Genomic DNA, 109,367 nt, shown 5'->3' with positions numbered 1-109,367 from the left:
GTCGACGCATCACGCTGCACGGCCGGTTCGGCACGCACGATATCCTCAAGGTCGGCTTTTCGGCTGCGAGCTCGCACGACGTCATCCCGATCCATCGTTGTCCGATCCTCGATCCCGCGCTCGAGGGCGCACTCGATGCCGCCTGGGCACTTGCCGAGCCGCTGACGTCCAAGATGCCGGTGACCAAGCCATTGGACATCCAGGTCACCGCGACCGCCAACGGGCTCGATGTCGACGTGCGCGGCTCGGGCCCGCTGCCGACGGCGCTGGTCACGGCGCTGTCGCGAGTCGCCGAACAGCACCGTCTGGCGCGGCTGACCCGGCATGGCGAGCTGGTGCTGCAACGCCTGCGGCCGACGGTGAGGATGGGCCGCGCCGAGGTGACGCTGCCGCCGGGCTCGTTCCTGCAGGCGACGGTGGCGGGCGAAGAGACGCTTGCGGCACTCGTCGCAGAGCGCATCGGCAAGGCCAAGGAGGTGCTCGACCTCTTCTGCGGCGTCGGTCCGTTTGCGCTCAGGCTCGCGGAGAAGGCGCGCGTTGCAGCCTATGACAGCGACGCCGGCGCCGTCGCGGCGCTGGCGAAAGCTGCGCGAACACCTGGCCTGAAGCCGATCAAATGCGAGCCCCGCGATCTGTTCCGCCGCCCGCTGATGCCGCAGGAGCTGCGGGACTTCGACGCCGTGGTATTCGACCCGCCGCGCCAGGGCGCGCAGGCGCAGGCTCTGAAGCTTGCGGCGAGCAAGGTGCCGGTCGTGATCGCCGTGTCCTGCAACGCCGCGACCTTTGCCCGCGACGCACGGCTCTTGATCGACGGCGGCTATCGGCTGGAGTCCGTGGTACCGGTCGACCAGTTCCGCCACACGCCGCATGTCGAGCTGGTGGCGCGGTTCAGCCGCTGACGCGGGCTACGCCGAAGCCTCGAATTGCGGCTGCCATCGCAAGAGGTAGGACTGCAGCGAACGCACCGCGATCGCCAGCAGGATGCCGACGAACATCATGACGAAGATGGCCACCATCATCTCGCTGGCATTGGCCCGCGCCTCGGCTTCGATGATGAGCTTGCCGAGACCGCGTTCGGCACCGATGAACTCGCCGATAATGACGCCGATCAGCGCGAAAGAAACGGCCGGCAGGAGCGAGGCAAACACCCAGGCGAGCGCGGACGGGATCACGACCGTGCGCAGCACCGTGAATTCGCTGGCGCCGAGCAGGCGGGCGGCAGCGATCTGGTCACGGTCGACCGCACGCGTTCCTTCGAAGGTATTGAAGAACACCACGAAGAACACGACGAGCCAGGCGGTTGCGATCTTGGAGAGGTCACCGAGGCCAAAAATCAGGATGACGAGCGGGACCAGCGCAATGCGCGGTATGGAGTTGAGCGCCACGATGTAGGGGCTGAACACGCGAGAGAGGAAATCGGAACGGCCGAGCACCAGGCCGGCCGCGATCCCGCTCGCCGAGCCGAACAGAAAGCCCCACCAGGTGTTCTTCAACGTGACGAGTGTGGCAAGCCATAGATTGTTGTCGCTGCCCTTGATGCAGGCGGTAAAGCCGGTCGCGTCTGCGAAGCAGCCAAGCCGCAAGAAACTCTGCCAGATCAGCGACGGCTTGGCGACGAAATAGGGATCGAGGATTTTCGGCACGTAGGCCTTCGGCAGCAACGTCTTGCTCCATTCGAAGCCCCACTGCCAGACGACGAGAACGACTGCGAGAATGGCCAATTGCCAGAACAGGATGACGGTGCGGCTGTTGGACATGATCAGTCGGCCCTGGTGCGGCGGAATTCTTCGCCGAGGGAATGCCAGATGTGGGAATAGAGCCGGGCGAACTCGGCCGTCTCACGCACGGCCACGGGATCGCGCGGACGCGGAATGGCGACGTCGAAGTCTTCCTTGAGACGCCCGGGGCGCGCCGAGAGCAGAATGATGCGGCTCGCCAGCGTCAAGGCTTCGCCGAGATCGTGAGTCACAAACAGAACGGTCTGCCGCTCGCGTTCCCAGATCTCCAGCAGCGTCTTGTGCATCTCGAGCTTGGTGTGGGTGTCGAGCGCACCGAACGGCTCGTCCATCAGCAGGATCTCCGGCTCCAGGATCAGCGTGCGCATCAAGGCGACACGCTGGCGCATGCCGCCGGACAGCATGCGCGGGAAGCTCTGCGCAAAGCCTGCAAGGCCGGCCTTCTCGACGGCCGTGGCAACGCGCCCGGTGCGCTCGCTCTTTGGCACTCCCGCGATCTCCAGCCCATAGCCGATGTTCTGCTCCACGGTCCGCCACGGAAACAGCGTATCGCGCTGGAAGACGTAGCCGACCCTGGGGTTGACCTCGCCGGTCTCGACCGTGTCCCCGTCAATCAGGATGCGTCCGCCGGAGCGCGGCAACAGCCCCGCGACCATGTTCAGAATGGTGCTTTTGCCGCAGCCGGATGGACCGAGCAGCGCGACGAACTCGCCCTGCTTGACCTCGAAGGAAACGTCATCCACCGCCACGAACTCGCGGCCGGACGCGTTGAAGCGTTTGGACAGCCCCTGCACGGCAATGCGCGTGCGCGCAACGGCTGCTCGATCCTGATCGCGCGCGAGCGCGAGGCCTTGGCTTGGCGCGGCGATCATTTGTATTTCGCCCTGGCCGCCTGAAGGAAGCTCATGTCGACCGCATCCTCGTACCTGGTTTCGGGAATATCGGTTCCTTTGCGGTACCAGGGCTTGGCGCCGCGTTCGAACGACGCCTTGTCAATGACGCCGTCATAGGCCCAGGTCGACTTGTCGAAGCCGAGCTCGGCGCTGACCGCATCGGGATCTATCCCTGAAAAATACTTCGGCGTGACCAGCGCCTGCACCTCCGCGAGCGGCGCCGCCTTCACAAAAGCCATCGCCCGGTAGATCGCGTTGACGTAGGCCTGCACCATCGCCTTGTCCTGCTGGACCGTGTCCTGGAGCGTGTAGATCACCAGCACGGGCAACGTCCCGCCGAAATCCTTCTCGAACACGCCAGGCTTCGACGTGTCGTAGATCGTCCGGCCAAAACCCTTCTTCTCGACCTCGACGATCCAGCTCGGCGGCGCCACGATGGCGTCGAACTGCTTGGTCTGCAGCGATGGGAACATCGTGTTGGGCCCGCCGCCCGCAACCCAGTTCACCTTGTTGCCGAGCCCACGCGCTTCGAACACATAGGTGCCGTACACCCAGGTGCCTGACCCGATGGCGGTCGCGGCAACGATCGGCTTGGCGCCGTCGGGGCGCTTGTAATCCGCGAGCTTCTCGATCGAATTGATGCCGCTCTCGTAGAGGTCCTGCCGGACCACGATGTTGGCGTAGGAGCATACCATCTCGGTCGCGAGCAGCATCCTGCAGGGCTTGCCGCGCGCACCGAGCTGGAGCGGATGGCTGGCATCGCCGTGCGCGAACAGCGCCTGCCCCGCCGCCAATGTCTGCCGGCCGAACGTACCGGCATTGCCGGTAACGAGCTTGGAGTCGAGCCCTTCGTCCTTGAAGTATCCCTTCAGCTCCGCGATCATGCCGACGGCGTAAACCGGCGACACCGGCCCGAAAGCGAGCGAGACCTGCTTGGCCTCCGCACGCAATGGCCCCGGCAGCAGTGACGCGCCGGCCCATGCAGACCCCGCGAACAGCGCCTGGCGTCTCGAAATGCTCATGTGATCCTCCTCCCTTGGTTCTTGTTCAATCGCGCGGTCCGTCAGGACGGCGGGACCTTGATTGTCCCTGCTTGTCGCAGCTGTTCGATCTCATCCGGCGACATCCCGATCTCGCGCAGGATCTCGCCGCTGTGCTCGCCGATACCGGGTGGATCGTAGCGGTTGGACAGCCGCTTTCCGTCCATGGCAATCGGCAACAGCGGTGTCTTGACCTCATTACCGTCAGGCAAACTGATGTCGGTCAGGCCGCCGGATTGGTTGAGATGCGGATCATCGAAGAGATCGCCGGGCTTGTTCACCGGTGCGTAGGGCAGATCGAGCTGCTCGAGCCGCGCGGCGAGATCGGCCTTGTCCCATTGCTTGAAGATATTTGCGATTTCCGGGATCAACCAGCCGCGATGATCGACCCGGTCATTGCTGGTGGCAAAGCGTGGATCGGAGAGCCAGGCTTCGCGATCGAAGGCGCGGCAGAACGCTTCCCATTGCTCTTCACCGACGATGGTGACGAACAGTTTCGAACCATCCCTGGTGTCGAAGAGGTCGTAGACGGGCCACGGGCTGTCCTTGATCGAATAGGGGATCGATGGCTGCCCGCTGACCACCTCGCACATCATCGCCTGGGCCATCAGGAACACGTTGTTCTCATACAGCGCACTCTGGATGTAGCGGCCCCGGCCGGTACGCTGCCGCTCGGCGAGCGCGGCCTGGATCGCGATCACACCGAACATGCCGCCCATGACGTCATTGACCGAGGCGCCGGCGCGCATCGGCCTGTCGGGCAAACCGGTCATGTAGGCGAGGCCGCCCATCATCTGCACGACTTCGTCGAGCGCCAGGCGGTTCTCGTAAGGACCAGGCAGATAGCCCTTGAGCGAGCAATAGATCAGGCGCGGTACGAAAGCCGCGACGCTCTCGTAGTCGAGACCAATCCGCTTCAACAGGCCCGGCCGGAAGTTCTCGATCAGCACGTCGCTGTGCTCGAGCAGTCTGCGTGCGATGTCCTGGCCCTGCGCTGTCGACGTGTCCAGAGCAATGCTGCGCTTGTTGCGGCTGTAGGTCGCAAAGAAGCCGGCGGCAGGTCCCTTGAAGGCGCGGGTACGGTCACCCTTGGGCGGCTCGACCTTGATCACGTCGGCACCGAGATCGGCCAGGATCAAGCCGCAGCTCGGCCCCATCACCATCTGACTGAACTCGATGACCCGAAGGCCTGCCAACGGACGAAGCTCAGATCCCGTCTCACGCACAGCCATGGTCATGCCGCGCTCCGCAGGAGCTTGGGAATTCCGGCCTCGTGCAGATGCCCGGTCAGATGGTCTGCGGGGATGTGGCGGGCGAGAATCTCGCGGGTCTGCATCAGGCGGTCGAGGTCGATGCCGGTGGAGAGCCCCATGCGCTCCAGCATGAACACCAGATCCTCGGTGACGATGTTGCCGCGTGCGCCCGGAGCGAAGGGACAGCCGCCGAGGCCGGATACGGCGGCATCGAAACGGCGGATGCCCGCTTCGAGGCCGGCGACGGCATTGGCCACGCCGGCGCCGAGCGTATCGTGCAAATGCAGCCGCAACGTCATTTGCGACCCGAGCTCGCGCTGCACCGCCCCGACGATCTGGCGGATCGATTTCGGCGTCGCATAACCGACCGTATCGGCAAGCCCGATCTCGTCGGCACGCGCTTCGGCAAAAGCGCGCGCAACCCGGCACACCGCCGCTTCGCTCACCTCCCCTTCCAGCGAGCAGCCGAAGGAGGTGGAGATCGCCCCCATCAATCGCGGCCGCTGCCCCAACGGCAGGGCGTCAATCGCAGCGCGGACTGCGCGAAATCCCTCGACCTGCTCGTCGACCGAGCGGCGCACGTTCGCGCGGTTGTGCGTCTCGCTGGCCGAGATGACGAAATAGACGGCATCGACGCCCGCGCCGATGGCGCGCTCGGCGCCCTTCGGGTTCGGCACCAGCGCGCCGATGAGAGTCGATTTGTGCATGAGCGCATGCGCCATCACCGCATCAACGTCGGCGAATTGCGGCACGACCTTCGGCGGGACGAACGACCCGGCATCGATCTCGCGTATGCCCGCGGCGGCGATCATGTCGATCAACGCGCATTTGGCCTCGGTCGGAACGAAGATGTCCAGGTTCTGAAGACCATCGCGGAGCGCGACCTCGCAAATGTGGACATCGGGCTCGCGGGCCATGTGGGTCTCCCTGGGGACGATTGTATATTGTTGCATAAAAGAACAATCTATGAGACAGTCTGTCAAGCCCTAAAACTTGCGTGCACTGCAATGAGCGCCACCGACAGTTCCCGACCGCGCAGCGACAAGAACGGTTCCGAGCGGGCCGAGCAGCTCGCCGGCCTGATCATGGCGCTAGCCCGCCGCGAAGGCATGAAGGCCGGAGACCGCTTGGTCGAACAAAGGCTTGCGGATGCGCTGGATCTTTCACGCGCGCCGATCCGGCTCGGCCTGAAGGCCCTGGAAGCGGCGGGGCTGGCGCGCGGCGAGCCGCATCGCGGCTTCGTGCTGGCGAAGAATCCGACCAGCGGCGCCGCCCAACCGGCGCTCGCGGCCGTCAGGCGCGGCGAGCAGGTTTATACGGCCATCGCAGGGGACGTGCTCGCGAGCCGACTCCCAGCCGACGTCACGGAGGCGGAGCTCTTGCGCCGCTATGATCTGAGCCGCGCGGAGTTGCAGCGGCTGCTGGACCGTATCGCCGCCGAGGGCTGGATCGCACGCCTGCCCGGCTATGGCTGGCGTTTCGCGGAGACGGTCTCGAGCCCCGAAGCGCAGGCGCAGGCCAAGGCGTTTCGCGCGGTGATCGAGCCGGCGGCGATCGCACAGCCCGGCTTTGCACTGCCCCAGGAGGTGATCACACGCCTGCGTGAGCGCCAACAGCGGGTCTTCGACGGCGAAATCGAGAAGATGACGATTGGCGAGATCTTTCACTCCGGCTGCGAATTCCACGAGGAGATCATCCGCGGAACAGGCAATCCATTCTTCCTCGAAGCGCTCAAGCGTGTGAACTCGATCAGGCGCCTGTTCGCCTATCGCAGCTTCGCCGATCGTGACGGCATGAGGCGGCACGTGCGCGAGCATCTGCGCCTGCTCGACGTTCTGGAAGCGCGGCGCTACAGCGAAGCCGCCGACCTGATGGCCCGGCACCTGCAGCGTCCGCTGGTCGCCGGCGTATCGTGATCCTGCCGACCTTGATTCCGGTCAATCTTCTCGGCGCCGCCTGGCGCTAAGAATGCCTCATCATGGGGTGTGGAGCGGAAGTCCGTGGCCAACCGGCGACAATTCATCACGACCGCGCTCGGGCTTTCTGCGGCAGCGATCGGCAGCCCTTCCGCCGCGCTGGCGGCGATGACCTATGACGAGGCCATCAACGCGTCACGGGCTCCGCTGCGAGCAGCGCCCAGGGATCGCGAGCTCGTCCGGTTTGCGACGCTTGCGGCCAACAGCCACAACACCCAGCCGTGGATCTTCGCCGTCCGCGGCAATGTCATCACGATTGCGCCTGACGTCGCGCGGCGCTGTCCGGCCCTCGATCCCGACGATCATCATCTCTTCGTCAGTCTCGGCTGTGCCGCCGAAAACCTCATCCTCGCCGCGGCCACGCTGGGCTGGCGCGCCGATCCGGTCGTCGACGGCGATCGCATCGTGATCACGCTCGACGAGGCCGCTCCTGCCGCATCGGCCCTGGCCGATGCAATTCCCGTCAGGCAATGCACCCGCGCGGCCTTCGCCGGCAAGCCTGCCGCGCCCGAGATCCTGCGCCAGCTCGAGAATGCCTGCCGGCAACCTGGCGTCGCTGCGATCCTGATCACCGAGCGTGCCGGGATGGCTGAGGTCACCGACTATGTGCTCGAAGGCAATTCGGCGCAGATGCGCGACAAGGCCTTCATGCGCGAGCTCGTCGACTGGATCCGCTTCAACGAGGCAGAGGCGGTCGCGACCATGGACGGGTTGTTCGCGCCCGCATCGGGAAATCCTGCGCTGCCGTCCTGGATAGCCCGGCCGCTTCTGAAGCTGTTCTTCACCGAAAGCGGAGAAAACAAGAAATATCGCGAGCAGCTCGACAGCTCGGCCGGTGTCGTCGTGCTTGCTGCCGATCGCAGCGACACCTCGCACTGGATCGCGGTCGGCCGCGCCTGCCAGCGCTTCGGCTTGCAGGCGACCGCACTGGGACTGAAATATTCCTTCGTCAACCAGCCGGTCGAGGTCGCAGCACTGAGGCAGCAATTCGCGACCCGGCTCGGCCTCGGCGAACGACGCCCCGACATCGTGATGCGCTTCGGCACCGGCCCAAGCCTGCCGCAATCGCTGCGGCGTCCGCCGGAGCTGGTGATGCGACCCTAGCGCCGAAGGCCGCTCAGCGCCGGCGATTCGCCGGGCAGCATGTTCGATCTGATGTCGCTGTCCATGCGGCCCGAGTCCTGCTGGGCGTAGCCGACACCGAACGACAGGCTGAGATTTGAGGTCGGCTTGAATTCGACACCCGCAAACCCGCCATAACCGGGCCCGGCGCTGGAGGTGAGCGGCGCCAATGAGCTGCCGATGCCGTTGCCGTATTTCAGCGTGTCGAAGCCGGCAAAGAAGGTGACGGGCATGCCGCCGGCGGTCTTCATCTGATAGCCAAATTGCGTGCTGTCATAAGAGAGCGCGCTGAAATTGCCGAGCGAGCCCGCCTGGTTGAAGCCGCTCAATCCGAGATTTCCGCGTTCGCGACCGATGACGAAGCCGTTCGCAGAGCTCGTACGCCAATCGGCCTCTCCGGCGTTGAAGCCCGCAAAGTTGCCATAGCTGTCGGAGCTCAGGCCGGCAGCGCCGCCAAGGCCGAAAGGCCCGCCGGGAATCCAATATCGCAGCGGCGCCACTTGCGCGTGAACCGGCGCTCCGCCGAGGCAGAACACGGCGAGAGCTGCAAGAGCGCATGAGCGTGCAAGGTCGAACATTCTGGCTACCGTCTAAAAGCCCTTAAAACTATACTCCTCGACCATCATCAATGCCAGCGGAGTGACCGCGCCGGCCCTCGCGGCCACAGGTCTTTCGGGGAACCGCACCTGATGCCGGACGATCCGCTGCTCACCCGCCTGACATCCGTTGTTGCCGATGTACCTGGCGTTCAAGCTGTCGTACTCGGCGGCTCTCGCGCGCGGGGCCGCGCGCATGCGGCCTCGGACTACGATATCGGACTCTATTTCAAGTCAGCGCTGGACATCGGACGGTTGCTGGCCGCCGCGAAGACGATCGCGGACGATCCCGCCGCCACGACGGTGACGCCCGTCGGAGAATGGGGGCCCTGGATCGTCGGCGGCGCCTGGCTTTCGGTGGAAGGCCGCAAGGTCGACCTGCTCTACCGCGACGCCGACGCGATCGAGGCCGTCATGGAATCCTGCGGCGCCGGCGTGGTCACCATGGACTACCAACCCGGCCATCCACATGGCTTCTGCTCGGCGCTCTGGATGGGCGAGATCGCATATTGTCAGCCGCTGCACGATCCGACCGGCCTGATTGCCCGATTCAAGTCGATCGCACTTCCCTATCCGGAAGCTCTGCGCAGCGATCCGGCGCTTCCAATGGGAAGTCCTGTTCAGCATCGAAAATGCCGAGCTCGCGGCCGCACGCAACGAAAGGACCCACGTCGCGGGCTGCCTCTACAGATCGCTCGCCTGCGTCGCGCAGGTTCTGTTCGCACTGAACGAGCGCTATCTGATCAACGAGAAGGGGGCGCTGCAGGAGGCAGCCGGCCTGCCGCTGACGATTCCACACCTGGTGGAGCAGGCCGACGAAATCTGGCGACTCGTCGCTGATGGCGGTTTCGCGCAGGCCTGCGCAATCCTGCGGCAGGTCGACCGAGAATTGAAGGCGCTGGCTCACCCCGGCGGAACAGCGCTGTAAAGGGTTATGCGGTCTTGTCGACCGAAGACGACGAATCCGCCGGCGGATATTTCGTCACCGGCACCATGAAGGATTTGGTGCCGACCTGGTAGATGATCTTGCCGTTCTGCCCGTCGTCACTTGCGATCTGCGTCTGTCCGAACATGATGACGTTCTTGTAGACGAAGCCGGTGCCCTTGCGGGTGACGCCGTCGGTGGTGACGCTGACCTCGGCCTCCTTGCCATTGACGGACAGCACCTTGAAGCTCGCGCTCTTGCCGTTCTCGCTGGAATAGCCGCCCCAGCTTCCCATCAGGCGGCTGTCGGACGCGGGCGGGTCCTGCTTTTGCAGATTTGCAGTCTGCTTGCCGACGCCCCCGAACGAGAACAGCATCACCATGTTCTTGCCGTCCTTGGTGCCGACCGTGACGCCGCCGAAGGTGATGAGCGTGCCCTGAACCTCGCCAAAGCCGCGCTCGGTGCGTCCGTTGTGGGTGTACTCGACTTGCGCCCGGGCCCCGCGGATGTTGACGACCTTGAAACCGACGGGCTGGTTGTTGCCCACCCAATTGCCCTTCCAGTCACCGAGCAGAGCACTCTGGCGATACAGCCGCTCGTTGGCGGGCGAAATCTGGCTGGTGCTCGATGTGACGATGGCCATTGGATTGCTCGGACGGGCCTGACAAACCCGCTTTCGCACGCTTGGGCAGGTCAGGATGCCGGCGGGAACGAACAGAAACCATGCGATTAGGGCCACGCACCCGTTAACGAGCCGTTAAGCGCGCGCATCGTCCGGGCGGGCAAAAGGTCTCAGCCGGAACTGGCGTGATGCCACTGGAAAAAACCGCCCCCTCACCGCCCCCAGCGATCGGACCAGATCTTCTCGCCGATGAGGCAATTGACGCGCGGCTCCTTGTCGGCAACCGGCATCACGGGCCGCTCCGGGGTGCGGCCGGCGACTTCCATCAGCAGCTTGGTGCGGATCGCTTCCTTGAACTTGTCGCGCTCCTTGATCGTGATGACGAAGGACCCCGGCCCTCCGATGACGCAGTCCTCGTAATAAAGATCGAGATTGTCGATATCCATGGTCGAATAGGACGGCTCCTTGACCATGATCGGCAGGCCGTTGATGACGATGCCTTTCTCCAGCGCGGCGTCACGCGCCATCGTGACCGGGCCGCCATTGTTGTTCGGACCGTCGCCGGAAATGTCGATGACGCGGCGCAGGCCGCGATAGGGATCCTCGTCGAACAGCGGCATCGCGAAGTTGATCGCGCCTGATATCGAGGTGCGCGAAGCGCGCCGGATCGGCGTCTTCATGATCTCGGCGGCAACCGCGTCCGCCGTCTCCGGACCATCGATCAGCCGCCAGGGAATGATGATCTTCTGGTCGCTGGAGGCGGCCCACTCGAAATAGGTCACTGCGATGCGGCCGTTCGGGCCGAGCTTCAGCGCCTGCAGGAACTCCTTCGACTGGATCGCCTGTGCATAGCCCTCGCGCTGGATCGCGAGCTCGTCCATGTCCATCGAGTAGGACACGTCGACCGCGAGGATCAGCTCGACATCGACGCTCTGCGCGTCCTTGTCGGCCGCAAGCCGCTGCGGTTGAGTTCTGGGCGATTCGAATTTGGGTCCTGGTGCCGCGATGCCCGCGACGTCCCCTCCGGCGAACATGCCGGCCACCAGCACAGCCCCGATCGAGAACAGCAAACGCATCGCAGTCTCCCGTCGTATGACGCGATGGTGACATGCAATCGGCTTGCCGCAAAGGCCGAAGATCGCTTGTGCTTCACATTCGAGTTAGGAATTCACACGTTACGCAAGTCTGCCGCCATGTTGCCGCGCTTGGGTCGGGAACAGGGGCGGTCTCAAGAGCCGTCGTTCGGGGACTCGCGAAGCGAGGATCCCGGAATCTGAGAGATTCCGGGTTCGATGCTGCGCATCCCCGGGAATCACAGCTGCCGGCGGAGGCACGCGACCCCGCCCATTTGTCCGGCACGATTTCCATGCTAGGTTGGTCGCACAGATGGGGATGGAGTCCCCCGATAACCGCCCGGCGGTCGATGACCTCATGGGCTGATGACTCCTGCTCGAGGAGAGGCAATCTTGGGCCTCTGCCTTTGGCGGGAGCATGGACGTACCCGCCGATGGCGGGTTTTTTGTTGCCTGCTGGCGGCCGGCGGGCGAATGCGAGGGGACGACGAAGACGTGACGATGACGACACCGAATGCCGTACGTACCACGCTGCCCAGGGGGATCTGGGTGCTCGGCTTCGTCTCGATGTTCATGGACATCTCCTCCGAGATGATCCACGCGCTGCTGCCGGTCTATCTCGTCACCGTGCTCGGCGCCTCCACCCTCACCGTCGGCTTCATCGAGGGCATTGCCGAGGCGACCGCCTCGATCACCAAGATCTTCTCCGGTGCGCTGTCGGACTGGCTCGGCCGCCGCAAGCTGCTCGCCGCGCTCGGCTATGGGCTGGCCGCCTTCACCAAGCCGCTGTTCCCGCTCGCGCCCAGCGTCGGATGGCTGGTGGCGGCGCGCTTCATCGATCGCGTCGGCAAGGGCATTCGCGGCGCGCCGCGCGATGCGCTGATCGCCGATATCGCCCCGGTCGGCCTGCGCGGCGCGAGTTTCGGCCTGCGGCAATCGCTCGACACGATCGGCGCCTTCGTCGGGCCGCTCGTGGCCATCGGCCTGATGTGGTGGACGGCCGACAATTTTACCCTCGTGTTCTGGGTCGCGGTGCTGCCGGCCTTCCTGTCCTTCGGGCTGATCGCGTTCGCGGTGAAGGAGCCGGAGCCCGATCCGAGCCGGAAACGTGCGGAAAATCCGCTCAATCTCGCCGCAATGCGCCAGCTCGGAGCGGTCTATTGGCGCGTCGTCGCCGTGGGCGTCGTGTTCACGCTCGCGCGCTTCAGCGAGGCCTTCCTAATCTTGCGCGCACAGAACATCGGGCTCGACGTGATGTGGGTGCCGGCTGTACTGGTGCTGATGAACGTCGCCTATGCACTGTCGGCCTATCCGGCCGGCGTGCTGTCGGACCGGATCAACCGGACCGGCCTGCTCGCGCTCGGCCTGGTCTTCCTCGCCGCGGCCGACCTCGCGCTGGCGCTGCTCCCGAGCCTTGCGGGCCTCGCGCTCGGAGTCGTGCTGTGGGGACTCCATATGGGACTGACGCAGGGCCTGCTCTCGGCCATGGTCGCCGATGCCGCCCCGCCAAGCCTGCGCGGCACCGCCTTCGGCTATTTCAACCTGTTCACCGGGATTGCCTTGCTGGCTGCGAGCGTGATCGCGGGTGCGCTGTGGGACGCCTATGGACCGGCGGGCACGTTTCTTGCCGGGCTTGGATTCGCGCTGGTTTCGCTGGTGGGGCTGCTCGCCGTCGGCAAAGGTCTGGCCACGGAGGGCAAGTGAAGCAAATGGCGAAGTGGGGAACGAGACATTGAACATTCAATACATCCTCGCCGTTGCCGGCGGCGGAGCGCTCGGCGCGGTCATACGCTATCTCGTTGCGATCGGGTCGGGCCGCGCGTTCGGTACGGATTTTCCGTGGGGCACGCTGATAGTCAACGTCACCGGATCGTTCCTGATCGGCATTTTTACCGCACTGTTCGCGACCAAATGGAACCTGCCGCAGGCCGCGCGGATCTTTCTGACGGTCGGAATTTGTGGCGGGTACACGACGTTCTCGACGTTCTCGCTGGATGCCTGGTATCTGATCGAGCGCGGCCAGACATGGGCATCTGCCGCCTACATGATTGCATCGGTCGTGCTGTCGGTGGGCGCTCTGATCGCCGCATTACAGCTCGTTCGCGCACTTCCGTAACTCGCGCAGGCGCAAGTCGTGCATTCCTGCCCAGCCGCGACGGCATAGTGGCGAGCGGCCGCATATCTTGGAGCGCTCCCCGCTCCTGCGGTATGATGTGTTGGCTGGTGGCTCATTCGAGCTAGGGCGTTTCGGGGCACGATGAACGACACCGTCACCAAACCGAAAACCAGGACCAGGACCAAGGTCGAGCGGCCGAAGCTCCACAAGGTCATCCTGATCAACGACGACTACACGCCGCGTGAATTCGTCACTATGGTGCTGAAGGCCGAATTCCGCATGACCGAGGATCAGGCCTACAAGGTGATGATCACCGCGCACAAGCTGGGCGCCTGCGTGGTGGCCGTATTCACCAAGGACGTCGCCGAAACCAAGGCAACGCGCGCCACCGACGCCGGCCGCGCCAAGGGCTATCCGCTATTGTTCACGACGGAGCCGGAGGAATAGGTTTCATCCTGCGACGATGAATGGCCTTCAGCTCAGTGCACATCACGCCATCACCACCGGCGTCTCCTCCGCCAGCCCGTAGACGCGCTGCGCCTTGGAAAATCCTGCGATCGGAAACTCGCCGAGCTGGTGCCAATCATGGCGGCAGACATTGGCAAAACCTTCCGAGGCGACGACGGTCCGCCCCAGGCGCCCCGTGATCTTCTCCAGCCTTGCCGCGAGATTGACCGCCGGGCCGATGCAGGTGAAGTCGAGGCGGTTGCCGCCGCCGATATTGCCGTAAAGGATGTTGCCGACATGCAGCGCGACGCCGAAGCGGAAGCGCTCGACGGCCTCGCCCACCGGAAAGGCGAGCGCCTCGACGCTGGCGCGCGAGTCGCGCGCCGCCTCCAGCACCTGCGCGCAGACATGAGCGGCATCGCCGACATATTCGTCGATCGGGAACACGGCGAGCAGGCCGTCGCCCATGAACTTCAGCACCTCGCCGCCATGGTCTCGGATCGCCGTGACTTGGCAGTCGAAATAATGATTGAGGATCTGGACAACCGTCTCGGGCGGCAGCCGGTCCGACAGCGCGGTGAAGCCGCGCAGGTCCGACAGCCAGATCGCCGCCTGCATGGTGTCGTTGTGACCGCGGCGGATCTGACCGCCGAGGATGCGCGCGCCGGCGCGATTACCGACATAGGTGTCGAGCAGCATCTCGGCGGTGCGGCGCATAGTGATGATCTCGCTGATGCGTGCGAGCGGCGCTATGAGAGCTCGGATGGCTGCGATGTCGTCGTCGCTGAAGCCGCCGGGCTGCCGCGTGATCCAGCTCGTCGCGTGAATGGAGCCGTCGAGAAAAGGCACCGGCACCGCGATATAATCGGTCGCGCCTTCGGCGTGCATGTCCTCGAGGAACGGAAATCGCTTGCTGTCGGGGTCGCCTGCGCGGCCCCTGACCTCGATGCCCTGCTCGAAAACCACGCGAAGCGGGCTGTGGGCGAATTGGGGCGTGTCCAGGATCTCAAAATCGACGCTGCCGATTTCAACTCCCTCGCCCTGCCGCCAGATGAAGTTGCGGCCGAAGACTTCGGGATGCAGCGTGCGGATGAAGATGCCGAACCGCCACAGCGGCAGGCCGGCCGCGACCAGACGTTCACAGAAATCGGCAATCCCTACGGCCGACTCCTGAGCCGCCCAAGTGCCGTCGATCAGCCAGTTGGAGATGCGCTGAAGCTCGGAGCTGTTCATGGCCGCATTTGCGGACGAAGTTGCAGGGCCGTCAAGCTGCGCGGTGGACTAGTACCGCGAGTTCAACGCCCGACCTGTCCGCGATCGCGCAGGAAGTGATCGGCCAGCACGCAGGCCATCATGGCCTCGCCGACGGGGACGGCGCGGATGCCGACGCAGGGATCGTGGCGGCCCTTGGTGAAGATCTCGGTCTCGGTGCCTTGCCGATCGACGGTGAGACGCGGCTGCAGGATCGACGAGGTCGGCTTCACCGCGAAACGTACCACCACGGGCTGCCCGGTGGAGATACCGCCCAGCACGCCGCCGGCGTGGTTGGAGAGGAAGCGCGTGCCGTCATTGCCGGAGCGCATCTCGTCGGCGTTCTGTTCGCCCGTCAGTTCTGCCGCACCAAAACCGGCGCCGATCTCGACGCCCTTCACCGCGTTGATGGTCATCATCGCGCCCGCCAGATCGGAATCGAGCTTGGCGTAGATCGGCGCGCCGAGACCTGCCGGCACGCCCTCGGCGACGACCTCGATCACGGCGCCGATCGAGGAGCCGCTTTTGCGGATGCCATCGAGATAGGTCTCGAAGAACGCGGCCTTGTCCTTGTCGGGACAGAAGAAGGGATTCTTGGCGACCTCGTCCCAGTCCCACTTGTCGCGGTCGATCTTGTGCGGGCCGATCTGCACCAGGGCGCCTCGCACCTTCACATCCGGCAGCACTTTCCGCGCGATGGCGCCTGCGGCAACGCGCATCGCGGTCTCGCGCGCCGAGGAGCGCCCGCCGCCGCGATAATCGCGCAGGCCGTACTTCGCCTCATAGGTGAAGTCGGCATGACCGGGACGAAACTTGTCCTTGATCTCGGAATAATCCTTCGAGCGCTGGTCGGTGTTCTCGATCAGAAGGCCGATTGGCGTGCCCGTCGTCACCTGAGCGCCGGTCTCGGGATGGGCCATCACGCCGGACAGGATCTTCACCTGGTCCGGCTCCTGGCGCTGGGTGGTGAAGCGCGACTGGCCGGGACGGCGCCGGTCGAGATCCCGCTGGATGTCGGCCTCGGTGAGCGGGATCATCGGCGGGCAGCCGTCAACCACGCAGCCGATCGCCACCCCATGACTCTCGCCGAAGGTTGTGACGCGGAACATGTGGCCGAAAGTGTTGAAGGACATCGCTGCTCGCGGGTTCGTAAGTCAATGCTGACTTAACTCGCCCTGAAATAGGGGTCAAATATCGGCGAAGCCGTCATGGCCGGGCTTGTCCCGGCCATCCACGTTCTTGGTGGCTGCGACCACGAAAGTCCGTGGATGCCCGGGACAAGCCCGGGCATGACGGCGGGGGCGAGGCAGCGCTCCGGGCTAACTAAACTTCTCCAACCGCCCGTCGCGGAACACGTAGACGGCGCCCTGCTCGATATAGAGCTCGGCGGCGCTGGCGGGCGTCTCGAGGCCCAAGGCCACCATCAGGGCTCGGCAGGTCCCGCCATGGGCCACTGCGACGGTGTCGGACAGGAGCTGGTCGTACCAGGTGCGCACGCGGACCTGCACGTCGGCGTAGGTCTCCCCGCCCGCAGGCCCCACGGTCCATTTGTCGGCGAGGCGCCTTGCATAGATGTCCGGATCCCTCGCCTCACTCTCGGCCAGCGTCAGCCCCTCCCAGGTGCCGTAGCCGATCTCGCGCAGACGATCGTCGAGCGCGTAATCGGCAGGCGGCAATTCGAGCTTGCCGCGCGCGAGCTCCATGGTCTGGCGCGCACGGCCGAGCGGGCTCGACACGTAAGCCAGCGCGGCCTTGTCGCGCCCGTCGCGCTTGAACAGTTCGGCGAGAATGCCGCCGGCCTGCACGGCCTGGCTGCAGCCGCGCGCGTTCAGCGGAATGTCCCTGGTGCCCTGAAGCCTGCCGAGCGCATTCCACTCGGTCTCGCCGTGGCGAAGATAGTAGATCGTAGGCTTGGGCATTTCAGTTAGAGGCTAGTCCTTCCCGCCAAGCGAGATATCAGGCGCATCCGGCCGCTTCATGCCGAGCACGTGATAGCCGGAATCGACGTGGTGCACCTCGCCGGTGACGCCGCGCGATAGGTCGGAAAGGAAATACAGCGCGCTGCCGCCGACGTCTTCGGTGGACACGTTGCGCCGCATCGGCGCGTTGGTCTCGTTCCACTTCAGGATATAGCGGAAGTCGCCGATGCCGGACGCCGCCAGCGTCTTGATGGGACCTGCCGAGATCGCGTTGACGCGGATGTTCTTCTCGCCGAGATCGGCAGCGAGATAGCGCACGCTTGCTTCCAGCGCCGCCTTGGCCACGCCCATCACGTTGTAGTGCGGCATCCACTTCTCGGCGCCGTAATAGGAGAGCGTGATCAGCGAGCCGCCATCCGTCATCAGCTTCTCGGCGCGCTGCGCCACCGCCGTGAACGAATAGCAGGAGATCAGCATCGACTTCGAAAAATTCTCCTGCGTGGTGTCGACGTAGCGGCCGTCGAGTTGCTCGCCATAGGCGATCGCATGCACCAGGAAGTCGATCTTGCCCCATTTCTCCTTCAGCACCGCGAAGACGGCATCGATGGTTGCGGCATCGGTGACGTCGCAATGGCCAAGCACGAGGCCGCCGATCTCGGCGGCGAGCGGCTCGACGCGCTTCTTCAGCGCATCGCCCTGATAGGTGAAGGCGAGCTCGGCGCCCGCGGCGTGGCATGCCTTGGCGATTCCCCAGGCGATCGAGCGGTTGTTGGCGACGCCGAGGATGACCCCGCGCTTTCCTTGCATCAGACCCGAATTCTGCGCCATTTTTGCACGTCCCGTCGAACTCTCGTTGAGGTCTGGAGGTACACCAGCCCTCCCCTGCGGTACAGCCCTAATCCGCAGCATTAACGCTGTTTCGAGTGCCGGAATAGCCGTTCCGCTTGGGTGTTATGATCGCTATAGGCGCGCGCCGAACGCCAGGGATGTCAGGACCGCAATGAGTGCGTTTCGCCAGAGTGTGGAAGCCATGATCCCGGCGTTGCGCCGCTACGCCCGCGCGCTCACACGCGATGCGGATGCGGCCGACGATCTGGTCCAGGATACGTTGGTACGCGCGCTGCGTTCGGAGCGGCTGTTTCTCGGAGGCGACGTCAGGAGCTGGCTCTATACGATCCTGACCAACCTCAACAAGAACCGGCGGCGCTCGCTGGCAAGGCGACCGCAATTCATGCCGCTGACGGATAACAACCCCGATGCCAGCGGGACCGAGGCCGAAGGACGCGACATCGAGAAGGCACTGGCTACTCTCGTCGAGGAGCAGCGTTCGGTGCTGCTGCTGGTGATGCTGGAAGGCATGAGCTACCGCGAGGTTGCCGACATCCAGGGCGTGCCGATCGGCACCGTGATGTCGCGCCTGGCGCGCGCAAGAGCCCACGTCAAAGCCTCGCTGGAGGGCGAGCGTACGGCGCTCAGGCGGGTGAAATGATGGCCGGGTCGATGCATCGAACGATCTCCGCCCGCAGCCGGATAGTGAGCTGCGCGAAGCTAACTCGCAGAAGGCATTTTGGGCCGCAGAGCCAGAGACGACCGATATGAACGACCGCAAGATTCCAGTAACCGAGGACGAACTGCACGCCTATGTCGACGGCGAGTTGCCGGCCGAGCGACGCGCCGACGTCGAGGCCTTTCTTGCCGCCCACCCCGAGGACGCCGAGCGGGTGCAGTCCTGGCGGACCATGGCCGAGATGCTGCACGCGCGTTACGATTCGATTGCCCATGAACGGGTGCCCGCACGGCTCGAGCTCGAGAGGCTGGAGCGCCGCCCGCGGCAATGGTTTTATGGCGCCGCCGCGGCCGTGCTGGTCGCCTTCGTCGCCGGCGGCACCGCCGGCTGGGTGGCGCATGGCGCCGCCAACGCGCCCTCGACCTTCCGGAGCTTTACGGCGGACGCACTCGACGCCCACCGCCTCTATGTCGTCGAGGTCCGCCACCCCGTTGAGGTCGGCGGCAACGAGCGCGATCACTTGCAGGCCTGGCTGACCCGGCGCTGCGGCTGGACCGTGTTCGCGCCGAACCTGGAGGCGAGCGGGCTGAAGCTGGTCGGCGGCCGGCTGCTACCGGGACCGAACGGTCCGGCGTCGTTCCTGATGTACGAGGGCGCCTCGGGCGAACGGTACACCATCTACAGCGCCAAGACCGAGAATGGTGCAACGCAAATGCGCTACGCCAAGACGGACAAGGACGGCGCGTTGTTCTGGTCCGAGCGCGGCGTCGGCTACGTCGTCAGCGGCAGCAGCGATCGCGAGCGGCTGACCAAGGTGGCGCAGGCCGTCTACGACCAAGCAGAGAAAAACGGCACCTAGACAACCGCGCAAGGCCAGTGCCCAGATTCCGTCATCGAAAATTTGGAATCAGGACATCGACACGTCTCATTATCGCACCGGGTGCTCACGCGATTATGAGTGGCGTTCGATCCGCCGATCGACGCGGGCGGCCTCGATTGGGGTTTTTGGTACCGCGCTGGTCCCCCTCTCGAGGCCGCACCTTTTTATCGGCTGCCCCGCCGGACAGCCGACACGTCGAGACCATGAAGCGCTACCACGCCTCAGGCGTATGATGGGCATCGTCTCCAGGACGATGCCGTGGTCCTTTAGGAGAACCCCTTCAGTTCGCTCTCGCCCTAAAGCGCGATGGCTCGCGCTTTAGCTCTTTGTTTGCGCATGATCTTTCCGGAAAACCGCTCCACACTTTCCGGACATGCTTTAGCCGACACCGCTACGTGGATTGTAGGGGTGTTGGTCCCGCCACTTCTCCATCAATGCTTCAAGCTCGGCGTCGTTCCCGTCCGGTAGCATAATCCTGATGATGACGAAGAGATCCCCGGTTCCGCCGGCTTTCGGCAGGCCCTTGCCCTTGAGGCGGAAGGTCCGGCCGCTGGACGTGTTCTTGGGGACCGAGAGCTCCACGGCATTGCCGAGGGTCGGCACGCGGACCCTGCCGCCGAGCACCGCCTCGTAGAGCGTGACCGGCAGGTCGATCCTGAGGTCTGCGCCCTCGACCTTGAAGAACGGGTGCGGTGCAATGTTGATGGTGATCAGGAGATCGCCGGGCGGATGGCCCTGCGCACTTTCTCCCTGCCCCCGCAGCCTGATCTGCTGGCCCTCGGTGACCCCGGCCGGAATCTTGACGTTGAGCTCCTTGCCAGTCGGCAGCCGCACACGCTTCTCGCCGCCCTTGACCGCCTCTTCCAGCGAGACGCTCATGGCGACGTTGACGTCGAGATCGAGCCCGATGCCGCCAGTATCGAACTCGAACTGGGCGCCGCCGCCGGCTCCGGGCCGTGCGCCGCGCATCCCGCCGCCGAACATGCTGTTGAGGATGTCCTCGAACGCACCGCCGCCCGGGCCGCCCGCACCGCCGCTTCGGAACGTATAGCTTTCGAACCCGCCAGGGCCCGCGCGGCCGCGAGGACCGCCGCCGCCCGGAAAACCCTGGAAGCGCGGCTTGCCCTCGGCGTCGATCTCGCCCCGGTCAAACTGCTTGCGCTTGTCCTCGTCGCCGAGGATCTCGTTGGCCGAGTTGATCTCGGCGAAGCGTTCGGCAGCCTTCGGATCACCCTTGTTGCTGTCAGGATGGTGCTTCTTGGCCAGCTTGCGATAGGCGCTTTTGATCGCGGCAGCGCTGGCGCTCCGCGGCACCCCCAAGACCTCATAGGGGTCGCGCATTCGTCACGTCTCCTTCAAGAAATCGAATTGTTCAAAGGGCTCCCCGCCCCACCTGCGGGTGATGTGGGAAGAGAGTGGCATTTTTGCAACTAGGAACGCGAGCTGAAGCTCTATCTTTGGAGCATGGTCTGATCGGAAAACCGGTTCCCACGTTTCCGGATCATGCTCAGCTCCGCCACGGCTTTAGCGTATGAATCTCCCAACGGCCACGACCGCTTTGGCAGCCGGCGCCCTGGAGCCAGCTTTCGGTATTGCCGTTGACGTAGCTCGCCAGGAAGTCGCGGCATTTGCGCCCGTCCTCGGCGGCATAGGACTGGGCGATGGGCGTCACCGAGCCGCGCGCCCCTGTCTCCGGATTCTCCCAATGCTGGCTGGAATCCTTGTCGCCCTTGCTGAGGACGTCAGAGGCGGCGTTGCGGGTGAAGGCGAGATCGGTCTCGGTCGGGGGAGCGTCCTTCGCCGGCCGCGCGATCGAGCCGGTGAGGTCGCTGTCCTCGGCCTTGGCATAGGCGCTGCCGTCGTTGCGGGAAAAGCTGCAGCCGCCGGCACCAAGCCCGATCAGAATCATCGTCATGACGAAGCCGGACGGCCGGATCGCCGATAGGCCAACGCGTCCCCATGCCCTATATAGGGCGGTAGCGGACAACAACGCGTTTTGGGCCGCGGGACGCAACTCGGACTCCGGACATGACCGACACGACCTCGATGAAACACCAGACACCCTTAACATCCGGTGATTTCACCGCCGCCGACGAGCCATTTGCGTTGTTCGAGGCCTGGCTGAACGAAGCGGTCAAGAGCGAGCCGAACGATCCGAACGCCATGGCGCTCGCAACGGTCGATCCCGACGGGCTGCCTAATGTGCGCATGGTGCTGATGAAGGGCTTCGATACCGAGGGTTTCGTCTTCTACAGCCACATCGCCAGCCAGAAGGGCCGCGAACTCGCCGCAAATCCTAAGGCAGCGTTACTTTTTCACTGGAAGTCGTTGCGCCGTCAGGTGCGCATCCGCGGCAACGTGACGCCGGTGACCGACGCGGAGGCCGACGCCTATTTCGCGACGCGACCGAAGCAGGCCCAGATCGGCGCCTGGGCGAGCAAGCAATCGCAAGAGCTGGAGAGCCGGTTCGCGTTCGAGCAGGCCATCGCCAAGGTCGCGGCCAAATACGTCATCGGCGAAGTGCCGCGGCCGCCGGGCTGGAGCGGCTGGCGCATCACGCCGGTGCGGATCGAGTTCTGGCACGACCGCCCGTTCCGCCTGCACGACCGCATTGAATTTCGCCGTGACGCGGCCGGCCAACCGTGGTCCAAGACGCGAATGTATCCGTAAGCTTTGGGCCGACCTGAAAGATGTCCATGCCGCATTCGTCCAATGCGCCGCGCCGTACGCTGCTCCTGACCGGAGCCAGCCGCGGCATCGGCCACGCCACCGTGATCCGTTTCTCCTCGGCGGGCTGGCGCGTCATCACCTGCTCGCGGCATCCTTTCCCGGAGGACTGCCCCTGGGACGCAGGGCCGGAGGACCACATCCAGGTCGACCTCGGCGATCCCAAGGACACCGCGCGCGCGATCTCGGAGATCCGCAACCGGCTCGAGGGCGGCACGCTGCATGCGCTGGTCAACAACGCCGCGATCTCGCCGAAGGGCGCCGGCGGCTCGCGGTTGGGCTCGGTCGACACCGACCTCGATACCTGGACCCACGTCTTCCATGTCAACTTTTTCGCGCCGATCATGATGGCGCGGGGGCTGATCGAGGAATTGAAGGCCGCCAAGGGGTCGGTCGTGAACGTCACATCGATCGCGGGCTCGCGCGTGCACCCCTTCGCAGGCGCGGCCTACGCCACCTCGAAGGCCGCGCTCGCAGCGCTGACACGCGAGATGGCCTCCGACTTCGGCCGCATCGGCGTCCGCGTCAACGCGATCGCCCCGGGCGAGATCGACACCTCGATCCTGTCGCCGGGCACCGAGAAGATCGTCGAGCAGCAGATCCCGATGCACCGCCTCGGCACGCCCGACGAAGTGGCAAAGATCATCTACGTGCTGTGCACGGACACCAGCTCCTACGTCAACGGTGCCGAGATCCACATCAACGGCGGCCAGCACGTGTAGGCGGGCACTGTCATTGCGAGCGAAAGCGAAGCAATCCAGACTGCCTCCGCAAAGACAGTCTGGATTGCTTCGTCGCGGAGCCCTGTCATCCGGCCCGCCGGAGGCGGGACCGGGTGGCTCCTCGCAATGACGGAAGTGGAAATGGCCGCTCAGGGAAGCAAGGCGATCCAGACAACGCCGCCGCAAGACCTGGATCGCCCTTACCTTCCGTTCCTCAATCGAGTCGAATCCGACGTGACCGCTCGCGCGGCCGCGGAGCGGCCGTGCTGAATGCAGTCGAGCAGTCGTCGTCGTTCTCACCATCGAGCAGCGGAGCACCACAGTGCCGGCACATGCGTGCCGACATCGACGGCGCCTTGCCGCTCGCCAGAACCTGACGGTAGTTCGCCAGATCGATGACGTTGCGGGGCGACGTTATGTGTTTCTCAACCATGGCTGTTCCTCGCGGCTACGCCCTGCTTATCGCAGACAAGTTTCGCGCAAACGTTCAGCCCACCGCTCAAATTTTACCGGAGGAATTGCGGCATGACACACGCGTCACCGGGTCGCCGCAATCCCGATCGATTCTGCGACACGATTGATCGTGTCTATGCGAGCGGCGTAAGGTCTCGGTAGGTATCTTTGCTCGCGCACGATCCTACAGCCACTTCTTCCACTTGAAGATCCAGTAGGGGACGATGGCGGCGATCAGCATCATCACCAGCGCCATCGGGTAACCGTGCACCCATTCGAGTTCCGGCATCACCTTGAAGTTCATGCCGTAGATCGAGGCGATCAGGGTCGGCGGCATCAGGACAACGGCCATGACCGAAAACAGCTTGATGATGTTGTTCTGCTCGAGATTGACGACGCCGAGCATGGCGTCGAGCACGAAGGTGATCTTGCTGGAGAGATAGGAGGCGTGATCGGTCAGCGAGGCGACGTCGCGCTGCATGGTCTTGAGCTGCTCGCGCATGTCCTTCGACCACTTCACGCCCTCGACCACGGCGGACAGGAACGTCACGACGCGGCCGATCGACACCAGGCTCTCGCGAACCTTCGAGGTCAAGTCGCCCTTGCGGCCGATCGAGATCAGGATCTGGGAATATCGCTTGGCGTGGCCGTGGCGCTCGCTCTCCGGCTCGAAGATCTCGTGGGAGACCTGGTCGATCTCGGCGCCGCAGCGCTCCAGAATGTCGGCGCAGCGGTCGATCACGGCGTCCAGGAGCTCCATCAGCACCATCTCGCCGGTGATCGAGGGCGTGCAGGAGCGGGCGAGCTTGGCCTCGACCAGCGCAAAGGGCTTGGGCAGGTCGTAGCGGACCGTCACCAGGCGGTGGTCGCCAAGGATGAAGGTCACCGCGGTGGTCCGGGGCATGTCGGTATCGGAGTGGCACATCAGCGTCGCGGTCATGTAGCGCGCGCCGTTCTCCATATAGAGGCGACTGGAGATCTCGATCTCCTGCATGTCTTCCCGGGTCGGGATGGCGATGCCCGCCAGCCGCTCGACCGCCTTGTCCTCGGCAGCCGAGGGGTTGACGAGGTCGATCCAGACTGCGTTCTCCGGCAGCGCTGTGAGATCCTCGACAACCGCCTTCTTGAGGGAGGTCTCGGAGAGAACGAACACCGAAAACATCAAAAGCTCCAGAGATCCTGCGACAGAACGACAGCCCTTAGCGCGATTCTGACAGGTTCACGATGACAACAACATTAACGGAGCGTTTGCATCTGCGGCGGCCCTAGGGCTCAACTGTGGCGCCGGAGGAACAGTCTGGCGCGTCTTACCAAAAAAACCCGCACGACACCCCCAAATTTGCGGCAGAAAAGCCACAGGTGCGGTCTTACAGCCCTGGAAACCGGCTTCGGCGCTGGAATTGTGGCAGATTTCAACCATAATGGGCTTAACGGAGTCGAGGAACTTGGGCGCTACGCTCAGGTCCCTTCCGCACGGTATTGTTTTGATTGGAACCAAACCATGTCGTCGCTGAAAATTATGTTTGGGATTTTGGCCGCTGGCCTGATGCTGTCGGGCTGCATGCAGGCCACGACGCGTTACGAGGCGACGGACACCAAGGCGTTCAAGCCCAAGGACAAAGAACTCCTTGCCAAGGTGAAATACGAGAATACCGCGGTCGCAGAACCGTTCCGCCGCGCCATTGTCGAATTCCACCGCAAGGAAGCGCCGGGCTCGATCGTGGTCGATTCCGACAACCATTACCTCTATTACGTGCTGGAGGGCGGCAAAGCGATCCGCTACGGCATCACTGTCGGCGAAGAGGCCATGGCCTGGTCGGGCATCGCCAAGGTGGCCAGCAAGACCGAGTGGCCGGCCTGGCACCCCACCCCCGGCGAAATCTCGCGCTTGGGCGTGCCGACCTATGTCGCACCCGGACCGGACAATCCGATGGGCTCCCGCGCGCTGTACCTCCATTCTGGGGGCAAGGACACGCTGTTCCGCATCCACGGCACCAACCAGCCGGAATATATCGGCGCCTCGATCTCGTCAGGCTGCATCCGCCTGACCAACGAGGACGCGATCGATCTCTATGATCGCGTCAAGCTCGGCACCCTCGTCGTGGTGCTCGAGCCCAAGCACGGCGATTCGCCCTACAAGCCGCGCCTCGCGCTCCAGGGCGGTTCCAGTTCACCCTACTAAGCAGGCCTTGCCCGAGGCCTTTCAAAGGCGCCGGTTTCACCGGCGCTTTTTTGTTGCCGGCTGGTGCGATCGGGCTTTGTTGCCATCCGCCGCCGGCTTGTCCGCAGGTGCAGCAGGCTTTTCCGCCTCACCGCCGTCGGCGCCCTCCTTTGCCTCGGGCTTGGCCGCGACCTCGCGCGGCGGTGCCTCCTCGGGACGCTCCGCCGGCAGCAGCGGTGCGACCTGAGGCAGCGGATCCCACACGTTCCATTGGCAAATCCGGTAGTCGTTGCGTCGCTGCGCGAGATCGAGATGGATGTGGTCCTCGTGGTACCAGTCCGAACCCGGGCCTAGCACGGTGGAAAAGCGAGTGCAGACCGAGTGCAGCACGCGCTCGCGCACCTCGCGCGAGGTGGTGCGGTCGGTCAGGCCGATCGACTGCCCATTGGCGAGCTTGACGGCGCGGATGTCGATGGCATTGGCCTTGCCGTGCTCGGACAGCATCGCGCCGGCCACGCGGTTGCGGCCGCGGCACTCGAAGCTGTCGAAATTGTCGAGCTCGCTGACGGCGGAGCCGAGGCTGGTCGCCAGCGGCGTCATGTCCTTGCGCACCCAATCGGCGAGCGCGGACGCCATGGTGCAGCGGAGGATCGCCGCCGGCTTGACCGTCACCTTGCGCTTGTCCGGCAGCACGATGGCCTCCAGCCGCACCAGATCCTCGCCGCCGCAGGCACCCGGACCGCGGATATCCGGAATGGACGGCGCGATCGCGATCTCCTCGGTCAGCGCCAGCCGACAGGCCGAGGCCTGCTTCTCGGGCGGCGGCGCGGCCTCGGCGGGCTTGTCCGCACCTGGCTTGTCGGGGGACGGCTTGCCGTCTGCCTGCGCCGCCCCCTCATCCGACGCTTTGGGGGCCTCCTCGGGACGCGGCTTCGGCAGCGGAATCCTGGCGGCGCGAACGGTTGCGCGGGGCTTCGGTGCTCCAAGGTTGAAGATATCGAGCGGCGCAGGATATTTCCGCGCCTCTGCCCTTTCGGCGATCAGCAACAGCCCCGCCGCAGCGGTAACCATTGCCGCCCCGGCGGACATATAGCCGCGACAAGACCATTTGCGACGAAAGTCCGGCAGGCTAAAACTCATGGCAATTCTTTGGCCCAACGCTGAGAGCGATAACGCGCCCAGCGACTTCTCGGAGGAACGTCGGAATGCTTGGTTTGATGCAAGATTGGCCCCTGCTCTGCCACCGGATCATCGAACACGCCGCCAGGATTCATGGCAAGCAGGAGGTGGTCACACGCTCGGTCGAGGGACCGATCCATCGCACCAACTACGCCGAGATCCACAAGCGCGCGCTCAAGGTCTCGCAGATGCTGGAGCGCGACGGCATCAAGCTCGGCGATCGCGTCGCAACGATCGCCTGGAACACCTGGCGCCATCTGGAGGTCTGGTACGGCATCATGGGGATCGGCGCCATCTGCCATACCGTCAATCCGCGCCTTTTCCCCGAACAGATCGCCTGGATCATCAATCATGCGCAGGATCGCGTCGTGATGACCGATCTCACCTTCATTCCGATCCTGGAGAAGATCGCGGACAAGCTGCCCAGCGTGGAGCGCTACATCGTGCTCACCGACAAGGCTCACATGCCGGAGACCACGCTGAAGAACGCGGTCGCCTACGAGGACTGGATTGCGCAGGCCGACGGCAAATTCAAATGGAAGGACTTTGACGAGAACACGGCGGCGGCGATGTGCTACACCTCCGGCACGACCGGCGATCCCAAGGGTGTGCTGTATTCGCATCGCTCCAACGTGCTGCACGCGCTGATGGCCAACAACGTCGACGCGCTCGGCACCAGTGCGTCCGAGACAATGCTGCCGGTGGTTCCGCTGTTCCATGCCAACAGCTGGGGCATCGCCTTCTCCGCACCCTCGCAGGGCACCAAGCTGGTGATGCCGGGCGCCAAGCTCGACGGCGCCTCGGTCTACGAACTGCTCTCGACCGAGAAGGTGACGCACACCGCCGGCGTGCCGACGGTGTGGCTGATGCTGCTCCAGCACATGACCGCCAACAATCTCAAGCTGCCGGATCTGAAGATGGTGATCTGCGGCGGCTCGGCAATGCCGCGCTCGATGATCAAGGCCTTCCTCGACATGGGCTCGAACGTCCGCCACGCCTGGGGCATGACCGAGATGAGCCCGATCGGCACCGTCGCGGCGCTGAAGCCGCCGTTCCAGAATGCGACCGGCGATGCCAGGCTCGACGTGCTGCAGATGCAGGGTTATGCGCCGTTCGCCGTGCAGATGAAGATCACCGACGATGCCGGCAAGGAGCTGCCCTGGGACGGCAAGACCTTTGGCCGCCTCAAGGTCTCCGGTCCCGCCGTTGCCAAGGCCTATTACCGCGTCGATAGCAACATCCTCGACGAGGACGGCTTCTTCGACACCGGCGACGTCTCGACCATCGACGAGGACGGCTATATGCGGATCACCGACCGCTCCAAGGACGTGATCAAGTCCGGCGGCGAGTGGATCTCCTCGATCGACCTCGAAAACCTCGCGGTGGGCCACCCCGCCGTGGCGGAAGCCGCCGTGATCGGCGTGTTCCACCCGAAATGGGACGAGCGGCCGCTGCTGATCGTGCAGCTCAAGCAGGGCCAGCAGGCCACGCGCGAGGACATCCTCAAGTTCATGGAGGGCAAGATCGCCAAATGGTGGATGCCCGACGACGTCGCTTTCGTCGACGGCATTCCGCACACCGCCACCGGCAAGATCCTGAAGACGGCGCTGCGCGACCAGTTTAAGGATTACCGGTTCCCGAACGCGGCGGCGTGACGGGCTGGGCGCGCCCCTCCTTGGAGGGGCGTCAGCGTCCGACTTGTTGAAGCCTCCACGACGTCATGGCCGGGCTTGTCCCGGCCATCCACGCCTTGCCCCACGGTGCAGTGAACGTGGATGGCCGGGACAAGCCCGGGCATGACGGCTTGGGCGTAGCCGGAACCCTTGAATTTGCTCCCGCGCCGTGGTCTCAACGGCGCATCGTCGCGCCAAATCGGCCGGCATCGCCAACCCCGGCAGAGCTCACCCGATGGCCCGCAGGTTTTCCGCTCCCTACCAGTCGGAGCCCGTGTCCAGCCTCGCGAGCTGGGCGCGCAATCTGGCCGTTTTCGCGGTTCTGGCGGTGGTGGTGTCGATCATCGTCGTCCGTTTCGATTTCCTGGAGCCCAAGCCGGCGCTGGCGACGTTCATCGGCGGGCTCGCGATCGCCGGCCTCTCGATCCTGTTCGGGCTCGCCGGCTTTGCCGCAATCTGGCAGAACGGCTCGCGCGGCATGGCGCGCATCCTGCTCGCCTTCCTGATCGACGGGGCGATCCTCGCCTATCCCGCCTATCTGGCCTTTCAATATCGCAAGCTGCCGTCGATCTACGACATCACCACCAATCCGATTGATCCGCCGCGCTTCGATGCGCTGGCGCGCCTGCGCACCGGCGAGGGCACCAACACCGCGGTCTATGCCGGCCTCTATTCGGCGGAGCAGCAGCGCCATTTCTATCCCGAGATCGAGCCCGTCGAGCTCGAGATCTCGGCCGACCGCGCCTATGCGATCGCGCTTCAGCTCGTCCACAAGCGCAAATGGATCGTGATCGACGAGCGCGCACCGCAGCCGCCGCGCCGCATCGGCCGCATCGAGGCGGTGGCGCGCACGCCGATCATGGGTTTCCGCGAGGACGTTTCGATCAGGGTCGTGCCGGATGGCGATGATTCCCGCGTCGATATCCGCTCTGCGTCGCGCAATTTCGACAGCGACCTCGGCAGCAATGCCGCACGCGTCAAGGCATTCATCGACGACCTCAACACCGCCGCCGACGCCGATGCACTCAAGCCGGTGAAGAAGACGCCGGTGACGCCGCCCAAGGCGCCGGCGAAGACGGTGAAGAAGTGACTTGGCGAATGGGGAGTAGCGAATAGCGAATGGAGCCGCCCATTCGCTATTCCCCATTCGCTATTCGCCCCTAGGCCATCCGATAGGTCCCGCCGATCACGGGATCGCCATCCGTCGCCACCACGCCGCGGGCGACCAGATCTTCCAAATGCGCCAGCACGGAATAGCCGGCAGCTGTCGTCAGGCGCGGATCGATACCGATATAGATCGCGCGGACCATGGTCGGGATGTCGGTCTCGCCCTTGGCCAGGCGGTGCAGGATCGAGGCCTCGCGTGCCTTGCGGTGGCGGATCAGGAAGCGCACGAAGCGCTGGCCCTCGGGAATCTCGGGGCCATGGCCCGAGAAATAGAGATCCTCCTCGCGGGCGGCGAGCCGGTCGAGCGAGTCCATGTAGTCGATCATAGAGCCATCGGGCGGCGCCACGATCGAGGTCGACCAGCCCATCACGTGATCGCCGACGAAGTTGAACTTCCGCTCCGGCCAGGCGAATGCCAGATGGTTGGCCGTGTGGCCGGGCGTCGCGACGGCTTCGAGCCGCCAGCCGTCACCTTCCACGACGTCGCCGTGCGCGAGATTGACGTCCGGGGCAAAATCGCGGTCGGCGCCGGATTCCGGATTGTGCTTCTCGCTCTCGAATCGCGGCCGCGAGGCGCGATGCGGGCCTTCGGCATAGACCGGCGCCGCCGTCGCCTGCTTGATCCGCGCGGTGTTCGGCGAATGGTCGCGATGGGTGTGGGTGACGAAGATGTGCGTCACGGTCTCGCCGCGCACGGCATCGAGCAGCGCCGCCGCATGCGCCGCATCGTCTGGACCGGGATCGATGATCGCGACATTGCCCTTGCCGACGATGTAGCTGACCGTGCCCGTGAAGGTGAACGGGCTCGGATTGTTGCAGAGCACGCGCCGCACGCCGGGGCGGACCTCCTCGACGATGCCGGGCTTCAGCGGAAAGTTGCGGTTGAACGGGACGTCGTCGTTGTCGGACATGGGACTTCCTGTGCCACACTCTCTGCCGTCATACCCCGCGAAGGCGGGGTATCCAGTACGCCGCAGCGCCAGTGACAAAAGCGAAGTCTCTGGGATACTGGATCGCCCGCCTGCGCGGGCGATGACAGTTGAGCAAGCTAGCCGCGGCGGAAAAACACAGTGACTAGAAAAACGCCTGAATGCCCGTGATCGCGCGGCCCAGGATCAGGGCGTGGACGTCGTGGGTGCCCTCGTAGGTGTTGACCGTCTCGAGGTTATGGACGTGGCGCATCACGTGATACTCGATCGAGATGCCGTTGCCGCCGTGCATGTCGCGGGCGGTGCGGGCGATGTCGAGGGCCTTGCCGCAATTGTTGCGCTTCATGATCGAGATCATCTCGGGCGCGAACTTGCCCTCGTCCATCAGGCGGCCGACGCGAAGCGAGCCCTGCAGGCCGAGCGCGATCTCGGTCTCCATGTCGGCGAGCTTCTTCTGCACCAGCTGGGTCGCGGCGAGCGGCTTGCCGAACTGCTTGCGGTCGAGCGTGTATTGACGGGCGCGGTGCATGCAGTCCTCGGCGGCGCCAAGCGCACCCCAGGAGATGCCGTAGCGGGCGCGGTTGAGGCAGCCGAACGGGCCCTTGAGGCCGGACACGTTGGGCAGCAGGGCGTCCTCCGGGACCACGACGCCGTCCATCACGACCTCGCCGGTGATGGAGGCGCGCAGCGAGAGCTTGCCGCCGATCTTCGGCGCGGACAGGCCCTTCATGCCCTTCTCCAGCACGAAGCCGCGGATCTGGTTGTCGTGCGCGGCCGACTTGGCCCAGACCACGAAGACGTCGGCGATCGGCGCGTTCGAGATCCACATCTTGCTGCCGGTGAGGCGATAGCCGTCCGACACCTTCTCGGCGCGGGTCTTCATGCCGGCCGGATCGGAGCCGGCATCGGGCTCGGTCAGGCCGAAGCAGCCGACCCACTCGCCGCTGGCGAGCTTGGGCAGGTACTTCTTGCGCTGGTTCTCGTCGCCATAGGCGTAGATCGGGTACATCACCAGCGAGGACTGCACCGAGTTCATCGAGCGATAGCCGGAATCGACCCGCTCGATCTCGCGCGCGACGAGGCCATAGGCGACGTAGCTCGCATTGGCGCAGCCATATTCTTCCGGCAGCGTGATGCCGATCAGGCCGAGTTCGCCCATCTCGTTGAAGATCTCGCGGTCGGTCTTCTCCTCGAGATAGGCCTTGGAGACGCGCGGCAGCAGCTTGTCCTGCGCATAGGCGCGGGCGGTGTCGCGAACCATGCGCTCGTCTTCGGTGAGCTGCTCGTCGAGCAGGAACGGATCGTCCCACTGGAAAGAAGCCGCAGCCGGCTTGTCCTTGGCCTGAGGGCGCACGCTCATGAAACGTCCTTTCGCGTCTGGTTCCGTCGATAATTGCCCGACAAAGTAAAGCGCCGCGGCAACAAGTTCAATTGCGTCCTGGCTTCGGTCGTTCCGGGGAAGCGTGGCGCTTTCAGCGCCAGCCCGGAATGACAATGCGCGTCAGCTTTCGAGCTGCTCGTTGGCGACGATCTCGATGCCGAAGCCCGATAGGCCCTTGTAGTCGTGCACCGACGAGGTGAGATGCCGGATCGAAGTCACGCCGAGGTCGCGCAGGATCTGCGCGCCGACGCCGACCTCGCGCCACTGGCGGTTGCGGTCGGCCTCCGTCGACGTCTCGTCCGGCAGCGGCGAAACGGGCACGCCGGCCGCGCCGTCGCGCAGGTAGACCAGCACGCCGCGGCCGGTCTTCTTGAAATGCTCGAGCACGGCGGCCATGCGCTTGTGGCCGGTGAAGGTGTCCTTGACGATGTTCGGCTTGTGAAAGCGCGTCAGCACGTTCTTGCCGTCGCCGACCCCGTTATAGACGAAGGCGACGTGGGCGATGGAATCGAACGGCGAGCGGTAGGCATAGCCCTGCAAGGGACCGATCGGGCTGTCGGTGACGAAGGTCGAGACCCGCTCGATCAGCTTCTCGCGCGCCTGGCGATAGGCGATCATGTCCGCGATGGTGACGTGCTTGAGCTTGTGCCTGACCGCGAATTGCGCGACCTGCTCGCCCTTCATCACGCTGCCGTCGTCGTTCATGAGTTCGCTGATGACGCCGACCGGCGGGAGGCCGGAAAGCTTGCAGAGGTCGACCGCGGCCTCGGTGTGGCCGGAGCGAAGCAGCACGCCGCCGTCCTTGGCGATCAGCGGGAAGATGTGGCCGGGCCGGGCGAAGTCGTTGGCGCCGACATTGGGATTGGCGAGCGCGCGGCAGCACGAGGCGCGCTCCTCGGCGGAGATGCCGGTGCCGCCGTCGGGCTTGTAGTCGATCGAGACCGTGAACGCGGTGGTGTGCGCGGAATCGTTGTGGGCGACCATCGGATCGAGCCGCAGCCGGCGCGCGTCCTCGGTCGTCACGGGCGCACAGACGATGCCGGAGGTATGGCGGATGATGAAGGCCATCTTCTCGGCGGTGCACAGCGAGGCGGCGACGATCAGATCGCCCTCGCCCTCGCGGTCCTCGTCGTCGGTGACGACCACGAGCTCACCCCGAGCAAAGGCCTGCAAGACTTCCTGAACGCTATCGGGCATTTCCCAATCTCTATCGGTTATGGCCGGGAGGCTTAGCCGGACTTGGGTCGGGGCGCTAGTCTCCCCAGCGCAACCACATATGTCCGAGGGCGGGCCTGCCGATGGGTTTCAGGCTTGCACCGGGCATACCAGCGATATAGGCGCAGATTGCCCGCAAGGAAGGCGGGCAAGGAAGGCGGCCCGACGCCGTCAGGGCAGCACCTCGCGGCGCTCGCCGAGGCGCTGATCGAGCTCGGCGCGCTTGTCCGCGAGCAGGCCGGCCTGGGCGGCTTCGATCACGGTAAACAGCTCATGTGCATCGCTGAGCCGGGTCACGGTGACATAGCTGGCGCCGGCCTCGTAGAGCGCGCCGACGTCGGCCAACAGGTCGGCCGTGGCGACGATCAGGGCGGTCGGATTGAGCGCGCGGACGTGACGGACCAGCTTCTCGTTGGTGGCGCCCTTCAGCAGCGAATCCGGCACGCTGAGGATGATCATCTCGGACTTGCCGACGCCGGCATGGAGCAGCGTGTCGGCGCTGCTGATGTCGCCATAGATCACGTGCAGACCACGTGAAAGCAGGGTCTGGTACACATTGGGGTTGAAATCGACCACGGTGATCTGCTCCAGCAGCACCGGTGCCTGCCGTTCGATCTCGGCCAGCAGCGCACTCGCCGCACGGAAAAAGCCGAGGATGACGATGCGGCGGGCCTCGCCATGGCCGCCCCCGTGGCCCTCCTCGGCATGGCCGTTGCCATGGTCGAGATCGCGCAGGCCGATCCGCTTCAAGGGGCCGATCGCCCAACGGGTGATCTCGTCGCTGCGGGTCATCACGAAGGTCGAGAGCACCGCCAGCACCACGAAGGCGAACGAAGCCGCATTCGCCGTCTCGGCTGCGATGTGGCGGTCCGCGACGCCGGTCTGGATCACGACCAGCGAGAACTCGGAGATTTGCGCGAGGTTGAGCGCCGGCAACAGGCTGGCGCGCAGGCCCTGCTTCATCAGATAGAGCGGGGTGAAGGTGGTGACGAGGCGGCTCACCACCGTGAACGCGGCGATCATCAAGGCGAGGCTGATCACCGAGAGGCCGGGCACGGGAATGGTCATGCCGAGCGCGACGAAGAACAGCGTGATGAAGAAGTCGCGCAGCGTGGTGACCTTGGCGGTGACATCGAGCGCATAGGGGAAGGTCGAGAGCGAGACGCCGGCGATCAGCGCACCCATCTCGCGCGACAGCGACAGTTGATAGGCGGTCTCGGCGACGAGAAAGCACCAGGCGAGCGCACCGAGCAGGATCAGCTCGGGCCGCCGGGCGATCTGGTGGAACACGCGCGGCAGCACGTAGCGGCTGACCAGAAGCGCGGCCGTGACCAGCACCGCGACGCGGCCGATCGAGAGCAGGATGACGCTGACCTGCAGATTGGCGAGACTCGGCTGCACCGCCAGGAACAGGATGGCAAAGATGTCCTGGAGCACCAGCACGCCGAGCGTGATGCGGCCCGGCAGCGTATCGAGCTCGCGCTTCTCGTAGAGCACCTTGACGATGATGACCGTGCTCGACAGCGCGCAGGCGATGCAGAGATAGACCGCATCGAAATGCCCACCGCCGAGCGACAGGCCGATGCCGACGAAGAACAGAAGCCCGAGCAGACAGCCGCCCAGCAGCTGGCTGCCCGCCGCGAACAGGATCACCCGCCCGGCCCGAACGATCTTCTTCAGGTCGATCTCGAGCCCGATCATGAACAGCATGAAGATCAGGCCAAGCTCGGAGATGACGCTGATCGATTCCTGCGAATGGACCCAGCCGGCGCCGAATGGACCTATGCAGAAGCCGGCGATAAGGTAGGCCAGGATCAGCGGTTGCCGGGAGAAATGGGCGAGAAGCCCCAGCATCCAGGCGAACAGAATAGAGAGTGTGATATCGCGAATGAGCTCATGCATGCCAAATTGGTCCGTTTTGCCGCACCCTAGAGGTGGGTTGCGGTGCGACAAGCGAGCAATTCGTCACATGCGGAATGGGCTCTTCGCAGCCATGCTGCTCGCTCCCCTCGCCTTTGCCGTGCCCGCCGCCGCGCAATCCAAGGTCAGTATCGAACAAAACTTTGCCGATTCGCTCACCACGCCGCTGAAGGAGGACCTCGCCGTATCCGGCGGTTTCTACGTGCCCGCCTATTCCAGCGTCGCGATGAGCCAGGGCAAGCTGCGTGTCGACTTCTCGGTGACGCTGAGCGTACACAACGCCTCCGAGACCCAGCCGCTGGTCATCAAACGCATCGCCTATTTCGACACCGCAGGCAAGCAGGTCGAGAGCTATCTGAAGACGCCGGTGGCGTTGAGACCGCTCGCCACCGTCTCGATCTTCATTCCGACCGACGACGTGCGCGGCGGGACCGGCGCCAATTTTCTGGTCGACTGGGCCGCCACGGGCGAGATCGCAGAACCCGTGGTCGAAGCCTTAATGGTTGGCGGCATCGCCAACACGCATTACGCTTTCATCAGTCAGGGCCGTCCGACCAGGACGGCCGGCAAGAAGTAAGGCGGCCGGTGCAAAGCCGAGCTCAACAAGAACAAAACGAGGAACGCTCCCATGACGTCCAGCTTCGATTTCGCGCCCCTGTTTCCAGCAGGGCTGCCGGCCCCGTCTGCGCGCTGGACGGGCCTTGCCAAATACAGCTTCGTCGGCGGCAACAACGATTCCGAACAGGTGCCGCTCGACGAGCTGATCGAAGCGGCCGACACGGTGCTGCGGCGCGAGGGCCGCTCGCTCGCCACCTACGGTCTGGCGCATGGTCCGCAGGGCTACCTGCCGTTGCGCGAATTCCTGGTGACGAAACTCAAGCGCGACGCCGGCATCAGCTGCACGGTCGACGACCTCCTGATCGTCTCCGGCTCGCTGCAGGCGCTCGACCTCGTCAACGCCACCCTATTGACGCGCGGCGACACCGTGATTTTCGAGCAGGAGAGCTATCAGGGCTCCCTGACACGGCTGGCGCGGCTCGGCGTCAACGTCGTCGGCATTCCCCTCGACCAGGACGGCATGCGCATGGATCTGCTGGCCTCCGCGCTGGCCGACCTGAAGCGCCGCGGCATCCGGCCGAAATACATCTACACCATTCCGACGGTGCAGAACCCGACCGGCAGCATCATGCCCGAGAGCCGCCGCACCGAGCTGGTGCGGCTCGCGACCGAATATGGCGTGCCCATCTTCGAGGACGATTGCTATGCCGACCTCATCTGGTCGGGGCAGCGGCCGCCCGCGATCTACGCGATGAGCGAGAGCGGCGGCGTGATTCATATCGGCTCGTTCTCCAAGTCGATCGCGCCGGCGCTGCGCGTCGGCTTCGTCGTGGCGCCCTGGGAGGTGATGTCGCGGATGCTGGCGCTGAAGACGGATGCTGGCTCCGGTGCGCTGGAGCAGATGGTGCTCGCCACCTATTGCAAGCCGCATTTTTCAACTCACGTGCCGGCCCTGACCAAGGCGCTGCGCACCAAGCTCGACACGCTCATGGAAGCGCTCAACGAGCAGTTCGGGACCGCCGCTGAGTTCGAGGAGCCCAAGGGCGGCATCTTCCTTTGGGTGAAGCTGCCCGACCAGGTCGATACGCTGAAGCTGTATCAGGCCGCGCTCGCCGCCGGCGTCTCGATCAATCCGGGGCCGGAATGGTCGACCAGCAAGGGCCATTCCGCTTCGCGGCTGCGGCTGTGCTTTGCCAGCCCCACGCACCAGCAGATCCGCGATGGCGTCGCCGTGCTAGCCGAAGTCTGCCGCAAGGAGTTTGGCGTGCCCGCCCGCAGCGCCAATGTGGAGAAGCGAGCCTGAGGCCCAGTCCGGACGTCTCCTCACGCCGCCTGTGGCTGACTGCCGTGAATCGCGGAAGCCAGCCGCAGCAACAGGACGATGGAGACGTTGCCTTTGCCGGCCTCGATCTGGGCGATGTAGCGCTCGGAAATCCCCGAGCGCCGGGCGAGCTCCCGGCGCGACAGATCGCAGCGCATGCGTGAGGACCGTAACCGATCGCCCAGCTCGCTCAGAAACGCGGCCTCGGAATAAGGCGGTACGGCACAGCTCCCCGGCAGTACTTCGCCCGCAAAATCCATGACTTGATTCAGCATTGCTCTATCCACGTTCGCCTTCGGGAAACGCCATCTTATCTTCGAACCGCCCCGCCTCATTGACGCGGATCAAATTCGCGGGCGATCGACAGCCGCCGTGGCAGGGCCGCGCGCGGGATGCTAAACTTTGGAATTGTTCGAGGCGGGGTTTTTCAGGACATGATGCGTTGTTCGGGCCGCTGGATCGCGGCTGCGGTGCTGTGGGTCGCGTTCACCCCCACGGCTGGTGCCGAGACGCTGGCCGTGACCGTGGAGCAATGGGGCCTGCTCGGCTCCTGGGCGGTCGATTGCTCGGGTAGGCCCGACCGCGACCAGGGCGCGCGCTTGACTTACGAAATCCGGAAAGACGGCCGTGTGATGTACCGGCGCGATTTCGGCGAGGCCAGGGACGAGAACGAGGTGGTGTCCGCCACGGTCAATGCCGAGGGCCTGCTCAATGTCATGGTGTACTTCCCCTCGCTGCATCAGGCCCGCGAGTTCGGGTTGCTGTTGCAGAAGGACGGCAGCCTGCGCGCGATCTACAATCGCAGCGAGCGCGGCGAGTACACGATCAGCAACGGCAAATACGTCGCCAGCGGTGCGCCGACGCCCGCGCAGCAGCGCTGCGATTAGCACGCCTTCGTCTGAACATCCGTTCAGAATTCTCTCCCCGCTCCTCCGGAACGTTCGCGCAAATCTGCGGTTTAGATGTGCATTCGTTTGGAGGAGGACATCATGAAGAAGCTTGGTTATGTGGTTGCGGCTCTCGGTGCGCTCGTGATCGCGGCACCAACGCTCGCAAGTGCGGAGACGGTGGTGATCAAGCGCAGCGGCGGTTATCATCATCATCATCACCACGGCCCGTACGGCGCCCGCGCCGAATTCCGCGGACATCGTCATCATGGCTGGCATCGCCACCATCGCGGCGACAAGGTCGTTGTGATCAAGCGCAGCCATCGCCATCACCACTGGGACTAATGCGCAACGCGACAAGGAAATGGCCCCTCACGGGGCTATTTCTATTGTGTTCTTTTCCTTCTTCCCTTGTGGGAGAAGGTGGCATAGGCGGCCTTCGGCCGCCGTTCTTGAGAACGCCGATGATGCGCATCGGCTATTGCGCCGGATGCGGGGTTGCGTCAGCAAGTCCGAAAGTGAAAGACTCATGCGCGGAGAGGACCCCTCACCCGTCTCGCCGCTTTGCGGCGAGCCACCCTCTCCCACAGGGGGAGAGGGTTAAGAGCGCCTAATCCCAAGCCGGCGCAAAGCCCGGACTGACGCAGCGTCTGTCCTTCGCCAGCGCCGCGATCTTCTCGCGGTCGACATCGTCGAGCGTGATCTTCAGCGCGTCGAGATTGGCCTGCTGGCTCTCGCGACGCGAGGCCTTGGGGATCGCGGCGACGCCGTCCTGGTCGAGCAGCCATTTCAACGCGACCTGCGCGGCGGTGGCATTGTGCCGGGCGCCGATGTCGGCCAGCACCGGATCGCTCGCGAAACGCCCTTGCGCCAGCGGACAATAGGCAACCAGCGGAATCGACAGCGGCTGGAGATAGGCCAGCACCTTCGATTGATCGAGCATGGCGTGATATTCGACCTGGTTGCAGGCGATCGGCGCCCTGATCTCCTCCACCGCGATCTTGAGCAGCGCGGTGGTGAAATTGGCAACGCCGATGGCGCGCGTGCGCCCCTCCTCCTTGAGCGTCATCAGCGTTTCGAACACCGCCCCCCAGTTCGCGGCCTTCGACGGCCAATGCACGAGATAGAGGTCAACATGGTGGAGCCGGAGCTTCCTAAGGCTGGCGTCGAAAGCGCGGCGGATTGCATCGCGGTTGAGGTTCTCGTGCCAGACTTTCGTGGTGACGTGCAGCTCGCCGCGCGGCACGCCGGACGCGGCGATGGCCGCACCGATCGCCTCCTCGTTGGCGTACATCTCGGCCGTGTCGATGTGGCGATAGCCGATCGAAAGCGCGCTCTCGACCGCGGCACGGCAGGCATCGCCCTGCATGCGGAAGGTGCCGAGGCCGAGCTTGGGCATGCTGATGCCCTGGGTTTTCAGATGATCCATGCAACAGGCTCCTGAGCAATTCAGCCCACCGGATCGCGCGGCGATGCCGCGTGAGCAGACTTTTCGGTGATGGAAAAGAAGTGGCGGGACCCCTCACCCTAGCGCGGGAGGAGCACAGCGGCCAATCAAGATCGGGTTAGCAATGCCTCTCCATCGTCATGGCCGGCTTGTCCCGGTCATCCACGCATTGCCACGCGGCACGAAGAACGTGGATGCCCGGGACAAGCCCGGGCATGACGACTGGCGCGCCGCAACCTCACCAATGCTGCGCCACGACCGCGGGTTGCACCTGCGGCTGCGGCACGATGTCGACCGACCAGAGGTCGCGATTGTCGACGTCCTTCAGGGTCACCGTCATCACGCCGCTGTGGCCATCGATGTCGACCCGCCCGAAGAACTGCAAGCCGAAGCAGGGCGCGAGATTCTCGCCTTGCGCAGCGCTGCAGCCATGCTGGTACATCGCGACCGGGCCGAAGGTGTCGTCGAGCTCGCCCGGTCCCCAGCTGCCGGCATGCAGCGGGCCGGAGACGAACTCCCAGAACGGCTCGAAATCCTTAAATTGCGCCTTCTTCGGATCGTAGTAGTGCGCGGCGGTGTAATGCATGTCGGCGGTGAGCCAGACGATGTTGCGGATACCGGCGCGCGTGATGAATGCGAGCAGATCGGCGATCTCGTGCTCACGCCGGTCGGGCGGCCCATCGCCGAGCGCAACGGCATCCAGGCTGATCAGGCCAATCGGCAAGTCGGCCGCGATCACCTTCCAGGTCGCGCGCGAAGCGGCGAGCTCGCGCTTGAGCCAGGCGAGCTGCTCGGCGCCCAGGATCCAGCCGCGGTGATCATCGCCCTTGTTCCAGCTCTCGTCGCGGTAGCTGCGCATGTCGATCATGAAGACGTCGAGCAGCGGGCCATAGGCGATCTTGCGATAGACGCGGCCGTGCCGCGCGCCGATGTCGCGGATTGGCATGAAGTCGAAGAAGGCCCGGCGGGCTCGCGCGACCAGGCGCGGGGTGCCGTCGTCCTCGTGTCCGGACTCGTCATAGGTCCCGATCGGCGACCAGTCGTTGGTCACCTCGTGATCGTCCCACTGCGCGAACATCGGCACCTGCGCATGGAAGGCGCGGAAGTGCTCGTCGAGATGGTTGTATTTGTAGTTGCCGCGGAACTGCGCCAGGGTGTGCGCCACCTCCGATTTCTCTTCGGTGACGAGGTTGCGCCAGGTCTCGCCGTTCGGCAGCTTCTGCTCGGAAGGGATCGTGCAGTCCGCGTAGATGTGATCGCCACAGTGGATGAAGAAATCCGGATTGTTATCGAGCATGGTGCGATAGCTGCGATAGCCGCCGCGGGAGACGTCGATGCCCCAGCCCTGGCCCGCGGTGTCACCGGACCACAGAAACGAGATCGACTGGCGCGCTGCCGGCGCGGTGCGGAAATGGCCTACGCGGCTTTCGCCGACGAGTCCGGTGGCGATGTCGTCGAAGCGGACGCGGTAGAAGATGTCCTGCCCGGGCGGCAGATCCGCCAGCAGGAGTTTTGCAGTGAGATCGGCAGCGGGCAGCGCATCGCCGGAGGCCGAGACGATGATGGTCTTGAAGCTCTCGACCATGGAGCATTCCACCTGCATCCGCGCGGGCCGATCGGCGCGCGCCCAGATCACCGCGGAGCCGCCGGAGACATCGCCGGACTGGATGCCGCCTGCGATCTGCGGCCGATCGGCGGCGCGGCTCACATGAGGCTTCGCGAGCGAGGCGATGGCGAGACCGGAGGCGGAACGGACCAGGAACTGCCGCCGGGTCCAGGCGCGCGAGGGGCGGAGCGTTGCCATTCAGGAGACCTTCGTCGAATCGCGACGGAAGGTGCCTGCGCTCCTTGACTCCCGGCTTACGGTTTCTTGACTCCGCGCCTACGGTTTTGCGACGCTGGGATGACGCCTGTGATCACCGCTTCCAGTTGCAGATGCCACCAGAGCGGCATGGCCAGGTCTGGATGCGGGTGTCCATCGCCTGCGCATCGAGCGGGTTGCCGCGGCGTGCTAGCTTGGCGCGGGCCGCCCCGCGCGACGGTGCGCTTCTGGCATGCGCGCTCTTCGGCTCGGCCACACGAACACGTTCGGCGGTAACCTTCTTCGGCACATCGACCGGCTCAGCACGCGCCTGCGCTTCGTTCGCGCCACGCGCTTCGAGCGCGACCGGCGCGAAGTGCGTCTCCGGCCCGAGACGTTTCGGCGACAGCACCGCCTTGGAGAGATCGAGGCCGAGATACTCGCCGGGCTTGTAGTCGTGGGCGCGCGCAACACCGGCCCCTGCGACCACAAGGGCAAAGGCAATTGCGAAGGGAACACTTTTCAGGACCACGGACGCCTCCTGAAATCGATTTATGAAACGGGCAATTTACCCCTATCTAGGAGGCGCCGCGCGTAATTCCAGCGGTCAGATGCCGCTGTGGTTAAGAAGTTTGACGGTGTCAGGCGACCTTTCGCGCAGCGTCCGTCCTGTCCAGGAACCCGAGCAGGCGGCTGCGGATGATGGTTTCAGCCTCGCCCATGATGCGATCGATGAGCTCCTTGCAGGAAGGAATGTCGTGGATGAGCCCTGCGACCATGCCGCAGCTCCAGGCGCCGGCATCCATCTGGCCGTCCAGCATGATCTTGGGATAGACGCCCGCGACCTGGTCGTGGATGTCGTCGATCGTGAGCTTGGCGCCCTTTTCGCGCTCGATCTCGAGCAGGCGGTCGACATTGGCGTTCTTCAGGACGCGCTCGGTATTGCGCAACGCCCGCATGATCAGGCGGGTATCGAGCTCGGTGGCTGCGACGAGAGCATTCTTGACGTTCTGGTGCACCGGCGCTTCCTTGGTGGCGATGAAGCGCGTGCCCATGTTCATGCCCGCCGCGCCCAGCGAGAGCGCCGCGACCAGGCTGCGACCATCGGCCATGCCGCCGGAGGCGACGAACGGGATCTTCAGCTCTTCCGCCGCACGCGGCAGCAGGATCATGTTGGGAATGTCGTCCTCGCCGGGATGGCCGCCGCACTCAAAGCCGTCGACGCTGACGGCGTCGCAGCCGATGCGCTCGGCCTTCAGCGAGTGGCGCACCGATGTGCATTTGTGGATGACCTTGATGCCGGCGGCCTTCAGCGCCGGCATGTAGGCTTCCGGGCTGCGGCCCGCGGTCTCCACCGCCTTGATGCCGCCCTCGACGATGGCCGCGATGTATTCCGGATAAGGCGGCGCCGAGAAGGCCGGCAGGAAGGTGAGGTTGACGCCGAACGGCTTGTCCGTCATGTCGCGGCAGCGCGCGATCTCCTTGGCGAGCAGCTCGGGCGTCTTCTGCGTGAGACCGGTGATGATGCCGAGCCCGCCGGCATTGGAGACGGCAGCGGCCAGCTCGGCGAAGCCGACGAAATGCATGCCGCCCTGGATGATCGGGTGCTCGATGCCGAACAGTTCGGTGATCGCGGTCTTCACTGAAAATCCTCCCGGTATTGCTTGATGTTGAGCTCAGTCTAGCCGGACTTTCTCGCCGCGGTCACCATTTCTCTCCGAAGGGGCGGATCTCCATCTCGAAGGTCCAGGCGCTCTTCGGCTGCTGGTAGAGCTGCCAATAGGCGCTCGCGACTGATGACGGCGGCATCAGGAGATCGGGATTATCGAGCGCATTCGGCCCGAGCGCCTCGAGCCGGCGCTGGCGCACCCATTCGGTGTCGACGCCGGAATCGATGATGAGATGGGCGACGTGGATGTTCTTCGGCCCGAGCTCGCGCGCCATCGCCTGCGCCACCGCGCGCAGGCCGAACTTGGCGCTGGCGAAGGCGGCATACCCGCTGCCGCCGCGCAAGCTCGCGGTCGCACCCGTGAAGAAGATGTTGCCGCCGCCGCGCGGCAGCATCAGCCGCGCTGCCTCGCGCCCGGCGAGGAAGCCGGAATAGCAGGCCATCTCCCACACTTTCCGAAACACGCGCTCGGTGGTGTCGAGGATCGGGAAATTGACGTTGGCGCCGACGTTGAAGATGCAGACTTCGAGCGGTGCATGCTTGTCGGCGTCGTTCAGGAAGGCGATGACCTCGTCTTCCTTCCGCGCGTCCAGTGAGCGGGCGTGGATCTCGCCGCCGGCGGCTTCGATCTCTTGCACCAGCGGCGCCAGCTTATCGCCATTGCGGCGGCCGGCGAAAATCGAGAACCCTTCGGCGGCAAACTTCTTGGCGATCTCGGCGCCGATGAAATCGCCGGCCCCAATGACGGCCGCAGTGGCGTTTCGCTTGGACAAGACCGCCTCCTCCCATGGGCCGCGCTGCGGGCGCGCGGCGTTTGTGTGCCGGAAGCTATAGTTCAAAAATAGAACTGTCAAACTGAGTGGCTGAGTGTTAGCTTCCAGTGAAAATCTCTCTGATCGATCAACTTAGTTCCTTTTTCAGACTGACGCCTTGCAGGAACTGCATCATGAAATGGGACACGCTGGAGGAAGAGCCCTGCTCGCTCGCGCGCACCGTCGCCGCGATTGGCGACCGCTGGACGCTGCTGATCCTGCGCGAGTGCTTCTTGCGGGTCAGGCGGTTCGAAGCGTTTCAGTCCTCGCTGCAGATCACACGCCATCTGCTCTCGGAGCGGCTGAAGAAGCTGGTCCGCTTCGGCATCCTGCGCCGCGTGCCCTATTCCGAAGCACCGAAGCGTTACGAATACATCCTCACCCAGAAGGGGCTCGACCTCTACCCGATCATCATGGCGATGGTGCATTGGGGCGACGCCCATATGGGCGACGAGCGCGGCCGCCCGCTGCTGCACGAGCACAAGAGCTGCGGCAAGCTGTTCGATCCCGTAATGGTGTGCTCGGAATGCGGCGAGGTGCTGCATGCCAAGCAGGTGCATGTGCATGCGGGCCCGGGGCGGAGAGAAGCGGCGGAGTGAGTGAGGCGCCGCGCCTCTCAAAGCTCAAGCGAAGGGAACACCGTAATAGGAGTTGATGCCGCGCACGGCGGCGTCGTCGCTCCAGTTCCAGTCGGTCTTCTCACCGTATTTCGGCGCGCCTTCGAGATCCTTGGCGGTGATCGCAGTCACGTAACCGCCGAGCTCGGTGTCGTACTTCAGCGACTGCCAGGGCAACGGATAGTGATCATTGCCGAGGCCGAGAAAGCCGCCGAAACCAAGCACCGCATATGAGACCTTGCCGCTGATCTTGTCGATCATGACCCGTTCGATTGAACCGATCTTGTTGCGATCGGCACCGTAGACCGCGGTTCCCTCGACCTTGTCGCTTCCGATCAGCCGGCCCATCTCGTTACGGTCCAGTTCGCTCTGATTGAGCATCGTTATTCTCCACTCGGCTATTTGTGAATCAACCGAAAGGGGTGCGTGATCGTTCCGGCGCGTGTTCCGGAAATGCTTGGGAACATCGCCACAAAGAACCGGTTCTCTGAGGCTATCGAGGCCGCAACAGAGAAAGCCGCCCGCAATGTCCCAGACCGTCTCCGACTTCATCATTCAGCGCCTGCACCAATGGGGCGTGCGCCACATCTTTGGCTATCCGGGCGACGGCATCAACGGCGTGTTCGGTGCGATGAACCGGGCCGACGGCAAGATCGGCTTCGTGCAGGCGCGGCACGAGGAAATGGCGGCATTCATGGCAACCGCCTACGCAAAATTCTCAGGTCAGCTCGGCGTCTGCATTGCGACCTCCGGTCCCGGCGCCTCGCATCTCGTCACCGGGCTGTACGATGCGCTGCTCGATCACCAGCCGGTGCTGGCGATCGTCGGCCAGCAGTCGCGCAACGCCCTCGGCGGTCATTATCAGCAGGAACTCGACCTCCTCTCGATGTTCAAGGACGTCGCCGGCGCCTATGTCATGCAGGCCTCCTCGCCTGCGCAGGTGCGGCACCTGATTGATCGGTCGGTGCGGATCGCACTGGCGCGGCGGACTCCCACCGTCATCATCTTGCCCAACGACTTGCAGGAGGAGAATTACGAGGACCCGCCCCGTGCGCACGGCACGCTGCATTCCGGCGTCGGGTACAGCCCACCTAAAGTCGTCCCTCGTGATGCCGATCTCGACCGCGCCGCGGAGATCCTCAATGCCGGCAAGAAGGTCGCGATGCTCGTCGGCGCCGGAGCGCTCGGTGCAACCGACGAAGTCATCGCGGTCGCCGACCGGCTGTCGGCCGGCTGCGCCAAGGCGCTGCTGGGCAAGGCGGCGCTACCCGACGACCTGCCATGGGTCACCGGCTCGATCGGCCTGCTCGGCACCGAGCCCAGCTACAACATGATGATGGAATGCGACACGCTGCTGATGGTGGGCTCGGCCTTTCCTTACGCCGAATTCCTGCCGAAGGAAGGCAGCGCGCGCGGCGTCCAGATCGACATCGACGCCGGCATGATGTCGATCCGCTTTCCCATGGAGGTCGGCCTCATCGGAGATGCCGCCGAGACGCTGCGCGCATTGCTGCCGCGGCTGAAGCCCAAGAGCGACGGCGCCTGGCGCCAGGGCATTCAGGACGACGTTGCGACCTGGTGGAAGACTTTGGATGGCCGCGCGCATCAGCCCGCCGCGCCAGTCAATCCGCAGCTCGTCGCCTGGGAATTGTCGCCGCGCCTGCCCGACCGCGCCATCATCACCAGCGATTCCGGCTCATGCGCCAACTGGTTCGCCCGCGACCTGAAGATGCGGCGCGGCATGACAGCCTCGCTCTCCGGCGGGCTCGCCTCGATGGGCGCTGCGGTGCCTTACGCGCTCGCGGCCAAATACGCCCAGCCCGACCGCCCCGTGATTGCACTCGTCGGCGATGGCGCCATGCAGATGAACAACATGGCCGAGCTGATCACCGCGGCGAAGTATTGGCGCGACTGGAAGGACCCGCGTTTCATCGTCTGCGTCTTCAACAACGAGGACCTCAACCAGGTCACCTGGGAGCAACGCATCATCAACGGTGATCCCAAGTTCGAGGCGTCACAGCGCATTCCCGACGTCTCCTATTCGCGCTTCGCCGAGCTCGTCGGCCTGCGCGGCATCTTCGTCGACAGCCCACAGCTGCTCGGCTCGGCCTGGGAACAGGCGCTAACAAGCGAGATGCCCGTCGTGCTGGAAGTGAAAACCGATCCCGAGGTGCCGCCGCTGCCGCCGCACATCACCTTGCAGCAGGCGAAGAACTTCTCGCTCGCCCTGATGAAGGGCGACCCGAACGAGAGCGGGATGATCAAGGGAGCAGCGCGGCAGGTGCTGGAATCGATCCTGCCAGGAAAGCAATGAGGCGAGCCATGAGTGATTTCCGCGACATCCGGCACGGCGTCAACGATCCGGTCGACGGTCTCGACGTCAAGCGCCGGATCAGTGACAACCCCACCTCCCACGAGCAGGCGCAGCACCACGCGGACGTACGGGCCGACGCGACCGCCACGGCGGCCGAACCGTTCCTGCCCGAACGGCTTCGACGCAAGCCGACAGATCCCATCAATCCGCGCACCGGACGGAATCGCGCGGATTAGCCGTTAGGAACCTCGGCCCCGGCGGCGTGTTGGTCGCCGCACGTCGCCGGCAAGCGGCCACGCGACCTTTTCGGAAGGATTTGACCATGAAACGCACAATCATCGCTCTTGCCTGCATGATTCTCGCAGGCCCTGCCCTCGCCCAGTCGCTGGGCGAAAAGACCGGCGTGAATTCGGCGCTCGGCGTTGCGCCTGCGACCGCGGACTTCGTGACGCAGGTCGCGATCAGCGACATGTTTGAGATCGAATCGAGCAAGCTCGCCCAGCAGAAGGGCAACGCGGAAGAGAAAGCCTTCGCGCAGCAGATGATCACCGATCACACCAAGACGAGCAACGAGCTCAAGGGACTGGTCGGCAATGGCAAGGTGCAGGCCAAGCTGCCGACGGCGCTCGACAGCTCGCATCAGAGCAAGATCGACAAGCTCAAGAATGCGAGCGGCAAGGATTTCAGCTCGGACTACAATTCCTATCAGGTCAGCGCGCATGAAGATGCCGTGTCGCTGTTCGAGCGCTACGCCAAGGGCGGCGACAATGCCGAGCTCAAGGATTGGGCCGGCAAGACGCTCCCGGCGTTGAAGCACCACCTCGAGATGGCCAAGAACCTCGGCAGGGCGCCGAGCGTCGGCCAATCCAGCAAGTAACGCATTGCTGAAAGGACGCCGGCCCTCCGGCGTCCTTCCTGACGCGCGATGAGAACGTCATCGCGCTGCCGCTGGGCGGTGCCTGCCGGTTGAGCCAGGAACCTTCTTTGTTTCCAGGCTTTACAAAACTGTCATGGAGGAACAGTCGCCGACGGACCGATGGCCCTTGTAACAGTCAAACCCACCCGGATCGATACGGCGATCGCCAACGAGATCGCGCACAATACCAAATCGGGGCTCGAGCATGCCGCCCAGGCCATGACGTGGGCCGCCGACGAGCATGTCCTGGTTGCGCTCTCGGCAGCAGGATGGCTCTACACCCGCCTCCGGCACCCGCAGCAGCGCCCCGTTGCCGATCACGTCCTGATCGTGTCGCTGGCGACGGCCGTGTTACCGCATGTCTTGAAATCCGTGTTCGATCAGACGAGGCCCGACCGGCTGACGGTGAGCGCCCATGGGCGCGGTGTTCCCTTTTCGGGGCGCGCGCATGATGCATTTCCCTCAGGTCACGCCGTGCATATGGGCGCCCTTGCCTCGGCCGCGGGCCTGTTGCCGCCGGCCCCGCGCAACCTGGCGCGCTCCTTTGCGGTGGCGCTGTCCCTGACGCGTGTCGCGCTGCTCGCGCACTGGATCAGCGATGTCGTGGCAGGTTTCATGCTGGGCATCGTTGTCGAGCGCCTGTTCCGGCCGTTCACGATGGCGAAGTCACGGCAGCGGCAGCGCAAGGGCTCGGGGGGACAGCCATGACTGAATATCTCGTGCGCTTCGTCGCCGGCGGCCTGATCGTATCCGTCTTCGCGATCCTCGGTGACATGCTGCGGCCGAAGAGCTTTGCCGGGCTGCTCGGCGCCGCACCGTCGGTGGCGCTTGCCACCCTCGCCATCGCAGTGGTCCAGCACGGCCCGCAATATGCTGCGGCCCAGAGCTGGACGATGATCTATGGCGCCGTCGCGCTCGCCTGCTACAGCGTCGTCGTCTGCCACCTCCTGATGAGGTTCCGTTTCGGCGCGCTTCCAGCCACGATCCTCGCCTTTGCCGCATGGCTCGTTGTCGCCTTCGGCCTGCTCGCCGGCCTGGGAGGTGCCGCCTGATGCTGGTGAAGCTATCGACATCGGCGCTGAAACAGACGCGGTGGTACGAGTACGCCATTCGCTTCGTGCTCGGCGGCGGTGCGACGGTGCTCGCGGGCGTTATCGGCTCGAAGTTCGGCCTGTCCGTCGGCGGGCTCTTTCTTGCTTTTCCGGCCATCTTCTGCGCCAGCGCGACGCTGATCGAAAGCCACGAGCGTCACGCCAAGGAGAAGGCCGGCCTGAGCGGGCGGCGTCGCGGACAGAAGGCCGCGGCGCTCGATGCTGCCGGCGCCGCGCTCGGCAGCATCGGCCTCGCCGCGTTCGCCGCTATCTTCCATTTGATCGTCGGGGCAAGCGTCGCGCTCGCTTTTTTCGCCGCGCTGACGGTCTGGGCCATCGTGTCCGTGTCGGCCTGGTGGCTCAGACGCAAGCTTCGCAGTGTCTCCCACAAATCGCGCCGATCAGGCCATTCGCCGTCGGCAACGGGCTCTCGCTTCGCAAAGCCTTAAAGCGCGATGAGATTTGGATGAATCGTCATCGCGCTTTAGATTGTTGTTTACGCATGATCTTTGCGGAAAACCGCTTCGCACTTTTTCGGATCATGCCCTAGCTCGCTTTCGCTCCCGTCGAAGGCTGCGATTGCGGCGGCTGGAGGCCCGGGCTGTTGGCCCAGCGCTCGACCTCGTCGATGATCTTCTGCTGGCTTGGCCGCACCGGCTCGGGCGCTGCGGGTTCTTCGGAAAGCTTGCGAGGTAACCTGACTTCGTCGGTCATGGTCTCTCTCCCTTACGGGAACAATGCCTTACGGCGGCATGCGTTTCAATAAATTATTGATTTTATTGGATTTCCTATTCACTTGCAGACTTCGTCGGCTTTCGCGGAACTCTCATCAAGTTGGTTCGTTGAGTAAGCTACTCAACCTACTCAATTTGCGTGATCGCCATGAACGACCTTCGCGCCGAGCGCCTTCAGGTCATGCTCTCGCCGGAAGAGTTGGCCGCCATTGACGATTTCCGGTTCAAGCACCGCATGCCGACGCGGGCGGCAGCAGTCCGCGAACTCCTGAAGTTCGGACTGGCCGCTGTGGGCGTCGATGCCGCTGCCGGCGTGAAGTCGAGCAGCTTTGGCGTATTCGGCCGCGGGCCTGAAGGACATACTCAGGGGGATCCGGAGAGCGGCGCCGAATGACGCACGGAAAGCCCCACCAAAAGCAAACGACCCCGGCACGGTGGGTGCCAGGGCCGTCCTTGGAGATTGCTTCCGGCGCACCGGGGGCATGACTGCCGGAAGCAATCCGTCGACACTTCCCGCGGAAATTCGTTCCTGGTGAGAGCTAGCCCGTGGCGTCGCTCGAGCCGTCCGGCATGGCGCCGGAACCCGGCGTCTTGATGTTGTCGTTCAGCTTGGGATCGCGCGTCGCTTCACGCGAGGGGGAGCCTTTCGGATCCGCCTTGTGCACGGATTGCGCACGTTCCTTGTCGCGGGGCTGCACCTCCCCACGCTTGTCCTTGACGATGCCTTGGTCGGAATGGGCCATGATGCGCTCTCGCTTCTGCTGATGTGTCGGAGCGCTTACGCATAGCGGCGTCAAATGTTCCGCTGCGGCAATCAGCTGCGCACGGCGTGGACGGGAGATGCGCTCTCGAGATGCACCTGTCGCACCGTGGTCACCGTCGCGAACGCGACGGAGACGCCAACGGCGAGAATGAGGGAGAGAAGAGCCAGACGCGGAGCCATCGCCAAACCTCCTTCTGCAATTGGAATCTCCGCGATCGACGTTCCCGGATGATCCCAAATCAGTTATGCGCCTTCCGTGAGCGGTCTCACATGCAGATTCTTGAGACGAGCTCACCCGTTCCGCTTTGGAGCTGCATGGACGGGAACGGGCGAAATTTCGCCGTCGAGCCAATCCTGCTCGTTGGCGAGTGCCGTCCAGGCGTCGGCCATGCGCGAATAGCGCTTATGGGCGGGCTGTCCGTCAGCGCGCTCGGCAAGCTGAAGACAATTGTCAGCGTTGTCTCTGAAGACGTCAGACTGTTTCATATAGAGGACGTGGGGACGGAACTCTTGCGCCGCAACCCGCTTACCGGATCGTAATGGTCGGGGAACTTTCGCACGCGGTTCGTCATTGAAGATCGATGCGAGTTGTCGCCGCAATCATTCTGGCATTGATCAGCACCTCGGCGCTTGCCGACAGCCTTGGCGAACGAAAGCCCGGCGCACGGGCGCCCTCCGCGATCGAGGTGATCAGCGGCGCCTACAATTTCAGCCGGTTTCAACAGGGGCTGCTCGAGAACACCGACCTCAAGGGCAACGCCGAGGTCAAGAACCTCGCCGCCCTGCGCGCCGAGGAAGCGGCTAAGCGCGACAAGCGACTGAAAGAGGTCCAGGAGGCGATCGGCGCGGAACTGCAGCTCGGCAGGGCAACATCCTCGAGCGCGAGCCTCGTCGAGCCCGAAATGTCGGATGGTCCGGCCTATGTCAGAAGCTTCTATGCCGCGCAGATTCCCGAGTATGAGTCGATCATCAGCCTGCTCGAACGCTATCTGACGGCACCCGACAATGCGGCGCTCGCAGCGTTCGCGCGCGAACAACTGCCGCTGCTGCGCGCGCAGGTCAGGGACGCCGAGCGCACCATGGCGGACAAATAACCTCTACTTGTCGCTCGGACGTTGCTGGCTCTGCGGCCGCACGGTGCGGTCGCTCTCCGGCATCTTGTCGCGACCCGCATCGCCGTTGTCGTCCTTGCCGCCGGACGAGGACGTGCCGCTTCCGCTTGGATTCGAGCGGGTGGCCGCTCCGGTGGTCGGCGTGTCCGCCTGCGGGTTGGCGGAGCTTGCGGCGGGGTCGCCCGTCACGGAGCCGCGCCCGCTTGGCGCACCGCCCTGCGCCAGAGCCGACCCCGCGGCAAGCGCCGTGATGGCGATGGCGAAAATTGCTGCCTTCATGTCCGTTCTCCCTGTCTGCGCTGGCTAACCGTCGGGCTCGGCGCTCCGTTCCGAAGGAGGGCTGCGGACGACGGACGCGTGGACGACCCGCCCCCGCGGCCTTTTGCCCTGAGGGCTATGGAACCAATCCGGCCGATCGTCGTTAGCTTGGTTGGGCTGAGCAAGGCGGGTTCCATTTCCTGGCGTCATACGTTGGCGCTTGATTTCGAATTTGGCTGACGCTCTTATTTCGTCGAACGCGTCTTGCCTCAGATTCGGCCGACGCCTGCGGGGGAAACAGTATGAGCGACCTCGATTCCGGAACTGCATCACGCTCCGGTCGTCGCGTCCCAAAGCCAAAAATCAACGGTACGTCCGAGTCAGATTCCCGAGCGGAACTGCTGCTCGCCCTCCAGGCGATGCGCAGCGGTGACTTTTCGGTGCGCATGAGCGGCGACTATCTCGGTATCGACGGCAAGATCGCCGACACTTTTAACGAAATTATCGCCGCAAACCAGCGCATGGCACAGCAGCTCGAGCTGGTGGGCCAGGTGGTGGGACGCGAAGGCAAGACCCGCCAGCGCGTGAAGTTCGGCCTCGCCTCCGGCTCCTGGGCCGACATGGAAGGCTCCGTCAACACGCTGATCGACGACTTGTTGTGGCCGACCCGCGAGGTGACGCGCGCGGTTGCCGCTGTCGCCCAAGGCGACCTGCTGCAGACCGTCAAGCTCGACGTCGACGGCCGTCCGCTCCGCGGCGAGTTCTTGCAGTCGGCGACGATCGTCAACACCATGATCAAGCAGCTCGGCGTGTTCACCTCGGAGGTGACGCGCGTGGCGCGCGAGGTCGGCACCGAAGGCAAGCTCGGCGGCCAGGCCCAGGTGCCGGAGGTGACCGGCGTCTGGAAGGACCTCACCGAGAGCGTCAACTCGATGGCGAACAACCTGACCAACCAGGTTCGCAACATCGCCGAGGTGACGATCGCGGTCGCCAACGGCGACCTCTCCAAGAAGATCACGGTCGACGTCCGCGGCGAGATCCTCCAGCTCAAGGAAGCCATCAATACGATGGTGGACCAGCTGCGCTCCTTCGCCTCCGAAGTGACGCGCGTGGCGCGCGAGGTCGGCACCGACGGCAAGCTCGGCGGCCAGGCCATCGTGCCCGGCGTCGCCGGCACCTGGAAGGACCTGACCGACTCCGTCAACGCGATGTGCGGCAACCTGACCGCACAGGTGCGCAACATCGCCAACGTCACCACCGCCGTGGCGCGCGGCGACCTCTCGCGCAAGATCACCGTGGACGTGCGCGGCGAGATCCTGGAGCTGAAGGACACCATCAACACCATGGTGGACCAGCTCAACTCGTTCGCCTCGGAAGTCACGCGCGTCGCGCGCGAGGTGGGCACCGAGGGCAAGCTCGGCGGCCAGGCCCAGGTGCCGGGCGTCGCCGGCACCTGGAAGGACCTCACCGACAACGTCAACTTCATGGCCTCCAACCTGACCGCGCAGGTCCGCAACATCGCCGACGTCGCGACCGCCATCGCGAGCGGCGACTTGTCGAAGAAGATCACGGTGAACGTCTCGGGCGAGATCCTTCAGCTGAAGGAAACGCTCAACACCATGGTCGACCAGCTCAACGCCTTCGCCGGCGAAGTCACGCGCGTCGCCCGCGAGGTCGGCACCGAGGGCCGGCTCGGCGGCCAAGCCAACGTGCTCGGCGTCGCCGGCACCTGGAAGGACCTCACCGAGAGCGTCAACTCGATGGCCTCGAACCTGACCGCGCAGGTCCGCAACATCGCCGAGGTGACCACCGCGGTCGCCGGCGGCGATCTCTCGAAGAAGATCACCGTGGACGTGCGCGGGGAGATCCTCGAGCTGAAGGACACCATCAACACGATGGTGGACCAGCTCAACGCCTTCGCCGGTGAAGTCACGCGCGTGGCGCGCGAGGTCGGCACCGAAGGCAAGCTCGGCGGTCAGGCGGTGGTGCGCGGCGTCGGCGGCACGTGGAAGGACCTCACCGACAGCGTCAACTCGATGGCCTCGAATCTCACCGGCCAGGTCCGCAACATCGCCGAGGTCGCAACCGCGGTGGCGAAGGGCGACTTGTCCAAGAAGATCACGGTGAACGTCTCGGGCGAAATCCTTCAGCTGAAGGAAACGCTCAACACCATGGTCGACCAGCTCAACGCCTTCGCCGGCGAAGTCACGCGCGTGGCGCGCGAGGTCGGCACCGACGGCAAGCTCGGCGGCCAGGCCGACGTGCCCGGCGTCGCCGGCACCTGGAAGGACTTGACCGACTCCGTGAACTCGATGGCGGGCAACCTCACCGCGCAGGTCCGCAACATCGCGGAAGTTGCCACCGCCATCGCCGGCGGCGACCTGTCGCGCAAGATCACCGTGGACGTGCGCGGCGAGATCCTTCAGCTCAAGGACACGCTGAACACCATGGTCGACCAGCTCAACCGCTTCGCGGGCGAGGTGACGCGCGTGGCGCGCGAGGTCGGCACCGAAGGCCGCCTCGGCGGTCAGGCCAACGTGCCCGGCGTCGCCGGCACCTGGAAGGATCTCACCGACAGCGTCAACTCGATGGCGGGTAACCTCACCGCCCAGGTCCGCAACATCGCCGAGGTGACGACCGCGGTCGCGCGCGGCGACCTCTCGCGCAAGATCACCGTCGACGTGAAGGGCGAAATCCTCGAGCTGAAGAACACCATCAACACCATGGTGGACCAGCTCAACGGCTTTGCCGGCGAAGTCACGCGCGTGGCGCGCGAGGTCGGCACCGAAGGCAAGCTCGGCGGCCAGGCCGAGGTGCCCGGCGTCGCCGGCACCTGGAAGGACCTCACCGACAACGTCAACTTCATGGCCTCCAACCTGACGGCGCAGGTCCGCAACATCGCCGAGGTCGCAACCGCGATCGCCGGCGGCGACCTGTCGAAGAAGATCACGGTGGACGTACGCGGCGAGATCCTTCTCCTGAAGGACACGCTGAACACCATGGTCGAGCAGCTCCGCTCCTTCGCCGCCGAAGTCACGCGCGTGGCGCGCGAGGTCGGCACCGAGGGCCGGCTCGGCGGTCAGGCCGTCGTGCCCGGCGTCGGCGGCACCTGGAAGGATCTCACCGACAACGTCAACCTCTTGGCTGCGAACCTCACCACCCAGGTCCGCAACATCGCCGAAGTCACCACGGCGGTCGCGCGCGGCGACCTCTCGCGCAAGATCACCGTCGACGTGAAGGGCGAAATCCTGGAGCTGAAGAACACCATCAACACCATGGTGGACCAGCTCAACGCCTTCGCCGGCGAAGTGACGCGCGTCGCGCGCGAGGTGGGCACGGAAGGAAAGCTGGGCGGCCAGGCGCAAGTGCCCGGCGTCGCCGGCACCTGGAAGGATCTCACCGACACCGTCAACTTCATGGCGGCGAACCTGACCGAGCAGGTGCGCGGCATCGTCAAGGTGGTGACCGCGGTCGCCAACGGCGATCTGAAGCAGAACCTCACGGTGAAGTCGAAGGGCGAGGTCGCGGCGCTCGCCGACACCATCAACAACATGACCGAGACGCTCGCGACCTTCGCCGATCAGGTGACGTCGGTGGCGCGCGAGGTCGGCGTCGAAGGCCGGCTCGGCGGCCAGGCCAACGTGCCCGGCGCTGCCGGCACCTGGAAGGATCTCACCGGCAACGTCAACCTGCTCGCGGCCAACCTGACCTCGCAGGTGCGCGCGATCGCGGAAGTCGCAACTGCGGTGACCAAGGGCGACCTGACGCGGTCGATCCAGGTCGACGCCCGCGGCGAAGTGGCGGAGCTGAAGGACAACATCAACACGATGATCACCAACCTCCGTCTCACGACGGACGTGAATACCGAGCAGGACTGGCTCAAGACCAACCTCGCCAAGTTCACCAACATGCTCCAGGGACAGCGCGATCTCACCACGGTCGGCCGATTGCTGCTCACCGAATTGTCGCCGCTGGTGAACGCCCATACGGGCGTGATCTACCAGGTCGAGAACGAGAACGATCCCCAGCTCCTGCTGCTCGCCTCCTACGCCAGCGACGGCGTCTACCCCTATCAGCCGGTGCTGCAGTTCGGCGAAGGCCTGATCGGCCAATGCGCCTTCGACAAGCGGCCGCGCGTCGTCTCCGACATTCCCTCGGACGTGGTGCCGATCAACTCGGCGCTGTTCCGCGTCGCCCCGAAGAACCTCGTCGTGCTCCCGGTCCTGTTCGAAGGCCAGGTCAAGGCCGTGATCGAGCTCGCCTCGCTGGTCTCCTTCACGACCTCGCAGATGACGTTCCTGGAGCAGCTCACCGACTCCATCGGCATCGTGCTCAATTCGATCGAGGCCACGATGCAGACCGAAGGCCTGCTCAAGCAGTCGCAGCAGCTCGCCGGCGAGCTGCAGACCCAGCAGCGCGAATTGCAGCAGACCAACGACCAGCTCGAGCAGAAGGCGCAGCAGCTCGCCGAGCGCAACGTCGAGGTCGAACGCAAGAACCAGGAAATCGAGCAGGCCCGCCGCGCGCTCGAGGAGAAGGCGACCGAGCTCGCGCTGACGTCGAAGTACAAGTCCGAATTCCTCGCCAATATGAGCCACGAGCTGCGTACGCCGCTGAACTCGATCCTGATCCTCGGACAGCAGCTCAGCGACAATCCCGATGGCAACCTCTCGGCCAAGCAGGTCGAGTTCGCCCGCACCATCCATGGTGCCGGCACCGACCTGCTCAACCTCATCAGCGACATTCTCGATCTCTCCAAGATCGAGTCCGGCACCGTGACGGTCGACGCCGAGGAAATCCTGACCGCGAACCTGCTCGAGACCGTCGGCCGGCCGTTCCGGCACGAGGCGGACAACCGCAACCTGTCGTTCAAGATCGACGTCGATCCGAACCTGCCGCGCAGCATCGTGACCGACTCCAAGCGGCTGCAACAGGTTCTGAAGAATCTGCTCTCCAACGCCTTCAAGTTCACCGCCGACGGCGAAGTGCGCCTGAAAGTCGCCGGCGCAATCGGCGGCTGGGGGTCGGATCATCCGGTGCTGAACTCGGCGCCGGCCGTGATCGCCTTCGAAGTGTCCGACACCGGCATCGGCATTCCCCTGGAGAAGCAGAAGCTGATCTTCGAGGCGTTCCAGCAGGCCGATGCCGGCACCAGCCGCAAATATGGCGGCACCGGCCTCGGCCTTGCGATCAGCCGCGAGCTTGCCAGCCTGCTCGGCGGCGAGATCCACCTGCGCAGCGCGCCGGGCAAGGGCTCGACCTTCACGCTCTATCTGCCCTTGAAATATTCCGGCCCGACCCTCGCGCCGCGGGCGCCGGCGTCACAGCAATACGGCCAGCCGCCGGCGCTGCAGCCTGCCGCGCCTGACCAGCAGCGCGTTATCGAGCAGCTGCCCGACGACCGCCTCAACCTCGAGCCCGGCGACACCATTCTCCTGATCGTCGAGGACGACCCGCATTATGCCCGCGTGCTGGTCGATCTGGCCCGCGACAAGGGCTTCAAGGTCCTGGTCGCCGCGCGCGGCGCCGAGGCCCTCGAGCTCGCCAAGCAATACCAGCCGACGGCCGTCTCGCTCGACGTGTTCCTGCCCGACATGCTCGGCTGGACCGTGCTGAGCCAGCTCAAGCACAATCCGCTCACCCGCCACATCCCGGTCCAGATCATCACGCTCGACGAGGACCGCCAGCATGCGCTGGCGCGCGGCGCCTTCTCCTTCGTCAACAAGCCGACGACGACCGAGGGCGTCTCGGCCGCGCTGACGCAGATCAAGGAATATGCGCGGCCGCGGCGCAAGCGGCTCTTGATCGTCGAGGACAACGAGGCCGAGCGGCTCTCGATCCGCGAGCTGCTGCACCACGACGACATCGAGATCCTGGCCACGGATACCGGGGCAGGCGCGCTCACGACGTTGCGCGAGCAACCCTGCGATTGCGTGGTGCTCGACCTCAGGCTGCCCGACATGAGCGGCTTCGAGGTGCTCGATCAGATCCGCAACGACGAGGCGCTGTCGAACATCCCCGTCGTGGTGTTCACCGGCCGCGAGCTCTCGGCCGAGGAGGATGCGGAACTCCACACCATGGCACGCAGCATCGTGGTCAAGGGCGTGGAATCGCCCGAGCGCCTGCTCGACGAGACCGCGTTGTTCCTGCACCGCGTGATCACGGAGTTGCCGCTCGAGAAGCAGCGCATGCTGGAGAAGCTGAACAGTTCCGACGAGGACCTGATCGGCAAGACCGCCCTGCTCGTCGACGACGATGCCCGCAATATCTTCGCGCTCTCGAGCGTGCTGGAACGACGCGGCATGAAGGTGCTGACGGCCACGACCGGCAGCGAGGCGGTGACCTTGGTCGAATCCAATCCGGAGATCGCGATCGTGCTGATGGACATCATGATGCCGCAGATGGATGGCTATCAGACCATCGGCGTGATCCGCGAGAACCCGGCCTTCGCCCGTCTGCCGATCATCGCGTTGACTGCGAAGGCGATGAAGGGCGACCGGGAGAAATGCCTCGAAGCCGGCGCGTCCGACTACCTCGCCAAACCGGTCAACACCGACCAATTGCTGCTTGCGATCCGCATGTGGCTGCATCGCTGAGTTGGACCCGCGTATGGATCAGGAAAAGGTCAACATCCTGCTCGTCGACGATCAGCCGGCCAAGCTGCTCGCCTATGAGGTGATCCTGAAGGATCTCGGCGAGAACCTCGTCATCGCCTCCTCGGGCCGCGAGGCGTTGGAGGTGCTGCTCAAGACCGAGATCGCGGTGATCCTGGTCGACGTCTGCATGCCCGAGCTCGACGGCTTCGAGCTCGCCGCGATGATCCGCGAGCATCCGCGCTTTCAGAAGACCGCCATGATCTTCATCTCGGCCATCCAGGTCAGCGACATCGACCGGCTGCGCGGCTACGAGATGGGCGCGGTCGATTACGTGCCAGTGCCGGTCGTGCCGGAGGTGCTTCGCGCCAAGATCAAGGTGTTTGCCGAGCTCTACCGCAAGACGCGCGAGCTCGAACGGCTGAATCACGAGCTCGAGGATCGCGTCCGCGCCCGCACCGCGGAACTGGAGGCTTCCACCGCGAAGCTGCGCGAGAGCGAGCAGCGGCGCAGCATGGCGATCGCGGCTGGCAAGATGGGGTCCTGGGACTGGGACTGGATCAGCGGCGATTGGATGTGGGACGAGGGGCAATACAATATCTTCGGTGTCAGCCCCGACAATTTCGAGATCAATCCGGCCAACGTTCAGGCCCTGCTGCACCCCGACGACGTCGACCAGTTGCGCAAGGCGATTGCCGAGTTCAACAAGGGCACACGCGCCTATGAGACGGAGTTCCGCATCATCCGGCCCGACGGCGAGGTGCGCTGGTGCGTCGGCACGGCGGCCGCAACCACGGACGAGAGCGGGCGCGTGGTGCGCGTCAGCGGCGTGACTGTCGACATCACCGAGCGCAAGCGCGCCGAGGAGCGGCAGAACCTGCTGGCGCGGGAAGTCGATCATCGTGCGAAGAACGCACTGGCGCTGGCGCAGTCGATCGTGCGCCTCACCCGGGCCGACGAGGTCAAGGCCTATGTCAACGCCGTCGAGGGGCGCATCAATGCGCTGGCGCGCGTGCACACCATCCTGTCGCTGTCGAGCTGGCAAGGCGCCGAGCTCTCCAGGCTGATCGACGAGGAGCTTGCGCCCTACTCGCTGGGCGACCAGATCAAATTGGCAGGGCCCGAAGTTCAGTTGCTGCCGGCGACGGCCCAGACGCTGGCGCTCGCACTGCACGAGCTCTTCACCAACTCGGCAAAGTACGGCGCGCTATCCACGCGAGCGGGGCGGCTCGCGATCGATTGGCAGGTCGACGAGGAGCTGCTCACGCTGAGCTGGGAGGAATCCGGCGGTCCCCTGGTCAAGACCCCGAAATCGCGCGGCTTCGGCACGCGAAGCCTGCTTGCGAGCATCGAGTCCCAGCTTGGCGGACAGGCGCAGTTCGATTGGCGCGCCGAGGGCCTGCTGTGCCGTCTTGAGGTGCCGTTGACACGCAAGACCGCGGCGGCTGCACCAAGCAAATTCGACACCGCCGGCGCTGCCGAATTGCAACGCGCATCCGGTTAACCTGACGCTGCGCTGCTCATGCGCTGCGCCGTGCGTGGTTCGCGCGCGACGCGCCCTTCGAGCCAGGCTTCCGTTCGGGCGAGATCGCGCAGCGCCCTCGCGTAGCGGCGGGCCGCGCTTCGCTCCGCGCCAAGCGGAAGCTTGCGCGCCTTGCGCAGGATGTCCGCGGCCGCGTTGCGATAGGCCAGCGAGCGGTAAAGAAAGACGACCTTACCCATATCGATGTTCCCGTTTTGCTGGCGCCCATCTTGGCAAGCCCGGCATGAACGCCGGATGAAACGGGCGGTAACAATTCCTTCAGCGGAACGGAACCCGACGATCACATGCGCGTTGGCGTGGCAAGTTCGGGATGCCGTCCCATGCGCACCAAGAAGTCGTCTGAGCTGATCTCTGCCAGCGGCCTTATCAAGCTGATGACGCATGCAATGATGGGCGCAGCGCTAGGCCTCATTTTCAACCTCACGCTCGTCCTGTCCAATCCAGCCGTCGCCAACCTGCTGAACAATGGCGGAAGCCAGGCCGCGATGGTCTTCGCCCTCACCTTGGTGACGACCTTTGCGATCGGCGCGACGCTCACCGGCGCCGTGTTCATCCTGGCCGAGGACAAGCAAACTTGAAGCGTGCGTGACGCACGGAAGATACTTCGCCGGGAACTCCTGCCGCGACGCGCGGTTTGCTGACTGCGTCAATTTAACTCAGGGGGTTTCCCCGCATGAGACGACCAAGCTCGCTCTCGCCGTAATATTGGCAACCGGCCTTGCCGCCGCGCCGTTTGCCGCCCAGGCCAAATCGCACAAGACTAAGCATGGATCCTCGATGTCGTCGGCACAGACCACCGGCGCCAACACCAAGTCCTCCAAGGGCGCTGATCCGTCCGGCCAAGGCGGCGCCGGTCCCGGCTCTGATCAGGGCGGCACCATGACCAACAAGGGCGGCATGACCGACACCAAATAGGCGCTCCCTGGAATCATGAAGGGCTCCGCATTGCGGGGCCCTTTGTCTTCTATCTTTGGTTCGGCACTCGGCCTTCAGTATCCGGCGCCAAGGATCTCAGCGGCGCTCGGCTGCGCGCGCGGAGTTGCCGCCTGTCTTCACGGCACGAAGCCGCACCCGGTCGCGGACGTTCGGCAGTACGTCGCTGCCGCCGGCAGCCTTCCATTCGGCGATCAAGAGATTGATCTTCCGGCGCAGGTCCATCTGCGCCAGGGCCCTTTCCGTGCAGTCGTGATCGCGCTCGACGAGGTCGCGCACCGACGCCTCGACGTCGGCCATCTCGAGCCTCAAGGCTCTGATTTTACGTCGAATTTCATTAATTCTGTTGTCCATGCCTTGTTAGAACAAAATAAGAACATATAGTCAAGTCACGATTTCAGGACGGAGACTCCAGATGCAGGTTCAAGGTAAATACGACGCCAGATTTTTCCTGGGCGAGCAGATGACGCGGGCGCAGGGTCTCAAGCTGAAGCGGCTCAGCGAAGAGGCCTACCAGCCCGGCCAATATGCGCGGGATCTGTCCTTCAGCGAGGCCGCCCGGCGCATCCAGGTGCTGGAAGCGGAGATCGAGCTGGCAAACTCCTTCTAGAGCATCGCATCGCGCTTTAGGCATGCGCCGTTCCACGCTCCCGGAACCATGGCTGTGCAGAATGGTTCTCCCCGCCGAGGGAGAATATGCATGGCACGCAAGGCAAAAAAGCGCCGCTACTCACGCAGCTCGGGAAGCGATCTCGCCACCGAGATGCGGCGTTACAAGAAGGGCACCGCGAAGAGCGGCCGTGGCGGGCGCGGCGGCCGCGTCAAGAACCGCAAGCAGGCCATCGCGATCGGACTGTCGAAGGCACGCAAGAAGGGCAAGAAGGTCCCGAAGAAGGCTTCGAAGCGCAAGAGCGCCAAGAAGACGTCCAAGAAAACATCCAAGAAAACGTCCGGGACGTCGTCCAAGAAATCGTCGAACAAGAAATCATCGAAGCGCAAATCCAAGCGGTCGCGCTGACCCGCCTCAGATCATGCTCCCCGGCATGAAGCAGCGGATCGAAATCCCGAACGCAGTCTTGACCGGCCACACCATCGTGCGGCCGGCCCGGTTGGGCTCGGTGATGACGGCCTCATCCGGCACATCGATCCACTGTCCGTCGATGCGGACACGGTAGCGCCCGTTGTGCGACTCCCAGTCGAGATCGGCAAGGGCGAAACCGTCCGCGTCCGAGCAGCACGGACCGAGATGGCTGCGCAAACTGTCGAACCATGGCTTCAGAGGAGAATTCGCGTAGCGGCCGTCGTCGCGCCCGAGCGCGTTTCCCCCCGAGAGCACCAATGGCGCCACGAGCAGCGCACTCCTGAGCGAGAGCTTCAATCGATCCATGTCGGCACCGATCACTTGTGAACCACCGGCGAGTTCCACAAAGCGCCGGGAGGCTCGAAGTTCCACGCTTGCAACCCCTCTCAGCGGCGACGTTGGCGCAGAGCACCGAGGCGCCCTGCGAGTGTGATCAGCGAACACGGCTTTTTCGGACGCACCAGGTCATCATCCCTGCCGTTAACGAGAATGTGACCGGCCTGGTGCAGACGTGACGTGTGTGCAAAAGGCGGCCCGAAGGCCGCCTTCCTGGATTGGTAAGGGTCGAGTTGACGTTATGCGAGTGGCACCGCAACGAAGCGGGTGGCCTCCGCGCTTCTGACCTGAAGCAGCACGCTGCGCTTGCCCGACGATTTGGCCTGCGCCAGCTCGGAGCGCACCTCGCCGACATTGCTGACAGCCTTGCCGCCGACATTGAGGATGACGTCGCCGGTCCGGATGCCGCGTTGCGCGGCCGGGCCTTGCGGATCAACCTCGGTGACGACGACGCCGTTCTGGCCTGCGCCCTGAACGTCACCGGCGGGCGCCAGGCTGAGGCCGAGGCGCGGCGTGCCGGCACCCGGCTGTCCGCTGCCCTCGTCGGCATTGCCACTGCCATTGCCCTTGGCCTGCCGCTCGTTCGGCAACTCGCCGAGCGCCAGCGTCACCGTCTTGCTGTCGCCCTTGCGGAAGACATCGAGCTTCACGGACGTGCCCGGCGTCAAGCCGGCGATGGTGCGGGCGAGGTCGCGGGAGTCCTTGATCGTGGTGCCGTTGACGGCGGTGATGACATCGCCCGCCTGGATGCCGGCCTTCGCCGCCGGGCTGCCATCCTGCGGATTGTCGACGATCGCGCCGCGCGCCTCCTTGAGCCCGAGGCTGTCGGCGATATCCGACGTCACCGGCTGCACCTGCACGCCGAGCCAGCCCCGGGTGACCGCGCCCTTGTCCTTCAATTGCGCGACGACGAGCTTGGCGGTCGAAGCCGGGATATCGAAGCCGATGCCGACCGAGCCGCCCGAGGGCGAGAAGATCGCAGTGTTCACGCCGATCACGTTGCCGTTCATGTCGAAGGCCGGACCGCCGGAATTACCCTTGTTGATCGGCGCGTCGATCTGGATGAAGTCGTCATAGGGACCGTTGCCGATGTCGCGGCCGCTGGCCGAGACGATGCCGGCGGTCACGGTGCCGCCAAGACCGAAGGGATTGCCGACCGCGACCACCCAGTCGCCAATGCGCGGCTTCTGGTCGGAGAACTTGACGAACGGAAAGTCCTTCTTGCCGTCGACCTTGATCAGCGCGAGATCTGTCTTCGGATCGGTGCCGACCACTTTCGCGGTGTAGGTCGTGCCGTCGTCCATCGTCACCTGCACGGACTCGGCGCGATCGACGACGTGATTGTTGGTCACGGCATAGCCGTCGGCGGAGATGAAAAAGCCGGAGCCTTCGCCCGTGATCATCTGGTGGCGCTGGCGCGGCATGCCGTTCGCGCCGCCCGGAAAGCGGAAACCGAACTGTCGCGAGAACTGGTCGAACGGCGTGTCCTCGTCCGAATCCATCCGGTTCTGCTGCAGCATCGCGCTCTTGTCGTTGTCCTGATCGATTTTGACCCGCACCGAGATCACAGCGGGTTTGACCCTGCTGACGAGATCGCCGAAGCCGGGCGGCGTCGCGGCGGCTTCGGCCGCCTGAGCCGGCGCAATCAAGGAGTTGATGCCGTACGGCGAGGCGCCTGGCGCAACTGCCAGGGCGGCCACGCCCAGCGCGGCCACGGTGCCGAGCAGCGCGAGCCGCCGCGGCCGCAAGATCTTGCGAGACGTGGTGATGTCGGAATTGACGCGATCGTTCATGTCGAAATGTCCATGTTGAGCAGGTGTCGCCTTGCCCGCAACATGGTCGCTGCCACCTTACGGCGTCCCGTCCGTCCGATTAAATCTCGGCAAAGAATGGATGAGCGGTCGCAGCAGGCAATCCGGACGTTTGATACAGCTCAACGCGCCGCCTTCGCGCAGTGAAAAACTGCGACCATCGGATGATGCTCAGCGGAGGCGCGCCATGTACAAAGACATTCTCGTCCACATTCCCACCGAACGTCCCATGCGTCCCGCGATCGAGGGCTCGGTCTCGCTCGCGGCGAAGCTCAACGCGCATCTCGACGCGGTCGCGGTCGGCTATGTCGCCACCAGTACGGCTTACGTCATGGAAGGCGGCGCGGCGGTGGCGGCCGTTTTCGAGCTGGAGCGCGAGCGCGCCGTGGAGCGGGCCGAGGCGGCGCTCGCGGTATTCAAGAGCGAGGCGGCGAACGCCGGCATCGCCTATACCTGCCACGCACTCGGCGCGATCCCGGCAGATGCCGCCGGCTCGCTCGGCGAGATGGCACGGCTGCACGACCTCAGCGTCCTGCTCCAGCCCGATCCGGCGCAAGGCTCGTTCGACAACGACATGCCGAGCGAGATCCTGTTCCGCGCGGGCGGCCCGGTGCTGTTCCTGCCCTACACCTTCCGGGGAGCCTTCAAGGCGAAGCGGATCGGCATCTGCTGGGACGGCAGTCGCGTTGCCGCCCGCGCTATGCGCGACGCAGCTTCGTTCCTGGCGCGCGCCGAAGAGATCGTGATCATCACCGTCAACGAGACCGACGACGTCTCCAGCGAAGCTTCAGCGAGCGGCTTGGCCAGACATCTCGGCCGGCGCGGATTGTCCACCCGCACGGTCAGCCTGACCGCCACGCGCGCCGACATTCAGCCGATCATTCTGTCGCTGGCGGCCGACGAGAGTCTCGATCTCCTGGTGATGGGCGGCTACGGCCATTCGCGGTTGCAGGAACGCTTTCTCGGGGGCGTCACCCGCGCCATGCTGGAAGCCATGACGGTCCCGACGCTGATGTCGCATTGACGAGCCGGCTTGGCGCCGTCACGCCGCGACGGGAGCCTCCCAAGTCGCCGGCGCGGCGGCGTCCTTGTCGCGATGCACATTGCACGCGTCGAAATGCGCCTTGAGCTCGATTTCGGCAAGATGTTCGAAATGTTCGGCCTGGCCGAGGAGTTCCCAGTTCTGGAGCGGCCGGTAGGCCGCCTGCTGACGGCAGAGGGACGCCATCGCCCGGTAGCGACGTACGTTCTCCATGAGACCCTCCCTCGCGTTCACCGGCTTATTGCCCTGATTTGCGTCAGGCCGATGGCGTTTATGCAAAACATTTGCTGCGCGCTCAACGCGCCTGAACCAAGTTAATTTTCGAGAAGTGCCGGTAAGGATTTTAGTTCCAAACGTCCGCTCGGAACTCTGTGCCCAATGCTAGGCGTAGAGGCGGCGCTCCACGGCGAGGCCCACCAGGTCGAGGTAGCGCTCGATCAAGTCGGGACGGCCGACGAGATAGCCTTGCATCTCCTCGCAGGCCTCGCGGGCCAAGAAGGCACGTTGGGCTTCCGTCTCCACCCCCTCGGCAATGACCGGGATCTTCAGCGCGTGCGCCAGGCTCAGGACGGCGCGGACAATCTCGGCCGATTGCGGCGTCGCCTCCAGGTTGGAGATGAAACTGCGATCGATCTTGATCTTGTCGAACGGGAACGACTGCAGATACGACAGCGAGGAATAGCCGGTGCCGAAATCATCCATGGCGATGCGGATGCCGAGCGCCTTCAGCCGCCGCAGCAGGTTGAGCGCGCGGGTGAAATCGCCGATCAGCACGCCCTCGGTGATCTCGACCTCGAGCCGCGTCGGCGTCAATCCCGTCTCCAACAGGATCTGATGGATCGAGCGCTCGAGATCGCCCGCCTGAAACTGGACCGGCGACAGATTGACCGCGACCTGCAACGGCCGCGGCCAGGATGCCGCCTCACGGCACGCCTTGCGCAGCACCCATTCACCGATCTCGACGATCAGCCCGTTCTCCTCGGCGAGCGGAATGAACTGGTCCGGCGGCACGAAGCCCCGCGTCGGGTGATTCCATCGCAGCAGCGCCTCGAAGCCGATGACCTCGCCATCCACCCGCGCCTGCGGCTGGAAATAGACGAGGAGCTGGTTCTGCTCCAGCGCCTGCCGCAGGTCGTGCTGCAACAGCCTGCGGTCGCGCAGCTCCTGGTCCATCTCGGATTCGAAGCAGCGGACCCGGCTCCTGCCCTCGCGCTTGGCGCGGTAGAGAGCTGAGTCGGCATTGGCGAGCAGCGTCGCCGCGTTCACGCCATCGTCGGGATAGAACGCGATGCCGACGCTGAGGCCCACGTGGGAGAGATAGTCGTCGATCTCGAGCTCCTTGCCGATCGTCTCGACCAGGCGTTCGGCCAGCGCCAGAACGTCCTCACGGCTGGCGTTGTCGGGCATCAGGATCATGAACTCGTCGCCGCCGATGCGGGCGACGAAGGCGCCTTCGGCTTCCGCGGCAAGCCGGTCGGCGGCCGCCCGCATCAGCATGTCGCCGACGGGGTGACCGAACACGTCGTTGACCTCCTTGAAGCGGTCGAGATCGAGGCTCAGCACAGCGAAACTGGTCGATGCCTCCTGCGCCCGCTCCAGCCGTTCGTCGAGCGCCGCGTTGAAGGCGCTGCGGTTCGGCAGGTCCGTGAGCGCATCATGATGCGCAAGATGGCTGATCCGCTGCCGGGTGGTGACACGCTCCGTGACATCCTCGATCACGCCGACCAGATATTGCGGATCCCCGTTGCCATCCGTGATCAGCATCTTGCGTGAATTGACGACCCGGTCGCGGCCCTTGACGCCGACTTCGAGCAGATGCTCCTCCAGAACCATCGGCATGCCGCTGGCCGCGACGCGTCTATCCTGCTCGTTGACCACGCGGGCCACGTCAGCCGGGAAGATCTGCTCGGGCGTTCGGCCCAGCATCTGTTCGCGCGGCATGCCGTAATAGTCTTCTCCGGCGCGGTTGAGCAGGATGTAGCGCGAACTCTCCGCACATTTCGCGAAGACGGCGATCGGAATGTTTTCGATGATTGTGTCGAGGAACTCGCGGGTCCGCAGCAGATCCTGCTCGACCTCGTCGCGCGTTTGCGCGCGTACTTCGATCATCCGCTGACGCTCGCGATCACCGGCCTCGTAAGCCGCGCTGACGAACTTGCCCAGCTTGACGAGATCGACCTGTCCGGTGGCATCGGTGGCGCAGCGGAGCTGCTCGGCGAACAGGCGATGCATGCTCATGCCATCACTTTGCGCCGCGTGCGGGCTTCATGCCGCAGTTTCCGTCGTTACGCATCCGCGCTCTCATAGCGTCCCTAAACCACAGATTGAGACGCTTGGCATTGCGCGGTCGTTAATCGATTGTCCTTCTCCGGTGCGTTGGTTACCCCGGCCTGAATGAGCCGATCGATTTGGAAGGCATGCTCCGTAGAGATCCGGAGAAAGTGGCGCGCCTTGACACACCGGAGCCACGGCGGTGGGCTGATCCGTAATCTACCGGATGAGCGCACTTTCTTCGGCCCGCTTCGCGGGCGCGGAACTATCTTGCAGCTTCGGAACCCGGCCGGTCTCCGCGGCGATGCGAATAGCCGCGATATTGGCGGCATATTCGCCAGCGCTCTTGCCGCGAAACACGGCGGAGCCCGCGACCAGCGTGTCGGCACCCGCTGCAGCCACGGCCGCGGCATTGTCGCACGTGACACCGCCGTCGACCTCGAGCCGGATCGGCCGCCCGCCGATCATGGTCCTGATCCGCCTGATCTTGTCGATCTGCGATGCGATGAAGGATTGGCCGCCAAAGCCCGGATTGACCGTCATCACCAGCACGAGATCGATACGATCGAGCACATACTCGATCACCGCTTCCGGGGTCGACGGACAAAGGCTGACGCCAGCCTTGCTGCCGAGCGAGCGGATCGCCTGGAGCGAGCGGTCGAGATGCGGCCCCGCTTCGGCGTGCACCGTGATGATGTCCGCTCCGGCCTTTGCGAACGCCTCGAGATAGGGATCTGTCGGCGCGATCATCAAATGCACGTCGAACGGCTTCTTCGAATAGGGGCGGATCGCCTTGATGACGTCGGCACCGAAACTGATGTTCGGCACGAAGTGTCCGTCCATGACGTCGCAATGGATCCAGTCGGCCCCAGCGGCGTCGATCGCGGCGACCTCCTCGCCGAGACGCGCGAAATCCGCGGCGAGAATCGATGGAGCGATCATGATCTCCTTCGTCATGGCACTGCACTCCGCGCATCCGCACCGCCGCTGAAGACTCGGCTCGCCAAGACGTCCATGGCATCGATGGTTTCGAGGTCGGCGACATCGAGCATGCGATCGAGATCGGACACCAGCCGATCGGCCTGCCGCAGGCGGATGCGGTCGACGGCGTTGCGGATCGAGCGCGCGTTGGAGAAGAACGGCTGGGTCCGGCGCAGCGCGATGTATTTCTCTAACGCCTCGCGCGCCGCAGCCGACAAGCGATAGCCGCGCTCCTTCAGCATCAGCTCGGCGATAACGAGCAGCTCGGCCTCTGCATAGTCAGGGAATTCGATGTGGTGGGCGATGCGCGAGCGGAAGCCGGGATTGGAGGCGAAGAATTTCGTCATCCGCTCGCCATAGCCGGCGAGGATCACGACGAGGTCCTCGCGCTGGTTCTCCATCACCTGGAGCAGGATCTCGATCGATTCCTGACCATAGTCGCGCTCGTTGTCGGGACGATGCAGATAATAGGCCTCGTCGATGAACAGCACGCCGCCCATCGCCTTTTTCAGGATCTCCTTGGTCTTCGGCGCGGTGTGGCCGATATACTGGCCGACGAGATCGTCGCGCGTCACCGAGATCACCTGCCCGCGCCGCACGAAGCCGAGCCCGTGCAGGATCCTGGCCATGCGCAGCGCCACGGTGGTCTTGCCTGTTCCAGGATTGCCGGTGAACGACATGTGCAGGGTCGGCAGCGCGGAGGCCAGGCCCGCACGCTGCCGGATGCGCTCGATCAGCAACAGCGAGGCGATCTGGCGCACGCGATTCTTGACCGGCTTGAGTCCGATCAGCTCCTGATCGAGCTGTAGCAGCGTCTCGGTGACTCCGGCGGCTTCAGCCTCCTTGCGGAGATCGAAATGGGTCTCGCTGTGTTCGGTCGTGGTTGCGTGGGGGACATCGAGCATGGCTACCCTCGAAGAAAAGAGCTTCGCCGCGAGCGAGGCGGCGAAGCAGTGGTCCGCCAGGATGCGGAGCAGGGAGAGCTCCGCGCGGAAGCGGATGACTCAAGCTGGCGCGTGCGCAACCGGCTTGCGCACGGTGGTGTAGCGGACCGCACGGCCGCCGACCTCCTGCCGCACCAGCTCGAACTCCGTCTCTTGCTTCGGCCGGTTGACGAGGAAGGAGATCCGCACCGACTCCCAGCCGTGGCTGGCATCGAAGCCGCTGATGCGGATATAGCGGTCGCCGTAGACCCTGCGGCACTCGGCGAGCTCCATCATCACGCCGGCGGCGTCCTGGAGATCGAACATCGGCAGGCCCCACATCTCCCAATAGGTGTTTCGGGGATGCGGATCGTCGGTGAACTCGATGTTCACCGCCCAGCCATTGGCGAGGCAATACTGCACCTGGCTGGTGATCTGCTCGTCGGTCAGATCCGGCAGGTACGAGAAGCAGCCCTGGGTGATCTTCATCTCAAATCTCCTCAGACGGTTTCCAGCGCGGTCGGCACGAAGTCCGGCGTGTCGGTGGATTGATAGTTGAAAGTGACGTCCTTCCAGACCTCGAGCGCGGCCTTCAGCGGCGTGCAGGTCTGGGCCGCCTTGGCCAAGATTTCCGGGCCCTCGTGGACATAGTCGCGGCCCTCGTTGCGGGCGAGGATCATCGCTTCCAGCGCCACGCGGTTGGCGGTCGCGCCGGCCGCAATGCCCATGGGATGACCGATCGTGCCGCCGCCGAACTGCAGCACGACGTCCTCGCCTAACAGGTCGAGCAGCTGGTGCATCTGCCCGGCATGGATGCCGCCGGAGGCCACCGGCATCATCTTGTTCAGGCTCGCCCAGGACTGGTCGAAGAACAGGCCATGCTCGAGCTTGGTCGGGTTGAAGTCTTCGCGGCAGACATCGTAGTAGCCGCGTGTGGTGTTGGGATCGCCTTCGAGCTTGCCGACCACCGTGCCGGCGTGGATGTGGTCGACGCCGGCAAGCCGCATCCATTTGGCGATGACGCGGAACGACACGCCATGGCTCTTCTGCCGCGTATAGGTGGAGTGGCCGGCGCGATGCAGATGCAGGATCATGTCGTTGCGCCGCGCCCACTTGGCCATAGACTGGATCGCAGTGTAGCCGATCACGAGGTCGATCATCACGATCACCGAGCCGAGCTCCTTGGCGAACTCCGCACGCTCGTACATGTCCTCCATGGTGGCCGCGGTGACGTTCAGGTAGGTCCCTTTCACCTCGCCCGAGGCGGCCTGCGCGCGGTTCACCGCCTCCATGCAATAGAGGAAGCGATCACGCCAATGCATGAAGGGCTGCGAGTTGATGTTCTCGTCGTCCTTGGTGAAGTCGAGCCCGCCCTTCAGCGCCTCATAGACCACACGGCCGTAATTGCGGCCGGACAGACCGAGCTTCGGCTTCACCGTCGCGCCGAGCAGCGGCCGGCCGAACTTGTCGAGCCGCTCGCGCTCCACCACGATGCCGGTCGCCGGTCCCTGGAACGTCTTCACATAGGCGACGGGAAAGCGCATGTCCTCGAGGCGCAGCGCCTTCAGCGGCTTGAAGCCGAACACGTTGCCGATGATCGAGGCCGAGAGGTTGGCGATCGAGCCCGGCTCGAACAGGTCGAGATCGTAGGCGATGTAGGCGAAATACGAGCCTGGCGAGCCCGGAACGGGATCGACGCGGTAGCACTTGGCGCGATACTTCTCGGCCGCCGTCAAGCGATCGGTCCACACCACCGTCCAGGTCGCGGTCGAGGATTCGCCGGCAACCGCGGCGGAGGCCTCAATCGGGTCGACGCCTTCCTGCGGCGTGACGCGGAACAGCGCGATGACGTCGGTGTCCTTCGGCGTGTAGTCGGGCTCCCAATAGCCCATGCGCTTGTATTCCATCACGCCGGAGCGATAGCGCTCTTTGCCGCGGACCGTGCCTGCATGTGCGTTCATGTCTCTCTCCTGCTCTTTTCTCTGCTCTTTCTGATTGGCTAGGCCGCAACCGGCTCGCGGGCGTCGATGCGCGGGTCGAGCTCGCCTGCGCGATAGCGCCGCGCCATCTCGCTCATTGGAATGACCTTGATCTTGCTGGCGTGACCCGCGGTACCGAACTGCTCGAACCGCTCGCGGCACAATTCGCGCATTGCGTCCATCGCCGGCTTCAGGAACTTGCGCGGATCGAACTCGGAGCGCGCTTCCGCCGCCACCTTCCGGAACACCGCGGTCATCGCCAGCCGGCAATCGGTGTCGATATTGACCTTGCGCACGCCGCTTCGGATGCCGCGAACGATCTCCTCGACCGGCACGCCCCAGGTCTGCGGCATCTCGCCGCCGAACTGGTTGAACATGTCCTGGAGCGGCTGCGGCACCGAGGACGAGCCGTGCATGACCAGATGCGTGTTCGGCAGCCGGCGGTGGATCTCCTCGACCACCCGCATCGCCAGGATATCGCCGTCGGGCTTGCGGCTGAACTTGTAGGCGCCGTGCGAGGTGCCCATCGCGATCGCGAGCGCATCGACCTTGGTTGCACGGACGAAGTCGACGGCCTGGTCCGGATCGGTCAAGAGCTGGTCGTGGCCGACCTTGCCCTCGACGCCGTGACCATCCTCCTGCTCGCCGCCACCGTGCTCGAGCGAACCGAGCACGCCGAGCTCGCCTTCGACGGACGCGCCGACCCAATGGGCGAGATCGACGACGCGGCGCGTGATCGCGACGTTATAGTCATAGTCGGCCGCCGTCTTGGCGTCGGCTTTGAGCGAGCCATCCATCATGACGGAGGTGAAGCCATGGGCGATGGCCGAGGCGCAGGTCGCTTCGTCATTGCCGTGGTCCTGGTGCATGCAGAGCGGAATGTCGGGATAGGTCCGCTCCAGCGCGTCGATCATGTGCGAAAGCATGAGATCGCCGGCATAGCTGCGCGCGCCGCGCGAGGCCTGGATGATGACCGGCGCATCGACCGCGGCCGCCGCCTGCATGATCGCGATGCCCTGCTCCATGTTGTTGATGTTGAACGCCGGCACGGCGTAGCCGTGGCTGGCAGCGTGATCGAGCAATTGGCGAAGGGTGATACGGGCCAAGATTCGTCCTCCTTATTGGCTCTTGCGGGCCATCGCCCGGCGAGCCGCTTCCGCAATGCTTTGCGGTGTGATGCCGAATTCGCGGTACAACACCGGGGCGGGGGCCGAGGCGCCGAAGCCGCGCATGCCGACGAATTCGCCGTCAGCGCCGATCCAGCGATGCCAGTCGCCGGCGACAGCTGCCTCGACACCGACACGCGGCGCGGTGCCGAGCACCGAGGCGCGGTAATCATCCGGCTGCTCCTCGAACAGTGCGAAACACGGCGCCGAGACCACGGCGGCGCGAACGTGCTCGGTCGCGAGCAGGCGTGCGGCTTCCAGCGCGATCGAGACTTCCGAGCCGGTTGCGATGAGCGTCACGTCACGGCCGCCGTCCGGCGAGACGACGAGATAGGCACCGTTCGCGACGCGGTTTCTGCCGCGCCCATCGCTGCGGAATGTCGGCAAGGCCTGCCGCGACAGGCATAGCACTGAGGGGCGATGCTCCGCCGCGAGCGCGCAATCCCAGGCCTCCAGCGTCTCCACGGCATCGGCGGGGCGGAACACCAGTAGATTGGGGATCACGCGCAGTGCCGCGAGATGCTCGACCGGCTGGTGCGTCGGTCCGTCCTCACCAAGGCCGATGGAATCGTGCGTCATCACGTGGATGACGCGCAGCCGCATCAAGGCTGCAAGTCGGATCGCCGGCCGGCTGTAGTCGGAGAACGCCAGGAACGTGCCGCCATAGGGGATGAAGCCGCCATGCAGCGCCAGGCCGTTCATCGCTGCGGCCATGCCGTGCTCGCGGATGCCATAGTGGATGTAGTCGCCGGCGAACGCACCGCTCTTGACCGGCGCCTGCGCCTTGGCATGCGTCAGGTTCGAATGGGTGAGGTCCGCGGAGCCGCCGACCAGGCCGGGAATTGTTCCTGCGATTCCCTCGAGCACCTGTTGCGAGGCCTGCCGCGTCGCCAGCTTCGGCCGCTCGGATGCAAAGTGCTCACGCAATTTCGCCGCGGCCAGCGCATAGGAGGCGGGCAGAGCCGCGGCTTTGCCCTCGACGAACAGGTCGCGCTGCTCCAGCGTCGCACCTTCGTAACGATCGAGCCAAGCGAGGCGATCGACCTGCCCGCGCTGCCCGATCATCCGCCAAGCCTTGAGCACCGGGATCGGCACCACGAAAGGCTGATAGTCCCAACCCAGCGTCCGCCGCGCCGCTGCCGTCTGCTCGGTGCCGAGCGGCGCGCCATGCACTTTCTCGGTGCCCTGTCTATCAGGCGCGCCATAGCCGATGATTGTGCGACAGGCGATCAGCGACGGCTTCGCGGTCTCCCGCTCCTCCGCTATCGCCTGCGCCACCGCTTCGGGATCATGTCCGTCGACGCGGCGCACCGACCAGCCGGAGGCAGCGAAGCGCGCGAGCTGGTCGTCCGATGTCGCCAACGAGGTCGGACCGTCGATGGAGATGCCGTTGTCGTCGAACAGCACGATCAGCCGGCCGAGCCCGAGATGACCGGCCAGCGAGATCGCCTCATGGCTGAGGCCTTCCATCAGGCAGCCATCGCCCGCGATAACATAGGTGAAGTGATCGACGAGCCCATCGCCATGCCGCGCATTCGCCATCCGCTCGGCGAGCGCCATGCCGACCGCGGTCGCAATGCCCTGGCCCAGCGGTCCCGTTGTGGTCTCGACACCAGCCGTGTGGCCATATTCGGGGTGGCCCGGCGTCTTCGAGCCCCACTGGCGAAAGGCCTTGATGTCGTCGAGGCTGATATCGCCGCCGGTGAGATGCAGCAGCGCATAGAGCAGCATCGAGCCGTGCCCCGCCGACAGCACGAAGCGGTCGCGGTCCGGCCAGTTCGGATGCGCCGAGTCGAACTTCAGGAAGCGCGAGAACAGCACAGTCGCGACGTCGGCCATGCCCATGGGTAGCCCGGGATGGCCTGACTGCGCTGCCTCGATGGCATCGACCGCGAGGAAGCGGACGGCATTGGCGAGATCGTTATGCGTGACCGCATTGAGGTCGGCTTCGGCATGGACGGAGATGTTCATCGGAGTCTCTCCCTGTTCACTTCAGGCTGCGCTTGCGCTCGATCAGCTGCATGATCAGCGGCGTCAGGATCAGCTGCATGGCCAGGTCCAGCTTCGCGCCCGGGCAGACGATCGAGTTGGCGCGCGACATCCAGCTCTGCGGCAGCATCGAGAGCAGATAGGGGAAGTCGATACCGCGCGGATTCTTGAAGCGGATCACCACCATCGATTCGTCCGGCGTCGGGATCCAGCGCGCGATGAATGGATTGGAGGTGTCCACGGTCGGGACGCGCTGAAAGTTGATGTCGGTCTCGGTGAATTGCGGGCAGATGTAGTGGATGTAGTCGGGCATCCGCCGCAGGATGGTGTCGGTGACCGCCTCGGTCGAATAGCCGCGTGCGCTGCGGTCGCGGTGCAGCTTCTGGATCCATTCGAGGTTGATGACGGGCACGACGCCGATTTTGAGGTCGGCATAGCGCGCGACGTTCACCTTATCGGTGACTACGGCGCCGTGCAGGCCCTCGTAGAACAGCAGGTCCGAATCCTCCGGCAGCTGCTTCCAGTCGGTGAAGGTGCCTGGTGCCGCACCATGCAGCGCCGATTCCTCGGCGTCGTGGACGTAGTGCCGCGTCACCGCGGTGCCGGTCTCGCCGTAGTCGCGGAAGGCGCGTTCCAGCTCCTCGAACAAATTGGTCTCGGGGCTGAAATGGCTGAAGTGCTTGTTGCCGCGCTCGGCCTCCTTCGCCATCTGCGCACGCATCTCGGCACGGTCGTAGCGGTGGAAGGCGTCGCCCTCGATGTAGACGGCGTTGACCTTCTCGCGGAAAAAGATCTGCTCGAAGGTCTTCTTGACGGAGGTGGTGCCGGCGCCGGAGGAGCCGGTGATGGAGATGATCGGATGCTTCCTGGACATCGGACGCCTCGCTCAGAGCCGGAAGAATCCGCGCCGCGCGAACAGCGGCGCCGAGACGCTGGCAACCAGCAGCGGATCGCAATGCAGCTCCTCGACGCGCCGCACCTCGTTGCTCGAGCCCATGATCAGCGGCACGCGCTGGTGCAGGCTCTGCGCCGATAGATCGAGGATGCGCTCGCGCCCGGTCGAGGCCGAGCCGCCGGCCTGCTCGATGATCATCGCCATCGGGTGTGCTTCGTAGGTCAGGCGAAGGCGGCCGTCGCCGTAGCCGGGCCGCGCATCGGAAGGGTAGAGAAACACGCCGCCACGGGTGAGGATGCGATAGGCCTCCGCGACCAGCGACCCGATCCAGCGCATGTTGAAATCGTGGTTGGCGTGCCCGTCGACGCCGGCGAGGCATTCGTCGATGAAGGCGCGCACCGGCGGATCCCAATGCCGGCGGTTCGAGGCGTTGATCGCGAACTCCTCGCAGGCTTCGGCGATCTGCACGCCGCTGCGCGCGAAGCGGAAGCAGCCCGCCTTGCGGTCGAGCGTGAAAATGTCGACGCCGTCGCCGAGCGTCAGCACCAGCGAGGTCTGCGGGCCGTAGGTGACGAAGCCCGCCGCGAGCTGCGCCGAGCCCCGCTGCTGAAAGGCGAGTGAGAGATCATTGGGGGCCGGCAGGATCGAGAAGATCGTGCCGACGGTCATGTTGATGTCGATGTTGGAGGAGCCGTCGAGCGGATCGATCGCGATGCAGATTCGCCCCTGACGATCGACGATCTGGGCCTCACGCATCTCCTCCGACGCCAGCGCCGCGATCGGCAGCCGGCCGAGGCAGCGGCGCAGGATCGCGTCCGCCTGGACGTCGAGGTCGCGTTGGAGATCGCCGTCGCTGTTGCGCCCGGTGGTCAGGCCCGAGGCGTCGGCGAGATCGCCGCTGGCGATGAGATCGGCAATCTCGATCGCTGCGGCCGCGATGGCATCGACCGCGGCTGCCACGGCCAACGCATGCGGCGCGGTCTCAGAGTACCGTTGAAGGTGGTCGTCCAACCTGAGTTGCCCGGTCATCTGCGTCCATCCCCTTGCCGGTGCCGCACCCATTCCCTCCTGGTGGAGGCAGGTAGCGTTCAGTGCCGGCATCAGGAGATTGACAGGAGCGGCTTAATAAGGAAAATTTCTAATTATAATGAGCCTCAAAGAATTTTCTTATAATGGCACCGGCCATGCAGCGGCCCAGCTCCGGCATCTGACGATCCGGCAGCTGCGCTCGCTTGCGGCGCTCTCGGCCAAAGGCAGCGTGACGGCGGCGTCGAGCCATCTCGGGCTGACCCAGCCGGCCGTGACCCAGCAGCTGCGGCAGCTGCAGGACCTGGCCGGCCTGCCCCTGGTGCAGCGAACCGGCGACGGCATGCTGCTGACGGAAGCCGGCAGGGAGGTGCTGGCGCTGGCCGAACGGGTCGAAGCCGCGATCACCGATTGCCAGGGCGCGCTCGACCTGCTCGCGGGGCGGACCGGCGGCACTGTGCATCTCGGCGCGGTCTCGACCGCGAAATATTTCGTGCCGCACGCGATCGCGGCGTTCTCCAAGCGCTACCCCAAGATCGAGATCAAGCTGACCATCGGCAATCGCGAGGAAATCCGCGAGGCGATGCACGGCTACGACCTCGACTTCGCGGTAATGGGTCGGCCACCGGCCGACGTCACCGTCGACGTCCGCCAGCTCGGGCGCAACCCGCACATCATCGTCGCGCGCAAGGGCCATTGGCTGGAGAAGGATTCCGGCCTCAGCCTGACCGATCTCGTGCACGAGACCTTCCTCACCCGCGAGCCCGGCTCGGGCACGCGGACGCTGATGGAGGGCATGTTCCAGAAATCGGATCTCGAGCCGATCATCGGCATGGAGATGAGCAGCAACGAGACCATCAAACAGGCGGTCATCGCCGGGCTCGGCATCGCCTTCATCTCGGCTCACACCGTGGCGCATGAGCTCGCCGAGGGCCGGCTCGTCGTGCTCGACGTCGCGGGCCTGCCGATCGTGCGGCAATGGTACGTGATCCGCCGCAGCGACAAGGTGCTGCTGCCGCCCGCGCAGGCGATGTTCGATTTCCTCGGCTCGGAAGGCTCGAATTATCTGCCTGATTTGCCCGAGCTAGGCGGACGATAGCCGGCCTTCGCTCAGCTCATCAGCTTCATGGCGAGCGTCGCCGCCAGCACCACGATGATCTGGAGCAGGCGCTCCGTCGTGAAGATGCGGTTGAAGGTGGTCATCGCGTGCCCCGGCCGACGTGAAGAAGAATCTCTCGGCCGTTGCTAGCACAGAAGGATGCGGAGACAACTCCGTAGTTGCCCGTGGCGGTCGCGCCTTCGGCGAGCCGGTTCAGGGCGCGCCGATGGCCGGCGATCAGGCCGCGAGCGGGGCGGTGTGGTCCGTGCGCGAGGCGAAATAGGCTTCCAGCTCCGACAGCGCCCGCGCCTCCCACTCGCTCGCCTGCTCCAGCAGCGACCAGCTCTGGCCCGGGCGGAACGCTGCGGTCTGGCGATAGAGCGATGCGATGCCGCGGTAGCGGCGCACGTTCTCCAGGATGGCGTGACCGTTCATGTCCGAAAACTCCCTCGTCATTCCCGCGGGAGAAACTGCGGCCAAATCTTTTTCGAAAAGTTAGCGGCGCGCGGCAAGTTCGCGGATGGTTGCCGGACTGTTGCTCGGGCGCAACGCGCGCGGCGCGATCTATTGCGGATTCGTTGCCGCGCTCTCGCCCGAAGGCTTCAGCCCGCCGCTTCTGACGATTGTCATCGTCGCGCGGCAGAGATCGGCAAGGCCGATCAGGAGGACGGCAAGAAGACAGAACAGGTTGATGGAATCGGCATGCGCGCTGGTCAGCGCATTGAGCTCGAAGAACGGCGGGATGAACGCCCACCACACCAGCGGCACGGTGAGCAGCGCGGCGAATGCCGCCGCCGGTGTACCCGCCATCAGCGCAAGCACGAACAGGCCGGGCAGGAACGCTGCGAAATAGAACTTTGCGCCGAGCAGGACGCAGATGCCCTGAACCACGGCCGAAACCGCGACGACGGCGAGCCCGAGCAGAAACGCCCCCCACGACCATGGCCGTACCCGCCGTGCGCCAAACAGCCCCGCACGTTTCATCAGCATCCCCCTGCCGCCCGTTAACCAGGTGCGTTGCGACGAAAGTACTACAACCGCAACCAATCCGCGAGATGCAAATTGCGTCATCGCGAGGTCGGTCGCACCGTTCGGGCGACGGCCGCTACTCGGTCAGCGCGTAGAGCAACCCCGCGACGGGCAAAGCAAGGCCAATGGCCGATGCGAGCGTCCAGCCTCCCTGTGCGAACGCCCATGCTCCGACCGCCGAGCCGACCGCGCCGGCGGCGAAGAACGTCGCCATGTAGAGACCATTGAGGCGACTGCGGTGCTCGTGCCCGAGCGCGAAGATGGCGCGGAAGCCCAGCACCACATTGCCCTGGACGCCGATATCGATCGCAATCGCGGCCACCACCAGACAGGCGAGGTTCAGCATCGAGCCGGACGCGCCGATGGAGGTCACCAGGAAGCCGGCGGCCGTGAGCAGCATCGCGACCAGCGTCGCGATCCGGCTATGGCCGCGGTCCGCGAGGCGCCCGGCGATCGGTGCTGCGAACACGCCGGCGACGCCGGCCAGCGCGAACAGCGCGATGCCGCGCTGGGAGAAGCCGAACTCGCCGGCGAGCTGGAGTGGCGCCACCGTCCAGAACAGGGTGAAGGCGCCGAACAGGCTCGCCTGGTACAGCGCGCGGCGCCGCAGCAGCGGCGTGGCCCGCACCAGGTCCGGCATCGACAGCAGCAATTGGCCGTAATGCATCCGCGTGACCGGCTTGCGCTTCGGCAGCGTCATCCAGAGCACGGCTGCGAGCACGATCATCAGCGCGGCGGAGGCGAAGAACACTGCGTGCCACGACAGCAAGGCGGTGACGAAGCTCGACACCGGACGCGCCAGCATGATGCCGAGCATCAGGCCGGTCGAGACGTTGCCGACGACGCGGCCGCGGATGGCTTCGGGCGCCAGATGCGCTGCATAGGGGATGATGATCTGCACCGCGACCGAGCCGAGGCCGATGAACAGTGCGGCGAGCAGGAACGGCAGCGCATGGGTTGCGAACGCCGCGGCGAGCAGCGCCGCGGCGCCGAGCATGATCACCGAGCAGATCAGCGCGCGGTTCTCGACGAGATCGCCGAGCGGCACGATCAGCAGCAGCCCGGTGCCGTAGCCGATCTGCGTCATCGTCACGATCAGCCCGCTAGCTGCATGCGACAGGCCGAGCGCGGCGCTGATTGGGGCGATCAGCGGCTGCGCATAATAGATGTTGGCGGCGACCATGCCACAGGCCGCGGCAAGCACGAAGGTCAGGCGCTGCGACACCGCATCCGGCCCCGGCGCGGTCTCGATCGTGGCATTCATCGTCATTCGCATGGTCTCCAGGTAAGGCGCAGGGAATGGCCGTTAGGTAAGGTATAGGGAATGGTCATTCCCTATTCTGACAAAAAATTCAGGCGAGCAGCTTCATTGCGGCGCCGACGAGACGCTCTGCGTCGAGCGGCAGACGCGCCTTGCCGACGACGCGCATTCCCTGCGTGATGCAGAGCATCAGCCGCGCGGTGTCGTCGGCTACGACATGGCGGGGGATCGAGCCATCGGTCTGTCCGGCGCTGATGAGGCCGGCGATGAAGCTCTCGTTGCTCGCGAGCTGTGTGCTGACGCGGGCACCCACGACCGGATCGAGCGCGGACAGTTCGACCGCGCTGCCGACCACGAGGCAGCCGCGCCGCCCCTCGCTGCCCCGGGAATGCTCGACATAGGACAGCAGCACGTTGCGGATTTGCTCGCGGCCGTTTGCACCACGCGCCGCCGCGCTGCGGGTCTGCTGCTGGCGCAGGGCCGTGTAGCGCTCGAATGCGGCGAGAAACACCGCATGCTTGTCGCGAAACGCCTTGTAGATGCTTCCCGTCGCGAGCCGCATCGCCGCAGTGAGGTCCCCGATCGAGGTGGCATGATAGCCGCGCTCACGAAACACGCGCACGGCGCGGTCGAGCGCGGTGTCCATGTCGAATTCCCGGGGACGGCCGGGCAGACGGGCGGCAGGTCGGGAGCGGCGGGCGGTCTTTTGCATTGCGGGATAATAGGGAATGAACGTTTCCGAATAAACACACGTGGTCGTGAAGAGGATCAATGACGAAGGAGAGAGCGTCACCCCCTCCGCGGCACCGGCGTCCCATCCGCCATGATCGTCACGCCCTTCCGCTCGACGATCATGCCGTAGGCGCGCGGCTGGCGGTGCACGTCGAAATTGAAGGTGGTGCGCTTGTAGGAACTGCAGAGATCGAGATCGCAGCGCGCCAGCGCGATCTCGTCGCCCTTTGTCGTGCAGGCCGCAATGATCTCGCCCGAGGGCGCGATGATGCAGCTGCCTCCGATGTGGTCGACGCCCTCCTCCACACCGGCCTTGGCGACCCCGACCACGAATGTGCCGTTCTGATAGGCGCCGGCCTGCATCACCAGATGATTGTGGAACAGCGAGAGATCGTCATGCTCCGGCGCGGGCGGATTGTGCACGGGCGTGTTGTAGCCGATCAGCACCATCTCGACGCCCTGCAGGCCCATCACGCGATAGGTCTCGCTCCAGCGGCGGTCGTTGCAGATCGCCATGCCGATCACGCCGCCGAAGGCACCGACCACGCCGAAGCCGCTGCCGGGCTCGAAATAGCGCTTCTCCAGATGCTGGAATTCGCGCCACGGTTCGTGCTCGGCATGGCCGGGCAGATGCACCTTGCGATATTTCAGGACGATCGCGCCGCTCTTGTCGACGAGGATGGACGTGTTGTAGCGCCTGACAATCCCGACCTCGAGCGTCAGTTCGGCATAGCCGAGGCAGAAGCCGATGCCGAGCTGGCGGGCGAGATCGAACAGCGCCTGTGTCTCGGCACCCGGCATCTCGCGCTCGAAGAAGCTGTCGATCTCGGCCTGGTCCTCGAAGTACCAGCGCGGAAAGAACGTGGTCAGCGCCAGCTCGGGATAGACGATCAGGTCGCAGCCGCAGGCCCGCGCCTCGCGCATCAACGCCATCAGTCGCGCCACCACCGCGGACCTCGACTCGCTCCTCGCGATCGGTCCGAGCTGGCCGGCTGCAATGGTCACAGTTCTCGTCACGCGTCGTTCCTCATCTTTTTCGAGTGCGCCCGGCCAGAGCCTATCACCCGCGCGCACAGGCCGCCTCGGCGCCCCGTACTGAGGGCACAATCAAATTCCGGGCCTGCGGGTATCATCGTGCGGCGCTGGGTGAGCACCAAACAGGAACTTCGTTGCCGATCTGCAACGGTTCCCCGCCGTCTGAAGCCGGACAAAACAAACTCCCATTCCGGCCATGAACCGCTCTCACAAGGCCGTGAGACTATCAGGGGAACGACGATGCGCGCACAACGCGTTTGGAAAGTGAATGGGGCCGCCAGCATCGGGCAGCTTCAATCGAGATTAGACGATCTGAACAAGCGTCTCGGTCAGCTCGAAAACCAGCATCCGGACAGCTGGAAGCTCGAGGAGCTGAGATCGAGCGCGCTCAGCCTGTCGCGGGAGATCGACGACATCCGCTGCGCCGAAGCGACGGCGGCCTTGAGCGAGCTGCTGCGGAAATAGTCGGCCTGCCGATTCGCGCCGGCGCAGGGAACCAAGCGCGGCGGCGGCCATTTCCATGCAAAGCATGGAGCAAGACCATGAGCAGGCAGCTGACGCGCGCCGATCTCGCGCGCGACGTGGCCGGGCCCACGCTGGTTCTGTGCACGGCGGCGGCCTTCACCATCGCGCGCCATTTCTCATTGTGAAGAATTTGACGCTGTGAGGGATTTTGCATGACGTCCGATCCCGAGGAGCAGGTCAGGCTGCAAGGCTACGGCGAGATGACGCTGCGCACCGCGGTCGAGACCTTGATGCTGCTCGCACCGCGTGAGCGGTCCGAGGCCGCGATCTATCGCGTCCGCGACGGCGTGCGCCTCGCGCAAAGCGAGGTCGCCGAGCTCGCATCACACTGGGGTATCCAGCCCGCGCCCAACGTGCGATCGCCGAGACTGGTGCCGGAGCAGCACTGGCAAGACGTCGTCCGCGGCATGGTGCGCGACGCCCCGCTGCCGTCGCTGCTGGTGGCCTTTCTGGTCGGTGTGCTGGTCGCTCGCAGATGATGCGCGCTCGCGATGACGCGCTGACGTCAATGGAAATCGCGGCGTTCCGTGAAACCCGAGGAAACCTTTTTTGCTCGCGAAAACGCGACCGTTCCGCGCGGAACGTCTCGCGGCAGGAGGGATTGGTCCCCCGTTAAGCCTCGAACATGGAGACAACCATGACACGTACGAAACTCGTGAGCGTCGCCGCAACTCTGGCCGCGATTTTGCCGCTCGCAACTGTAAGCCCCAGCCTCGCTGCGGGCCGCGGTCCCGGCCCGTGCACCCCACCGGCTGGAGAAGCAGTCGGCGCCGCCGGGCCCGCCATGAGCGGCGGCCAGTTGATGGCCGGCATCGGCCAATGCCAGCGCATCGGCAGTTGGCACCCTGCCAACACCTACGGTTATTGGGGCCCGGGATACGGCTATGACGGGCCTCGCTGGGGCGCATCAGCCTACGCACCCTACGAAGACTAGGCCCTTCACATCAGAAGATCACAGCGGCGCGGTCGATCACGGCCGCGCCGTTTGCGTTGGAGGGTGGCAAACATGAGGCGGCGCGGCCATCGAGACCTTGATTTGCAGCGGCCCGAAGCATGACGAATAGTCTTAGCAACCGCCTGCCAGAGCAGGATCAATCACTTCTGTTCGCTTGCCCGCATCTGCTCGGCAAAAGGACGCAGGGCTTCGGACATGTCGTCGAGGCGTTTCTGCCACTCCGCGCCAGGCAGGAAGGCGATCACCGGCTCGTCGCCGGGCGAACCCGTCAGGTACTCTGGACTACGCAGGCCCTCGGCGATCCCGGCTTCCAGCTTCTTGACGATGTCGTCCGGAACGCCCTTGGGGACCGCGAAGCCGCGTTCCGCCGTCGTCATGACCGGAAAGCCCGCCTCCTCTGCCGTCGGAACGCCCGGCAGCGATGGAAAGCGCTTCTTCGACAGGATCGCGATGACACGAAGTGGCCCCTTGTTGGTGCCATGCAATTCGGGGATCTCGCTGAGGGTGACCATGCCGACGTCCAGATGCCCGCCCAGGAGATCGGTCCGCTGTGCGGCCGTTCCTCTGTAGGAGATCTCGTTGGGCTCGACTTTCGCGGCTGCCGCAAGCATGCGAATGGCCAGATGACCGTTCGTGCCGGCACCATTGTGACCGAAGGTCACCGAGCCCGGCTTGCTGCGCAGTGCGGCAACGACATCCGGCAGATTGCTGAATCTGCTATCGGCAGGCACCACCATGACATTCGGATCTTCGACGACGCGAGCGACCAGCCGGATTTCATCCGTGGTGTATTGGGTTTTGCGGGTCATTGGCAGGAAGTTGTAGCCTGGCACGTTGACGACACCTATCGAATAGCCCTCGGGCGCCGCGCGCGCGATCGACGCAAACGCGATCTCTCCGCCGGCGCCGGGCTTGTTCAGGACGACGAACTTCGCCTTGCCGCCCAGCACACGCTCGACAAAGGGAAGGAGCTTGCGCGCCATGACATCGGTGCCGCCGCCGGGCGCAAAGCCGACGACGACTTCGATCGGCTTGTCGTCGGGCCACGCGGCCCATGCCGACCCGCAGGCCGCGAAGCCAAAAGCCGTAGCGAGCGCGAGGATTTTCTTGTTCATGATTTCCAGCCCTGTTTTTGTTATTGGCCGATCGCGCCTCAGGCGCGCGATCAGCTTGGGACTCATCTAGCCGTCGGGATGACTGGAGGGCAACCGGCGAGGCACCACGGCCCGGCGCTGAATGGTGGCGTTTTTGGTGGGTGTGCTGATGGCGCGGCGGTAGGCCCCTGACCTAGCTCCGCAAGTCGGAACCGCCGGCGCTCGCTTCTGGCAAGCCATGCTACCGCGACAGGCCACCCTGCCCCGCCAAATCGGCCGTGGACCCAATCCCGAAATCGTTGCAAAAAGGCGTCCTGACGCGCCGGCAGCCGGTCTGCCAAGACTCTGGAATACGTCGACTTTTGGAAGAATGGTCGGAGTGGCAGGATTCGAACCTGCGACCCCTGCGTCCCGAACGCAGTGCTCTACCGGGCTGAGCCACACTCCGACAAGAAGGCGGCTTATAGCGTCGGGCTTGACGCACTGCAAGCGGCCGAGATGAGGAATTTTATCCCTGTGAAGACGGGTGTCGAAACGCTGATATTGCCGGCCGGCGAAGCCGACGCGGAAGCCGCCGCCCGGCGACTTGCGGCCGGCGGGCTGGTCGCGTTTCCGACCGAGACGGTCTACGGGCTCGGGGCGGATGCCGCCAATGCCGCCGCGATCGCCCATCTCTACGCCGCCAAGGGCCGGCCGGCGTTCAATCCGCTGATCGCGCATGTTGCGGATCTCAAAGCCGCGCGGCGGATCGGGCGGTTCGATACGCGCGCGCTGGCGCTTGCGGAGGCGTTCTGGCCGGGGCCGCTGACGCTGGTGGTGCCCAAGACCGAGGACTGCCCGGTGGCGGATCTCGCCACGGCTGGCCTCGACACGGTGGCGATCCGCATCCCCGCCCATCCCGTCGCGCAGGCGATCCTGCGCGCCTTCGGCGGCGCCGTGGTGGCGCCCTCGGCCAACATCTCCGGCCACGTCTCGCCGACGCTGGCCGCGCATGTCGAGAGCGACCTTGCCGGGCGGATCGACCTGATCATCGACGGCGGGCCTGTGACGGTCGGCGTGGAATCCACGATTATCGGCTGCTTCGACGCGCCGATGCTGCTTCGTCCCGGCGGGCTGTCGCGCGAGCGGATCGAGGCGGTGCTGGGCGCGAAGCTGGCGCGGCCGCCGGCGGAGGCTGGCAGCGACGACAGCCAGCCGCTGGCCCCGGGCATGCTGGCCTCGCACTACGCACCGCGCGCCCATGTGCGGCTCAATGCACGTGAGGTGGCGCCGGGCGAAGCGCTGCTGGCGTTCGGCCCGGAGCGCCTGCCCGGCCTTGACGCCGCCTCGGCCGTCATGAATTTGTCGCCCACCGCCGATCTCGATGAAGCCGCGGCCAATCTGTTCGGCTATCTTCGCAGCCTCGATGCGAAAGCGCCGCGGGCGATTGCGGTGATGCCGATTCCCGAAGATGGTCTGGGCGAGGCGATCAACGACCGGCTGCGCCGCGCCGCGGTGGCGCGTTGAAGCAAGAGACGAGGACATGAACATCAACAAGCCTGCCACCCCGCCGCTTGCGCCCGAATTGATCGAGCAATTCCGCAAGATCGTCGGCGACCGCCACGCCATCACCGACCCGACTGACATCGAGCCTTACGTCACCGAGGAGCGCAATCTGTTCCACGGCCGCTCGCCGCTGGTGCTGCGCCCGGGCTCGACGGTGGAGGTTTCCGCGATCTGCAAGCTCGCCTCCGCGCACAACATCGCGCTGGTGCCGCAGGGCGGCAACACCGGGCTCGTCGGCGGCCAGACGCCGCACAATGGCGAGGTGGTAGTGTCGCTGCGCCGGCTCGACAAGATCCGCGAGGTCGACACCGCCTCCAACACCATGACAGTGGAAGCCGGCGTGGTGCTGCAGATCGCGCAAGCCAAGGCCTCCGAGGTCGACCGGCTGTTTCCGCTCTCGCTCGGCGCGGAAGGCAGCTGCACCATCGGCGGCAACCTCTCGACCAATGCCGGCGGCACCGCGGCGCTCGCCTATGGCGTCGCGCGCGAGATGGCGCTGGGCCTCGAAGTGGTGCTCGCCGATGGGCGCGTGCTCAATTCGCTGTCAAAGCTGAAGAAGGACAACACCGGCTACAATCTACACAACCTCTTCATCGGCGCCGAAGGCACGCTCGGCATCATCACCGCGGCGACGCTGAAACTGTTTCCGAAGCCGCGGGCGATCGAGACCGCCTTCGTCGGGCTGAAATCGCCGGCGGCGGCGCTGAAGCTGCTCACCATCGCGCAAGGCGAAGCCGCCAATGCGCTGACGAGCTTCGAGCTGCTGTCGGAGCTGGCGGTGGATTTCTCCGTCCGCCACGGCATCGACGTGCGCGATCCGCTAGCAGAGAAGCATCCCTGGTACGTGCTGATGGAATTGTCATCGCCGAGCGAGGATGCCCGCACGCTGGAGACGATCCTCGGCCGTGCCATGGAGGAGGAGATCGTCGACGACGCCGTGATCGCGGCGAGCCTCGCCCAGCGCGGCGCGTTCTGGAAGCTGCGCGACGAGATGTCGGCGGCGCAGAAGCCGGAAGGCGGCTCGATCAAGCACGACATCTCCGTCCCGGTTGCGGCCGTGCCCGAATTCATCGCGGAAGCCGATGCGGCCGTGGTGAAGCTGATCCCCGGCGCCCGGCCGGTGCCGTTCGGCCATCTCGGCGACGGCAATCTGCATTACAACGTCAGCCAGCCGATCGGCGCCGACACCGCCGATTTCCTCGCGCGCTGGCATGATGTGAACGCGGTGGTGTTCGAGATCGTGCTGCGCATGGGCGGCTCGATCTCGGCCGAGCACGGCATCGGCGTGCTCAAGCGCGACGAGCTCCCCGAGGTGAAGGACAAAACCGCGATCGAGCTGATGCGCTCCATCAAGACGATGCTCGATCCGCTCGGCATCATGAATCCGGGGAAGGTGCTGTGAGCGCTTCCCTTGCGATCGATGCGATCACCGATGCCGACGTCGAGGGCGTGGTCGCGCTGTGGCAGCGCTGCGGCCTGACGCGCCCCTGGAACGACCCGCATGCCGACATCGCACTAGCGCGGCGGCGCGACAATTCCACCGTGCTGGTCGGCCGCGACAATGGCGCGATCGTCGCCACCGTGATGGTCGGCCATGACGGCCATCGCGGCTGGGTCTATTACGTCGCCGTCGATCCCAGCCGTCAGAAGCACGGCTTCGGCCGCATCATCATGGCGGCGGCCGAGGACTGGCTGCGAAGCGCCGGGATTTTGAAGCTGCAGCTCCTGGTCAGGCGCGAGAACGCGCAGGCCAACGCGTTCTATGGCTCGCTCGGCTTCGAGCTGTCGACATCCCTGATGTTCCAGAAGTGGCTCGACGGCCGTGCGACCACGCCAAGCAATTGAGATCGAGGCATGACCCTTTCCGACCGCGTCCGCATCAAGGACGTCCGCGTGCTCTCGGACGGTTGGACCACGCTGAAGACCACGACCTTCGAATACCGGCGCGCAAGTGGCGAGTGGCAGACCCAGCATCGCGAGACCTATGAGCGCGACAACGCCGCCGCCGTGCTGCCATATAATCTCGCGCGACGGACCGTGATCCTGGTGCGCCAGTTCCGCCTTCCGGCCTTCATCCGCGGTTACGACGACCTCTTGATCGAGGCCGCCGCCGGCGTGCTCGACAACGCCGAGCCCGAGGAGCGCATCCGCGCCGAGGCGGAGGAAGAGACCGGCTATCGCCTGCACCATGTCCACAAGGTGTTCGAGGCCTTCATGAGCCCCGGCGCCATCACCGAGAAGCTGCATTTCTTCGTCGCCGAATACGAGCCCGAGATGCGGGTGAGCGACGGCGGCGGCCTGGAGCACGAGGGCGAGGACATCGAGGTGCTGGAGCTGTCCATCGACGAGGCTCTCGCGATGATCGCCGACGGCCGCATCATCGACGCCAAGGCGATCATGCTGCTGCAGTATGTGGCGCTGCATGTGTTCAAGTGACCTTGCGGCTGTCCTTCCTTCTCCCCTTGTGGGAGAAGGTGGCGCGAAGCGCCGGATGAGGGGTTCTCTCCACTTGTGAGATCGTTCGTGAGGATGGATACCCCTCACCCGTCTCGCCGCTATGCGGCGATCCACCCTCTCCCACAAGGGGAGAGGGGAGGAGCGCAGCTCGCTCTATCAAGCCTGCAATTCAGACCTGCGCCGCCGCTCCCCCCGGTTGAGCAACCGCAAAACTATCTCTAGTCTGTCGTCAACTAAGAACCAGGAGACGCGCCATGTCCGCTCCGCGCGACGATGAATTCGGCTTTGCGCCCGACTACGATTCCCCCGTCCCCTACATGCAGCGCACCCGGGATTATTACGCGGCGATCGGCTACACCACGCCGTACCGCTGGGCGCATTACACCGAGGCGCCGTTCCAGCCGCTGAAGAAGCCGTTGTCGCAATCGCGCGTCACCATCATCACCACCGCGGCGCCCTACGATCCGGCCAAGGGCGACCAGGGGCCGGGCGCGGCGTATAATGGCAGCGCGAAGTTTTATCAGGTCTATGACGGCGACACGTCGAAACAGCACGATCTGCGCATCTCGCACATCGGCTACGACCGCAAGCACACCTCGGCAACCGACAACGGCACCTGGTTTCCACTGCCGCAGCTGTTGAAGGCGAGCGCCGCGGGACGGATCGGCGAGGTCGCTCCGCGCTTCTTCGGCGCGCCGACCAACCGCAGCCATCGCGTGACGCTCGACACCGACGCGCCGGAGATCCTGGCGCGCTGCCTCGCGGACAAGGTCGACGTCGCGGTGCTGGTGCCAAACTGCCCGGTCTGCCACCAGACCACGGCGCTGGTGGCGCGGCACCTGGAGCGCAACGGCATTGCCACCGTGGTCATGGGCTGCGCCAAGGACATCGTCGAGCACGCGGCCGTGCCGCGCTTCCTGTTCTCCGACTTCCCGCTCGGCAATTCCGCCGGCAAGCCGCACGACATGGCGTCGCAGGCCCAGACGCTCGAGCTCGCGCTCCGGCTGCTGGAGAGCGCGAGCGGTCCGCAGACCACGATGCAATCGCCGCTGCGCTGGAGCGAGGACGCCTCCTGGAAGCTCGACTACAACAACGTTGCGCAGCTCTCGCCCGAAGAGCTGGCTCGCCGCCGCGCCGAGTTCGACAAGCAGAAGGAGATCGCGCGCGGCAACCGCGCCGCCTGACGTCCTCCAACAACAATAAGCCGAGGGAGAGCGAGGTGACGCGACCGTTCGAGGGCGTGAAGATCCTGGATTTTACGCAAGTGCTGGCCGGCCCCTATGCGAGCTACCAGCTCGCGCTGCTCGGCGCCGACGTCATCAAGATCGAGCGGCGCGAGGGCGAGGACATGCGCCGCACGCCGCTCAGCCGCGAATGGGCCGAGCGCGGGTTGGCGCCGGCGTTTCAGGCCGTCAACGGCAACAAGCGCAGCCTGACGCTCGATCTGCAGAAGCCGGAGGCGATCGCGATCGTGAAGAAGCTCGCAAGCCGTGTCGACGTGGTCATGGAGAATTTTCGGCCCGGCGTGATGGACAAGCTCGGCATCGGCTACGAGGCGCTGGCGGCGATCAACCCGAAGCTGATCTATTGCGCGGTCTCCGGCTTCGGCCAGACCGGCCCCGATCGTTTGCGGCCCGGCTATGACGGCAAGATGCAGGCGCTGTCGGGCATCATGGCGATCACCGGCCACCCCGAGACGGGGCCGACGCGCGCGGGATTCGCCGTGTGCGATGTGCTCTCGGGCGCCACCGCTGCCTTCGGCGTCTCGAGCGCGCTCTATCAGCGCGACCGCACCGGCAAGGGGCAGCTGATCGACATCTCCATGCTGGAGGCGACGCTGGCGTTTCTCTCGGGCCAGATCGCCGACTGGTCGGTCGCCGGACATCGACAGCAGCTATCGGGCAATCAGGCGGTGAGCCGCCGGACCACGGCGAATTTGTTCAAGTGCGGCGACGGCCATATCCTCCTCGCCGTCAACAACGAGAAGCAGTACCGCGCGCTGATGGCTGCGCTCGGGCGCGAGGATACGCTGTCAGATCCGCGCTTTGCCGACTGGTTCTCGCGCAACGAGAACGAGGGCGCGCTGCGCGCCATCATCGAGCAGGCGCTGGCAAAACGGCCGGCACGCGAATGGGAGACAATTCTTGAGGACGCCGGCGCGCCCTGCGCCAGCATCTGGAAGGTCGAGGAGGTCATCGACCATCCCCAAATCAAGGCGCGCGGCGCGATCCAGGAGCTGGACACGGAATACGGCCGCCTGCGCTTTGCCGGCAGCGGCTTCAAGCTCGCTCATGGCGGCGGCCGGCTGGATCGCATGGCGCCGCAGCTGGGCGCGGATACGGATGCGGTGCTGGGCGAGCTGGGGTTCGATGCGGGAGAGATCGCGGGGCTGAGAGCGCGGGAGATTGTGTGACGGCAGCGCCTCACACTCAGTCGTCGTCCCGGGGCGCGCGTAGCGCGAACCCGGGACCCATAACCACAGGATCGCGTTTGACGAAGACTCGTGGTGAACAGTTTGCGCCATAACCTCATCCTGTGGCTATGGGTCCCGGATCGGCGCGCGCTTTGGGCGCGCTTGTCCGGGACGACAGCGGAGTGAGTGGCGGCACCGCACCTAGAACAACGACCCCTGCCCGTCATCTGATGACGCTGCCGCAGTCTTCCGCACCGCCTTCTTCGGCTTCGCCGCCTCGGCCTCAGCCTCGATCTCCTCCGCACTGATCGGCAGCACGAGCTGCTCGTCGTCATTGGCGACGCGGTTGACGCGGGTGGAGACCGGGTGCCAGGCGAATTCTCCGACGCGCGGGGCCCTCATCAGCGGCAGGATTGCATCGATCTCGTCGCCGTTGCTGTCGAGCCAGCGCTCGAAGTCGCGCGGGCTGATGGTGACGGGCACACGGTCATGCAGCGCGGCGAGATCCTCGCCTGCCCCGGCGGTGACGATCGCGACCGTGTCGAGTTCCTCGCCGTTCGGCCCGACCCAGGTCTCGAACACAGCGGCAAAACCGAGCGGCTCACCGTCGGCGCGGTGGATGAAGAAGGGCTGCTTGCGGCCGGCTTCCGTCTTCCATTCGTAATAACCATCGGCCGGGATCAGACCGCGCCGGCGGCGAATCGCATTCTTGAAGGCGGGCTTCTCCAGCACCGTCTCGGAACGGGCGTTGATCAGGAGCGTGAACCCGCGGGGGTCCTTGACCCAGCCGGGCAACAGGCCCCAGCGCATCAGACGGAAATGGCGCGCGCCGTTCTCGAGCAGCACCACCGGAATCGGTTGTGTCGGCGCGACATTGTACCGGGGCGGGAAATTCGGCTGCTCGACATAGCCGAACAGTTGCCGCAAAGCCGCGGGGGCCGAAGTTATGACGAAGCGTCCACACATCCTTGGAGGCCTATATAGGGTCCGTTCAGGTCCTTTTAACCCCGAACGTTAACACTGCGGCAGATGAGCTCAACGGCCTCCCAACCCGCGCGGACGCATGTACAGACGGGCCCTGAGGCGACCGCCTGGGCCGAACGGCTGCGCGTGGCCAACATCAATCCGCGCACCGGGCTTGCCACCGACTATCTCAACCATTTCAATGAAGCCGTGATGCTGCTCGAAATGGTGCCGGATATGCCGGAATGCGCCGAGGACTTCCTGACCTGGACGCCGCTGTCCTATGCCGAGCATTTCACGGCGTCGAATTTCAAGGCGCGGGATTTGGCGATCGAAGCCTATGAGAAAGCCGATCCCAACGTGCGTGCCCAGTTCGACCACTTGACGGATACCATGACCTCGATCCTGACCGCGGTCGGCTCGGCCATGCGCGAGGTCGAGAAGGACACGACGCGCGTCCGCCTCGCCGAGCAGGCCACGCTTTGGGTCAAGCCCCTGATCGCAGCCTGCGGCGGCATCATCAATGGCGGGGCGGAAGCCGACGTCGACACCATCATGGCGAACTCATCCGGATAGGTGACGCGATTGGCCGCAATCGTCCATCCTGCCCATCCCCAGCTTGCGGTCAGCGCGGCGATCTTCCGCGACGGCAAGGTGCTACTGGTCCGCCGCGCCCGCTCGCCGGCCAAGGGCTTCTATTCGCTGCCGGGTGGCCGGGTCGAGTTCGGCGAATCGCTGCATCAGGCCCTGAGCCGCGAGGTCGACGAGGAAACCGGCCTTTGCATCGAGATCATTGGCCTCGCCGGCTGGCGCGAGGTGCTGCCGGCCGCGGCCGGCGCCGGCCATTACCTGATCATGTCCTTTGCCGCGCGCTGGACGGCCCGGGAGCCGGCGCTGAACGACGAGCTCGACGATCACCGCTGGATCGCCCCTGGCGCCCTGGCAAGCCTCGGCGACCTCAAGCTGACCGGGGGGCTGGAGGAGGTCATCCTGTCCGCTCACCGGCTGCTTGGAGCCTGACCGCCCGCCTTGCGCCAGCCGTCCCGAGGGGGCATACAGCCGCCGATGTCGTCGCGATTTCTGGCCATTTTTGTCCTGATTCTCGCCTGCGCCTCCGTGCCTGCGAGGGCCCAGGACGTGGCGGCGCCGTTTGACGGCGAACTGCAGCGGCTGGCCGAGATCCTCGGCGGCCTGCACTATCTGCGCGGCATCTGCGGGGCCAACGAGGGTAACAAATGGCGCAACGAGATGCAGGCGCTGATCGATGCCGAGACCCCCTCCGGCGAGCGCCGCACCCGCATGATCGCCGGCTTCAACCGTGGCTATAACGGTTTTCAGCAGACCTATCGCAGCTGCACGCCGGCCGCGATGGTGGCGATCCGCCGCTACATCGAGGAAGGCTCGAAGATCTCGCGCGATCTCACGGCGCGCTACGCGAACTAGCTACCCCGTCATTCCGGGGCTCGCGCGCGAGAGCCCGGAAATCCATTCATCCACCGTCTCTGATGCCCGATGGATTCCGGGCTCGCGCGAGGCGCGCCCCGGAATGACGGCGCGGTCGACGCATGTGCGGGCCTGGAACCCTGTCATCGACTTTGTTCACAGCCGTTAACCGTTCTTAAAGATGTGGCCTAGCGGTCGTTAACGCCCGTGCTACACCTCTCGCACAGCGCATCGCCGTGGATCGCGCCCCAGCCTGACTGAGTTTCATGAGCCAGCCGATTTCCTACGCCCCCGCCCGCGCGCCGCTGCCCGATCACGAGCAGAAACAGGCCGCACTGAGCTATCTCAACGAGGCCTGGGCCGAGGCGCGTCATGACGGCGTCGACGGCGACTGCCTGGCGCAGGCGAGCCTGTTCGCAGCCCTCGCCGAGCTCGTCGGCACCTATGGCGAGGACGCAGTGGCAAAGTTCGTCGAGGGCTTTCCCGGCCGCATTCGCAACGGCGAATTCTCGGTCGGCATCTGCAGGCAGTAAGCCGTCCCGAAAATGACCCCGCCACGCGGGCGGGGCCAGTTGACGGATGAATGACTCTGCGAAAGTTGTCGCGAAAGTCTGCCGCTCTTATCGCATGGAAGCCGTTGCCGGCGGACAAGCATTAGTCTCGCGATGACCGGGAGATGTTCCCGACCGACCCGGGAACGCGCGCCTCAGTCCGTCTCGATCGGCAGCGCCGGATCCCTCGCCCATTCGCCGATCGAAGCGTCGTAGAGCGTCAGCTTGTCGTAGCCGAGCTGCGTCAGCAGCAGGAGGTCGATCGTCGCCGAGATGCCGCCGCCGCAATAAAGAATTACGTTCTTTTCGCGCGTGACGCCCTGGGCGGCGAACTTCGCTTGCGCATCCGCAAGATTCGTCACCGTCTTGTCGGCGTTCACGAGTGTGGCTGCGGGAACGTTGACGCTGCCGGGAACGCGGCCCGGCCGGCCATAGCGGCTCGGCTCGAGGCCGCGGTGAAACTGCGGCCCGAGCGCGTTGACGATGATGGTCGCGGGATCGCCGATCCGCGCCAGCACGGCTTCCTTGTCGACGAAGCAGCCTGGGCGCGGCGCCGCCTTGAAGGCCGTCACCGGATAGCCTTTCGGTGCGCCCGTCTCGGTCGGCCGTCCCTCCTGCTGCCATTTGTCGAAGCCGCCGTCGAGCACGTGGGCATCGACGCCGAGCGCGCGCAACATCCACCAGAACCGTGTTGCCCACATCATTGTGCCGATGCTGTAGAGCACGATTGGTTTGCCCGCATTGAGGCCGTGGCGGCCGAAGGAGGCCTCCAGCTGGGCGAGATCGGGCATCATGAAGAAGTGTTGCGACGAGGTATCCGAGAACTCGCCTTGCAGGTCGAGGAAATCGGCGCCCGGGATGTGGCCCGCCGCGAACGTCTTGTCGCCGGGCACGGCGCGATAAGGCACGGCGCTGCCTTCCGGCGCGGGCTCAAGATAGGTCGTGCAGTCGTAGAGGCGAAGGTTGGGATCGCCGAGCATGGCGGCGAGCTGCTCGGTGGTGATGAGGGCGGCGGGTTGGGACATCAGGCTGCACTCCCGTTCGAGAGGAAGTGTAGACCGCTCCTCTCGTCATTGCGAGCGCAGCGAAGCAATCCAGAGTCTTTCCGCAGCGACAGACTGGATTGCTTCGCTGCGCTCGCAATGACGGTGGAAGCCCCGTGCGTCCCCCACATCACTCTACTGCTTCAGCGTCTCCAGGAACCGCACCGGCTCGCCCTGCGCGGCCGTCACCAGCTCGCCCTGCCACATCACGCGACGGCCGCGGATAAAGGTGCCGACCGGCCAGCCGGTGACGCGAACGCCGTCATAGGGCGTCCAGCCGGCCTTGGACGCCACCCATTTGTTGGTAATGGTCTCGCTGCGCTTGAGATCGACGATGGTGAAGTCGGCATCGTAGCCGGCGGCGATCCGGCCCTTGCAGGCCATGTTGTAGAGGCGCGCGGGACCGGCACTGGTGAGGTCGACGAAACGTGCCAGCGAGAGCCGGCCCGCATTGACGTGATCGAGCATCACAGGCACCAGCGTCTGCACGCCGGTCATGCCCGAGGGCGAAGCCGGATAGGTCTTCTGCTTCTCCTCCAGCGTATGCGGAGCGTGGTCGGAGCCGAGCACGTCGATGATGCCCTGCTCGATGCCGCGCCAGATGCCGGCGCGATGATCGGCGCCGCGCACCGGCGGGTTCATCTGCGCCAGGGTGCCGAGCCGCTCGTAGCATTCCGGGGCGACCAGGGTGAGATGGTGCGGCGTCGCCTCGCAGGAGGCGACATCCTTATGGTCGCGCAGGAACTCGATCTCCTCCTTGGTCGAGATGTGCAGCACGTGGATGCGCTTGCCGGTCTCGTGCGCGAGCTTGACCAGGCGCTGCGTCGCCATCAGCGCGGCGGTCTCGTCGCGCCAGACCGGATGCGAGCGCGCATCGCCCTCGATGCGCAGCGATTTGCGCTCGTTGAGGCGGTATTCGTCCTCGGCGTGGAAGGCGGCCCGGCGGCGGATCACCTGGAAGATGCGGCGCAGGCTCTCGTCGTCCTCGACCAGCAGCGCACCGGTGGACGAGCCGATGAACACCTTGACGCCGGCGCAGCCGGGTGCGCGCTCCAGCACCGGCAGGTCCCGCACGTTCTCGCGCGTGCCGCCGATGAAGAAGGCGAAATCGCAATGCATGCGGTGATGGGCCCGCTTCACCTTGTCGGTGAATTCGGCCTCCGTCACGGTCAGCGGCGAGGTGTTGGGCATCTCGAACACGGCGGTGACGCCGCCCATCACGGCGCTGCGCGAGCCGGTCTCGAGGTCTTCCTTGTGCGTCAGCCCGGGCTCGCGGAAATGCACCTGCGTGTCCATCACGCCGGGCAGGATGTGCAGGCCCTTGCAGTCGATCACCTCGGCGGCCGAACCTTGCGACAGCGGACCGAGCTCGGCGATGCGACCGCCCGTGATGCCGATATCGCGCACGCCCTCGCCGTCCTGGTTGACGACGGTGCCACCCTTCAGGATCAGATCGAAACGCTGGGTCATGGGGCCTCTCTCATCCTCGGGGGCGCAGGGCTCGAGGTCTTGTCGTTTATGCGTTGCGGGCTTACGTTCCGGAGCAACATGTCGCAAGAGATTTTCGCATGAAATCGGCGTTTCTTCCCGATCGGGGCGTGATCAAAGTCGCGGGTGAGGATGCGCGCAACTTCCTCAATGGCCTCGTCACCACCGACCTGGACAGGCTGAAACCTGGTCTGGGGCGATTCGGCGCATTGCTGACGCCGCAGGGCAAGATCATCGTGGATTTCCTGATCACGGAAGCGCCCGCGGGTCATGGCGGTGGGTTCCTGATCGACTGCCCGAAGGCGCTGGCGGACACCCTCGCCACCAAGCTGAATTTCTACAAGTTGCGCGCCAAGGTCACCGTGGACAAGCTCGACCTCGGCGTGCTCGCGGCCTGGGACGGCGAGCCGGCGACGCAGCCCGACCTTGCCTTTGCCGATCCGCGGGCTGAGGGGCTCGGCACCCGCATCCTGATCCCGGAAGATCTCAAGCAGAAACTGTCCGATCTCATCGGCGCCGAGCTGGTCGATGCGGCGGCCTACGAGGCGCACCGCATCGCGCTCGGCGTGCCGCGCGGCGGGCTCGATTTCATGTACAGCGATGCGTTCCCGCATGAGACCAACATGGATCGCCTCGCCGGCGTCGATTTCGACAAGGGCTGCTATGTCGGCCAGGAGGTCGTCTCGCGTATGCAGCATCGCGGCACCGCGCGCACGCGCAGCGTGAAGGTGCTGCTCGAGGGCGCCTCGCCCGAGCCTGGCACAACCATTCTCGCCAGCGACAAGCCGGTCGGCACCATCGGCTCGACGGCCGGCGGCAAGGGCATCGCGCTGGTGCGCATCGATCGTGTCGCCGATGCACTCGATGCAGGCCAGCCGCTCACCGCTGGGGGGCTGGCTTTGACACTCGCTGAACCAGACGTCGTTCGCATTCCAGCCAAGCAGCCGATCGCATGAGCCGCGCTGCCCGCTTGCATCCCGATGGTCTGACCCGCTGCCCCTGGCCGGGCGAAGATCCGCTTTATGTCGCCTATCACGACACCGAATGGGGCGTGCCGGAATACGACGACCGCGCGCTGTACGAGAAGCTGATGCTGGACGGCTTCCAGGCCGGCCTGTCCTGGATCACGATCCTGCGCAAGCGCGACAATTTCCGCAAAGCCTTCGACGATTTCCAGCCGGAGAAGATCGCGCGTTACACGCCCAAGAAGGTTCACGCGCTGATGAACGATGCCGGCATCGTGCGCAACAAGGCCAAGATCGAAGGCGCGATCCTAAGCGCAAAGTCCTATCTCGACATCATGGAGAAGGGCCCGGGCTTCTCGAAGCTGCTGTGGGACTTCATGGACGGACGGCCCAAGGTCAACCAGTTCAAGACCACGGGAAGCGTGCCGGCCTCGACGCCGCTCTCGGTGCAGATCTCCAAGGAGCTGTCCTCGCGCGGCTTCAAATTCGTCGGCCCGACCATCGTCTATGCCTTCATGCAGGCGACCGGCATGGTCAACGACCACCTGGTCGACTGCCACTGTCATGCGACCTGCAGCAAGACCCAGCGCAAGCTGCGCCTCAAGGCCAAATGACGGCGAAGAAGGCAGCGCGCAACGAAGAGGTCCGCGCCTGGCAGCGCATGCTGTCGGGCCGGCGGCTCGACCTGCTCGATCCTTCCCCGCTCGACATCGAAATCGGCGACATCGCGCACGGGCTGGCGCGGGTGGCGCGCTGGAACGGACAGACCCTCGGCGCGCACATCTTTTCGGTCGCGCAGCATACGTTGCTGGTAGAGACCGTGCTGCGGCATGAGATACCCCGCGTCGACCAGCGCGTGCGGCTCGCGGCCCTGCTGCATGATGCGCCGGAATATGTGATCGGCGACATGATCTCGCCGTTCAAGGCCGTGCTCGACGGTCATTACAAGGCCGTCGAGAAGCGGCTGCTCGGTGCCATCCATATCCGCTTCGGTTTGCCGCCGGTATTGCCAGATGACATCACGCAGGCCATCAAGGCCGCCGATCGCGGCGCGGCCTATCTCGAGGCGACCGAGCTCGCCGGCTTCAGCGCAAGCGAAGCGCGGCGCCTGTTCGGCAAGGATCCGGGTCTCTCCGACAGCGTCCGACGCGACTATCTGACGCCCTGGACCGCGGCGCGGGCCGAGAAGCAGTTTCTGGAGCGGTTTGGCGCCGTGTTTGCGTAGCATTATTCCTTCGTAGGGTGGGCAAAGCGAAGCGTGCCCACCGAACCAAGCGACATGCGCGCAATTGCGAAATGGTGGGCACGGCGCGATGCGCCTTTGCCCACCCTACGAGCGCTCGCTATAATCGGGCGAAAAAAGGTTCGCCATGATCCACGTCTGTTCCCTCGCCGCGCTTCCCGAAACCGTCCGCCTCACCAAGGCCAGCCACGTGCTGACCGTGATGGCCAATGTCGAGCAGGTCGCGCGTCCCGTGTCGGTGCTCCCGGCCAACCATCTCAAAGTGTCGATGGACGACATCACCGAGGAGATGGACGGCTTCGTCGCGCCGTCGGAGACGCATATCGAGCAGGTGCTCAACTTCGTGCGCGGCTGGGACCGCAGCGCCCCGCTGGTGGTGCATTGCTATGCCGGGATCAGCCGCTCCACCGCCAGCGCGTTCGCGGCCGTTTGCGCGCTTAATCCGAATCGCGACGAGATCGAGATCGCCAGGAAGATTCGCGCGGCCTCGCCGATCGCCTCGCCGAACCGTCGCATCGTCAGCCTCGCCGATCATGCGCTCGGACGCAACGGCCGCATGCTGCGCGCGCTCGACGAGATGGGCCCCGGCGCGATGATGGTGGAAGGCCGCCCCTTCGCGATCGAGCTCGAATGAGGCGGGAGTCGAATAGCAGCTGCGACGGGACTGCACCCCCTCTCCCGCTTGCGGGAGAGGGTTTCTCCGCATTGGGACAACCCCCTAGAGGAGAAAGCCCTCACCCGGCGCTACGCGCCGACCTCTCCCGCAAGCGGGCGAGGTTACAGCGAGCCCGCGGCGAGATCTGTTCAACCAACGAAGATATTCTTTCCGCAACACCTGCGATCGTCATCACATGAGCGACACGCAGCTGACGCCAATCGAAATCGGCCTCACCGCCGCTATCGTCGCGATCGAGAACCACGAGCCGTTGATCCTCACTGCGCATAGCAGCGACGGGCTTGCCGGCCTGCCGTTCGGCCCGTTCGACGCGGTGAGCCATCGCACGTTCGAGATCGGCCTGCGCGCTTGGGTCGAGCAACAGGCGGGGCTGCGGCTCGGCTATGTCGAGCAGCTTTACACGTTCGGCGATCGCGGCCGTCATGCCGAGGCCGGCGACACCGGCGCCCACATCGTTTCGATCGGCTATCTCGCGCTGACGCGCCCGGCGGGCGGCGAGCTCGCGACAAACGCGGCGAGCTTCGCGCCCTGGTATCGCTTCTTCCCCTGGGAAGACTGGCGCGACCAGCCGCCGGCGATCATCGCCCGCGACATCATCCCTGCACTGACCGAATGGGCCGAGGAGGAGACGGCGGAGACGATTCGCGCACTGCCGCGGAAGGATCGCGTGCGGTTCTATTTCGGTCTCGACGGCGCACCCTGGGACGAGGAGCGCGTGCTCGACCGCTACGAGCTGCTCTACGAGGCCGGGCTGATCGAGGAGGCCCGCCGCGATGGCCGTCCTGCGGCATTGGCGCGCAAGACGCTTCCCCCGCTCGGGACCTCGATGCGGTTCGACCACCGCCGGATTCTCGCCACGGCAATCGCGCGGCTGCGCGCAAAGCTGAAGTATCGTCCTGTAGTCTTTGAACTTTTGCCGACCGAATTCACACTCACTGAACTGCAGCACACGGTGGAAGCGATCTCCGGCCGGCACCTGCACAAGCAGAATTTCCGCCGCCTGGTCGAGATGGAAGCCCTGGTCGAACCGACCGGGGTGATGTCGACACAGACGGGCGGACGGCCGGCAGCGCTCTACCGCTTCCGCCGCGAGGTGCTCCAGGAGCGGCCCGCGCCGGGCTTGCGCGTTCGCTCCCGGCGCTAGAGCATGATCCGGAAAAGTGCGTTGCGGTTTTCCAGTAAGATCATGCTCAAGAAATTAAGATCCTGATATCAGTGGTATCGGCCCCTGCCCGCCGATTGCCTGGAGGCTTCATGTTCGACGGCCCGTTTGACGTCTTTGCGCTGATCATTGCGATCATCGCCTTCCTGATCGCGATCAAGGCGTCCAGCCAGGCGACCGAGTTGCGCCGCCGGATCAGTTCGCTCGAAGATATGCTTTACGCGCAGCGGACGGTGCAGCCGCCCCCGCTGATGCCGGCGCAGGCCGAAGCCCCCGCGACGACTGCAGCCGCAGAGCCGCCGCCGCTGGCCCCGGAAGCCGAAACGACGCCGCCTCCGCTCGTCACCGAAGAGATTTCGCCGCCCCCGCTCGAGCCGAGCACGGGCGCCGCTGCGCCCCCTCCGGTGCCGGAGGCAGCACCCGGCTTCGAGGAGCGGCTCGGCACCCGCTGGGTGGTGTGGATCGGCGGGCTTGCGCTCGCGCTCGGCGGCTTCTTCATGGTGCGCTATTCGATCGAGGCCGGTCTGCTCGGCCCCGGCGTGCGCGTGTTCCTCGGCGGCCTGTTCGCCGCTGCGCTGCTTGGCGCCGGCGAATGGACGCGGCGCAAGGAGAGCATCTCAAGCATCGCGGCGCTGCCTATCGCCAACATTCCCGCGATCCTCACCGCGGCCGGCACGGCGGTGGCGTTCGCGACCATCTACGCGGCGTACGCACTCTACGACTTCCTCGTGCCTGCGACGGCCTTCGTGCTGCTCGGCATCGTTGCGATGGGCACGCTGGCCGCAGCGCTCCTGCACGGCCCTGCGCTCGCCGGGCTCGGCGTCGTCGGCGCCTTCGTGACGCCGATCCTCGTCTCCTCCGGCAAGCCGGATTATTGGGCGCTCTACATCTATCTTGCGGTCGTGACGGCCGCGAGTTTCGGGCTCGCCCGCATCAGGCTATGGCGCTGGCTTGCGGTCACGACCATTGCCTTCGCGGTGCTCTGGATCTTCCCGGGTCTCGATACCGAACAGGTGCAGGTCGCGCCGCACGCCTTCCATGCCATCGCCGGCTTCGTGCTCGCCGCACTGCTCGTCGTCTGCGGCTTCATGTTCGGGCCCAGCATGGAGGACGGCGAGATCGAGCCGGTCTCATCGGGCGCGCTTGGCGCCTATTTGTTCGGCGCGATGCTGGTCGTGCTGTCGAGCGCGCATGCGGATCTCGCGCTGATCGCCTTCACGCTCCTCGTCGGCGGCACGCTGTTCGTTGCCTGGCGCGCACCGGCGGCGACCGGCGCGCTAGGCGCGGCCGCGGCGGCCGTGTTCATCGTGTTCGCCGAATGGGCGGTGCGCGCCAACCCCGATATGCTGGTGCTGCCGGGCGGCCCGATGCCCGGCGTCGGCCCGGTCGCGATTGATAGCGCGGTGACGCTGCATCTGGTGACGGCCGCGATCTTCGCCGCCGGTTTCGGCGTCACGGGCTTTTTCGCGCAAGGCCGCTCGAACTCGGTGATCATTCCCGTGGTGTGGTCGGCGGCGGGCGTCGCGACGCCGATCGCCATCCTGGTTGCGCTCTATGCGCGCATTGCCCATCTCGACCGCTCGATCCCGTTTGCGATCCTCGCCGTGCTGCTCGCTGCGGCCTTTGGCGCCGCGACCGAAGCGCTGATGCGCCGCGAAGAACGGCCCGGCGTTGCAACCTCGGTCGCGCTGTTCGCGACCGGTACGCTCGGCGCGCTGGCGCTGGCGCTGACCTTCGCCCTGGAGAAGGGCTGGCTCACCATTGCGCTCGCGCTGATGTCACTCGGCACCGCCTGGATCTCGTTGCAGCGGCCGATTCCGGTGCTGCGCCGGCTGGCTGCCGTCTTCGCTGCGATCGTCACCGCGCGCATCGTCTATGATCCGAGCATCGTCGGCGATGCCGTCGGCACCACGCCGATCTTCAACTGGCTGTTGTGGGGCTATGGCCTGCCGGCCGCCTCGTTCTGGGGCGCGAGCATCTTCCTGCGCCGCCGCGCCGACGATCCGCCGCTGCGCGTGGTCGAGACGGCGGCGATCCTGTTCACCGCGCTGCTCGCCTTCATGGAGATCCGGCACTTTGCGACCGGCGGCCGCATGACCTCACCGCCCTCGCTGCTCGAGTTCGCGCTGCAAGTCTGTGTCATGCTAGCCATGGCAATCGGCCTGGAGCGCCTGCGGCTGCGCAGCCACAGCATCGTGCACAATGTCGGCGCGGTCGTGCTGACGGCGATCGCCGGCCTCATCAGCGTGTTTGGCCTCCTGATCCTGGAGAACCCGATGCTGCTCTCCAGCGTCAATGTCGGCAGCCTCGTGTTCAATCTGCTGCTGCTCGGCTATGCGTTGCCGGCCGTGCTGATGCTGCTGCTCTCCTACGCAGTGGCGGGACACCGCAGTGTCGCATATGCAAACACGATTGCGGGTGGCGCCCTGGTGTTCGCGCTCACCTATGTGACGCTGGAGATCCGCCGCTTCTATCACGGCCCGGTCCTGCTCTACGGTGGCACCACGAGCGCCGAGCAATATACCTATTCGATCGGCTGGCTCGCTTTTGGCGTGGCGCTGCTCGGCGTCGGCATCCTGGTCAATTCGGAGCGTGCGCGGCTGGCGTCCGCTGCCGTCATCGCGCTGACGATCTTCAAGGCCTTCGCCGTCGACGTGTGGACGCTGACCGGCGTCTATCGGGCGCTCTCGTTCATGTGCCTCGGCGTCGTGCTGGTCGCGATCGGCTGGCTCTACCAGCGTATCCTGTTCCGGCGGCAGATCGCACCGCCGCCGGCTGCGCCGCAGACGGGCAGCTAGACTGGATCGTCGGGCGGGCACTCCACCTCTCCCCAGCGGGGAGAGGTCAACAACGATCGAGCGGGTGCCTCTACGCCGCGCGGACCGATTCCAGGAACTGCGCGACCTCGACCTTCAGGCGGGTGCTGTCGGTCGCCAGCGACTTCGCCGCCGACAGCACTTCACTCGAGGCCGAGCCGGTCTCGATCGCACCGCGCTGCACGTTGGTGATGTTGGACGACACTTCCTGCGTGCCGAGCGAGGCCTGCTGAACGTTGCGCGAAATCTCCTGCGTGGCCGCGCCCTGCTCCTCGACGGCGGCGGCGATCGCGGCCGACACCTCGGACAGCCGCTCGATGGTGCCGCCGATCTCCTGGATGGCGTTGACGGATTCTTGCGTCGCCGCCTGGATGCCCGAGACCTGCGCCCCGATTTCGCCGGTCGCTTTCGCGGTCTGCTCGGCCAGTGCCTTGACCTCGGAGGCGACGACGGCAAAGCCGCGGCCGGCTTCGCCCGCGCGCGCCGCCTCGATGGTCGCGTTCAGCGCGAGCAGATTGGTCTGGCCCGCGATGGTGTTGATGAGCTCGACGACGTCGCCGATGCGGGCGGCCGCCTGCGACAGCGCGTTGACGCGCTCGTTGGTCCGCGCCGCCTGCTCGACCGCTTCCGCTGCCATCCGCGCCGAATCCTGCACGCGGCGGCTGATCTCGGTGATAGAGGACGACAGCTCCTCGGAGGCCGAGGCCACCGCCTGGACGTTGGTGGAAGCTTCTTCCGACGCCGCCGCAACGACGGTTGCGAGTTCCTGGCCGCGCTGCGCGGTGCCGCTCAGCGTCGCCGCGGAGGCCTCGAGCTCGGTCGAGGCCGACGACACGGTCTCGACGACCTCCCCAATCATGACCTCGAAATTGCGGGTGATGGCATCGACACGTCGGCCGCGTTCGATCTTGGCCTCGGCGTCGCGCGCCGCCGCAGCGTCGGCCGCCTTCTTGGCGATCAGCGCCTCCTTGAAGATCTGGAGCGCATCCGCCATCGAGCCGATCTCGGTCTTCTCGCCGCGATGCGGCACCTCCACCGCAAGGTCGCCCTCGCCGAGCGACTGCATCGGGCGGATGATCGAAGCGATGCCACGCGAGACGTCGCGCACGAGATAGTAGGCGGCGCCGATCGCGATCACGACGGAGGCCACGATGATCCCGACCAGCACACGGAAGATCGTAGCGTAGCTGTCGGCGGCCTGCTTCGTCTCCAGCTCGGCGCCCTGATTGTTCATTTCGATGCCCTTCTGGAGCAGCGGATCGGCGGCCTGAGCCATCTTCGCGACCTTGGTCTGCAACATCTCGTTGGCATCGGTCGGGAACCGGCCGACACTCTTGCGCGACAGCGCCATTACATCCTGCACGCCGTTCAGGTACTCGGCCCAGGCCTTGGTCCATTGCTCGTAGAGCGAGCGCTCCTCTGCGCGCGTGATCAGCGGCTCGTAGATCTTGCGGGTCTTCTCGATCCGTTCGCGCAAACCTGCCAGGCGCTTCTCGGCAGCCTCCTTGCCTTCGGCAGTATCCTGCATCAGGTGCAGACGCAGCGCGACGCGGAGCTCGTTGATGTCAGCACGCATCGAGCCGAGCGCACGCACGCTCGGCAACCAGCCCTGCGCGATCTCGACCGTATGGGCGTTGATGTTCTGCATCGTGCCGATCGCCATCACGCCGACGCCGGCGAGTGAGAGCACGAGGACCGACAGCACGGTCAGCAGCTTGAAGACGATCGACAATTTCGACATCACGACAATCCCGATGATTACCCGGCAACGCGCACATCATCTGCGCCGCAGACGTCACGACGGACGACCCGGGCGAAGGTCAGTTCAACAATGCTGGCTGGTTCTTTTCCCGAAGGATTGCGCGCATAATCGCAAACAGGCGTTAACAGGAGGCTACGTAAAAATACGGCTCGTGCGCAGCGATCGTGGTTCGCTGCAACTCTCTGTTGCAGCCGCACCGGCATCTCCCGTTACGATGCGGACGCAAAGGCACGTGTCAGGCCGCGCGGACGGTATCGAGGAACTTTCCGACTTCGAGCTTCAGCCGGTTGCTGTCGCCGGACAGCGATTGCGCGGCGCCCAACACCTGCGAGGATGCCGAACCGGTCTCACTCGCGCCGCGCTGCACGTCGGTGATGTTGGACGACACCTGATGGGTGCCCGTCGCCGCCTGCTGCACGTTGCGTGAGATCTCCTGCGTTGCGGCCCCCTGCTCTTCCACCGCGGCTGCGATGGTCGAGGAGATCTCCGACAGCTTCTCGATGGTGTGGCTGATGTCCTTGATCGCGCCGACCGAATGCTCGGTGGCGGTCTGGATGCTGGCGATCTGCTGGCCGATCTCGCCGGTCGCCTTCGCCGTCTGCTCGGCAAGCGCCTTGACCTCCGAAGCGACGACGGCAAAGCCGCGGCCTGCCTCGCCGGCGCGCGCGGCCTCGATGGTTGCATTGAGCGCCAGGAGATTGGTCTGGCCGGCGATGGTGTTGATCAGCTCGACCACGTCGCCGATCCGCGCCGCAGCAGCGGAGAGCTCCCCGACGCGATCGGTCGTGGTGCGAGCCTGGTTCACCGCATCGCCGGCGACGCGGGCGGATTCCTGCACCTGCCGGCTGATCTCGGTGATCGACGACGACAGCTCTTCGGTCGCCGACGCGACCGACTGCACGTTGGTGGACGCTTCCTCGGAAGCGGCAGCAACCATGGTCGTGAGCTCCTGGCCGCGCGCCGCGGTCGCGGTCAGCGTCGAGGCGGAAGCTTCCAGCTCGGTCGCGGCCGAGGACACGGTATCGACGATCTCACCGATCGCGGCTTCGAAGCTGTCAGCCAGCTTGTGCATCTCGGCCTTGCGCTGCGCGGACGCAATCTGGTCCTGCCTGATCTTGGCTTCGGCGTCCTCGCGCGCCTTCTGCTCCGACACGACCTTGAACTTTTCAACGGCCGCCGCGACGCCGCCGACCTCGTCCTTGCGGCCGAGACCGGGCAGAACCACGGAGAAATCGCCGCCGGCGAGCTTGTCCATGGCGACCGTGAGCGCACGGATCGGCCGCGCGATGGTCAGGAACGACATCAGCCAGGAGCCGACGAGGACGAGCATGGCGAGTGCGCCGACCAGGATCGCAAGCTGCTCGCTCGATCTCATTTGGGCCGCGGCCGCGGAATTCTTCTCCTCGGATTTGTGCCTTGCGTAGTCGGCGATCTGGCCGATCAGCACGTCGAGCTCGCCGGCAATCGGCAGGGTCACCTCGCGTGCGATGCGAACGACGTCTTCATTGAGCTTCGCAGCGCGGGCCGCTCCGTCTGCACCGCTGGCGGCCAGGGCTTCGCCGCGCACGCCGGCGATCTGCTGCGCGGCCTTTTCGTAATTCGCAGCCAGCGATCTCAGTTTCTCCATCCGAGCGCGGTTCTCCGCCTCGTGAGAAAGCTTCAGCATTTCATCGACCAGCGCATTCGTCGATTTTTGCCGGTCGCCCAGATTCTGGACGGCCTTCTGAATGTCAGCCGGGCTATTGGCAAGACGAAGGTCTCGTACCGCAAGCTGCATGCCGCGAACCGCAGCCTCGGCCTTGACTGCGTCGCGCGCGATCTGCTGCTGCGCAAGCGCGCTCTGGCTGCTCTCGCGAATTCCCGCATTGCCGAGCATCTGGCTTGCAATCATGGCCCCAACCAGGAGCACACCGAGCGCCGACGCAATCGCCAGCTTGGTCCCGATCCTCAGATTCTGAACTAGGCTCAACATGGGCATGCTTCCCCCGAAGGAACGCGCAGCCGAGTCATTGTCGGCTTCCCCTGACTGCGCCATTGCCCAAAAAATGAGCTTCTCACATTCCGATTTGGTTAACGAAATCCCTCGCAGAAATACTGACTTTGCACGCCAAATGATCGAGCGCGAAAGGAAACGATCCCGTCATAGTTGTAAATTGCAGCTTCAAGTCGGAGCTAGGACGCTTTACATCCGATGGCCTCGCCGACGAGGCTGATTCGAAAGACCGGCTGCTTGTCCTCATCGAGCAGCTCCATGCACCACTCGGCGTTCGGCTTCAGGCCGCGCGCGATGCCGCTGAGCAGATTGGCGCACACCTCGGTCATCTCGGTCCAGGCGGCTGCGCGATCCTCGAACTCGTACGGCAGGTCGGCGGCGCCGGAATAACGGCCGGTGCTGATGCGGAAGAAATAGAGCGACATGGTTGAACCCTTGCGTGGGACCGCCCCCCGGCGCGCGCAAACTGCGGCCCGAACAGCTACCAAGGCATGAAAGCCGCCGTCCGTATGACTACGGCGCAGGCGGCTTGATGTTCGATGATGCCTTCGACGATCAATGGCGCGGGTTGTCTCGCGCAGGCGAGCTCACTGCGTGGAGCGGCGCAGCTCCAGCGGTCCCTCGTTCTTCGCCGGCTCGGACTTCACCGGCTCGAGCCGGCTGCCCTCGACACGCGGCGTCTCGACGCGCGCGGCAACCTCGGTGTTCGACGCGGCGACCGTACCGGTGTGCTCCGGTCGGTGCAGCGAGCGCGGCCGCGCTGCAGCGCGCGCCATCAGCATTTGGTTGCCGCCCTGGTGACGGAAGTCGCAATAGGCGAAGCCCATGCCCGACACCGAGCCGCGGAAGCTGCGATCGTCGGTCTTTTCGAGGTTGAAACAGGGCTCGAACGGAATGCCCTTGATCGAGGCGCAAACATTCTGGCCGCGGATCTGGAGCGTATTGCCGGGAAGTCGGAGGTGCTTGACCGGGCCCGAGCCCGAGAATTGCACCGCACCGGCGGCGCCGAGATCGTCGAGGATGCGGCCTGCACCGCGGGTGCCGTCGAAACAGGTGAAGGCGAACACCTTGCCGGCCACGAAGCGGCGCGCCTCGTCGGCGTTCATGCTTCCAGCGATGGCCGGCGCAAACGTCGCTGCCGCCGTGACAGCCCCCAACACAATACGCGCAAGCATGCTCAACTCCGAACCAACCCCCGCAGCGGGCGATGCCTTTATCTCTTTACCCGCTGCTTACCATACGAACCATGGCGAGATTGAAGCAGCTTGGTTGGTAAAGTCTGAACGCCGTCAGACAATTTTTACCACGACGCGGCCGCGAACCTGGCCGGCGAGGATTTTCGCGCCCCAGCCCTGAACCTCGTCGAGCGAAATTTCCTCAGTAATTTCAGAGAGTTTTGTTCGGTCCAGGTCGGAGGCCAAGCGCTGCCAGGCGGCCTTCCGGGGCTCGATTGGGCACATCACCGAATCGATGCCGAGAAGGCACACTCCGCGCAAAATAAACGGCGCCACCGAGGACGGCAGGTCCATGCCGGCGGCCAGGCCGCAGGCCGCGATCGCGCCGCCATATTTCGTCATCGAAAGCAGGTTGGCGAGGGTGGTCGAGCCGACGCTGTCGACGCCGCCGGCCCAGCGCTCCTTGGCGAGGGGTTTTGCCGGGGCCGACAATTCATTGCGATCGATGATCTCGGCAGCCCCCAGCTGCTTCAGGTAGTCGGCCTCGGAGGCCCGGCCGGTCGAAGCGATGACGTGGTAGCCGAGCTTCGAGAGCACGGCGATCGCGACCGAGCCGACGCCGCCGGCAGCGCCCGTCACCACGACCGGGCCGCTCTTCGGCGAGATGCCGTGCTTCTCCAGCGCCAGCACCGAGAGCATCGCCGTGAAGCCGGCGGTGCCGATCGCCATGGCATCGCGCGCCGATAGCCCTTGCGGAAGAGCGACCAGCCAGTCGCCCTTCACCCGCGCCTTCTCGGCATAGGCGCCGAGATGGGTCTCGCCCATGCCCCAGCCGGTGCAAACGACCTTGTCGCCCGCCTTCCACTGTGGATGCGAGGAGGCTTCGACCGTGCCGGCGAAATCGATGCCGGCGATCATCGGGAAGCGGCGCACCACCGGCGCCTTGCCGGTGAGCGCAAGGCCGTCCTTGTAGTTCAGCGTCGACCATTCGACACGGACGGTGACGTCGCCCTCCATCAGCTCGGTTTCGTCGAACTGCGCGAGCTGCGCGGTGGTGCCCTTGTCCGCCTTGTCGATCCTGACAGCCTTGAATGTGGCCACGACTGAACTCCCTGACTTTGTTTGTCGGGGATGTTTAGCTGATCAGGCCGGCTGCGCAACCACCCGCTGGACCGGTTTCTCGACGATTGGAAGATTGATCAGCGCCGAGAGCACGCCGAACAGGATCGAGAGCCACCAGATCGGCGTGTAGGACCCGAACTTTTCGAACACGATGCCCCCGAGCCAGACGCCGAGGAAGCCACCTACCTGATGGCTGACGAAGGCAAAGCCGTAGAGCGTCGCGAGCCAGCGCGTTCCGAACATCAGCGCCACCAGCGCCGAGGTCGGCGGCACCGTCGACAGCCAGGTCAGGCCGGAGATTGCACCGAACGCGATCGCCGAGAACGGCGTGATCGGGAACGAGATGAAAGCGAGGATCGCCAGCGCGCGCGTGAAGTAGATGGCCGAGAGGATGTAGCGCTTGGGAAGGTAGTTCTGGAGATACCCCACGCTGAGCGATCCGATGATGTTGAACAGGCCGATCGCCGCGATCACCCAGCCGCCGGTTTGTGCGGTGATACCGCGATCGACCAGGAACGCCGGCAGATGCACGGTGATGAAGGCGAGCTGAAAGCCGCAGGTGAAGAAGCCCAGCACCAGGAGCACGTAGGAGCGATGACCGAAAGCTTCGGCAAGCGCCTTGGTGATGGTCTGGTCATCCGCGGGCGTTGCGCTGTTCACGCTTGTCACCGGCGGCGTCGAGAGCGCCAGCGAGAGCGGGATGATCAGCAGCATCAGGAAGCCGAACACGGAGAGCGCCTGCTGCCAGCCGAAATTGTCGATCAAGGCAACGCCGATCGGTGCGAACAGGAACTGCCCGAACGAACCCGCGGCCGTGCCGGCGCCGAGCGCGATGCCGCGCTTCTCCGCGGGCAAGAGCTTGGTGAAGGCCGACAGCACCAGATTGAACGAACAGCCGGCGAGGCCAAAGCCGATCATCACCCCGGCGCCGATGTTGAGCGACAGCGGCGTCGAGGAATAGCGCATCAACAGCAGCCCGCCGGCATAGAGCAGCGCGCCGACGCACATCACCCGGAACAGGCCGAAGCGATCCGCGACCGCACCGGCGAACGGCTGGCCCAGTCCCCA

General features: G+C 65.1%; 117 protein-coding genes, 1 tRNA gene and 1 riboswitch (2 of these 119 running past the window's edge). Of the genes, 55 read left to right on the top strand and 63 right to left on the bottom strand.

All coding sequences use genetic code 11. The features are described 5' to 3' along the window. Nucleotides 1-899, top strand: partial view of a methyltransferase gene (locus I6F16_RS10590; protein WP_225173670.1) — the 3' portion only. It extends 349 nt beyond the left edge of the window; 899 of the gene's 1,248 nt are visible here — the last part of the coding sequence; its start codon lies beyond the left edge, outside the window; it ends in the stop codon at nt 897-899. A gap of 6 nt (nt 900-905) precedes the next feature. Here the strand turns inward: I6F16_RS10590 and I6F16_RS10585 are convergent, their stop codons facing one another. From I6F16_RS10585 to I6F16_RS10565, 5 genes are read right to left on the bottom strand one after another with little or no spacing between them, the layout of a single operon-like run. Next, nucleotides 906-1,757, bottom strand: coding sequence for an ABC transporter permease (locus tag I6F16_RS10585; protein ID WP_225112638.1), 852 nt, complete (start codon nt 1,755-1,757; stop codon nt 906-908). 2 nt (nt 1,758-1,759) lie between these two features. Beyond that, nucleotides 1,760-2,608, bottom strand: coding sequence for an ABC transporter ATP-binding protein (locus tag I6F16_RS10580; protein ID WP_081493724.1), 849 nt, complete (start codon nt 2,606-2,608; stop codon nt 1,760-1,762). Next, entirely contained in the window at nt 2,605-3,651 is a 1,047-nt protein-coding gene (locus tag I6F16_RS10575; RefSeq protein ID WP_225112637.1) for an ABC transporter substrate-binding protein, read from the bottom strand. The genes I6F16_RS10580 and I6F16_RS10575 overlap by 4 nt, the downstream gene beginning before the upstream one ends. Before the next feature lie 41 nt (nt 3,652-3,692). After that, nucleotides 3,693-4,907, bottom strand: a complete 1,215-nt coding sequence (locus I6F16_RS10570) for a CaiB/BaiF CoA-transferase family protein (RefSeq protein ID WP_225112636.1) — start codon at nt 4,905-4,907, stop codon at nt 3,693-3,695. Beyond that, nucleotides 4,904-5,839 (bottom strand): hydroxymethylglutaryl-CoA lyase, encoded by a 936-nt coding sequence (locus tag I6F16_RS10565; RefSeq protein ID WP_225112635.1) that lies wholly within the window; start codon nt 5,837-5,839, stop codon nt 4,904-4,906. The genes I6F16_RS10570 and I6F16_RS10565 overlap by 4 nt, the downstream gene beginning before the upstream one ends. On the opposite strand from I6F16_RS10565, the gene I6F16_RS10560 reads away from it, so the two are divergent. Both I6F16_RS10560 and I6F16_RS10555 read left to right on the top strand, forming a co-directional pair. Next, complete coding sequence (locus I6F16_RS10560; protein ID WP_225173669.1) at nt 5,816-6,838, top strand: GntR family transcriptional regulator; 1,023 nt, start codon at nt 5,816-5,818, stop codon at nt 6,836-6,838. The genes I6F16_RS10565 and I6F16_RS10560 overlap by 24 nt on opposite strands. An 84-nt stretch (nt 6,839-6,922) precedes the next feature. Then, entirely contained in the window at nt 6,923-8,002 is a 1,080-nt protein-coding gene (locus I6F16_RS10555; RefSeq protein WP_225112634.1) for a Tat pathway signal protein, read from the top strand. Here the strand turns inward: I6F16_RS10555 and I6F16_RS10550 are convergent. Then, nucleotides 7,999-8,598 carry a hypothetical protein gene (locus tag I6F16_RS10550; protein ID WP_109144619.1) on the bottom strand — a complete coding sequence of 200 codons (600 nt, stop codon included), beginning with the start codon at nt 8,596-8,598 and terminating at the stop codon, nt 7,999-8,001. The genes I6F16_RS10555 and I6F16_RS10550 overlap by 4 nt on opposite strands. A gap of 111 nt (nt 8,599-8,709) precedes the next feature. Between I6F16_RS10550 and I6F16_RS10545 the strand changes: the two genes are divergently transcribed. Further along, nucleotides 8,710-9,456, top strand: a complete 747-nt coding sequence (locus tag I6F16_RS10545) for a nucleotidyltransferase domain-containing protein (protein WP_225173668.1) — start codon at nt 8,710-8,712, stop codon at nt 9,454-9,456. A 92-nt stretch (nt 9,457-9,548) separates the two neighbouring features. Here the strand turns inward: I6F16_RS10545 and I6F16_RS10540 are convergent, their stop codons facing one another. Continuing rightward, nucleotides 9,549-10,184, bottom strand: coding sequence for a hypothetical protein (locus I6F16_RS10540; RefSeq protein WP_036004087.1), 636 nt, complete (start codon nt 10,182-10,184; stop codon nt 9,549-9,551). A 191-nt stretch (nt 10,185-10,375) separates the two neighbouring features. Further along, a complete protein-coding gene (locus I6F16_RS10535; protein WP_109144622.1) occupies nt 10,376-11,239 on the bottom strand; it encodes a DUF1194 domain-containing protein in 864 nt (287 codons plus the stop codon). A 303-nt stretch (nt 11,240-11,542) separates the two neighbouring features. Further along, a riboswitch (Fluoride riboswitch) is annotated at nt 11,543-11,619 on the top strand. A gap of 118 nt (nt 11,620-11,737) precedes the next feature. On the opposite strand from I6F16_RS10535, the gene I6F16_RS10530 reads away from it, so the two are divergent. The 3 genes from I6F16_RS10530 to clpS all read left to right on the top strand — a co-directional run bounded on the left by I6F16_RS10530 (nt 11,738) and on the right by clpS (nt 13,799). After that, nucleotides 11,738-12,940: an MFS transporter gene (locus tag I6F16_RS10530; protein WP_225112632.1), complete on the top strand. Its 1,203-nt coding sequence runs from the start codon at nt 11,738-11,740 to the stop codon at nt 12,938-12,940. A gap of 28 nt (nt 12,941-12,968) precedes the next feature. Continuing rightward, nucleotides 12,969-13,352 (top strand): fluoride efflux transporter CrcB, encoded by a 384-nt coding sequence (crcB, locus tag I6F16_RS10525; RefSeq protein ID WP_036004076.1) that lies wholly within the window; start codon nt 12,969-12,971, stop codon nt 13,350-13,352. A 141-nt stretch (nt 13,353-13,493) separates the two neighbouring features. Next, on the top strand, nt 13,494-13,799 hold the full coding sequence (clpS, locus tag I6F16_RS10520) for an ATP-dependent Clp protease adapter ClpS (RefSeq protein WP_036004073.1): 306 nt from the start codon (nt 13,494-13,496) through the stop codon (nt 13,797-13,799). 42 nt (nt 13,800-13,841) lie between these two features. On the opposite strand, the gene I6F16_RS10515 is transcribed toward clpS, so the two are convergent. The 4 genes from I6F16_RS10515 to fabI all read right to left on the bottom strand — a co-directional run bounded on the left by I6F16_RS10515 (nt 13,842) and on the right by fabI (nt 17,797). Further along, on the bottom strand, nt 13,842-15,032 hold the full coding sequence (locus tag I6F16_RS10515; RefSeq protein WP_036004070.1) for an adenylate/guanylate cyclase domain-containing protein: 1,191 nt from the start codon (nt 15,030-15,032) through the stop codon (nt 13,842-13,844). Between the two features lie 62 nt (nt 15,033-15,094). Then, nucleotides 15,095-16,183, bottom strand: a complete 1,089-nt coding sequence (aroC, locus tag I6F16_RS10510) for a chorismate synthase (RefSeq protein ID WP_036026145.1) — start codon at nt 16,181-16,183, stop codon at nt 15,095-15,097. 186 nt (nt 16,184-16,369) lie between these two features. Next, nucleotides 16,370-16,969, bottom strand: a complete 600-nt coding sequence (locus tag I6F16_RS10505) for a histidine phosphatase family protein (protein WP_036004064.1) — start codon at nt 16,967-16,969, stop codon at nt 16,370-16,372. A gap of 12 nt (nt 16,970-16,981) precedes the next feature. Beyond that, nucleotides 16,982-17,797: an enoyl-ACP reductase FabI gene (gene fabI, locus I6F16_RS10500; protein ID WP_018648668.1), complete on the bottom strand. Its 816-nt coding sequence runs from the start codon at nt 17,795-17,797 to the stop codon at nt 16,982-16,984. A 172-nt stretch (nt 17,798-17,969) separates the two neighbouring features. Between fabI and I6F16_RS10495 the strand changes: the two genes are divergently transcribed. Beyond that, nucleotides 17,970-18,458: an RNA polymerase sigma factor gene (locus I6F16_RS10495; protein ID WP_036004059.1), complete on the top strand. Its 489-nt coding sequence runs from the start codon at nt 17,970-17,972 to the stop codon at nt 18,456-18,458. Nucleotides 18,459-18,564: 106 nt separating this feature from the next. Continuing rightward, the gene (locus I6F16_RS10490) at nt 18,565-19,335 is read left to right on the top strand and encodes an anti-sigma factor (protein WP_036004055.1); all 771 of its coding nucleotides are present in this window, start codon (nt 18,565-18,567) and stop codon (nt 19,333-19,335) included. Between the two features lie 399 nt (nt 19,336-19,734). On the opposite strand, the gene I6F16_RS10485 is transcribed toward I6F16_RS10490, so the two are convergent. Together I6F16_RS10485 and I6F16_RS10480 are read right to left on the bottom strand one after the other, a co-directional pair. Further along, entirely contained in the window at nt 19,735-20,697 is a 963-nt protein-coding gene (locus tag I6F16_RS10485) for a J domain-containing protein (RefSeq protein ID WP_225112631.1), read from the bottom strand. 166 nt (nt 20,698-20,863) lie between these two features. Next, nucleotides 20,864-21,271 (bottom strand): RT0821/Lpp0805 family surface protein, encoded by a 408-nt coding sequence (locus tag I6F16_RS10480; protein ID WP_036004044.1) that lies wholly within the window; start codon nt 21,269-21,271, stop codon nt 20,864-20,866. 113 nt (nt 21,272-21,384) lie between these two features. Here I6F16_RS10480 and pdxH point away from each other — a divergent pair, with 113 nt between their 5' ends. Next, entirely contained in the window at nt 21,385-22,026 is a 642-nt protein-coding gene (gene pdxH, locus I6F16_RS10475) for a pyridoxamine 5'-phosphate oxidase (RefSeq protein ID WP_109144625.1), read from the top strand. Between the two features lie 26 nt (nt 22,027-22,052). Then, nucleotides 22,053-22,805 (top strand): SDR family oxidoreductase, encoded by a 753-nt coding sequence (locus I6F16_RS10470; protein ID WP_036004050.1) that lies wholly within the window; start codon nt 22,053-22,055, stop codon nt 22,803-22,805. 214 nt (nt 22,806-23,019) lie between these two features. Here the strand turns inward: I6F16_RS10470 and I6F16_RS10465 are convergent, their stop codons facing one another. Continuing rightward, the gene (locus I6F16_RS10465; protein WP_035696491.1) at nt 23,020-23,238 is read right to left on the bottom strand and encodes a hypothetical protein; all 219 of its coding nucleotides are present in this window, start codon (nt 23,236-23,238) and stop codon (nt 23,020-23,022) included. Nucleotides 23,239-23,442: 204 nt separating this feature from the next. Continuing rightward, complete coding sequence (locus I6F16_RS10460) at nt 23,443-24,420, bottom strand: magnesium transporter CorA family protein (protein ID WP_036004038.1); 978 nt, start codon at nt 24,418-24,420, stop codon at nt 23,443-23,445. A gap of 339 nt (nt 24,421-24,759) precedes the next feature. On the opposite strand from I6F16_RS10460, the gene I6F16_RS10455 reads away from it, so the two are divergent. After that, on the top strand, nt 24,760-25,440 hold the full coding sequence (locus I6F16_RS10455) for a L,D-transpeptidase (RefSeq protein WP_036031037.1): 681 nt from the start codon (nt 24,760-24,762) through the stop codon (nt 25,438-25,440). A gap of 36 nt (nt 25,441-25,476) precedes the next feature. Here the strand turns inward: I6F16_RS10455 and I6F16_RS10450 are convergent, their stop codons facing one another. After that, nucleotides 25,477-26,559, bottom strand: a complete 1,083-nt coding sequence (locus I6F16_RS10450) for an extensin family protein (RefSeq protein WP_225112630.1) — start codon at nt 26,557-26,559, stop codon at nt 25,477-25,479. Nucleotides 26,560-26,624: 65 nt separating this feature from the next. Between I6F16_RS10450 and I6F16_RS10445 the strand changes: the two genes are divergently transcribed. Both I6F16_RS10445 and I6F16_RS10440 read left to right on the top strand, forming a co-directional pair. Next, nucleotides 26,625-28,253: a fatty-acid--CoA ligase gene (locus I6F16_RS10445; RefSeq protein ID WP_036004029.1), complete on the top strand. Its 1,629-nt coding sequence runs from the start codon at nt 26,625-26,627 to the stop codon at nt 28,251-28,253. A 253-nt stretch (nt 28,254-28,506) separates the two neighbouring features. After that, nucleotides 28,507-29,361 carry a DUF1499 domain-containing protein gene (locus tag I6F16_RS10440; protein ID WP_057026863.1) on the top strand — a complete coding sequence of 285 codons (855 nt, stop codon included), beginning with the start codon at nt 28,507-28,509 and terminating at the stop codon, nt 29,359-29,361. Between the two features lie 70 nt (nt 29,362-29,431). Here I6F16_RS10440 and I6F16_RS10435 read toward each other — a convergent pair whose 3' ends face one another. The 4 genes from I6F16_RS10435 to I6F16_RS10420 all read right to left on the bottom strand — a co-directional run bounded on the left by I6F16_RS10435 (nt 29,432) and on the right by I6F16_RS10420 (nt 34,865). Then, entirely contained in the window at nt 29,432-30,349 is a 918-nt protein-coding gene (locus tag I6F16_RS10435; RefSeq protein WP_036038078.1) for an MBL fold metallo-hydrolase, read from the bottom strand. 163 nt (nt 30,350-30,512) lie between these two features. Beyond that, nucleotides 30,513-31,727, bottom strand: coding sequence for an acyl-CoA dehydrogenase (locus tag I6F16_RS10430; RefSeq protein ID WP_036004014.1), 1,215 nt, complete (start codon nt 31,725-31,727; stop codon nt 30,513-30,515). A gap of 141 nt (nt 31,728-31,868) precedes the next feature. Further along, on the bottom strand, nt 31,869-32,945 hold the full coding sequence (gene ribB / locus I6F16_RS10425; protein WP_036004011.1) for a 3,4-dihydroxy-2-butanone-4-phosphate synthase: 1,077 nt from the start codon (nt 32,943-32,945) through the stop codon (nt 31,869-31,871). A gap of 189 nt (nt 32,946-33,134) precedes the next feature. Continuing rightward, nucleotides 33,135-34,865 carry a cation:proton antiporter gene (locus tag I6F16_RS10420; RefSeq protein ID WP_225112629.1) on the bottom strand — a complete coding sequence of 577 codons (1,731 nt, stop codon included), beginning with the start codon at nt 34,863-34,865 and terminating at the stop codon, nt 33,135-33,137. 67 nt (nt 34,866-34,932) lie between these two features. Between I6F16_RS10420 and I6F16_RS10415 the strand changes: the two genes are divergently transcribed. Together I6F16_RS10415 and I6F16_RS10410 are read left to right on the top strand one after the other, a co-directional pair. After that, nucleotides 34,933-35,460, top strand: coding sequence for a DUF3124 domain-containing protein (locus I6F16_RS10415; RefSeq protein WP_036004005.1), 528 nt, complete (start codon nt 34,933-34,935; stop codon nt 35,458-35,460). A 51-nt stretch (nt 35,461-35,511) separates the two neighbouring features. Beyond that, nucleotides 35,512-36,744 (top strand): PLP-dependent aminotransferase family protein, encoded by a 1,233-nt coding sequence (locus I6F16_RS10410; RefSeq protein ID WP_036031027.1) that lies wholly within the window; start codon nt 35,512-35,514, stop codon nt 36,742-36,744. A 20-nt stretch (nt 36,745-36,764) separates the two neighbouring features. Here I6F16_RS10410 and I6F16_RS10405 read toward each other — a convergent pair whose 3' ends face one another. Further along, the gene (locus I6F16_RS10405) at nt 36,765-37,037 is read right to left on the bottom strand and encodes a helix-turn-helix domain-containing protein (RefSeq protein ID WP_036031024.1); all 273 of its coding nucleotides are present in this window, start codon (nt 37,035-37,037) and stop codon (nt 36,765-36,767) included. A 159-nt stretch (nt 37,038-37,196) separates the two neighbouring features. Here I6F16_RS10405 and I6F16_RS10400 point away from each other — a divergent pair, with 159 nt between their 5' ends. Further along, the gene (locus tag I6F16_RS10400) at nt 37,197-37,649 is read left to right on the top strand and encodes a hypothetical protein (RefSeq protein WP_225112628.1); all 453 of its coding nucleotides are present in this window, start codon (nt 37,197-37,199) and stop codon (nt 37,647-37,649) included. 102 nt (nt 37,650-37,751) lie between these two features. After that, complete coding sequence (locus tag I6F16_RS10395; RefSeq protein WP_036031049.1) at nt 37,752-37,994, top strand: hypothetical protein; 243 nt, start codon at nt 37,752-37,754, stop codon at nt 37,992-37,994. A 265-nt stretch (nt 37,995-38,259) separates the two neighbouring features. Here the strand turns inward: I6F16_RS10395 and I6F16_RS10390 are convergent, their stop codons facing one another. From I6F16_RS10390 to I6F16_RS10370, 5 genes are all read right to left on the bottom strand, one after another. After that, nucleotides 38,260-39,078: an aldo/keto reductase gene (locus I6F16_RS10390; protein ID WP_225112627.1), complete on the bottom strand. Its 819-nt coding sequence runs from the start codon at nt 39,076-39,078 to the stop codon at nt 38,260-38,262. A gap of 256 nt (nt 39,079-39,334) precedes the next feature. Then, the gene (locus I6F16_RS10385) at nt 39,335-40,900 is read right to left on the bottom strand and encodes an alkaline phosphatase D family protein (RefSeq protein WP_225112626.1); all 1,566 of its coding nucleotides are present in this window, start codon (nt 40,898-40,900) and stop codon (nt 39,335-39,337) included. Between the two features lie 112 nt (nt 40,901-41,012). Beyond that, nucleotides 41,013-41,429, bottom strand: coding sequence for a hypothetical protein (locus I6F16_RS10380; protein WP_225112625.1), 417 nt, complete (start codon nt 41,427-41,429; stop codon nt 41,013-41,015). A 109-nt stretch (nt 41,430-41,538) separates the two neighbouring features. Continuing rightward, nucleotides 41,539-42,540, bottom strand: coding sequence for a nitronate monooxygenase family protein (locus I6F16_RS10375; protein ID WP_225112624.1), 1,002 nt, complete (start codon nt 42,538-42,540; stop codon nt 41,539-41,541). A gap of 61 nt (nt 42,541-42,601) precedes the next feature. Continuing rightward, nucleotides 42,602-43,339, bottom strand: coding sequence for an SDR family oxidoreductase (locus I6F16_RS10370; protein ID WP_036003972.1), 738 nt, complete (start codon nt 43,337-43,339; stop codon nt 42,602-42,604). A 173-nt stretch (nt 43,340-43,512) separates the two neighbouring features. Between I6F16_RS10370 and I6F16_RS10365 the strand changes: the two genes are divergently transcribed. Continuing rightward, the gene (locus I6F16_RS10365; protein ID WP_036031008.1) at nt 43,513-43,977 is read left to right on the top strand and encodes a helix-turn-helix domain-containing protein; all 465 of its coding nucleotides are present in this window, start codon (nt 43,513-43,515) and stop codon (nt 43,975-43,977) included. A 24-nt stretch (nt 43,978-44,001) separates the two neighbouring features. Here I6F16_RS10365 and I6F16_RS10360 read toward each other — a convergent pair whose 3' ends face one another. Then, a complete protein-coding gene (locus I6F16_RS10360; RefSeq protein ID WP_036003959.1) occupies nt 44,002-44,376 on the bottom strand; it encodes a PRC-barrel domain-containing protein in 375 nt (124 codons plus the stop codon). Nucleotides 44,377-44,521: 145 nt separating this feature from the next. Here I6F16_RS10360 and I6F16_RS10355 point away from each other — a divergent pair, with 145 nt between their 5' ends. The 6 genes from I6F16_RS10355 (at nt 44,522) to I6F16_RS10330 (ending at nt 48,765) form a co-directional block, all read left to right on the top strand. Then, nucleotides 44,522-46,309 (top strand): thiamine pyrophosphate-requiring protein, encoded by a 1,788-nt coding sequence (locus tag I6F16_RS10355; RefSeq protein ID WP_225173667.1) that lies wholly within the window; start codon nt 44,522-44,524, stop codon nt 46,307-46,309. Between the two features lie 8 nt (nt 46,310-46,317). Beyond that, entirely contained in the window at nt 46,318-46,545 is a 228-nt protein-coding gene (locus I6F16_RS10350; protein WP_036003954.1) for a hypothetical protein, read from the top strand. Between the two features lie 86 nt (nt 46,546-46,631). Continuing rightward, nucleotides 46,632-47,186: a DUF4142 domain-containing protein gene (locus tag I6F16_RS10345; protein WP_036003951.1), complete on the top strand. Its 555-nt coding sequence runs from the start codon at nt 46,632-46,634 to the stop codon at nt 47,184-47,186. Between the two features lie 159 nt (nt 47,187-47,345). Further along, nucleotides 47,346-47,933, top strand: a complete 588-nt coding sequence (locus tag I6F16_RS10340) for a phosphatase PAP2 family protein (protein WP_225173666.1) — start codon at nt 47,346-47,348, stop codon at nt 47,931-47,933. Continuing rightward, nucleotides 47,930-48,277, top strand: a complete 348-nt coding sequence (locus I6F16_RS10335; protein WP_036030998.1) for a DUF3147 family protein — start codon at nt 47,930-47,932, stop codon at nt 48,275-48,277. Before I6F16_RS10340 ends, I6F16_RS10335 begins: the two co-directional genes overlap by 4 nt. After that, nucleotides 48,277-48,765, top strand: coding sequence for a DUF3147 family protein (locus I6F16_RS10330; RefSeq protein WP_225173665.1), 489 nt, complete (start codon nt 48,277-48,279; stop codon nt 48,763-48,765). Before I6F16_RS10335 ends, I6F16_RS10330 begins: the two co-directional genes overlap by 1 nt. Nucleotides 48,766-48,862: 97 nt before the next feature. Here I6F16_RS10330 and I6F16_RS10325 read toward each other — a convergent pair whose 3' ends face one another. After that, nucleotides 48,863-49,030, bottom strand: a complete 168-nt coding sequence (locus tag I6F16_RS10325; RefSeq protein ID WP_167361644.1) for a hypothetical protein — start codon at nt 49,028-49,030, stop codon at nt 48,863-48,865. 168 nt (nt 49,031-49,198) lie between these two features. Between I6F16_RS10325 and I6F16_RS10320 the strand changes: the two genes are divergently transcribed. Next, nucleotides 49,199-49,444, top strand: a complete 246-nt coding sequence (locus tag I6F16_RS10320) for a hypothetical protein (RefSeq protein ID WP_036003940.1) — start codon at nt 49,199-49,201, stop codon at nt 49,442-49,444. A gap of 145 nt (nt 49,445-49,589) precedes the next feature. Here the strand turns inward: I6F16_RS10320 and I6F16_RS10315 are convergent, their stop codons facing one another. The 3 genes from I6F16_RS10315 to I6F16_RS10310 form a co-directional block, all read right to left on the bottom strand. Then, nucleotides 49,590-49,793 carry a hypothetical protein gene (locus I6F16_RS10315; RefSeq protein WP_036003938.1) on the bottom strand — a complete coding sequence of 68 codons (204 nt, stop codon included), beginning with the start codon at nt 49,791-49,793 and terminating at the stop codon, nt 49,590-49,592. A gap of 71 nt (nt 49,794-49,864) precedes the next feature. Beyond that, on the bottom strand, nt 49,865-49,993 hold the full coding sequence (locus I6F16_RS37975) for a hypothetical protein (protein WP_276573553.1): 129 nt from the start codon (nt 49,991-49,993) through the stop codon (nt 49,865-49,867). Nucleotides 49,994-50,104: 111 nt separating this feature from the next. Continuing rightward, nucleotides 50,105-50,299 carry a hypothetical protein gene (locus I6F16_RS10310; RefSeq protein WP_074447527.1) on the bottom strand — a complete coding sequence of 65 codons (195 nt, stop codon included), beginning with the start codon at nt 50,297-50,299 and terminating at the stop codon, nt 50,105-50,107. Nucleotides 50,300-50,394: 95 nt separating this feature from the next. On the opposite strand from I6F16_RS10310, the gene I6F16_RS10305 reads away from it, so the two are divergent. After that, nucleotides 50,395-50,907: a DUF4142 domain-containing protein gene (locus tag I6F16_RS10305; RefSeq protein ID WP_225112620.1), complete on the top strand. Its 513-nt coding sequence runs from the start codon at nt 50,395-50,397 to the stop codon at nt 50,905-50,907. 3 nt (nt 50,908-50,910) lie between these two features. Here I6F16_RS10305 and I6F16_RS10300 read toward each other — a convergent pair whose 3' ends face one another. Then, nucleotides 50,911-51,204, bottom strand: coding sequence for a hypothetical protein (locus I6F16_RS10300; RefSeq protein ID WP_225139697.1), 294 nt, complete (start codon nt 51,202-51,204; stop codon nt 50,911-50,913). A gap of 281 nt (nt 51,205-51,485) precedes the next feature. On the opposite strand from I6F16_RS10300, the gene I6F16_RS10295 reads away from it, so the two are divergent. Both I6F16_RS10295 and I6F16_RS10290 read left to right on the top strand, forming a co-directional pair. Beyond that, the gene (locus I6F16_RS10295; protein WP_074447528.1) at nt 51,486-57,779 is read left to right on the top strand and encodes a HAMP domain-containing protein; all 6,294 of its coding nucleotides are present in this window, start codon (nt 51,486-51,488) and stop codon (nt 57,777-57,779) included. 13 nt (nt 57,780-57,792) lie between these two features. Next, entirely contained in the window at nt 57,793-59,280 is a 1,488-nt protein-coding gene (locus tag I6F16_RS10290) for an HWE histidine kinase domain-containing protein (RefSeq protein WP_036003924.1), read from the top strand. On the opposite strand, the gene I6F16_RS10285 is transcribed toward I6F16_RS10290, so the two are convergent. Continuing rightward, the gene (locus tag I6F16_RS10285; protein ID WP_036029983.1) at nt 59,277-59,498 is read right to left on the bottom strand and encodes a hypothetical protein; all 222 of its coding nucleotides are present in this window, start codon (nt 59,496-59,498) and stop codon (nt 59,277-59,279) included. The two genes, I6F16_RS10290 and I6F16_RS10285, sit on opposite strands and share 4 nt — an antisense overlap. Nucleotides 59,499-59,639: 141 nt before the next feature. On the opposite strand from I6F16_RS10285, the gene I6F16_RS10280 reads away from it, so the two are divergent. Together I6F16_RS10280 and I6F16_RS10275 are read left to right on the top strand one after the other, a co-directional pair. Then, complete coding sequence (locus I6F16_RS10280) at nt 59,640-59,897, top strand: hypothetical protein (protein WP_225173664.1); 258 nt, start codon at nt 59,640-59,642, stop codon at nt 59,895-59,897. 124 nt (nt 59,898-60,021) lie between these two features. Beyond that, nucleotides 60,022-60,234, top strand: a complete 213-nt coding sequence (locus I6F16_RS10275) for a hypothetical protein (RefSeq protein ID WP_225173725.1) — start codon at nt 60,022-60,024, stop codon at nt 60,232-60,234. Nucleotides 60,235-60,330: 96 nt separating this feature from the next. Here I6F16_RS10275 and I6F16_RS10270 read toward each other — a convergent pair whose 3' ends face one another. Continuing rightward, nucleotides 60,331-60,552, bottom strand: coding sequence for a hypothetical protein (locus tag I6F16_RS10270; RefSeq protein ID WP_036003912.1), 222 nt, complete (start codon nt 60,550-60,552; stop codon nt 60,331-60,333). 115 nt (nt 60,553-60,667) lie between these two features. Between I6F16_RS10270 and I6F16_RS10265 the strand changes: the two genes are divergently transcribed. Continuing rightward, on the top strand, nt 60,668-60,862 hold the full coding sequence (locus tag I6F16_RS10265) for a DUF3072 domain-containing protein (protein WP_057026883.1): 195 nt from the start codon (nt 60,668-60,670) through the stop codon (nt 60,860-60,862). A gap of 90 nt (nt 60,863-60,952) precedes the next feature. Continuing rightward, nucleotides 60,953-61,270: a DUF6496 domain-containing protein gene (locus tag I6F16_RS10260; RefSeq protein WP_225173663.1), complete on the top strand. Its 318-nt coding sequence runs from the start codon at nt 60,953-60,955 to the stop codon at nt 61,268-61,270. A 6-nt stretch (nt 61,271-61,276) separates the two neighbouring features. On the opposite strand, the gene I6F16_RS10255 is transcribed toward I6F16_RS10260, so the two are convergent. Both I6F16_RS10255 and I6F16_RS10250 read right to left on the bottom strand, forming a co-directional pair. Next, a complete protein-coding gene (locus tag I6F16_RS10255; protein ID WP_036003965.1) occupies nt 61,277-61,639 on the bottom strand; it encodes a hypothetical protein in 363 nt (120 codons plus the stop codon). A 269-nt stretch (nt 61,640-61,908) separates the two neighbouring features. Then, complete coding sequence (locus tag I6F16_RS10250) at nt 61,909-63,462, bottom strand: Do family serine endopeptidase (protein ID WP_225112616.1); 1,554 nt, start codon at nt 63,460-63,462, stop codon at nt 61,909-61,911. A 205-nt stretch (nt 63,463-63,667) separates the two neighbouring features. Between I6F16_RS10250 and I6F16_RS10245 the strand changes: the two genes are divergently transcribed. Further along, nucleotides 63,668-64,504, top strand: a complete 837-nt coding sequence (locus I6F16_RS10245) for a universal stress protein (protein WP_225173662.1) — start codon at nt 63,668-63,670, stop codon at nt 64,502-64,504. Between the two features lie 18 nt (nt 64,505-64,522). Here I6F16_RS10245 and I6F16_RS10240 read toward each other — a convergent pair whose 3' ends face one another. From I6F16_RS10240 to I6F16_RS10195, 10 genes are all read right to left on the bottom strand, one after another. Then, complete coding sequence (locus I6F16_RS10240) at nt 64,523-64,735, bottom strand: hypothetical protein (RefSeq protein WP_225112614.1); 213 nt, start codon at nt 64,733-64,735, stop codon at nt 64,523-64,525. Nucleotides 64,736-64,903: 168 nt separating this feature from the next. Continuing rightward, complete coding sequence (locus I6F16_RS10235; RefSeq protein WP_225112613.1) at nt 64,904-66,760, bottom strand: EAL domain-containing protein; 1,857 nt, start codon at nt 66,758-66,760, stop codon at nt 64,904-64,906. 252 nt (nt 66,761-67,012) lie between these two features. After that, entirely contained in the window at nt 67,013-67,750 is a 738-nt protein-coding gene (gene rpe, locus I6F16_RS10230; RefSeq protein ID WP_225112612.1) for a ribulose-phosphate 3-epimerase, read from the bottom strand. After that, nucleotides 67,747-68,679, bottom strand: a complete 933-nt coding sequence (cbbX, locus tag I6F16_RS10225; protein WP_225112611.1) for a CbbX protein — start codon at nt 68,677-68,679, stop codon at nt 67,747-67,749. The genes rpe and cbbX overlap by 4 nt, the downstream gene beginning before the upstream one ends. A 99-nt stretch (nt 68,680-68,778) precedes the next feature. Beyond that, nucleotides 68,779-69,186: a ribulose bisphosphate carboxylase small subunit gene (locus I6F16_RS10220; RefSeq protein WP_036003868.1), complete on the bottom strand. Its 408-nt coding sequence runs from the start codon at nt 69,184-69,186 to the stop codon at nt 68,779-68,781. An 11-nt stretch (nt 69,187-69,197) separates the two neighbouring features. Further along, a complete protein-coding gene (locus I6F16_RS10215) occupies nt 69,198-70,658 on the bottom strand; it encodes a form I ribulose bisphosphate carboxylase large subunit (protein WP_036003865.1) in 1,461 nt (486 codons plus the stop codon). A 38-nt stretch (nt 70,659-70,696) separates the two neighbouring features. Next, on the bottom strand, nt 70,697-71,782 hold the full coding sequence (gene fba / locus I6F16_RS10210) for a class II fructose-bisphosphate aldolase (RefSeq protein WP_036030012.1): 1,086 nt from the start codon (nt 71,780-71,782) through the stop codon (nt 70,697-70,699). A gap of 12 nt (nt 71,783-71,794) precedes the next feature. Next, entirely contained in the window at nt 71,795-73,813 is a 2,019-nt protein-coding gene (gene tkt, locus I6F16_RS10205) for a transketolase (protein ID WP_225112610.1), read from the bottom strand. 16 nt (nt 73,814-73,829) lie between these two features. Then, a complete protein-coding gene (locus I6F16_RS10200; RefSeq protein ID WP_036003856.1) occupies nt 73,830-74,705 on the bottom strand; it encodes a phosphoribulokinase in 876 nt (291 codons plus the stop codon). Nucleotides 74,706-74,717: 12 nt separating this feature from the next. Then, nucleotides 74,718-75,755, bottom strand: a complete 1,038-nt coding sequence (locus I6F16_RS10195; protein ID WP_225112609.1) for a class 1 fructose-bisphosphatase — start codon at nt 75,753-75,755, stop codon at nt 74,718-74,720. Between the two features lie 118 nt (nt 75,756-75,873). Here I6F16_RS10195 and I6F16_RS10190 point away from each other — a divergent pair, with 118 nt between their 5' ends. Beyond that, complete coding sequence (locus I6F16_RS10190) at nt 75,874-76,851, top strand: LysR family transcriptional regulator (protein WP_036030020.1); 978 nt, start codon at nt 75,874-75,876, stop codon at nt 76,849-76,851. Between the two features lie 237 nt (nt 76,852-77,088). On the opposite strand, the gene I6F16_RS10185 is transcribed toward I6F16_RS10190, so the two are convergent. From I6F16_RS10185 to I6F16_RS10165, 5 genes are all read right to left on the bottom strand, one after another. Next, nucleotides 77,089-77,286 (bottom strand): hypothetical protein, encoded by a 198-nt coding sequence (locus tag I6F16_RS10185; RefSeq protein WP_036003876.1) that lies wholly within the window; start codon nt 77,284-77,286, stop codon nt 77,089-77,091. A 129-nt stretch (nt 77,287-77,415) separates the two neighbouring features. After that, a complete protein-coding gene (locus I6F16_RS10180; protein WP_225112608.1) occupies nt 77,416-77,835 on the bottom strand; it encodes a DUF4118 domain-containing protein in 420 nt (139 codons plus the stop codon). Between the two features lie 121 nt (nt 77,836-77,956). Beyond that, complete coding sequence (locus I6F16_RS10175; RefSeq protein WP_036030024.1) at nt 77,957-79,150, bottom strand: MFS transporter; 1,194 nt, start codon at nt 79,148-79,150, stop codon at nt 77,957-77,959. A gap of 82 nt (nt 79,151-79,232) precedes the next feature. Beyond that, complete coding sequence (locus I6F16_RS10170) at nt 79,233-79,787, bottom strand: TetR/AcrR family transcriptional regulator (protein ID WP_225112607.1); 555 nt, start codon at nt 79,785-79,787, stop codon at nt 79,233-79,235. Between the two features lie 143 nt (nt 79,788-79,930). Next, nucleotides 79,931-80,890, bottom strand: a complete 960-nt coding sequence (locus I6F16_RS10165) for an N-carbamoyl-D-amino-acid hydrolase (protein ID WP_225112606.1) — start codon at nt 80,888-80,890, stop codon at nt 79,931-79,933. Between the two features lie 129 nt (nt 80,891-81,019). Between I6F16_RS10165 and I6F16_RS10160 the strand changes: the two genes are divergently transcribed. The 3 genes from I6F16_RS10160 to I6F16_RS10150 all read left to right on the top strand — a co-directional run bounded on the left by I6F16_RS10160 (nt 81,020) and on the right by I6F16_RS10150 (nt 82,367). Further along, the gene (locus I6F16_RS10160; protein ID WP_225112605.1) at nt 81,020-81,373 is read left to right on the top strand and encodes a hypothetical protein; all 354 of its coding nucleotides are present in this window, start codon (nt 81,020-81,022) and stop codon (nt 81,371-81,373) included. Between the two features lie 212 nt (nt 81,374-81,585). Next, on the top strand, nt 81,586-81,912 hold the full coding sequence (locus I6F16_RS10155) for a hypothetical protein (RefSeq protein WP_036003836.1): 327 nt from the start codon (nt 81,586-81,588) through the stop codon (nt 81,910-81,912). Between the two features lie 158 nt (nt 81,913-82,070). Beyond that, on the top strand, nt 82,071-82,367 hold the full coding sequence (locus I6F16_RS10150; RefSeq protein WP_100213453.1) for a hypothetical protein: 297 nt from the start codon (nt 82,071-82,073) through the stop codon (nt 82,365-82,367). A 161-nt stretch (nt 82,368-82,528) separates the two neighbouring features. Here I6F16_RS10150 and I6F16_RS10145 read toward each other — a convergent pair whose 3' ends face one another. Beyond that, nucleotides 82,529-83,371 carry a tripartite tricarboxylate transporter substrate binding protein gene (locus I6F16_RS10145; RefSeq protein WP_225154024.1) on the bottom strand — a complete coding sequence of 281 codons (843 nt, stop codon included), beginning with the start codon at nt 83,369-83,371 and terminating at the stop codon, nt 82,529-82,531. Here I6F16_RS10145 and I6F16_RS10140 point away from each other — a divergent pair. Then, nucleotides 83,370-83,573 carry a hypothetical protein gene (locus I6F16_RS10140; protein ID WP_225173661.1) on the top strand — a complete coding sequence of 68 codons (204 nt, stop codon included), beginning with the start codon at nt 83,370-83,372 and terminating at the stop codon, nt 83,571-83,573. The genes I6F16_RS10145 and I6F16_RS10140 overlap by 2 nt on opposite strands. Before the next feature lie 280 nt (nt 83,574-83,853). On the opposite strand, the gene I6F16_RS10135 is transcribed toward I6F16_RS10140, so the two are convergent. Next, nucleotides 83,854-83,930: transfer RNA gene (locus tag I6F16_RS10135), tRNA-Pro, on the bottom strand. A 50-nt stretch (nt 83,931-83,980) separates the two neighbouring features. Here I6F16_RS10135 and I6F16_RS10130 point away from each other — a divergent pair. The 6 genes from I6F16_RS10130 to I6F16_RS10105 all read left to right on the top strand — a co-directional run bounded on the left by I6F16_RS10130 (nt 83,981) and on the right by I6F16_RS10105 (nt 89,897). Further along, the gene (locus I6F16_RS10130) at nt 83,981-84,988 is read left to right on the top strand and encodes an L-threonylcarbamoyladenylate synthase (RefSeq protein ID WP_225173660.1); all 1,008 of its coding nucleotides are present in this window, start codon (nt 83,981-83,983) and stop codon (nt 84,986-84,988) included. A gap of 16 nt (nt 84,989-85,004) precedes the next feature. Further along, entirely contained in the window at nt 85,005-86,429 is a 1,425-nt protein-coding gene (locus I6F16_RS10125; protein ID WP_225173659.1) for an FAD-binding oxidoreductase, read from the top strand. Next, nucleotides 86,426-86,872 carry a GNAT family acetyltransferase gene (locus tag I6F16_RS10120; RefSeq protein WP_225173658.1) on the top strand — a complete coding sequence of 149 codons (447 nt, stop codon included), beginning with the start codon at nt 86,426-86,428 and terminating at the stop codon, nt 86,870-86,872. The genes I6F16_RS10125 and I6F16_RS10120 overlap by 4 nt, the downstream gene beginning before the upstream one ends. Before the next feature lie 9 nt (nt 86,873-86,881). Then, a complete protein-coding gene (locus tag I6F16_RS10115) occupies nt 86,882-87,463 on the top strand; it encodes an NUDIX domain-containing protein (protein ID WP_225151486.1) in 582 nt (193 codons plus the stop codon). 275 nt (nt 87,464-87,738) lie between these two features. Continuing rightward, complete coding sequence (locus I6F16_RS10110) at nt 87,739-88,668, top strand: glycine/sarcosine/betaine reductase selenoprotein B family protein (protein WP_225173657.1); 930 nt, start codon at nt 87,739-87,741, stop codon at nt 88,666-88,668. Between the two features lie 35 nt (nt 88,669-88,703). Then, entirely contained in the window at nt 88,704-89,897 is a 1,194-nt protein-coding gene (locus I6F16_RS10105) for a CoA transferase (protein ID WP_225173656.1), read from the top strand. Nucleotides 89,898-90,098: 201 nt separating this feature from the next. Here I6F16_RS10105 and I6F16_RS10100 read toward each other — a convergent pair whose 3' ends face one another. Further along, nucleotides 90,099-90,863, bottom strand: coding sequence for an SOS response-associated peptidase (locus I6F16_RS10100; RefSeq protein ID WP_225155384.1), 765 nt, complete (start codon nt 90,861-90,863; stop codon nt 90,099-90,101). 63 nt (nt 90,864-90,926) lie between these two features. On the opposite strand from I6F16_RS10100, the gene I6F16_RS10095 reads away from it, so the two are divergent. The 4 genes from I6F16_RS10095 (at nt 90,927) to I6F16_RS10080 (ending at nt 92,836) form a co-directional block, all read left to right on the top strand. Further along, a complete protein-coding gene (locus tag I6F16_RS10095; RefSeq protein WP_036003651.1) occupies nt 90,927-91,436 on the top strand; it encodes a hypothetical protein in 510 nt (169 codons plus the stop codon). Nucleotides 91,437-91,445: 9 nt separating this feature from the next. Beyond that, complete coding sequence (locus I6F16_RS10090; RefSeq protein WP_036003648.1) at nt 91,446-91,880, top strand: NUDIX domain-containing protein; 435 nt, start codon at nt 91,446-91,448, stop codon at nt 91,878-91,880. 45 nt (nt 91,881-91,925) lie between these two features. Continuing rightward, a complete protein-coding gene (locus I6F16_RS10085) occupies nt 91,926-92,303 on the top strand; it encodes a TIGR02301 family protein (protein WP_036003646.1) in 378 nt (125 codons plus the stop codon). Nucleotides 92,304-92,569: 266 nt separating this feature from the next. Continuing rightward, a complete protein-coding gene (locus I6F16_RS10080) occupies nt 92,570-92,836 on the top strand; it encodes a hypothetical protein (protein WP_036003643.1) in 267 nt (88 codons plus the stop codon). Between the two features lie 173 nt (nt 92,837-93,009). Here I6F16_RS10080 and I6F16_RS10075 read toward each other — a convergent pair whose 3' ends face one another. Both I6F16_RS10075 and I6F16_RS10070 read right to left on the bottom strand, forming a co-directional pair. After that, nucleotides 93,010-93,879, bottom strand: coding sequence for a sulfurtransferase (locus tag I6F16_RS10075; RefSeq protein ID WP_225173655.1), 870 nt, complete (start codon nt 93,877-93,879; stop codon nt 93,010-93,012). 153 nt (nt 93,880-94,032) lie between these two features. Beyond that, a complete protein-coding gene (locus I6F16_RS10070; protein ID WP_225173654.1) occupies nt 94,033-95,367 on the bottom strand; it encodes a dihydroorotase in 1,335 nt (444 codons plus the stop codon). A 98-nt stretch (nt 95,368-95,465) separates the two neighbouring features. On the opposite strand from I6F16_RS10070, the gene I6F16_RS10065 reads away from it, so the two are divergent. From I6F16_RS10065 to I6F16_RS10040, 6 genes are all read left to right on the top strand, one after another. Continuing rightward, nucleotides 95,466-96,341 (top strand): folate-binding protein, encoded by an 876-nt coding sequence (locus I6F16_RS10065; protein WP_225173653.1) that lies wholly within the window; start codon nt 95,466-95,468, stop codon nt 96,339-96,341. Beyond that, a complete protein-coding gene (locus tag I6F16_RS10060) occupies nt 96,338-96,964 on the top strand; it encodes a DNA-3-methyladenine glycosylase I (protein WP_225112592.1) in 627 nt (208 codons plus the stop codon). The genes I6F16_RS10065 and I6F16_RS10060 overlap by 4 nt, the downstream gene beginning before the upstream one ends. Further along, nucleotides 96,961-97,575, top strand: coding sequence for an HD family hydrolase (locus I6F16_RS10055; RefSeq protein WP_036028303.1), 615 nt, complete (start codon nt 96,961-96,963; stop codon nt 97,573-97,575). Before I6F16_RS10060 ends, I6F16_RS10055 begins: the two co-directional genes overlap by 4 nt. A 145-nt stretch (nt 97,576-97,720) precedes the next feature. Then, nucleotides 97,721-98,227: a protein-tyrosine phosphatase family protein gene (locus tag I6F16_RS10050; protein WP_036038271.1), complete on the top strand. Its 507-nt coding sequence runs from the start codon at nt 97,721-97,723 to the stop codon at nt 98,225-98,227. A 217-nt stretch (nt 98,228-98,444) separates the two neighbouring features. After that, nucleotides 98,445-99,413, top strand: coding sequence for an NAD regulator (locus I6F16_RS10045; protein ID WP_225112591.1), 969 nt, complete (start codon nt 98,445-98,447; stop codon nt 99,411-99,413). Between the two features lie 110 nt (nt 99,414-99,523). Next, complete coding sequence (locus tag I6F16_RS10040) at nt 99,524-102,229, top strand: DUF2339 domain-containing protein (RefSeq protein WP_225112590.1); 2,706 nt, start codon at nt 99,524-99,526, stop codon at nt 102,227-102,229. 70 nt (nt 102,230-102,299) lie between these two features. On the opposite strand, the gene I6F16_RS10035 is transcribed toward I6F16_RS10040, so the two are convergent. The 6 genes from I6F16_RS10035 to I6F16_RS10010 all read right to left on the bottom strand — a co-directional run. Beyond that, nucleotides 102,300-103,988: a methyl-accepting chemotaxis protein gene (locus I6F16_RS10035; protein ID WP_036038279.1), complete on the bottom strand. Its 1,689-nt coding sequence runs from the start codon at nt 103,986-103,988 to the stop codon at nt 102,300-102,302. 256 nt (nt 103,989-104,244) lie between these two features. Then, a complete protein-coding gene (locus I6F16_RS10030) occupies nt 104,245-105,981 on the bottom strand; it encodes a methyl-accepting chemotaxis protein (RefSeq protein ID WP_057027010.1) in 1,737 nt (578 codons plus the stop codon). A gap of 200 nt (nt 105,982-106,181) precedes the next feature. Continuing rightward, a complete protein-coding gene (locus I6F16_RS10025; protein WP_036003604.1) occupies nt 106,182-106,427 on the bottom strand; it encodes a hypothetical protein in 246 nt (81 codons plus the stop codon). 162 nt (nt 106,428-106,589) lie between these two features. Next, nucleotides 106,590-107,177 carry a hypothetical protein gene (locus I6F16_RS10020; protein WP_128263696.1) on the bottom strand — a complete coding sequence of 196 codons (588 nt, stop codon included), beginning with the start codon at nt 107,175-107,177 and terminating at the stop codon, nt 106,590-106,592. A 114-nt stretch (nt 107,178-107,291) separates the two neighbouring features. Further along, nucleotides 107,292-108,278, bottom strand: a complete 987-nt coding sequence (locus I6F16_RS10015; protein WP_128263697.1) for an MDR family oxidoreductase — start codon at nt 108,276-108,278, stop codon at nt 107,292-107,294. 42 nt (nt 108,279-108,320) lie between these two features. Next, nucleotides 108,321-109,367: the 3' portion of an MFS transporter gene (locus tag I6F16_RS10010; protein WP_057026913.1), read on the bottom strand. The gene runs 207 nt beyond the window's last position; the window shows 1,047 of its 1,254 coding nt (coding positions 208-1,254); its start codon lies off the right edge, out of view — the gene reads right to left on this strand; its stop codon occupies nt 108,321-108,323.

It is taken from the genome of Bradyrhizobium sp. IC4060 (genome assembly GCF_020193715.1).
GTDB classification, from domain to species: domain Bacteria; phylum Pseudomonadota; class Alphaproteobacteria; order Rhizobiales; family Xanthobacteraceae; genus Bradyrhizobium; species Bradyrhizobium yuanmingense.
This window is presented reverse-complemented; position numbering and strand designations above follow the sequence as displayed.

What these genes read in the sequence shown, in the direction of transcription:
- I6F16_RS10585 (WP_225112638.1), bottom strand. Translation starts at nt 1,757, where the DNA reads ATGTCCAACAGCCGCACCGTCATCCTGTTCTGGCAATTGGCCATTCTC.
- I6F16_RS10580 (WP_081493724.1), bottom strand. Translation starts at nt 2,608, where the DNA reads ATGATCGCCGCGCCAAGCCAAGGCCTCGCGCTCGCGCGCGATCAGGAT.
- I6F16_RS10575 (WP_225112637.1), bottom strand. Translation starts at nt 3,651, where the DNA reads ATGAGCATTTCGAGACGCCAGGCGCTGTTCGCGGGGTCTGCATGGGCC.
- I6F16_RS10570 (WP_225112636.1), bottom strand. Translation starts at nt 4,907, where the DNA reads ATGACCATGGCTGTGCGTGAGACGGGATCTGAGCTTCGTCCGTTGGCA.
- I6F16_RS10565 (WP_225112635.1), bottom strand. Translation starts at nt 5,839, where the DNA reads ATGGCCCGCGAGCCCGATGTCCACATTTGCGAGGTCGCGCTCCGCGAT.
- I6F16_RS10550 (WP_109144619.1), bottom strand. Translation starts at nt 8,598, where the DNA reads ATGTTCGACCTTGCACGCTCATGCGCTCTTGCAGCTCTCGCCGTGTTC.
- I6F16_RS10545 (WP_225173668.1), top strand. Translation starts at nt 8,710, where the DNA reads ATGCCGGACGATCCGCTGCTCACCCGCCTGACATCCGTTGTTGCCGAT.
- I6F16_RS10540 (WP_036004087.1), bottom strand. Translation starts at nt 10,184, where the DNA reads ATGGCCATCGTCACATCGAGCACCAGCCAGATTTCGCCCGCCAACGAG.
- I6F16_RS10535 (WP_109144622.1), bottom strand. Translation starts at nt 11,239, where the DNA reads ATGCGTTTGCTGTTCTCGATCGGGGCTGTGCTGGTGGCCGGCATGTTC.
- I6F16_RS10530 (WP_225112632.1), top strand. Translation starts at nt 11,738, where the DNA reads ATGACGACACCGAATGCCGTACGTACCACGCTGCCCAGGGGGATCTGG.
- clpS (WP_036004073.1), top strand. Translation starts at nt 13,494, where the DNA reads ATGAACGACACCGTCACCAAACCGAAAACCAGGACCAGGACCAAGGTC.
- I6F16_RS10515 (WP_036004070.1), bottom strand. Translation starts at nt 15,032, where the DNA reads ATGAACAGCTCCGAGCTTCAGCGCATCTCCAACTGGCTGATCGACGGC.
- aroC (WP_036026145.1), bottom strand. Translation starts at nt 16,183, where the DNA reads ATGTCCTTCAACACTTTCGGCCACATGTTCCGCGTCACAACCTTCGGC.
- I6F16_RS10505 (WP_036004064.1), bottom strand. Translation starts at nt 16,969, where the DNA reads ATGCCCAAGCCTACGATCTACTATCTTCGCCACGGCGAGACCGAGTGG.
- fabI (WP_018648668.1), bottom strand. Translation starts at nt 17,797, where the DNA reads ATGGCGCAGAATTCGGGTCTGATGCAAGGAAAGCGCGGGGTCATCCTC.
- I6F16_RS10495 (WP_036004059.1), top strand. Translation starts at nt 17,970, where the DNA reads ATGAGTGCGTTTCGCCAGAGTGTGGAAGCCATGATCCCGGCGTTGCGC.
- I6F16_RS10490 (WP_036004055.1), top strand. Translation starts at nt 18,565, where the DNA reads ATGAACGACCGCAAGATTCCAGTAACCGAGGACGAACTGCACGCCTAT.
- I6F16_RS10485 (WP_225112631.1), bottom strand. Translation starts at nt 20,697, where the DNA reads ATGCGCGACCCCTATGAGGTCTTGGGGGTGCCGCGGAGCGCCAGCGCT.
- I6F16_RS10480 (WP_036004044.1), bottom strand. Translation starts at nt 21,271, where the DNA reads ATGACGATGATTCTGATCGGGCTTGGTGCCGGCGGCTGCAGCTTTTCC.
- pdxH (WP_109144625.1), top strand. Translation starts at nt 21,385, where the DNA reads ATGACCGACACGACCTCGATGAAACACCAGACACCCTTAACATCCGGT.
- I6F16_RS10470 (WP_036004050.1), top strand. Translation starts at nt 22,053, where the DNA reads ATGCCGCATTCGTCCAATGCGCCGCGCCGTACGCTGCTCCTGACCGGA.
- I6F16_RS10465 (WP_035696491.1), bottom strand. Translation starts at nt 23,238, where the DNA reads ATGGTTGAGAAACACATAACGTCGCCCCGCAACGTCATCGATCTGGCG.
- I6F16_RS10460 (WP_036004038.1), bottom strand. Translation starts at nt 24,420, where the DNA reads ATGTTTTCGGTGTTCGTTCTCTCCGAGACCTCCCTCAAGAAGGCGGTT.
- I6F16_RS10455 (WP_036031037.1), top strand. Translation starts at nt 24,760, where the DNA reads ATGTCGTCGCTGAAAATTATGTTTGGGATTTTGGCCGCTGGCCTGATG.
- I6F16_RS10450 (WP_225112630.1), bottom strand. Translation starts at nt 26,559, where the DNA reads ATGAGTTTTAGCCTGCCGGACTTTCGTCGCAAATGGTCTTGTCGCGGC.
- I6F16_RS10445 (WP_036004029.1), top strand. Translation starts at nt 26,625, where the DNA reads ATGCTTGGTTTGATGCAAGATTGGCCCCTGCTCTGCCACCGGATCATC.
- I6F16_RS10440 (WP_057026863.1), top strand. Translation starts at nt 28,507, where the DNA reads ATGGCCCGCAGGTTTTCCGCTCCCTACCAGTCGGAGCCCGTGTCCAGC.
- I6F16_RS10435 (WP_036038078.1), bottom strand. Translation starts at nt 30,349, where the DNA reads ATGTCCGACAACGACGACGTCCCGTTCAACCGCAACTTTCCGCTGAAG.
- I6F16_RS10430 (WP_036004014.1), bottom strand. Translation starts at nt 31,727, where the DNA reads ATGAGCGTGCGCCCTCAGGCCAAGGACAAGCCGGCTGCGGCTTCTTTC.
- ribB (WP_036004011.1), bottom strand. Translation starts at nt 32,945, where the DNA reads ATGCCCGATAGCGTTCAGGAAGTCTTGCAGGCCTTTGCTCGGGGTGAG.
- I6F16_RS10420 (WP_225112629.1), bottom strand. Translation starts at nt 34,865, where the DNA reads ATGCATGAGCTCATTCGCGATATCACACTCTCTATTCTGTTCGCCTGG.
- I6F16_RS10415 (WP_036004005.1), top strand. Translation starts at nt 34,933, where the DNA reads ATGCGGAATGGGCTCTTCGCAGCCATGCTGCTCGCTCCCCTCGCCTTT.
- I6F16_RS10410 (WP_036031027.1), top strand. Translation starts at nt 35,512, where the DNA reads ATGACGTCCAGCTTCGATTTCGCGCCCCTGTTTCCAGCAGGGCTGCCG.
- I6F16_RS10405 (WP_036031024.1), bottom strand. Translation starts at nt 37,037, where the DNA reads ATGCTGAATCAAGTCATGGATTTTGCGGGCGAAGTACTGCCGGGGAGC.
- I6F16_RS10400 (WP_225112628.1), top strand. Translation starts at nt 37,197, where the DNA reads ATGATGCGTTGTTCGGGCCGCTGGATCGCGGCTGCGGTGCTGTGGGTC.
- I6F16_RS10395 (WP_036031049.1), top strand. Translation starts at nt 37,752, where the DNA reads ATGAAGAAGCTTGGTTATGTGGTTGCGGCTCTCGGTGCGCTCGTGATC.
- I6F16_RS10390 (WP_225112627.1), bottom strand. Translation starts at nt 39,078, where the DNA reads ATGGATCATCTGAAAACCCAGGGCATCAGCATGCCCAAGCTCGGCCTC.
- I6F16_RS10385 (WP_225112626.1), bottom strand. Translation starts at nt 40,900, where the DNA reads ATGGCAACGCTCCGCCCCTCGCGCGCCTGGACCCGGCGGCAGTTCCTG.
- I6F16_RS10365 (WP_036031008.1), top strand. Translation starts at nt 43,513, where the DNA reads ATGAAATGGGACACGCTGGAGGAAGAGCCCTGCTCGCTCGCGCGCACC.
- I6F16_RS10360 (WP_036003959.1), bottom strand. Translation starts at nt 44,376, where the DNA reads ATGCTCAATCAGAGCGAACTGGACCGTAACGAGATGGGCCGGCTGATC.
- I6F16_RS10355 (WP_225173667.1), top strand. Translation starts at nt 44,522, where the DNA reads ATGTCCCAGACCGTCTCCGACTTCATCATTCAGCGCCTGCACCAATGG.
- I6F16_RS10350 (WP_036003954.1), top strand. Translation starts at nt 46,318, where the DNA reads ATGAGTGATTTCCGCGACATCCGGCACGGCGTCAACGATCCGGTCGAC.
- I6F16_RS10345 (WP_036003951.1), top strand. Translation starts at nt 46,632, where the DNA reads ATGAAACGCACAATCATCGCTCTTGCCTGCATGATTCTCGCAGGCCCT.
- I6F16_RS10340 (WP_225173666.1), top strand. Translation starts at nt 47,346, where the DNA reads ATGGCCCTTGTAACAGTCAAACCCACCCGGATCGATACGGCGATCGCC.
- I6F16_RS10335 (WP_036030998.1), top strand. Translation starts at nt 47,930, where the DNA reads ATGACTGAATATCTCGTGCGCTTCGTCGCCGGCGGCCTGATCGTATCC.
- I6F16_RS10330 (WP_225173665.1), top strand. Translation starts at nt 48,277, where the DNA reads ATGCTGGTGAAGCTATCGACATCGGCGCTGAAACAGACGCGGTGGTAC.
- I6F16_RS10325 (WP_167361644.1), bottom strand. Translation starts at nt 49,030, where the DNA reads ATGACCGACGAAGTCAGGTTACCTCGCAAGCTTTCCGAAGAACCCGCA.
- I6F16_RS10320 (WP_036003940.1), top strand. Translation starts at nt 49,199, where the DNA reads ATGAACGACCTTCGCGCCGAGCGCCTTCAGGTCATGCTCTCGCCGGAA.
- I6F16_RS10315 (WP_036003938.1), bottom strand. Translation starts at nt 49,793, where the DNA reads ATGGCCCATTCCGACCAAGGCATCGTCAAGGACAAGCGTGGGGAGGTG.
- I6F16_RS37975 (WP_276573553.1), bottom strand. Translation starts at nt 49,993, where the DNA reads ATGGCTCCGCGTCTGGCTCTTCTCTCCCTCATTCTCGCCGTTGGCGTC.
- I6F16_RS10310 (WP_074447527.1), bottom strand. Translation starts at nt 50,299, where the DNA reads ATGAAACAGTCTGACGTCTTCAGAGACAACGCTGACAATTGTCTTCAG.
- I6F16_RS10305 (WP_225112620.1), top strand. Translation starts at nt 50,395, where the DNA reads ATGCGAGTTGTCGCCGCAATCATTCTGGCATTGATCAGCACCTCGGCG.
- I6F16_RS10300 (WP_225139697.1), bottom strand. Translation starts at nt 51,204, where the DNA reads ATGAAGGCAGCAATTTTCGCCATCGCCATCACGGCGCTTGCCGCGGGG.
- I6F16_RS10295 (WP_074447528.1), top strand. Translation starts at nt 51,486, where the DNA reads ATGAGCGACCTCGATTCCGGAACTGCATCACGCTCCGGTCGTCGCGTC.
- I6F16_RS10290 (WP_036003924.1), top strand. Translation starts at nt 57,793, where the DNA reads ATGGATCAGGAAAAGGTCAACATCCTGCTCGTCGACGATCAGCCGGCC.
- I6F16_RS10285 (WP_036029983.1), bottom strand. Translation starts at nt 59,498, where the DNA reads ATGGGTAAGGTCGTCTTTCTTTACCGCTCGCTGGCCTATCGCAACGCG.
- I6F16_RS10280 (WP_225173664.1), top strand. Translation starts at nt 59,640, where the DNA reads ATGCGCACCAAGAAGTCGTCTGAGCTGATCTCTGCCAGCGGCCTTATC.
- I6F16_RS10270 (WP_036003912.1), bottom strand. Translation starts at nt 60,552, where the DNA reads ATGGCCGACGTCGAGGCGTCGGTGCGCGACCTCGTCGAGCGCGATCAC.
- I6F16_RS10265 (WP_057026883.1), top strand. Translation starts at nt 60,668, where the DNA reads ATGCAGGTTCAAGGTAAATACGACGCCAGATTTTTCCTGGGCGAGCAG.
- I6F16_RS10260 (WP_225173663.1), top strand. Translation starts at nt 60,953, where the DNA reads ATGGCACGCAAGGCAAAAAAGCGCCGCTACTCACGCAGCTCGGGAAGC.
- I6F16_RS10255 (WP_036003965.1), bottom strand. Translation starts at nt 61,639, where the DNA reads ATGGATCGATTGAAGCTCTCGCTCAGGAGTGCGCTGCTCGTGGCGCCA.
- I6F16_RS10250 (WP_225112616.1), bottom strand. Translation starts at nt 63,462, where the DNA reads ATGAACGATCGCGTCAATTCCGACATCACCACGTCTCGCAAGATCTTG.
- I6F16_RS10245 (WP_225173662.1), top strand. Translation starts at nt 63,668, where the DNA reads ATGTACAAAGACATTCTCGTCCACATTCCCACCGAACGTCCCATGCGT.
- I6F16_RS10240 (WP_225112614.1), bottom strand. Translation starts at nt 64,735, where the DNA reads ATGGAGAACGTACGTCGCTACCGGGCGATGGCGTCCCTCTGCCGTCAG.
- I6F16_RS10235 (WP_225112613.1), bottom strand. Translation starts at nt 66,760, where the DNA reads ATGAGCATGCATCGCCTGTTCGCCGAGCAGCTCCGCTGCGCCACCGAT.
- rpe (WP_225112612.1), bottom strand. Translation starts at nt 67,750, where the DNA reads ATGACGAAGGAGATCATGATCGCTCCATCGATTCTCGCCGCGGATTTC.
- cbbX (WP_225112611.1), bottom strand. Translation starts at nt 68,679, where the DNA reads ATGCTCGATGTCCCCCACGCAACCACGACCGAACACAGCGAGACCCAT.
- I6F16_RS10220 (WP_036003868.1), bottom strand. Translation starts at nt 69,186, where the DNA reads ATGAAGATCACCCAGGGCTGCTTCTCGTACCTGCCGGATCTGACCGAC.
- I6F16_RS10215 (WP_036003865.1), bottom strand. Translation starts at nt 70,658, where the DNA reads ATGAACGCACATGCAGGCACGGTCCGCGGCAAAGAGCGCTATCGCTCC.
- tkt (WP_225112610.1), bottom strand. Translation starts at nt 73,813, where the DNA reads ATGAACATCTCCGTCCATGCCGAAGCCGACCTCAATGCGGTCACGCAT.
- I6F16_RS10200 (WP_036003856.1), bottom strand. Translation starts at nt 74,705, where the DNA reads ATGTCCAGGAAGCATCCGATCATCTCCATCACCGGCTCCTCCGGCGCC.
- I6F16_RS10195 (WP_225112609.1), bottom strand. Translation starts at nt 75,755, where the DNA reads ATGACCGGGCAACTCAGGTTGGACGACCACCTTCAACGGTACTCTGAG.
- I6F16_RS10190 (WP_036030020.1), top strand. Translation starts at nt 75,874, where the DNA reads ATGAGCCTCAAAGAATTTTCTTATAATGGCACCGGCCATGCAGCGGCC.
- I6F16_RS10185 (WP_036003876.1), bottom strand. Translation starts at nt 77,286, where the DNA reads ATGAACGGTCACGCCATCCTGGAGAACGTGCGCCGCTACCGCGGCATC.
- I6F16_RS10180 (WP_225112608.1), bottom strand. Translation starts at nt 77,835, where the DNA reads ATGAAACGTGCGGGGCTGTTTGGCGCACGGCGGGTACGGCCATGGTCG.
- I6F16_RS10175 (WP_036030024.1), bottom strand. Translation starts at nt 79,150, where the DNA reads ATGACGATGAATGCCACGATCGAGACCGCGCCGGGGCCGGATGCGGTG.
- I6F16_RS10170 (WP_225112607.1), bottom strand. Translation starts at nt 79,787, where the DNA reads ATGGACACCGCGCTCGACCGCGCCGTGCGCGTGTTTCGTGAGCGCGGC.
- I6F16_RS10155 (WP_036003836.1), top strand. Translation starts at nt 81,586, where the DNA reads ATGACGTCCGATCCCGAGGAGCAGGTCAGGCTGCAAGGCTACGGCGAG.
- I6F16_RS10150 (WP_100213453.1), top strand. Translation starts at nt 82,071, where the DNA reads ATGACACGTACGAAACTCGTGAGCGTCGCCGCAACTCTGGCCGCGATT.
- I6F16_RS10140 (WP_225173661.1), top strand. Translation starts at nt 83,370, where the DNA reads ATGACATCGGTGCCGCCGCCGGGCGCAAAGCCGACGACGACTTCGATC.
- I6F16_RS10145 (WP_225154024.1), bottom strand. Translation starts at nt 83,371, where the DNA reads ATGGCGCGCAAGCTCCTTCCCTTTGTCGAGCGTGTGCTGGGCGGCAAG.
- I6F16_RS10130 (WP_225173660.1), top strand. Translation starts at nt 83,981, where the DNA reads ATGAGGAATTTTATCCCTGTGAAGACGGGTGTCGAAACGCTGATATTG.
- I6F16_RS10125 (WP_225173659.1), top strand. Translation starts at nt 85,005, where the DNA reads ATGAACATCAACAAGCCTGCCACCCCGCCGCTTGCGCCCGAATTGATC.
- I6F16_RS10115 (WP_225151486.1), top strand. Translation starts at nt 86,882, where the DNA reads ATGACCCTTTCCGACCGCGTCCGCATCAAGGACGTCCGCGTGCTCTCG.
- I6F16_RS10110 (WP_225173657.1), top strand. Translation starts at nt 87,739, where the DNA reads ATGTCCGCTCCGCGCGACGATGAATTCGGCTTTGCGCCCGACTACGAT.
- I6F16_RS10100 (WP_225155384.1), bottom strand. Translation starts at nt 90,863, where the DNA reads ATGTGTGGACGCTTCGTCATAACTTCGGCCCCCGCGGCTTTGCGGCAA.
- I6F16_RS10095 (WP_036003651.1), top strand. Translation starts at nt 90,927, where the DNA reads ATGAGCTCAACGGCCTCCCAACCCGCGCGGACGCATGTACAGACGGGC.
- I6F16_RS10085 (WP_036003646.1), top strand. Translation starts at nt 91,926, where the DNA reads ATGTCGTCGCGATTTCTGGCCATTTTTGTCCTGATTCTCGCCTGCGCC.
- I6F16_RS10080 (WP_036003643.1), top strand. Translation starts at nt 92,570, where the DNA reads ATGAGCCAGCCGATTTCCTACGCCCCCGCCCGCGCGCCGCTGCCCGAT.
- I6F16_RS10075 (WP_225173655.1), bottom strand. Translation starts at nt 93,879, where the DNA reads ATGTCCCAACCCGCCGCCCTCATCACCACCGAGCAGCTCGCCGCCATG.
- I6F16_RS10070 (WP_225173654.1), bottom strand. Translation starts at nt 95,367, where the DNA reads ATGACCCAGCGTTTCGATCTGATCCTGAAGGGTGGCACCGTCGTCAAC.
- I6F16_RS10065 (WP_225173653.1), top strand. Translation starts at nt 95,466, where the DNA reads ATGAAATCGGCGTTTCTTCCCGATCGGGGCGTGATCAAAGTCGCGGGT.
- I6F16_RS10060 (WP_225112592.1), top strand. Translation starts at nt 96,338, where the DNA reads ATGAGCCGCGCTGCCCGCTTGCATCCCGATGGTCTGACCCGCTGCCCC.
- I6F16_RS10055 (WP_036028303.1), top strand. Translation starts at nt 96,961, where the DNA reads ATGACGGCGAAGAAGGCAGCGCGCAACGAAGAGGTCCGCGCCTGGCAG.
- I6F16_RS10050 (WP_036038271.1), top strand. Translation starts at nt 97,721, where the DNA reads ATGATCCACGTCTGTTCCCTCGCCGCGCTTCCCGAAACCGTCCGCCTC.
- I6F16_RS10045 (WP_225112591.1), top strand. Translation starts at nt 98,445, where the DNA reads ATGAGCGACACGCAGCTGACGCCAATCGAAATCGGCCTCACCGCCGCT.
- I6F16_RS10040 (WP_225112590.1), top strand. Translation starts at nt 99,524, where the DNA reads ATGTTCGACGGCCCGTTTGACGTCTTTGCGCTGATCATTGCGATCATC.
- I6F16_RS10035 (WP_036038279.1), bottom strand. Translation starts at nt 103,988, where the DNA reads ATGTCGAAATTGTCGATCGTCTTCAAGCTGCTGACCGTGCTGTCGGTC.
- I6F16_RS10030 (WP_057027010.1), bottom strand. Translation starts at nt 105,981, where the DNA reads ATGTTGAGCCTAGTTCAGAATCTGAGGATCGGGACCAAGCTGGCGATT.
- I6F16_RS10025 (WP_036003604.1), bottom strand. Translation starts at nt 106,427, where the DNA reads ATGTCGCTCTATTTCTTCCGCATCAGCACCGGCCGTTATTCCGGCGCC.
- I6F16_RS10020 (WP_128263696.1), bottom strand. Translation starts at nt 107,177, where the DNA reads ATGCTTGCGCGTATTGTGTTGGGGGCTGTCACGGCGGCAGCGACGTTT.